Annotated in this window: 102 protein-coding genes, 1 tRNA gene, 1 other RNA gene and 1 riboswitch (2 of these 105 running past the window's edge); of the genes, 89 read left to right on the top strand and 15 right to left on the bottom strand. The window is 46.1% G+C overall.

What is annotated here, in order from left to right:
* Both BLHYD_RS12070 and BLHYD_RS12065 read left to right on the top strand, forming a co-directional pair.
* A protein-coding gene (locus tag BLHYD_RS12070; protein WP_005950809.1) for an ABC transporter ATP-binding protein crosses the window boundary here: on the top strand, positions 1-663 show its 3' portion. Its footprint begins 1,077 nt before the window's first position; 663 of the gene's 1,740 nt are visible here — the last part of the coding sequence; its start codon lies beyond the left edge, outside the window; its stop codon occupies positions 661-663.
* Between the two features lie 33 nt (positions 664-696).
* Entirely contained in the window at positions 697-1,059 is a 363-nt protein-coding gene (locus BLHYD_RS12065) for a hypothetical protein (RefSeq protein ID WP_021845581.1), read from the top strand.
* Positions 1,060-1,270: 211 nt separating this feature from the next.
* Here BLHYD_RS12065 and BLHYD_RS12060 read toward each other — a convergent pair whose 3' ends face one another.
* Positions 1,271-1,906: a lactate utilization protein gene (locus tag BLHYD_RS12060; protein ID WP_005950813.1), complete on the bottom strand. Its 636-nt coding sequence runs from the start codon at positions 1,904-1,906 to the stop codon at positions 1,271-1,273.
* A 436-nt stretch (positions 1,907-2,342) separates the two neighbouring features.
* On the opposite strand from BLHYD_RS12060, the gene BLHYD_RS12055 reads away from it, so the two are divergent.
* The 18 genes from BLHYD_RS12055 to BLHYD_RS11970 all read left to right on the top strand — a co-directional run bounded on the left by BLHYD_RS12055 (position 2,343) and on the right by BLHYD_RS11970 (position 23,704).
* On the top strand, positions 2,343-3,209 hold the full coding sequence (locus BLHYD_RS12055; RefSeq protein ID WP_005950815.1) for a DegV family protein: 867 nt from the start codon (positions 2,343-2,345) through the stop codon (positions 3,207-3,209).
* Positions 3,210-3,236: 27 nt separating this feature from the next.
* Positions 3,237-5,003, top strand: coding sequence for an arginine--tRNA ligase (argS, locus tag BLHYD_RS12050; protein ID WP_005950818.1), 1,767 nt, complete (start codon positions 3,237-3,239; stop codon positions 5,001-5,003).
* Positions 5,004-5,210: 207 nt separating this feature from the next.
* On the top strand, positions 5,211-6,386 hold the full coding sequence (locus BLHYD_RS12045) for a serine/threonine-protein kinase (protein ID WP_005950819.1): 1,176 nt from the start codon (positions 5,211-5,213) through the stop codon (positions 6,384-6,386).
* Between the two features lie 22 nt (positions 6,387-6,408).
* Complete coding sequence (locus BLHYD_RS12040) at positions 6,409-7,125, top strand: hypothetical protein (protein WP_005950820.1); 717 nt, start codon at positions 6,409-6,411, stop codon at positions 7,123-7,125.
* A 106-nt stretch (positions 7,126-7,231) separates the two neighbouring features.
* Complete coding sequence (locus tag BLHYD_RS12035) at positions 7,232-8,272, top strand: LacI family DNA-binding transcriptional regulator (RefSeq protein WP_005950821.1); 1,041 nt, start codon at positions 7,232-7,234, stop codon at positions 8,270-8,272.
* A gap of 251 nt (positions 8,273-8,523) precedes the next feature.
* Positions 8,524-9,477 carry a PTS sugar transporter subunit IIAB gene (locus BLHYD_RS12030; protein ID WP_005950822.1) on the top strand — a complete coding sequence of 318 codons (954 nt, stop codon included), beginning with the start codon at positions 8,524-8,526 and terminating at the stop codon, positions 9,475-9,477.
* A gap of 17 nt (positions 9,478-9,494) precedes the next feature.
* On the top strand, positions 9,495-10,316 hold the full coding sequence (locus tag BLHYD_RS12025) for a PTS mannose/fructose/sorbose/N-acetylgalactosamine transporter subunit IIC (RefSeq protein WP_040350768.1): 822 nt from the start codon (positions 9,495-9,497) through the stop codon (positions 10,314-10,316).
* Positions 10,313-11,143, top strand: coding sequence for a PTS system mannose/fructose/sorbose family transporter subunit IID (locus BLHYD_RS12020; RefSeq protein ID WP_021845589.1), 831 nt, complete (start codon positions 10,313-10,315; stop codon positions 11,141-11,143). The genes BLHYD_RS12025 and BLHYD_RS12020 overlap by 4 nt, the downstream gene beginning before the upstream one ends.
* A 21-nt stretch (positions 11,144-11,164) precedes the next feature.
* Positions 11,165-12,841 carry a glycoside hydrolase family 13 protein gene (locus BLHYD_RS12015; RefSeq protein ID WP_005950825.1) on the top strand — a complete coding sequence of 559 codons (1,677 nt, stop codon included), beginning with the start codon at positions 11,165-11,167 and terminating at the stop codon, positions 12,839-12,841.
* 13 nt (positions 12,842-12,854) lie between these two features.
* A complete protein-coding gene (locus tag BLHYD_RS12010; RefSeq protein ID WP_005950826.1) occupies positions 12,855-13,712 on the top strand; it encodes an HAD family hydrolase in 858 nt (285 codons plus the stop codon).
* 132 nt (positions 13,713-13,844) lie between these two features.
* Positions 13,845-14,492: an HAD family hydrolase gene (locus BLHYD_RS12005; protein ID WP_005950828.1), complete on the top strand. Its 648-nt coding sequence runs from the start codon at positions 13,845-13,847 to the stop codon at positions 14,490-14,492.
* A 32-nt stretch (positions 14,493-14,524) separates the two neighbouring features.
* Complete coding sequence (locus BLHYD_RS12000; protein WP_005950829.1) at positions 14,525-15,313, top strand: CPBP family intramembrane glutamic endopeptidase; 789 nt, start codon at positions 14,525-14,527, stop codon at positions 15,311-15,313.
* Between the two features lie 74 nt (positions 15,314-15,387).
* Positions 15,388-15,651, top strand: a complete 264-nt coding sequence (locus tag BLHYD_RS11995; protein WP_005950830.1) for a metal-sensing transcriptional repressor — start codon at positions 15,388-15,390, stop codon at positions 15,649-15,651.
* 12 nt (positions 15,652-15,663) lie between these two features.
* Positions 15,664-18,252, top strand: a complete 2,589-nt coding sequence (locus tag BLHYD_RS11990; protein ID WP_005950832.1) for a heavy metal translocating P-type ATPase — start codon at positions 15,664-15,666, stop codon at positions 18,250-18,252.
* Positions 18,253-18,783: 531 nt separating this feature from the next.
* Positions 18,784-21,507 carry a 4-hydroxyphenylacetate decarboxylase large subunit gene (gene hpdB / locus BLHYD_RS11985; RefSeq protein ID WP_021845592.1) on the top strand — a complete coding sequence of 908 codons (2,724 nt, stop codon included), beginning with the start codon at positions 18,784-18,786 and terminating at the stop codon, positions 21,505-21,507.
* A 3-nt stretch (positions 21,508-21,510) separates the two neighbouring features.
* Positions 21,511-21,771 (top strand): 4-hydroxyphenylacetate decarboxylase small subunit, encoded by a 261-nt coding sequence (gene hpdC, locus BLHYD_RS11980; RefSeq protein WP_005950849.1) that lies wholly within the window; start codon positions 21,511-21,513, stop codon positions 21,769-21,771.
* 73 nt (positions 21,772-21,844) lie between these two features.
* Positions 21,845-22,795, top strand: coding sequence for a 4-hydroxyphenylacetate decarboxylase activase (gene hpdA, locus BLHYD_RS11975; protein ID WP_040350848.1), 951 nt, complete (start codon positions 21,845-21,847; stop codon positions 22,793-22,795).
* A 39-nt stretch (positions 22,796-22,834) separates the two neighbouring features.
* Positions 22,835-23,704, top strand: a complete 870-nt coding sequence (locus BLHYD_RS11970; protein WP_021845594.1) for a MurR/RpiR family transcriptional regulator — start codon at positions 22,835-22,837, stop codon at positions 23,702-23,704.
* Between the two features lie 189 nt (positions 23,705-23,893).
* Here BLHYD_RS11970 and buk (BLHYD_RS11965) read toward each other — a convergent pair whose 3' ends face one another.
* A complete protein-coding gene (gene buk, locus BLHYD_RS11965) occupies positions 23,894-24,997 on the bottom strand; it encodes a butyrate kinase (RefSeq protein ID WP_021845595.1) in 1,104 nt (367 codons plus the stop codon).
* 296 nt (positions 24,998-25,293) lie between these two features.
* The gene (gene brnQ / locus BLHYD_RS11960; RefSeq protein ID WP_005950853.1) at positions 25,294-26,589 is read right to left on the bottom strand and encodes a branched-chain amino acid transport system II carrier protein; all 1,296 of its coding nucleotides are present in this window, start codon (positions 26,587-26,589) and stop codon (positions 25,294-25,296) included.
* Between the two features lie 380 nt (positions 26,590-26,969).
* Between brnQ and BLHYD_RS11955 the strand changes: the two genes are divergently transcribed.
* From BLHYD_RS11955 to BLHYD_RS11855, 21 genes are all read left to right on the top strand, one after another.
* Positions 26,970-27,626 (top strand): GntR family transcriptional regulator, encoded by a 657-nt coding sequence (locus BLHYD_RS11955; protein ID WP_005950854.1) that lies wholly within the window; start codon positions 26,970-26,972, stop codon positions 27,624-27,626.
* 328 nt (positions 27,627-27,954) lie between these two features.
* Positions 27,955-28,461: an SEC-C metal-binding domain-containing protein gene (locus tag BLHYD_RS11950; protein ID WP_005950856.1), complete on the top strand. Its 507-nt coding sequence runs from the start codon at positions 27,955-27,957 to the stop codon at positions 28,459-28,461.
* Complete coding sequence (locus BLHYD_RS11945; protein WP_005950857.1) at positions 28,461-28,946, top strand: YdcF family protein; 486 nt, start codon at positions 28,461-28,463, stop codon at positions 28,944-28,946. Before BLHYD_RS11950 ends, BLHYD_RS11945 begins: the two co-directional genes overlap by 1 nt.
* Positions 28,947-29,380: 434 nt before the next feature.
* Entirely contained in the window at positions 29,381-31,336 is a 1,956-nt protein-coding gene (gene thrS / locus BLHYD_RS11940; RefSeq protein ID WP_021844867.1) for a threonine--tRNA ligase, read from the top strand.
* Positions 31,337-31,354: 18 nt separating this feature from the next.
* On the top strand, positions 31,355-32,134 hold the full coding sequence (gene aroD / locus BLHYD_RS11935) for a type I 3-dehydroquinate dehydratase (protein WP_005950860.1): 780 nt from the start codon (positions 31,355-31,357) through the stop codon (positions 32,132-32,134).
* A gap of 185 nt (positions 32,135-32,319) precedes the next feature.
* Positions 32,320-33,171, top strand: coding sequence for a sigma-E processing peptidase SpoIIGA (locus BLHYD_RS11930; protein WP_005950861.1), 852 nt, complete (start codon positions 32,320-32,322; stop codon positions 33,169-33,171).
* A gap of 79 nt (positions 33,172-33,250) precedes the next feature.
* A complete protein-coding gene (sigE, locus tag BLHYD_RS11925; RefSeq protein WP_005950862.1) occupies positions 33,251-33,928 on the top strand; it encodes an RNA polymerase sporulation sigma factor SigE in 678 nt (225 codons plus the stop codon).
* A gap of 128 nt (positions 33,929-34,056) precedes the next feature.
* On the top strand, positions 34,057-34,980 hold the full coding sequence (locus BLHYD_RS11920; protein ID WP_005950866.1) for a magnesium transporter CorA family protein: 924 nt from the start codon (positions 34,057-34,059) through the stop codon (positions 34,978-34,980).
* A gap of 24 nt (positions 34,981-35,004) precedes the next feature.
* Positions 35,005-35,568, top strand: coding sequence for a tRNA 5-(aminomethyl)-2-thiouridylate-methyltransferase MnmM (gene mnmM, locus BLHYD_RS11915; protein ID WP_005950867.1), 564 nt, complete (start codon positions 35,005-35,007; stop codon positions 35,566-35,568).
* Between the two features lie 19 nt (positions 35,569-35,587).
* Positions 35,588-37,060 (top strand): polyphosphate:AMP phosphotransferase, encoded by a 1,473-nt coding sequence (pap, locus tag BLHYD_RS11910; protein WP_005950868.1) that lies wholly within the window; start codon positions 35,588-35,590, stop codon positions 37,058-37,060.
* A gap of 103 nt (positions 37,061-37,163) precedes the next feature.
* On the top strand, positions 37,164-37,943 hold the full coding sequence (sigG, locus tag BLHYD_RS11905; protein ID WP_005950869.1) for an RNA polymerase sporulation sigma factor SigG: 780 nt from the start codon (positions 37,164-37,166) through the stop codon (positions 37,941-37,943).
* 100 nt (positions 37,944-38,043) lie between these two features.
* Positions 38,044-38,814, top strand: a complete 771-nt coding sequence (locus BLHYD_RS11900; RefSeq protein WP_040350771.1) for a hypothetical protein — start codon at positions 38,044-38,046, stop codon at positions 38,812-38,814.
* Positions 38,815-39,109: 295 nt separating this feature from the next.
* A riboswitch (THF riboswitch) is annotated at positions 39,110-39,206 on the top strand.
* Positions 39,207-39,425: 219 nt separating this feature from the next.
* Positions 39,426-39,983, top strand: coding sequence for a GTP cyclohydrolase I FolE (folE, locus tag BLHYD_RS11895; RefSeq protein WP_021844862.1), 558 nt, complete (start codon positions 39,426-39,428; stop codon positions 39,981-39,983).
* On the top strand, positions 39,983-40,465 hold the full coding sequence (locus tag BLHYD_RS11890) for an HD domain-containing protein (RefSeq protein ID WP_005950872.1): 483 nt from the start codon (positions 39,983-39,985) through the stop codon (positions 40,463-40,465). The genes folE and BLHYD_RS11890 overlap by 1 nt, the downstream gene beginning before the upstream one ends.
* Positions 40,466-40,477: 12 nt before the next feature.
* Positions 40,478-41,284, top strand: coding sequence for a dihydropteroate synthase (gene folP, locus BLHYD_RS11885; protein ID WP_005950873.1), 807 nt, complete (start codon positions 40,478-40,480; stop codon positions 41,282-41,284).
* A gap of 261 nt (positions 41,285-41,545) precedes the next feature.
* Positions 41,546-42,364: a 2-amino-4-hydroxy-6-hydroxymethyldihydropteridine diphosphokinase gene (gene folK, locus BLHYD_RS11880; protein ID WP_005950875.1), complete on the top strand. Its 819-nt coding sequence runs from the start codon at positions 41,546-41,548 to the stop codon at positions 42,362-42,364.
* A gap of 9 nt (positions 42,365-42,373) precedes the next feature.
* Positions 42,374-43,048: an HAD family hydrolase gene (locus BLHYD_RS11875; protein ID WP_005950876.1), complete on the top strand. Its 675-nt coding sequence runs from the start codon at positions 42,374-42,376 to the stop codon at positions 43,046-43,048.
* A complete protein-coding gene (locus BLHYD_RS11870) occupies positions 43,048-43,881 on the top strand; it encodes a Cof-type HAD-IIB family hydrolase (protein ID WP_005950885.1) in 834 nt (277 codons plus the stop codon). The genes BLHYD_RS11875 and BLHYD_RS11870 overlap by 1 nt, the downstream gene beginning before the upstream one ends.
* A gap of 41 nt (positions 43,882-43,922) precedes the next feature.
* The gene (locus BLHYD_RS11865; protein ID WP_005950887.1) at positions 43,923-44,795 is read left to right on the top strand and encodes a pyridoxamine kinase; all 873 of its coding nucleotides are present in this window, start codon (positions 43,923-43,925) and stop codon (positions 44,793-44,795) included.
* A 238-nt stretch (positions 44,796-45,033) separates the two neighbouring features.
* Complete coding sequence (locus tag BLHYD_RS11860) at positions 45,034-46,449, top strand: amidophosphoribosyltransferase (protein ID WP_005950891.1); 1,416 nt, start codon at positions 45,034-45,036, stop codon at positions 46,447-46,449.
* 16 nt (positions 46,450-46,465) lie between these two features.
* On the top strand, positions 46,466-47,206 hold the full coding sequence (locus BLHYD_RS11855; RefSeq protein ID WP_005950908.1) for a pseudouridine synthase: 741 nt from the start codon (positions 46,466-46,468) through the stop codon (positions 47,204-47,206).
* A gap of 69 nt (positions 47,207-47,275) precedes the next feature.
* Here BLHYD_RS11855 and BLHYD_RS11850 read toward each other — a convergent pair whose 3' ends face one another.
* Positions 47,276-48,103 carry a YitT family protein gene (locus BLHYD_RS11850; RefSeq protein WP_005950910.1) on the bottom strand — a complete coding sequence of 276 codons (828 nt, stop codon included), beginning with the start codon at positions 48,101-48,103 and terminating at the stop codon, positions 47,276-47,278.
* Between the two features lie 127 nt (positions 48,104-48,230).
* Positions 48,231-49,328 (bottom strand): pyridoxal phosphate-dependent aminotransferase, encoded by a 1,098-nt coding sequence (locus BLHYD_RS11845; RefSeq protein WP_005950911.1) that lies wholly within the window; start codon positions 49,326-49,328, stop codon positions 48,231-48,233.
* Positions 49,329-49,427: 99 nt separating this feature from the next.
* Between BLHYD_RS11845 and BLHYD_RS11840 the strand changes: the two genes are divergently transcribed.
* The 21 genes from BLHYD_RS11840 (at position 49,428) to BLHYD_RS11740 (ending at position 72,910) form a co-directional block, all read left to right on the top strand.
* Positions 49,428-52,961: a DUF5717 family protein gene (locus tag BLHYD_RS11840; protein ID WP_242648406.1), complete on the top strand. Its 3,534-nt coding sequence runs from the start codon at positions 49,428-49,430 to the stop codon at positions 52,959-52,961.
* 3 nt (positions 52,962-52,964) lie between these two features.
* Positions 52,965-54,215, top strand: coding sequence for a DUF5716 family protein (locus BLHYD_RS11835; RefSeq protein ID WP_005950915.1), 1,251 nt, complete (start codon positions 52,965-52,967; stop codon positions 54,213-54,215).
* A gap of 13 nt (positions 54,216-54,228) precedes the next feature.
* Entirely contained in the window at positions 54,229-55,005 is a 777-nt protein-coding gene (locus BLHYD_RS11830) for a tetratricopeptide repeat protein (RefSeq protein ID WP_021844857.1), read from the top strand.
* A 111-nt stretch (positions 55,006-55,116) separates the two neighbouring features.
* Positions 55,117-55,965, top strand: coding sequence for a transporter substrate-binding domain-containing protein (locus BLHYD_RS11825; protein WP_005950919.1), 849 nt, complete (start codon positions 55,117-55,119; stop codon positions 55,963-55,965).
* A gap of 96 nt (positions 55,966-56,061) precedes the next feature.
* On the top strand, positions 56,062-56,712 hold the full coding sequence (locus tag BLHYD_RS11820) for an amino acid ABC transporter permease (protein ID WP_021844856.1): 651 nt from the start codon (positions 56,062-56,064) through the stop codon (positions 56,710-56,712).
* A 10-nt stretch (positions 56,713-56,722) separates the two neighbouring features.
* A complete protein-coding gene (locus BLHYD_RS11815) occupies positions 56,723-57,403 on the top strand; it encodes an amino acid ABC transporter ATP-binding protein (RefSeq protein ID WP_005950928.1) in 681 nt (226 codons plus the stop codon).
* A gap of 210 nt (positions 57,404-57,613) precedes the next feature.
* Positions 57,614-58,321: a phosphoribosylaminoimidazolesuccinocarboxamide synthase gene (purC, locus tag BLHYD_RS11810; protein ID WP_005950936.1), complete on the top strand. Its 708-nt coding sequence runs from the start codon at positions 57,614-57,616 to the stop codon at positions 58,319-58,321.
* A 30-nt stretch (positions 58,322-58,351) separates the two neighbouring features.
* Positions 58,352-59,785, top strand: a complete 1,434-nt coding sequence (purB, locus tag BLHYD_RS11805; RefSeq protein ID WP_005950937.1) for an adenylosuccinate lyase — start codon at positions 58,352-58,354, stop codon at positions 59,783-59,785.
* A 59-nt stretch (positions 59,786-59,844) separates the two neighbouring features.
* Positions 59,845-61,125, top strand: coding sequence for an adenylosuccinate synthase (locus tag BLHYD_RS11800; protein WP_005950938.1), 1,281 nt, complete (start codon positions 59,845-59,847; stop codon positions 61,123-61,125).
* Positions 61,126-61,519: 394 nt separating this feature from the next.
* The gene (locus tag BLHYD_RS11795) at positions 61,520-62,290 is read left to right on the top strand and encodes an IclR family transcriptional regulator (RefSeq protein ID WP_021844853.1); all 771 of its coding nucleotides are present in this window, start codon (positions 61,520-61,522) and stop codon (positions 62,288-62,290) included.
* Positions 62,291-62,492: 202 nt separating this feature from the next.
* Positions 62,493-63,764: an MFS transporter gene (locus tag BLHYD_RS11790; RefSeq protein WP_021844852.1), complete on the top strand. Its 1,272-nt coding sequence runs from the start codon at positions 62,493-62,495 to the stop codon at positions 63,762-63,764.
* A gap of 53 nt (positions 63,765-63,817) precedes the next feature.
* Complete coding sequence (locus BLHYD_RS11785) at positions 63,818-64,972, top strand: M20 family metallopeptidase (protein WP_005950942.1); 1,155 nt, start codon at positions 63,818-63,820, stop codon at positions 64,970-64,972.
* A gap of 47 nt (positions 64,973-65,019) precedes the next feature.
* Positions 65,020-66,444, top strand: coding sequence for a YfcC family protein (locus BLHYD_RS11780; RefSeq protein ID WP_021844850.1), 1,425 nt, complete (start codon positions 65,020-65,022; stop codon positions 66,442-66,444).
* Positions 66,445-66,543: 99 nt separating this feature from the next.
* A complete protein-coding gene (locus BLHYD_RS11775) occupies positions 66,544-66,750 on the top strand; it encodes a 4Fe-4S dicluster domain-containing protein (RefSeq protein ID WP_005950944.1) in 207 nt (68 codons plus the stop codon).
* Positions 66,751-66,754: 4 nt separating this feature from the next.
* A complete protein-coding gene (locus tag BLHYD_RS11770) occupies positions 66,755-67,813 on the top strand; it encodes a 3-methyl-2-oxobutanoate dehydrogenase subunit VorB (RefSeq protein WP_005950945.1) in 1,059 nt (352 codons plus the stop codon).
* 1 nt (position 67,814) lies between these two features.
* On the top strand, positions 67,815-68,558 hold the full coding sequence (locus BLHYD_RS11765) for a thiamine pyrophosphate-dependent enzyme (protein ID WP_005950947.1): 744 nt from the start codon (positions 67,815-67,817) through the stop codon (positions 68,556-68,558).
* A 2-nt stretch (positions 68,559-68,560) separates the two neighbouring features.
* Complete coding sequence (locus tag BLHYD_RS11760; RefSeq protein ID WP_005950949.1) at positions 68,561-69,094, top strand: 2-oxoacid:acceptor oxidoreductase family protein; 534 nt, start codon at positions 68,561-68,563, stop codon at positions 69,092-69,094.
* 12 nt (positions 69,095-69,106) lie between these two features.
* The gene (gene buk / locus BLHYD_RS11755) at positions 69,107-70,186 is read left to right on the top strand and encodes a butyrate kinase (RefSeq protein ID WP_005950958.1); all 1,080 of its coding nucleotides are present in this window, start codon (positions 69,107-69,109) and stop codon (positions 70,184-70,186) included.
* A complete protein-coding gene (locus BLHYD_RS11750) occupies positions 70,183-71,091 on the top strand; it encodes a bifunctional enoyl-CoA hydratase/phosphate acetyltransferase (RefSeq protein ID WP_005950960.1) in 909 nt (302 codons plus the stop codon). Before buk (BLHYD_RS11755) ends, BLHYD_RS11750 begins: the two co-directional genes overlap by 4 nt.
* A 29-nt stretch (positions 71,092-71,120) precedes the next feature.
* Positions 71,121-72,305, top strand: a complete 1,185-nt coding sequence (locus BLHYD_RS11745) for an aminotransferase-like domain-containing protein (RefSeq protein WP_021844849.1) — start codon at positions 71,121-71,123, stop codon at positions 72,303-72,305.
* Positions 72,306-72,712: 407 nt separating this feature from the next.
* Entirely contained in the window at positions 72,713-72,910 is a 198-nt protein-coding gene (locus BLHYD_RS11740; protein WP_155799580.1) for a hypothetical protein, read from the top strand.
* 131 nt (positions 72,911-73,041) lie between these two features.
* On the opposite strand, the gene BLHYD_RS11735 is transcribed toward BLHYD_RS11740, so the two are convergent.
* The 3 genes from BLHYD_RS11735 to BLHYD_RS11725 are packed head-to-tail and all read right to left on the bottom strand — an operon-like array spanning position 73,042 to position 74,822.
* Positions 73,042-73,551 carry a flavodoxin family protein gene (locus BLHYD_RS11735; protein ID WP_005950965.1) on the bottom strand — a complete coding sequence of 170 codons (510 nt, stop codon included), beginning with the start codon at positions 73,549-73,551 and terminating at the stop codon, positions 73,042-73,044.
* A 60-nt stretch (positions 73,552-73,611) separates the two neighbouring features.
* A complete protein-coding gene (locus BLHYD_RS11730; RefSeq protein ID WP_005950967.1) occupies positions 73,612-74,433 on the bottom strand; it encodes an HAD family hydrolase in 822 nt (273 codons plus the stop codon).
* 11 nt (positions 74,434-74,444) lie between these two features.
* Entirely contained in the window at positions 74,445-74,822 is a 378-nt protein-coding gene (locus BLHYD_RS11725) for a metal-dependent transcriptional regulator (protein WP_021844848.1), read from the bottom strand.
* A 289-nt stretch (positions 74,823-75,111) separates the two neighbouring features.
* Here BLHYD_RS11725 and BLHYD_RS11720 point away from each other — a divergent pair, with 289 nt between their 5' ends.
* From BLHYD_RS11720 to BLHYD_RS11660, 13 genes are all read left to right on the top strand, one after another.
* A complete protein-coding gene (locus BLHYD_RS11720; RefSeq protein WP_005950970.1) occupies positions 75,112-75,717 on the top strand; it encodes a cytidylate kinase-like family protein in 606 nt (201 codons plus the stop codon).
* Positions 75,718-75,974: 257 nt separating this feature from the next.
* Positions 75,975-76,901: a hypothetical protein gene (locus BLHYD_RS11715; protein WP_005950972.1), complete on the top strand. Its 927-nt coding sequence runs from the start codon at positions 75,975-75,977 to the stop codon at positions 76,899-76,901.
* Between the two features lie 48 nt (positions 76,902-76,949).
* Positions 76,950-77,648, top strand: coding sequence for a UMP kinase (pyrH, locus tag BLHYD_RS11710; RefSeq protein WP_005950976.1), 699 nt, complete (start codon positions 76,950-76,952; stop codon positions 77,646-77,648).
* Positions 77,649-77,665: 17 nt separating this feature from the next.
* Entirely contained in the window at positions 77,666-78,217 is a 552-nt protein-coding gene (gene frr, locus BLHYD_RS11705; RefSeq protein WP_005950978.1) for a ribosome recycling factor, read from the top strand.
* Positions 78,218-78,406: 189 nt separating this feature from the next.
* Positions 78,407-79,114, top strand: a complete 708-nt coding sequence (locus BLHYD_RS11700) for an isoprenyl transferase (protein WP_021844846.1) — start codon at positions 78,407-78,409, stop codon at positions 79,112-79,114.
* Positions 79,115-79,116: 2 nt separating this feature from the next.
* Positions 79,117-79,905, top strand: a complete 789-nt coding sequence (locus BLHYD_RS11695) for a phosphatidate cytidylyltransferase (protein WP_005950982.1) — start codon at positions 79,117-79,119, stop codon at positions 79,903-79,905.
* A gap of 12 nt (positions 79,906-79,917) precedes the next feature.
* Entirely contained in the window at positions 79,918-81,060 is a 1,143-nt protein-coding gene (locus BLHYD_RS11690; protein ID WP_260784775.1) for a 1-deoxy-D-xylulose-5-phosphate reductoisomerase, read from the top strand.
* Position 81,061: 1 nt separating this feature from the next.
* Entirely contained in the window at positions 81,062-82,345 is a 1,284-nt protein-coding gene (gene rseP / locus BLHYD_RS11685; protein WP_021844844.1) for an RIP metalloprotease RseP, read from the top strand.
* 71 nt (positions 82,346-82,416) lie between these two features.
* On the top strand, positions 82,417-83,667 hold the full coding sequence (locus BLHYD_RS11680; protein ID WP_005950990.1) for a peptidoglycan-binding protein: 1,251 nt from the start codon (positions 82,417-82,419) through the stop codon (positions 83,665-83,667).
* 28 nt (positions 83,668-83,695) lie between these two features.
* Positions 83,696-83,866, top strand: coding sequence for a hypothetical protein (locus tag BLHYD_RS11675; protein ID WP_005950992.1), 171 nt, complete (start codon positions 83,696-83,698; stop codon positions 83,864-83,866).
* A gap of 436 nt (positions 83,867-84,302) precedes the next feature.
* Entirely contained in the window at positions 84,303-88,841 is a 4,539-nt protein-coding gene (gltB, locus tag BLHYD_RS11670) for a glutamate synthase large subunit (protein WP_260784780.1), read from the top strand.
* A gap of 12 nt (positions 88,842-88,853) precedes the next feature.
* Positions 88,854-90,341, top strand: a complete 1,488-nt coding sequence (locus tag BLHYD_RS11665) for a glutamate synthase subunit beta (protein ID WP_005950999.1) — start codon at positions 88,854-88,856, stop codon at positions 90,339-90,341.
* 253 nt (positions 90,342-90,594) lie between these two features.
* Entirely contained in the window at positions 90,595-91,296 is a 702-nt protein-coding gene (locus BLHYD_RS11660) for a GntR family transcriptional regulator (protein WP_005951001.1), read from the top strand.
* 294 nt (positions 91,297-91,590) lie between these two features.
* Here BLHYD_RS11660 and BLHYD_RS11655 read toward each other — a convergent pair.
* A tRNA-Leu gene (locus BLHYD_RS11655) sits at positions 91,591-91,674 on the bottom strand.
* Positions 91,675-91,950: 276 nt separating this feature from the next.
* Here BLHYD_RS11655 and BLHYD_RS11650 point away from each other — a divergent pair.
* The 8 genes from BLHYD_RS11650 to BLHYD_RS11615 all read left to right on the top strand — a co-directional run bounded on the left by BLHYD_RS11650 (position 91,951) and on the right by BLHYD_RS11615 (position 100,383).
* The gene (locus BLHYD_RS11650) at positions 91,951-92,958 is read left to right on the top strand and encodes a deoxyguanosinetriphosphate triphosphohydrolase (protein WP_005951003.1); all 1,008 of its coding nucleotides are present in this window, start codon (positions 91,951-91,953) and stop codon (positions 92,956-92,958) included.
* 12 nt (positions 92,959-92,970) lie between these two features.
* On the top strand, positions 92,971-94,752 hold the full coding sequence (dnaG, locus tag BLHYD_RS11645; RefSeq protein ID WP_005951005.1) for a DNA primase: 1,782 nt from the start codon (positions 92,971-92,973) through the stop codon (positions 94,750-94,752).
* 42 nt (positions 94,753-94,794) lie between these two features.
* Positions 94,795-95,919 carry an RNA polymerase sigma factor RpoD gene (gene rpoD, locus BLHYD_RS11640; RefSeq protein ID WP_005951007.1) on the top strand — a complete coding sequence of 375 codons (1,125 nt, stop codon included), beginning with the start codon at positions 94,795-94,797 and terminating at the stop codon, positions 95,917-95,919.
* A 10-nt stretch (positions 95,920-95,929) separates the two neighbouring features.
* Positions 95,930-96,637: a tRNA (adenine(22)-N(1))-methyltransferase gene (locus tag BLHYD_RS11635; RefSeq protein ID WP_005951009.1), complete on the top strand. Its 708-nt coding sequence runs from the start codon at positions 95,930-95,932 to the stop codon at positions 96,635-96,637.
* Entirely contained in the window at positions 96,624-97,406 is a 783-nt protein-coding gene (locus BLHYD_RS11630; protein WP_005951010.1) for a Nif3-like dinuclear metal center hexameric protein, read from the top strand. The genes BLHYD_RS11635 and BLHYD_RS11630 overlap by 14 nt, the downstream gene beginning before the upstream one ends.
* Positions 97,407-97,466: 60 nt before the next feature.
* Positions 97,467-99,134, top strand: a complete 1,668-nt coding sequence (locus BLHYD_RS11625) for a nucleoside kinase (RefSeq protein WP_005951012.1) — start codon at positions 97,467-97,469, stop codon at positions 99,132-99,134.
* Between the two features lie 54 nt (positions 99,135-99,188).
* Positions 99,189-99,539, top strand: an RNA gene (rnpB, locus tag BLHYD_RS11620) — RNase P RNA component class A.
* Between the two features lie 151 nt (positions 99,540-99,690).
* Positions 99,691-100,383: a prepilin peptidase gene (locus tag BLHYD_RS11615; RefSeq protein ID WP_050769916.1), complete on the top strand. Its 693-nt coding sequence runs from the start codon at positions 99,691-99,693 to the stop codon at positions 100,381-100,383.
* A 107-nt stretch (positions 100,384-100,490) separates the two neighbouring features.
* Here BLHYD_RS11615 and BLHYD_RS11610 read toward each other — a convergent pair whose 3' ends face one another.
* Complete coding sequence (locus BLHYD_RS11610) at positions 100,491-101,198, bottom strand: B3/B4 domain-containing protein (RefSeq protein WP_021844837.1); 708 nt, start codon at positions 101,196-101,198, stop codon at positions 100,491-100,493.
* A gap of 207 nt (positions 101,199-101,405) precedes the next feature.
* Entirely contained in the window at positions 101,406-102,380 is a 975-nt protein-coding gene (locus BLHYD_RS11605) for an acyltransferase family protein (RefSeq protein WP_005951018.1), read from the bottom strand.
* A gap of 228 nt (positions 102,381-102,608) precedes the next feature.
* Between BLHYD_RS11605 and BLHYD_RS11600 the strand changes: the two genes are divergently transcribed.
* Together BLHYD_RS11600 and BLHYD_RS11595 are read left to right on the top strand one after the other, a co-directional pair.
* Entirely contained in the window at positions 102,609-103,241 is a 633-nt protein-coding gene (locus BLHYD_RS11600; protein ID WP_005951020.1) for an ATP-binding protein, read from the top strand.
* Between the two features lie 66 nt (positions 103,242-103,307).
* Positions 103,308-104,060, top strand: a complete 753-nt coding sequence (locus tag BLHYD_RS11595) for a NifB/NifX family molybdenum-iron cluster-binding protein (protein WP_021844835.1) — start codon at positions 103,308-103,310, stop codon at positions 104,058-104,060.
* Positions 104,061-104,162: 102 nt separating this feature from the next.
* Here BLHYD_RS11595 and BLHYD_RS11590 read toward each other — a convergent pair whose 3' ends face one another.
* On the bottom strand, positions 104,163-105,878 hold the full coding sequence (locus BLHYD_RS11590; RefSeq protein ID WP_040350773.1) for an ABC-ATPase domain-containing protein: 1,716 nt from the start codon (positions 105,876-105,878) through the stop codon (positions 104,163-104,165).
* Between the two features lie 194 nt (positions 105,879-106,072).
* On the opposite strand from BLHYD_RS11590, the gene BLHYD_RS11585 reads away from it, so the two are divergent.
* Positions 106,073-107,518, top strand: a complete 1,446-nt coding sequence (locus BLHYD_RS11585; RefSeq protein WP_148391266.1) for a S1C family serine protease — start codon at positions 106,073-106,075, stop codon at positions 107,516-107,518.
* 83 nt (positions 107,519-107,601) lie between these two features.
* Here BLHYD_RS11585 and BLHYD_RS11580 read toward each other — a convergent pair whose 3' ends face one another.
* The 3 genes from BLHYD_RS11580 to nhaC form a co-directional block, all read right to left on the bottom strand.
* Positions 107,602-107,739: a hypothetical protein gene (locus tag BLHYD_RS11580; RefSeq protein ID WP_021844831.1), complete on the bottom strand. Its 138-nt coding sequence runs from the start codon at positions 107,737-107,739 to the stop codon at positions 107,602-107,604.
* A gap of 33 nt (positions 107,740-107,772) precedes the next feature.
* Positions 107,773-109,179, bottom strand: a complete 1,407-nt coding sequence (locus tag BLHYD_RS11575) for an alanine/glycine:cation symporter family protein (RefSeq protein WP_021844830.1) — start codon at positions 109,177-109,179, stop codon at positions 107,773-107,775.
* 308 nt (positions 109,180-109,487) lie between these two features.
* Complete coding sequence (gene nhaC, locus BLHYD_RS11570) at positions 109,488-110,840, bottom strand: Na+/H+ antiporter NhaC (RefSeq protein WP_242857631.1); 1,353 nt, start codon at positions 110,838-110,840, stop codon at positions 109,488-109,490.
* A 480-nt stretch (positions 110,841-111,320) separates the two neighbouring features.
* On the opposite strand from nhaC, the gene eno reads away from it, so the two are divergent.
* The 3 genes from eno to rnr form a co-directional block, all read left to right on the top strand.
* Positions 111,321-112,661 carry a phosphopyruvate hydratase gene (gene eno / locus BLHYD_RS11565; protein WP_005951033.1) on the top strand — a complete coding sequence of 447 codons (1,341 nt, stop codon included), beginning with the start codon at positions 111,321-111,323 and terminating at the stop codon, positions 112,659-112,661.
* Positions 112,662-112,907: 246 nt separating this feature from the next.
* On the top strand, positions 112,908-113,147 hold the full coding sequence (secG, locus tag BLHYD_RS11560) for a preprotein translocase subunit SecG (RefSeq protein ID WP_021844828.1): 240 nt from the start codon (positions 112,908-112,910) through the stop codon (positions 113,145-113,147).
* A 114-nt stretch (positions 113,148-113,261) separates the two neighbouring features.
* A protein-coding gene (gene rnr, locus BLHYD_RS11555; RefSeq protein ID WP_005951036.1) for a ribonuclease R crosses the window boundary here: on the top strand, positions 113,262-115,343 show its 5' portion. 123 nt of this gene lie beyond the right edge of the window; 2,082 of the gene's 2,205 nt are visible here — the first part of the coding sequence; its start codon is at positions 113,262-113,264; its stop codon lies beyond the right edge, outside the window.

Genomic DNA, 115,343 nt, shown 5'->3' with positions numbered 1-115,343 from the left:
TCGATTCAGGTTCAGCCAGGTCAAAGAATTGCGATTGTGGGGCCGACCGGCTGTGGAAAGACCACAATGATCAATCTCTTGATGCGCTTCTATGATGTGGACAAAGGTCAGATTCGAATCAGTGGGTATCCTGTGCGGGAAGTGACCAGGGATAGCCTGCGCAGAAATTTTGGTATGGTTCTTCAAGATACTTGGCTGAAGGCGGGAACGATTCGAGAGAACATCGCCTATGGAAATCCGGATGCCGCTATGGAGGAGATCATACAGGCAGCGAAGCAGGCACACGCACATAGTTTTATCCAACGACTGCCAAAGGGATATGACACTGTGATCGCGGAGGATGGAGGAAACATTTCCCAAGGACAGAAGCAGCTGCTGTGTATTGCGAGAGTGATGCTGATGCATCCGCCGATGCTGATCTTAGACGAGGCGACCTCTTCTATTGATACCCGCACGGAGGTGAGGGTTCAAAAAGCGTTTGCGAAGCTGATGGAAGGCAGGACTAGTTTTATCGTGGCTCATCGGCTGTCTACAATCCAGGAAGCGGATTTGATTTTAGTGATGAAAGATGGTAATATCATAGAACAGGGAAGACATCAGGAGCTGCTAGAGAAAAGTGGCTTCTACGCGAAGTTATATGAGAGTCAGTTTGCGGCATCCTAGGTGTCCAATATTAATGAAGAAAGGCAGAGACAAATGAAAAATCCAAGATTTTCCTACATTATCCGTTCATTGTGCGGTCTGTATCTCTTTTGGATTGTGTGGGATTTGCTGAAAGCTTTTAGAAGCGGGGAAGAGGTGTCAGTGTTGATGATCGTCGCGGCAGTGGCTTTTGTCATCTTTGGTGCTTTGTTTTTGGTCACGGGAGTCCGAGGCTGGATGAGGGTGAACAAAGAACTGCAGGAGGAAGCTGAGAAGATGAAAGAGGAGGAAGAGAAAGCGGAAAAAGAGTTAAAGCTGACCCCCAAAAAAACAGGAATGTCTCTCAGTGACCGGGCGAATCTGGTAAAGAAGCTAGAAGAGACGAAAACGGATGAGGACACAGAACCGGAAGAATAAACGGCGAAGCTGCTGTGAAGAGAATTCTCTCACAGCGGCTTTTGTTTGATAGGAAACTGCGTTCCTATCGAATAAAAAACACTCCGTGTGGACCACACTGCGGCGGAATGGAAGATGGTGCTTTGTGCCCCGCCGTAGGCGGAGAATCCTGCAAGGCAGGATTCTTTTTCGAAAAGAACTTTGAACGCGCAGCGGCGGCAAAAAAAATTGTTTAAAATCCCAACTCCTCGCCACAGAGAACCACGATGATTCGTCCCTGAATCCTAGATCTGCGCGTGATTTCGATCTGGCAGCAGATGGTTTCAGGGGTATTGCAGTCAGCACAGACTCCGGTCTTAGCGCATGGAGTGTTTACGTTTACGCGGATAGCGTTTGGCGGGGTGGCCAAAGTGCGGACCCGGCGGACTGCGTCTTCCACATTTGCACACATTTTATTCATGCTGGCCAGGACAATGACGTGGGCAGGGCCGAACGCGAGACAGGCTACGCGATTGCCAGCGCCGTCAATGTTTACCAATTCCCCGTCGATGGTAAAAGCGTTTGAACTCATCAGAAAATAGTCGGCCATCACGGCTTGGGAGAACAGTTCACGGGTTTCTTGGAAATTTTTGGCGAGGGAACGGTCAATTAATTGATAATTTTTGTTTCGGATGGCATCCATAACGCCGGCTTCTACCATGGACTCGGAACCGCCCCATGCTATGGAAGAATTTTCCGGCATTAAATCCAGTATTTTTTGACAGGCTTCTTCCTTAGTGGCACAGTAGTATGCGTCCATTCCCCTTTTGTTAAATTTTTTTATGAGAGTCGCTTGGGCTCTCTCCCAGCTTGTAATACGATGTGACATAAGATTTCCTCCTTTAACCTTGAAGTTTGTAGCTATTCAGCCATAATAGCTCGGATTAGCTGCTGCGCAGCTTATATCGCCGCATATGCGGCTAAATCCTCGCTTATGGCTAAACGCCATATGCCTGATAAGAGACAAAATCCGGAGCAAGCTTGCTTGCAGAGGAGTTTGTCTTTATCAGTCGCATGGCTGAATAGTTACTGAAATTTGTGACAGTGAAGCCGAAAGGCTGAACTGTTACGAAGTTTTTGTAATTATAGCACGCGGCGTTGCCATTTTCAATTCATGTATGCTATAATCAGGTGAGGTTAGATGCCAAGGATGTGCTATTCACAGCAGCTATGTGGGAAAAGAGAGCTCATAATCATAAGTAAGTACCCCGAGAGTGCAGATGTACGGGTCGTGGGATATAGTCAGAAGAAAGTAGGGCAAAGAGATGAGAAAAATTGCGATTGTTACGGATAGTAACAGCGGAATCACCCAGGAACAAGGGAGAGAATTAGGTGTGGCGGTTATTCCGATGCCTTTTTTTATTGATGAAAAGTTATTTTTAGAAGGAATTACTCTGTCCCAGGAAGAATTCTATCAGCGTCTGAGTGAAGATGCTGATATCTCCACCTCTCAGCCGACACCGGCCGATGTGACGAAGGTTTGGGACGAACTCTTAGAAGAGTGGGATGAGATTGTACACATTCCTATGTCAAGCGGGCTGAGTAATACCTGCGCGACTGCGATGATGTTGGCAAAGGACTATAAAGGAAAAGTGCAGGTGGTGGACAATCAGAGAATTTCTGTGACTCAGCGCCAGGCGGTTTTGGACGCTCTTTATCTGAGAAATCATATAGAGGAGGCGTCAAAGATCAAAGAGATTCTGGAAGCAGAGAAGATGGAGTCCAGTATCTATATCACTCTAGAGACGTTGAAATACTTGAAAAAAGGTGGTAGAATCACACCTGCGGCTGCGGCCATCGGTACAGTCTTGAATTTAAAGCCTGTATTGCAGATTCAAGGGGAAAAGCTGGATGCCTATGCGAAAGTCAGAGGCAAAAAAGCAGCAAAACGTGCAATGATAAAAGCCATGAAAAAGGATTTTGAGACCCGGTTCGCGAAATATGATGCGGAAGGACTTATGTGTCTACAGATGGCATACACAGGAAACTGGCAGGAGGCGGAGGAGTTCAAAGCAGAGGTTCAGGAACAGTTTCCTGGATATGAGATTCATATGGACCCGCTTTCCCTGAGTGTGTCCTGTCATATCGGACAAGGGGCATTGGCGGTTGCCTGTGCGAAACGGGTGGACTAAAGAATAGAGATAAGGGAGTTTGAGAGTATGGAAAAAATGATGGACCTTTTGGCACAGGAGTTGTCAGCGGCATTTGAAAAGGCGGGGTACGATTCTTCTTATGGAAGGGTGACGGTGTCAAACCGGCCGGATTTGTGCGAATATCAATGTAACGGAGCCATGGCTGGTGCCAAGGCGTACCACAAGGCTCCAATTGTGATTGCGCAGGATGTGGTTGAAAAGTTGTCGGACAGCCAAGTGTTTTCTATGGCGGAGGCGGTGAAGCCGGGCTTTATCAATTTGAAGATAAAAGAAACCTTTTTGAGTGGTTATCTGCAAAAGATGCACACGGCGCAGCTTCTAGGCGCTGAGAAAACTCAGAATCCCAAGACTATTATTATCGATTACGGCGGACCGAACGTGGCGAAGCCTCTCCACGTAGGCCATCTGCGTTCTGCAATTATCGGAGAGAGCATCAAGCGCATGGGAAGATTTTTGGGACATGAGATGATTGGGGATGTTCATCTGGGAGACTGGGGGCTACAGATGGGACTGATTATCACGGAATTGAAGCACCGTCAGCCAGAGTTGGTTTATTTTGACGAGAGCTATGAGGGAGAGTATCCGAAGGAAGCTCCGTTTACGATCGGAGAGCTAGAGGAGATCTATCCGGCTGCCAGCGCGAAATCGAAAGGAGATGAGAGCTTTCGGGAGGAAGCCTTGGAGGCGACTCATCTTTTACAGCAGGGCAGGCCGGGCTATATGGCCCTTTGGAACCATATCATGAGGGTGTCAGTGACCGATTTAAAAAAGAATTATGAGAAGCTGAATGTGACCTTTGACTTGTGGAAGAAAGAGTCAGATGCCCAGCCCTACATTCCTGCCATGGTGGAGGAGATGAGGGAAAAAGGGTATGCGTACATGGACCAGGGAGCGTTGGTGGTGGATGTAAAAGAAGAGACAGACACCAAGGAGGTTCCGCCCTGCATGATTTTGAAATCAGACGGTGCCTCCTTGTATACGACGACAGATTTGGCGACGATTGTGGAGAGGGAAAAATTGTTCCATCCAGACGAGATTCTCTATGTGGTGGACAAGCGCCAGGAGATGCACTTTGTGCAGGTGTTCCGCTGCGCGAAGAAGACAGGACTACTTCCCCAGGAGACGAAGCTTTCTTTTCTGGGCTTTGGCACGATGAATGGGAAAGACGGAAAACCGTTTAAGACCAGAGAAGGTGGTGTGATGCGTCTAGAGCATCTGATTGAAGATATCAACGAAGAGATGTTCCACAAGATCGTAGAAAACCGCAGCGTGAAGGATAAAGACGCGAGACAGACTGCGCAGATTGTAGGGTTGTCTGCGATTAAGTACGGAGACTTGTCCAATCAAGCCACCAAAGACTATATCTTTGATATTGACCGTTTCACTTCTTTTGAGGGGAATACCGGTCCGTATATTCTGTATACGATCGTTCGCATTAAATCTATTTTAAACCGTTATGAGCAAGAAAATAAAGACACGGAAAACGGAGAGATTTTGGAGGCGGCTAATGAGAGTGAAAAAGTACTGATGCTCGCTCTGACAGGATTTCCGGCAGTGGTGGAAGGAGCTTTTGAGGAGAAAGCGCCACACAAAGTGTGCTCCTATATCTATGAGTTGGCCAATGCATTCAACCGCTTTTACCATGAGACAAAGATTCTTAGTGAAGAGGATGAGCGGCAGAAGGCATCCTGGATTCAGGTACTGCTCCTGACGAGAAAGGTGTTGGAGACGAGCATTGATCTCTTGGGCTTTTCAGCGCCAGAGAGAATGTGATTGGCGTTCACTAATATAACTCCCAAAAAGGGTTTCCCCGGTTTGTAAGTGCGCAGCACTTTACAAGTCGGGGGATTTTTTGTATAATCATAACATCAAAATCTTACTTGCCGCGGTTCCGCGGCAGGGCGAATCAGCCCATATTTCCAAATACAGAGAACTGAATACAACAAAGATGGCATGTAGGGCAGCGGAGGCTGTCTAAAGATGGGAGGCGCGCAGACACCATTGGTGGGAAAGAAAATCAAAGACCGTTACTACCTTTTAGAGAGATTAGGAGGGGGCGGAGATGGCACAGTTTATTTGGCGCGGGACGAGATCCTGGGCAAATACTGGGCGGTAAAGGAAATTCCGGCACATAGATCAAAAGAAATGAGGATTCTAAAAAATTTATCACATTCTATGCTGCCGCAGATTGCAGATTACGTGCAGGAGGATGAAAAAGCGTATCTGGTCATGGAGTATATCGAAGGGAGAAATTTGGAAGAACTGAGGAAAGAAGGTCCTTGTTCCAGGGAGCAGGTCATTCAGTGGGGAATACAATTGTGTCAGGTGTTAGGGTATCTGCACAGTCGCCATCCGGCAGTGGTGCACTCGGATGTCAAACCGTCAAATTTGATTCTGACCGAAAACCAGGAACTGTATCTCATCGATTTGGGGAGCAGTGTGGTGGTTGGAGAAGGCAGGCAAAGGGTTGGGCTGTGTCGGGGGACACGGGAGTATGCAGCCCCAGAACAGCTGTTGGGCCGCCTGGGCTGCACCAGTGATATTTACAGTCTGGGGCGGACATTGGAAGTACTGGCGGGCGGAAAAAAAGAGGCCGGGGACAAGCTATGGAGAATTTTGAAAAAGTGTCAGGCTTTACAGGAGGCGCAGCGGTATCAAGATTGCCAGGAATTGGAGAGAGAATTGCGCAAAGCTGCGGCTAAGAATCAGATAAGGCTGGAACGGCCGTTGGTGATTCGAGTGGGAATCTTTCTATTGGGAGGTTGTCTGCTGATGAGTGGGGGTGATGAGATTTCCCGAAGTCAGGGAAGACAGGTGAGACAGGATATTTGGCTGGACGAGAAAGAAGAATTCCTGGATGTGTACACAGTGGTCCAAAACCAGATCGTTCAGGGGATGCTGATGGGAGGGAAAAATGGGAGTGTACTGTTAGAGGAAAGTGTAAAAAGACTGAGAGAGCTGCTCAAAGAGGAACAAAGAGAGCGGGAACAGGCGGCATTGTGGCTGGCTCTGGCCCGAGTGTACCGGGAACTGGGACAGACGCACAGTGCGGAGAGAGCGTATGAAAGAGCATTGGAAAATGATTCTGGCAATGTTCAGACGAAACAGGAATACCAGAGCTATCTCGCGGAAGAAGGGATAAAAAAGAAAACCTGAAAATGTAAGGAGGAGAGAACGTATGGGAAAAAGCAAAAGGATTAGAAGATGGATAGCTGCTGCTGCGGGCGTATGCTTGACGGCGGTGTCTGCGGCGGCGGACAGTTTGGATTTAGGCGGGTTTCAGGTGGAGGTAGAAGGGGAACAGGAAAAACCTCCTGTCACGGCGAAGCCGGCCGAGCCGCCGGTGCCCACACAGCCGCCTCAGCCCGTGCAGGAGCCCGTGCAGGAGCCTGTACAGGAGCCCGTTCAGGAGCTCGCGCCGGAGCCGATACCAGAGCCTGTGCAGGAAGAGACCCCTGCACAGGCTCTGGAAAATGATTTTGACGAGCCGACGGCGGCGACAGGTGAGTTTCAAGATGCTGACAGGACCAGAGAAAATTTTCCAGACACAGCGGTGACTGAAAAGCCAGTCTTGACGCCTACTTTGGACACACAAAACGTAGAAAAAAAAGAGGGTAAAGAGACGAAAGCAGGAGTGAAATTTCTGCGCCAGCTGAAAATCAAAGATGGACAGATGGCGCCGCAGATATCGTTAGAGGGCCAGGGAGACTGGTATGTCTATTCTTTTCAGGTGAACCAAAGGGAAGTGTATTTCCACTGGGAAGGGAGCTGGTGTACGGGGGAGAAAGTTCAATGGAAACGCGGGAGAAATGAAATCCGTGTGTTGGCGCGCACAAAAACCGGGGATTTTCTGTATATGGAACCATGGATTGTGCTGCGGCAAACGCATGAGTAAAAAAGAGGCGTTGCGGCAGAGCGGGAAAATTTATATAATGGAGGAAGAAACGGATATGCAGAAAATCCGGAATCTATTTTCAGAGTAATGAGCGGGAGGCGGTTTTATGGCTGCGACAATTAAAGAAATTGCAGAACGGGCAGGAGTCAGCACGACTACGGTCTCTAATGTCATACACGGAAAAACAAAAAAGGTTTCTCCGGCTACGATACAGAAAATCGAAGGGCTGATCCGTGAGATGGGATACGTCCAGAAAATGGGACTCAGGGTATTGAACAAAGAGAGTTCCCAGCTGATTGCCGTAGTAATCAACTATCACAAGGATTTCAGGGATTCCATATTGGGAGATCCTTTTTATGGCAAGCTGATCGGGTTCATTGAAGAGTATGTGCGCAAGATGGGATATTATTTGATCTTTTATTCAGCCAAAGACGTGGAGGACATTTTTCGGATGGTTATGGGCTGGGATGTGGACGGCGTCATCGCCCTGTCCTTCAGCAGGAGAAATTGTGAGAAAATCTATCAGCTTATCCAAAAGCCTATTGTCTCTGTGGACGCATACGGAGAATTGGAGGAGGGGCAGGGAAACCATGTGGTCAATATCGGGCTGGACGATGAGAGCGGAGGATATATGATGACCAAATATCTTTTAGAGTGCGGATATGAGCATATCAAGGTGTGCGCAGGCCGGGACAGCGGTGTCGACCATCTGCGGTATCTGGGCGCGCAAAGAGCGGTAGACGAACTGGCAGATGGAAGACAAAAGCTGCAGTTTGTGGCACTGGGAATGAATTATGCAAAGCGCAGGGACAGCTATGCCTGGCTGATGCAGCGAAGAAAACCGAAAACTGCGCTGTTCTTTTTGTCCGACGTATATGCGTTAGAAGCAGTCAGCTTTTTGTGTGACCGGGGACTGCATATTCCCCAGGACCTTGGAGTTGCAGGGTATGACAATATCAGTTTTGCGGAATTTTCAGCGCCGCGTCTGACGACTGTCAAGCAGGATGTGGAGCAGAAGGCGAAACTGGCGGTAAAGATTCTCATGGACAGAATTCAGGGCAGAGAGACGGAAGAGGAGCGTGATATCCGGCTTCCCGTGACGCTGATTACCAGAAAATCTGTGATGGTGCAGGAGAGGGAAAAATAAACTTCTGTTTAACGTGCCTTCTATCCTGGCGAAATATTATTGAAAACAGGCTTCAGACAGGAGATATTCTTCGGTTTGAAGCCTGTTTTTGTGCAAAGTACATAAAAAATAGGGGTTTAACAATGTACAAAAATATGGTTATCTACATAACTTATTTACAGAAACAAGTAAAAGTGGTATAGTGTGCTCACAGTAAGTTATGTACATAACTTACAAAAGGAAACCGGAAAAAGGAAGGAGAACAATATCGGATGAAACAGATTTTGATTGCCACACATGGGAAGATGGCATCCGGAATTCGGTATACAGCGGAACTGATTGTCGGGGAGCTGGCAAAGATTACAACTATCGACGCCTATGTAACCCCAGAGGATAACGTGGAGAAACAGTTTGAAGAATATTTCAGCGCGCACAGGGAAGACCGGATCTTTGTTTTTACGGACTTGATGGGAGGCAGCGTCAATCAGAAACTGCTAAGATATGCGCAGCAGGAGAATGTTACATTAATCACCGGTACGAATCTTCCGGTCCTGATGCAGATTATGTTGGCCGACGAGGATGTGGAAGTGGAAGAGATCAGACAGTATATTGAGGACGCGAGACAGGAACTGCAGTTGGTAGAGATAGGGAAGAAAGAGGAAGAAAAACCGGAAAAGGCAAAAGTGGAAGAAGAGAGTGTACAGGAGACCTTTGAAAATTCTACGGCAAAGATCACAGCCCTACGGGTAGATGACCGGCTCATTCACGGGCAGGTAGCCATGACCTGGACGAAGCAGTTAAGAGTACAGGGAATTGTGGTAGCCAATGACGCGGCAGCAGGCGACAACACCCAGAAGATGGCGCTGAAAATGGCGGTTCCGGCAGGAATCAAAGTATTGATAAAGCCGGTGGATGAGGCCATTCGAGTTCTGAACAATCCCAAGGCATCTTCTATGCGAATACTGGTACTGACGCGGACGGTCACAGATGCCCTGAAAATTCGGAAACAGGTAGGGGAGATTGAATTCCTGAATATTGGAAATGCCGGACGTTTTGATGGTGTCGACGTGTCAGAAAAACAGATACTGTCGCCGACGATCATGCTGACAGACGAGGAAGTGAAAAGCTTGAGGGAACTGGTGGAGATGAATCCGAAGACTTGTATGCAGCAGGTTCCCAACGATGAGCAGAAAATGGTAAAAGATGTTCTAGATAAATGGAATTAAGAGAAGGGAGAAGAAAGATGTTAAATGCATTTCTTGTAGCACTGGCTGTGTTTATCTGTGTGGGCGGTGCAGAGCTGATCGGATTTACGATGTTGAACCGGCCGATCGTCATCGGACCGTTGGTTGGATTGTTTTTGGGAGATTTACATACCGGTGTGGTTGTCGGAGCTTCCCTGGAAGCAGTGTTTATGGGCGTTGTCAATATCGGCGGTGCCTCGGCGGCGGAGCCAGGAATCGCCACAGCCGTAGGAGCTGCTTTTGCGATTATGCTGGGCAAAGGGTCGGAGGTCGCGTTGACGCTGGCGCTTCCTATCGGTATTTTGGGACTTCAGATCAAGACGGTTCTGTATATCTTTGTTGTAGGAATGTTTGCCAAGACCTTTGACCGTCTGGCGGCAGAAGGAAAAGAGAGACAGATTATATTTTTACATTATGGACTTTGGACGGTAAACTGGGCGCTGTATTCTCTGGTGGCCTTTCTGGGAATCCTCTTCGGGTCTGATGCAGTGAGCGCGCTGTTGGAGGCGATTCCGGAGGTCGTAATGAACGGACTGACCGTCTGCGGCGGACTGCTTCCAGCGGTAGGAATGGCGATGCTGATGAAAATGCTCTGGGACAAAAAGATCTGCATGTTTTACTTCCTGGGCTTTGTCCTGGCAGCATACTTAAATCTGCCGTTGATCGCGCTGGCAGTACTTGGCGTGATTATTGCCATATCAATTGGAATGAGTGATTACCGGATGAATCAGCTGGCGTCTCAGCGGGCTGCCTTGCCGGCAGCTTCCGGGACGGTGGAAACCTATGAACTGGATGAAGAAGAGGAGGAATTTTTCTCATGAGTAATTTGACGAAATCTATTCCGGCAGAGGAAAGAAAAATGCTGCGCAAGGCGTTCTGGCGTTCTTTTACACTGTATGCGGCAGTCAGCCCGGCAAAACAGGGAGCTTCCGGTTTCTGCTACTCTCTGATGCCGTTTATCAACAAATTTTATAAAAAGGACGAGGAGGGCAAAAAAGCGGCTCTCGCGAGAAGTATGTCATATTTCAACACAACCATCACCTGCTCTACCTTTATTATGGGACTTGTGGCTTCTATGGAGAAGAAAAACAGTGAGCAGGAGGATTTTGACGCAGCTTCTATCAATGCAGTGAAATCGAGTCTCATGGGTCCTCTGGCGGGAATCGGCGATTCCATTTTCTGGGGAGTTTTAAGAGTGATTGCAGCCGGAATTGCAGTGGGACTGGGAACTGCTGGAAACCCGCTGGCACCGCTTGTGTTCTTAATTCTGTTTAACGTGCCTTCTATCCTGGTGAAATATTACGGTACATTTTTAGGCTATAAACTAGGATCGGAGTACATCCAGAAGGTGTATGCCAGCGGTCTGATGAACATTTTGACCAAGGCGGCAAGTATTGTAGGTCTGATTATGGTAGGCGGAATGACGGCGAGTATGGTGACGTTTCATTCTACCTTTGAATTGAGTATGAAAGGAGAATCTGTTCTGAATCTTCAGTCCATGCTGGATCAGATTTTTATCGGAATCGTGCCGTTGGGATTGACCCTTCTGTGCTATTATCTGCTGAAGAAAAAAGGTATCAGCATCACGGTATTGATTATTGGAGTTATTATTTTTAGTATCCTAATGTCGCTTCTGGGAATCGCTTAGGATATAAAAAGGAGCAGAAAAATGAAAGATTGGTGGAAAAATTCAGTTGTCTATCAGATTTATCCCCGGAGCTTTAAAGACTCCAATGGGGATGGATTCGGAGATTTGCCGGGAGTTATTGAGAAACTGGACTATTTAAAAGAACTGGGAATCGATGTGATTTGGTTAAGCCCGGTATTTGATTCTCCCCAGGATGACAACGGGTATGATATCAGAGATTACCGGAGTGTTTATGCGGGATTCGGGACAAACGAGGATATGGAGGAGCTGATCGCGCAGGCTCATAAGCGCGGCATCAAGGTGGTAATGGATTTGGTGGTGAATCACACTTCCGATGAGCATGTTTGGTTTGTGGAAAGCCGGAAATCCAGAGAGAATGCCTATAGTGACTATTATATCTGGAAAGACCCGAAAGCAGATGGAAGTGAGCCTAATAACTGGGGCTCTAGCTTCTGCGGAAGTGCCTGGGAGTACAGTGAGCAAAGAGGACAGTATTTCCTGCACTTCTACAGCAGAAGGCAGCCCGATTTGAATTGGGAAAATCCGAAGGTGCGCAAAGAGGTTTACGATCTGATGAAGTTCTGGATGGAAAAAGGCGCCGATGGCTGGCGGATGGATGTCATTGCGTCTATTTCCAAGGAGCAGGATTTTCCAGATTATCCTGAGGAGGAAGGAAGAAAATACTATACTGGGAAATATCACAGCAACGGACCTAGACTGCATGAGTTTATTCAAGAGATGAACCGGGAAGTTTTGTCAAAGTACGACTGTATGACCGTTGGGGAGGCTCCGGGGTCTACGCCGGAGGTGGCGCGGCTGTTTACGGACCCGGACAGAAAAGAGCTGAACATGATCTTTACCTTTGAGCATATGAATATTGACCGGGTGCCTGGATCTGTGAACCGGAAGTGGGCGCTGAAGCCATTTGATCTGCGGGAGTTAAAACGGGTTATGTCAGACTGGCAGTACAAACTGGCAGGACGTGGGTGGAATGCTCTTTATTTTGAAAACCATGACCAGCCCAGGGTCATTTCTCGCTGGGGAAACGATACGGAATACCGGGAAGAATGCGCCAAGGCGTACGCCACTGTACTTCACGGAATGCAGGGGACGCCCTACATCTATCAGGGCGAGGAGATCGGCATGACCAATGTGGCGTTTGAGCTGGAGGAGTATGAGGACATCGAGGTGCGGAATGCTTTCCAGGAACTGGTGGTAAATGGAAAATCTATCACGAGAGAAGAATTTCAGAAAGCAGTCTGGAACAAAAGCCGGGATAACGGCAGAACGCCCATGCAGTGGGATGACAGTGAAAATGCGGGCTTTACAACTGGGACACCCTGGTTTAGAGTTTCTGACCGCTATCAGGAAATCAATGTTAAAAATGCGTTGGAAAAGAAAGATTCTGTATTCTACTATTATAAAGAACTGATCCGTCTGCGGCATGAGGAGCCTCTTCTGACAGAAGGGGAATACCGGCTGATTCTGCCGGAAGACGAACACATTTTTGCGTATTTAAGACAGACAGAGAAGGAAGGCTGGCTAGTGGCGGCGAACCTGTCGGAGAAAACACTGCCGTCAGAACCGTTGAGAGAATTTGTCAAAGAGATGCAAGAAGTGATGATCGGCAATTATGAAAGGACTGGAATTGAAGGAGAACTTCGGCCTTACGAGGCATTTATGATGAGGATACGATAGGAGCAGAAAACATATGGACAGACATCTCATCGCATTGGATATGGACGGGACGCTTTTGAACAGCGAAAACCGTGTGACAGAGAGGACACAGAGGACACTGCAGCTTCTGGCGGATATGGGACACTATATTGTGCCGGCTACGGGGAGGACCCTGTGTCTTCTTCCAGAAGAACTAGGGGCGGTCCGGGGCATCAATTTCGCGGTACTGGAAAACGGCTCTCTGGTCTGGGATTATGGGCAGGAGAGAGCGGTTGTCCGCCGACTCTTGCCACAAGGAAAAGCAAAGGAAATTTTGGATGAAGCTTATGGAGGGAAGTTTATGGAGGCTTCAGGGAGGATGGGCAGAGGTTTTTGTTATGCGGAAATTTTCGTGGACGGAAAGGCCTATGCGGACATCCGGAGTATAGTGGGGCTTTCCGAGTCTTCTCTAGGTGAAAACTTTGAACGGTATTTTTTGGAGAATCACGAGTTTGTGGAACACCTGGAAAATCAGCGGTGGCTCCTTGACCGGGTGTCTAAGATAAATCTGTATTTTGAGGAAGAAGAGTTCGGACAGCGGGTCAGAGAAAACTGGCGGAAGATTCGAGAGGTTTCCCTGACAACCTCTGTGGGCGGCAATGTGGAATTCAATGCGGCCGAAACAAATAAGGGAATCGGGCTGAGCGGGCTAATGGAATATCTGAATATCCCCAAAGAGCGGGTGATCGCCATCGGTGACAACGAAAATGACCTGGAAATGTTTGCGCGGGCGGGGACAGCAGTGGCGATGGAAAATGCAAAAGAGATGGTGAAGAAGGCTGCAAGGAAGGTGACGCTCTCGAATGATTGTGACGGAGTGGCAGTGTTTTTGGAGACATATTTCGGATTATAGAGAGGAAGAAATGCTTGCCGCGGTATTGTGCCACGATGTCTTGCCTGAATCATGAAAACTGTGCTATACTAAACGTAATTTTTCAAAATTTGCGTCTGTCTCAGCAGAGAGGACAGAAAGGAAGCAAAGAGCATGTATCAGGCTATCTTATTTGATCTGGATGGAACATTGACGGAGTCAGGAGAAGGAATTACAAAATGCGTGCAGTACGCATTGGAAAAGTTCGGCATTTTTGAACCAGACTTGAAAAAATTAGAAGTATTTGTGGGACCTCCATTGAAAGATATGATGATGAGTTATGGGGGCTTGGACGAGCAGCAGGCAGAACAGGCAGTCTGCTACTATCGGGAGAGATATCACGAGAAGGGGATGTTTGAGAACCGTCCCTATCCGCATATCGAGGAGATGCTCGCGAGACTTCGGGAAGAGGGATACCGTCTGGCTGTGGCTTCTTCAAAGCCAACGTATTATGTGAACCAAATTTTGGAATATTTTGGATTGGCCCAGTACTTTGAGGTGGTAGTGGGTAGCGAGATGGATGGAAGTAGAGTGCGCAAGGCAGAAGTGATTGAAGAAGCTCTGCGCCGTCTAGGGCTTGAAAATCACAGAGACAAGGCAGTCATGGTGGGAGATAAGGAGCATGATATCTTTGGGGCCAGGCAGCAGGGGCTAGACTGTGTGGCAGTGGCCTATGGATATGGAAGCAGAGGGGAGCTGGAGAATGCATCACCTCTTGCCATTGTGGGGACTGTGGAGGAGCTGGAAAATTTTTTCGGCTGACCCCTCTGCACAAGCAGGGAAGACTGCGCAAAGTGTGGAGGGTAGGTTATCCTTTGCTAGTCCACTATCTGCTGCTGTATGCCGGGGTGAATCTGTTGTATTTGTTGATTTGTGGCATAAAAGGACAGCAGGAGGATTTTTATGACTGGTCCGTCATGATTAACGGCCTCACTTCTTTGTTGCTGATACTTCCAGTGGCTCTTTGGCTGTATCAGAGAGACTGGCGTTTTCGACCATCTTGGATGAGACCACAAGGACTCAGAGGAAGAGATGGCATCTGGTGTTTTTTGTGGGGAGGAGCCATGGCGATTGTGCTGAATGTCGCTTTTTCCCTGCTGCAGATTTTTCAGAGATTTCCTTCCTATGGGGAACAGACGCAGAAGATGACAGAGAACACGAGTATCTTGTGGATGATTCTGTGGACGGCAGTCACCGCTCCTTTGGTGGAGGAACTGATCTGCCGGGGGCTGATTTACCGCAGATTGAGAGATTATACGGGAATTTGGCCTTCTGTGGTGATCTCCGGCCTCATGTTTGGGCTCTACCATGGAAATGTGGTGCAGGCGATCTATGCTTCTATTTTAGGATGCCTTATGGCAATTTTAGTGGAAATCAGCGGCTCTCTTTGGGCAAGCATTCTGTTTCACATGGGGGCCAACCTGATATCGGTACTGTTTTCGGAATATGCGGTAACGCTGCTGCAATGGCATGATGGGATTATCCTGACAGCGGCGATGGGATTGCTGTTTCTGGTTTTCTGGGGAGGCATTTTTTATTTTCGAAAGGAATGGAAAAAAAGAGTACGAAAAACGGCATATTGACAATGCCGTTTTTTTGTACTATACTAATACCATACCCTGGTGGGGTGTAAAGAAATCACAGAAAGGGTGAGTGCATGCAGGCAGATAAAAAGAAAATATCCAGATTGCTGAAGATCGCCAGAGGGCAGATGGATGGAATTCTTCAAATGGTGGAAGAGGACCGATATTGTATAGAAATATCACAGCAACTGATGGCTACAGAAGCAATACTGAATAAAGTGAATAAAGAGATTTTGACGGCACATTTAAAAAATTGCGTGTCTCATGCAGAATCTCAGGCGGAAAAAGAAGAGAAAATAGATGAACTGGTGGACATGTTAGGCAGAATTTTAAAATAAAGGTGGTGCGGAATGAAAGAAAAATTTGACGTGACCGGAATGACTTGTTCAGCTTGCTCTTCCAGGGTGGAGAAGTGTGTATCCAAGTTGGAAGGAATTGAGAATGTAAGCGTAAACTTATTGACCAACAGTATGCAGGTTGAATATAATGATACAGTTTTAAGTGAAAGTCAGATTATTGACGCGGTGGTAAAAGCTGGGTATGGGGCCAGCCCTAAGCAGGAACATGTGCAGACTGTTGCGGCGGGAAAGGCGAAAGTGATGGAAAATCCCATGGAGAAACAGATACAGAATATGAAATTTCGTCTGATCGTATCTTTTGTATTTCTGGTTCCGCTGATGTATGTATCCATGGGACATATGGTGGGACTTCCGTTGCCAGGATTTTTGACAGGGATAGAAAATGCGGTCAGCTTTGCTTTTACTCAATTATTGCTTTGTCTTCCGATTATCTATGTAAATCGTAAATATTATATCAAAGGATTCCAGACTTTAGCGCATTTGGCTCCTAATATGGACAGCCTGATTGCCATAGGGTCCACGGCATCTTTGGTATATGGGATTTTCGCGATTTACCGGATGAGTTATGGGCTTGGAAGCGGCAATATGGAAGTAGTGCATCTTTATTATCATGACTTATATTTTGAGTCGGCAGCTATGATTCTGGCTTTGATTACGGTGGGAAAATATTTGGAAACCCGTTCAAAGGGGAAAACCAGCGAGGCGATTACCAAGCTGATGGATTTGGCTCCGAAGACTGCGGTAGTAGAAAGAGACGGAAGAGAGCAGGAGATTCCTGTGGAACAGGTGGTGGCCGGGGATGTGGTGATCGTAAGGCCGGGACAGAATGTCCCTGTGGACGGCTTTATATTGGAAGGAAGTACCAGTATCGACGAGGCAGCGATCACCGGTGAGAGTATTCCTGTGCATAAACAGGAAGGAGATACGGTCATAGCAGCCACGATGAACAAGACAGGATTTGTGAAATTCAAGGCTACCCGGGTGGGAGATGACACGACTTTTTCTCAGATTATTCGCCTGGTGGAGGAGGCAAGCTCCAGCAAAGCGCCTATCGCTAAGATTGCGGATAAAATTGCAGGTGTTTTCGTTCCAGTAGTGATGGTAATTGCTCTTGTGACAGCGGTAGTATGGCTGTTAAGTGGTTCCACCTTTGAGTTTGCTTTATCCTGTGCGATCAGTGTTCTTGTGATTTCGTGTCCCTGCGCGCTGGGACTGGCTACACCGGTTGCGATTATGGTGGGAACTGGAAAAGGGGCGGAGCAGGGAATTTTGATTAAGTCTGGAGAAGCCTTGGAGACTGCACACAACCTGCAAAGCGTGGTCTTGGATAAGACAGGGACCATTACCCAGGGCAGACCGGTGGTCACAGACATTCACACGGAAGGATGGACGAAAAAAGAATTCCTGGCTTTGGCAGCCGGAATGGAAGTAAAAAGTGAACATCCTCTGGCAGAAGCGATCTTGGACTATGCCAAGAAAGAGGGAATCTCCCCTGTACAGGTGGACAACTTTAATTCTATTCCAGGCAAGGGTTTGGAGGTATCGGTCAACGGTAGGCGTTATTATGCGGGTAACGAAAGGCTGATGAGAGAAAAAGAAATTTCTTTGGACAACTGTCTGAAACTTTTAGAAGTCATGGCAGATGAGGGAAAAACACCGTTGATTTTTGCAGAGGAGACACAGGTTTTAGGTGTGATCGCCGTAGCAGATGTGGTAAAGCCTACCAGCAAAGAAGCGATCAAAGAGCTGAAGGACCTGGGAATTGAAGTGGTGATGCTTACAGGAGATAACCGCAGGACTGCGGAGGCTATCCGTAGGCAGCTGGATATTGATACGGTGATTGCCGAGGTTTTGCCTCAGGATAAGGAGCGCAAAATCAGCGAGCTGCAAGAGGCAGGCAAGGTAGTGGCCATGATTGGAGACGGTGTCAATGACGCACCTGCCCTCGCGAGAGCGGATGTGGGGATGGCCATTGGAGCTGGGACGGATGTGGCGATTGAGAGTGCGGACGTGGTTTTGATGAAAAATGACTTGAAAGATGCAGTCACGGCGATTCGTCTCAGCAAGGCAGTGATTCGCAACATCAAACAAAACCTGTTTTGGGCATTTTTCTATAACACTTTGGGGATCCCAATCGCAGCAGGGATTTTTTATCCCCTGCTGGGGCTGAAGCTGAATCCGATGATCGGAGCAGCAGCTATGAGTATGAGCAGTATTTTCGTAGTGTCCAATGCGCTGAGGCTGAAGTGGTTTCAGCCGCTGGGAAAGAGCGGACAAGAAACGCAGGAAACGGTTTCCGCTGCGACTATGGATGATACGCCAGGTGGCGGTCAGATAAATCAAGGGAATCAAGAAAAGGAGGACGAACCTATGATAACAATGAAAATTGAAGGAATGATGTGCCAGCACTGCCAAGCACATGTATCTAAGGCATTAAATGACTTGGAAGGTGTAAAAGCAGAAGTGAGCCTGGAAGATCAGGCTGCATATGTTACGGCAGACCAAAGCGTGGATAAGGAAGCCTTAAGAAAGGCTGTTGTGGATGCAGGCTATGAGGTTGTCAGCATCGAGGAAAAATAAAGAAGGAAGAGTAAGCGGATGGGGATTTTTTCCTTTATCCGACATGGTACTGCGGCCAGCCCGGCGGGAAATTGAGCATTTCCTTGCCGGGTTTTTTATGTTCTAGAGAAGATCTTGTCATGCTAATGCGAGAAAGCTTTTCCTTAGAACAAGGACGCTCCGCTAAGGATGTACACGACGTAATAAAGTAGTTCACCGCATAGCGATATGGCGGCGGCACGCAAAATGGGACGTACCACTCAAAGATTGAGGGGAAGGGGGAGCTGAATGAGTTTATCTATTTTGTTCGTATCTCTTGCGTGTAGGGAACGACTTGGCAGATTGAAATTGTAAAATGTAAACAAAAATTGATGTAAATAATGAGTAGTAAATATTAATTGACAAAATGGAATTTCGTTTATATAATAGTAATAGAATATCAATGGCACAAAAGTTGAACTTGGAAGGATGTTTATAGAACGGTATTAATAGGGTGTGTGCCGTGCTAAGTAATGAAAAGGTTGAGTTTCGAATAGGAAAGGAGAAGGGTTTATGACGAAACATAACAAGAAACTGGCTGAGATTCTGGAAGAAAAAGGTCTCGGCTTGAATCAAAAATATGGCGGAAGCAGTAATTCTGACGAAGTCACTGAGCGTGAGCAGTTGCCGTATGAGCCCACAAGTCGTGCGAAGAAATTGATGGATTTATACTATCAAACATTGGCTTCTACATCCACGGAGTGGACTTATTGGTATACCAGAAAATATGATGAGATGGAAGGCGAGATTCAGATCGTCCGCCGTGCGCATGCGTTGGCCAATGCGTTCAAACATGTGACGACCAGTATCTACCCGGGAGAGATTCTGGTGGGAGGAAAAGCCAATTATATGAGAGGCTCCTATCCAATGCCATGGCTGAATCAATCGTTTTTTGCAGCACAGAAAGACCAGTTCAGCGATAAGGCAAAGGGAAATGCGCAGAGGGAGGCAGACAAACAGGCAGTCTTGGGTGAGGGCGGAGGAAACGTCACCAAAGATATGCCGGGGATTATCTCTCTGGCAGGTAAGTTCGGTGTGCGTGTAGAGGAAGTAGCTGGATTAAACAGAATTACCGATTACTGGGAAGGAAAGACCGTGTTTGATCTGGGTGAGAAGTACAGTGCTCGTGTGCCGGAGTTTAAGACAAAGAACGATATCGGACGTACCTTAACAGCGCGTCCGGATTCTGCCTATACAATTCCAGTAGGTCGTGAGGTTGTGAATTATTATTATCCTTTGGCTTGGGGCTGGGATAAGATTGTGGATTACTGTGAGCAGCGTGCAGATGAAGTCGCAGGGCATGCAGGTGGAGATGGCTTAAGGGGCATGGATCGTCTGTATTATTATGAATCTGTGATTATTCTAGTGAAGGGTATCCAGACTTGGATTGAGAACTACGCGAAAGAGGCCCGTCGTTTAATGAACATCACTCCAGATGAAAAGCAAAGGGCAGAGTTTGAGGCGATTGCTGAGCGTTGTCAGTGGATTGCTCACAAGCAGCCGAGAACCTTTGTGGAGGCTGCGCAGTTGACATACCTGACACACATTGCGCTTGTAAATGAGGAAGTGGCCTCCGGAGTATCTCCGGGAAGATTAGGGCAGGTGCTGTATCCGTGGTATGAGCAGGATATCGCAGCAGGGCGCACCAATGATAAGGAGGTTCTGGAGCTTCTGGAGTGTATGCGTGTGAAATTCACCTGCATGGATTTGTTCGTGAGTGGAAGCTCTACCAGTGTGCTCTCAGGAAATACCTTTAACAACCTGACGGTAGGAGGTCTGACAAGAGATGGGAAACCGGCATGTAACCGCCTAGAGTGGCTGATTCTCCATGCGGCTGAGACTTTGCAGTCTCCTCAACCTACGTTGTCTATTCTGTGGGATGAGAAACTTCCGGAAGATTTCGTGCTGAAAGCAGCGGAGGTTGTCAAGACAGGTACCGGATATCCAGCTTGGATGAATAACCAGGTAGGAATCAAGTTCCTGATGAAACAGTACGGACCAGAAGGAATGACGGAAGAAGAGGCACGTGCGATTGCGATCGGAGGATGTCTTGAGACTTCTCCTTGCTGCTGGAAAGAGCTCACCTTGAATGGAAAGAAATACGAGATTCCTGGGGGAGCCGGCAACTCTACTTCCATTGGTGTTCACTTTATTTCGAATCCGAAGATTCTAAGTCTTGTTTTGGACAACGGCTACGATTATAAATACGACTTGCAGTTGTTCCCTCCGCACAACAAGAAGTTGGATACCTATGAAGAGCTTTGGGAGACTTTCTGCGAGTACTATAAGTATTGTATCAACACTTTGCTGCGTTGCTGTAATATTCAGCATGATATACATAGGAAAATCAATATTCCGCTTCTGCAAAGTACATTGAAGCCAGACTGTCTGGTGACAGGATATGAACATGCAAATATGGGGTACCGCTACAATGCGACCTATAATATTGAGACTTCTGGTACCATTAATATGGTTAACTCTCTGGCAGCTCTGAAGAAGCTGGTGTATGAGGAAAAGAAGTATACTTTGGATGAGATGAAAGATGCTCTGCGTCACAACTTTGGTTTCTATACCCCGGCGGAGTCAAACAATTACTCCATGGGAGAGCAGATTAAAAAAGACAATATGGAACAGTACGATGAGATTCATTCCGATTGTCTGTTGGCACCGAAATATGGAAATGACGAGGGATACTGTGAGGCGATTTTGAAGCAGTACGAAGAATGGTTGTGTCCAACTTGCCGAAGCTTCGAGTCTACCTTTGGGCTTCCTATGTATGCGTGTCAGATTTCGGTATCCACACAGGGACTGCTAGGACAGGGATGCTCGGCCACAGCAGATGGACGTCTGGAAGGAACTACGTTTGCTGACGCGTCTATGTCTGCATATCCAGGGACAGATAAAGGTGGTCCATACGCTCTGTTTAACTCTGCGACTGTATGGGATCACAGTGAGTCTCAGAATTCTCAGATGAATCTGAAGCTTCATCCGACTGCGGTTAAAGGTGAGGCTGGGACGAAGAGACTGGAGGATTTGGCAGTGGCTTATATGAAGAAAGGTGGTTTCCATATTCAGTTTAATGTGGTAGACAGCAATCTGTTAAAGAAGGCACAGGCAAATCCTGAGAATTACAGAGATCTGATGGTTCGTGTGGCGGGCTTTACACAGTACTGGGTGGAGATTGGAAAACCGATCCAGGATGAGGTTGTCGCCCGGACAGAGTATGAGGGGGTATAAGATATGGCAAACAAACATAATAATTGTGCAAATTTTGAATATTTTGATGTGGCAAAGGGATATTGTATCAAACATGGCGGATTGGTTCCTTTTGACGGTGAGGCTTGCGAGTGTTTTGCACAGAGAGCGAAATGTAAAAACTGTGCGCACTTTCTGAACCCGGATGCAGATGGAATTGGTACCTGCAATGGTCTGGAAGACCACGCCTATTGGGCTCTGGCAGAGAGAGATGCTGTCAACTGTGAAGGATATCAAAAAGCGTAATGGAAGACAAGTAAAGGAGGAAGAGGAGGCTGTGTGGACAGTCTCCTCTTTGTTACAGGAGAGGGTGAAAAGTATGGAGGAGTGTAAAGGGTTAGTATTTGACATTCAGGGGTTTTCTGTGCATGATGGCCCTGGTTGCCGTACACAAGTATTTTTATCGGGATGTCCTCTGCATTGTGAATGGTGTGCGAATCCGGAGGGAATGAAGAGAAAACAGCAGCTGCTGTTCAGCAGACAAAAATGTAGATATGAGAAGAGTCACTGTAGAAGGTGTCTGACAGCTTGCAAAAGAGGGGGAGTCAAAGAGACGAATCATCCGGAGAGTCCCCTAGAGTTTGACCGCTCCGTCTGTGAGAACTGTGATACCTTTGATTGCGCAAATGCATGCGCCTACGAAGCAGCCAGAATATCTGGAAAATACAGGAGTGTGGGAGAAATCATGAGAATTCTGCGCAGAGACCGGGAATACTGGGATGAAAAGGGAGGACCTGGTTTTTCAGGCGGCGAACCGATGGTTCAAAAAGAGTTTTTGTATGAGGTGCTTTTAAAATGTAAGGAAGAAGGGATGAACACTTCTATTGAGACTACGGCCAGTGTGGATACGGAGACTTTTTTGAAAATTATGGAGCTCATAGATTTTGCGTTTATCGATGTGAAGCATATGGATTCTCAGAAACACAGGGAGAAGACAGGAATTGGGAATGAGAGAATTTTGTCCAATATAGAAGCGCTGGTAAGGAATTCGTGGAAAGGCCGTCTGGTTCTGAGAATGCCTGTAATCGAAGGATACAATGATACACTAGAAAATGCCGAGGCTACGATTGCCTTTATGAAGCGGCTGGGCTTGTTCGAGATCAATCTCCTCCCCTTTCATCGGCTGGGGACATCGAAATGGGAACAGTTAGGGATGGAATATCCCTATGCAGAGTATTCGCCTACAGAAGACGAGGTGATGGAAAGACTTCAGGATTTTTATCTAGATCACCGTATTGCTTGTTATGTCGGAGATGATGTGTTATATTAATAGTCAAACAGTGCTGAGCGAAAGAGAGAGGATAAGACATTGAACCAGAACATGACATTAGCAGAGCGGGTGGAGCAGACGAAACTGACCCGTACTGAGGAAAAGATTGTAGAGATGGTGATGAATGACATCAGCAAAGCGGCGTTTTTTAACGGAGCCCAATTGGCAGCGTTTTGCGGGGTTTCTGCTTCATTGGTGACACGCCTGATTCAAAAATTGGGATATCAAAGTTTTAATGAGTTCAAATTGGAGTTGCAGGAGATTTATCGTCAGGAGGTGACTCCGTACGATATTTTTCAGAAGTATCTCTCAGAGGAAGGCAGTAAGAACAGCTCCATCCATGCGTTTATTGCCCAGGATATCGAGAACCTGGCAGCCATTGAGCAGAATAATTCAGCCGAGACGATTGATGCGGTTGCAAATGCTGTACACAAAGCCAAGAAGGTCTATATACTGGCGATGTTTGCGTCTGAGAGTCCGGCGAGAACTTTGGCTCACTATCTGGACCGCTTGAATATTCCATATCAATGTGTGTTTGATTTGGGATTGTCCAAAAAGATTGAATACATTCGACCAAAACCGGAGGATGTAGTGATTGCATTTAGTTTTCAAGGCATATTGAAGGAGATTTATGAGGCTTGTGAGTATATACATCAGGGAAAAACTCCGATCATCAGTATCACAGACACGAAGGCCAATCGACTGACCAGGCTTAGTGATTATTCTCTCACTGTGTCTGTCAGTGGCTCTGTGTTTGACTATTCCCATGTGGCGACAATGGCCATGGTTACGATCTTAGCGAACCGTCTTGCGGATACCTTTGAACCAGAATACCTGTTTTCCAGGTTTGCGCAGATACGCAATGAGTGGAAGGAAAAGGGACTGTTTTTAAATTTGCCGAAAAATTAGAAAAAATTTATGGAAATAGGAATAAGAGATGGGGAGAAGGTAATACTATAATTGTTCATTGAACCCCCTTCGATGAACAATTACGAAAGAAAAGTAGAATACTTATCCTCCCCTTGAGTAGGGAAGCCCCGCAGTCGGACAGGCTGCGGGGCTTCTTTCATATGGTAGGGATGTAAAAAGATCCCTTTTTTATACGTATAAATCCTCTTTTGCAGGAGCGGGATCTTCGTATGTGTGGGCAGTCTCTTCACCGCGGAGAATACGAAGGGCTCCAAGAGAGAGGGATTCCAGCTCGTTTTCGCCAGGCATCACATGAACCGGGGCGATAAACTTCACATGTTCTTCAATCATGCCTGTGAGCATTTTGGAATTGGCAATGCCACCGGTGAGAATAATCTCATCAATCTTTCCGTCCATGGTGGTTGCCATTTCACCGATTCCTTTGGCAATTTGATAGGCCTCTGCGTCGTAGGCGAGTTTTGCCTCCTCATCACCGTCGGCAATCCTTTTCTCAATTTCACGGCAGTCAAAGGTTCCCAGGAGGGCTTTTAATCCACCCATACCTCTTAATTTTTTCTTCAGTTCAGCCTTGCTGTACTGTCCGCTGTAGCACATATCTACAATGTACAGAATCGGCACGGAACCGGAACGTTCCGGTGAGAATGGGCCTCCATCGTCGGTGATAACGTCGATGATACGTCCCTGTTTATGTGCGCTGACAGAGATTCCGCCGCCCAGATGAGCGATTACGAAATTCATATCTTGATAGGTTTTGCCTTTCTCCGATGCTGCCTTGCGGGCCATAGCCTTTGTATTCAGCACATGGCAGAAACTTTCCCTTTTCAGGCCGGCGATGCCTGTGATCTTAGCCACGGGAAGCATCTCATCAGAACCGACTGCGTCATAGATAAAAGCAGGAATATGTAAGGGGTCAGCCACGGCAGCAGCCAGAAGGGCTCCCAGGTTAGATGCGTGGGCAATGATTGGTCCCTGGATAATGCGGCGTTTCATAGCTTCATTTACATAGTAGCCTCCGGCTTTCAGCGGAGAAAGCTGTCCGCCCCGTCCGACCACAGCAGAGAGTTTTTCCAGGGCAAAATTCTGTTTCTTCAATTCATTTAAAACGATCTCTTTGCGCATGAAAAATTGGTCTTTCTGAGAATGGCATTTGGCCAACTCTTCCGAGGTATGATCCAAAGAGCTGTGGAACAGTTCTTTTTCATTTTCATAGACAGCAATTTTAGTAGAGGTGGAACCTGGATTGATTGCCAGGATATAATAGGGCTGTGACATAGGTAATCTCCTTTCCATTCCGTGTACTTATTCTATATCTCTATTTTAACATATCTTGACAAGAAATCAATAAAAATATATAAAAATTGTACAATTTAAAGCATTAAAGCAAAGAAAAAATTGTTAAAAACATACAAAAACATGCTAAACCACAGGTTTTAACTGTGGTTTAGCACTACTTTTTTGTCGTTATTCTGAATGTCAGGTATTGTAATGGTACCCTGCCAAAAAGATACCTCTCTTTCCATTCGGTCACGCCGACATTGTATCACAGTCACGGACTCCTCACAGCAAGCCTACGCCTCCTCCGACACTGGATCATCCCAGTGAGGATCTTTGACAAAGAAGCCGATCACGCAGCCGACGATAGCCGGTACAATCCAACCCAATCCCAGCGTACCAAGCGGAACCGCCGCGACCATCTCCGGCGTGAGCACGAAGACTTCCAGGATACTGTAGGCCAGCGCCGCATATGCGCCAAAGCCGGCCACGTGCTTGTTCTTGAGCATATCGTCGAAGACCGTCATGACAACTAGGACAATCATCGGCGGGTACAGCACGCTCAGGATCGGTGCGGAGACGTTGATGATGTTGGTCAGGCCGATATTGGAAACTATGTAGCTGAACCCTACAATCACGATCACGATATACTCCTGCTTTACCTTCCCCTTGAACAACTTGGTGAAGTGATCAGCTCCGGCTCCAGTCAGCGCGATCGCCGTAGTCAGACAGGCCATTAGCACGGTGATGGACAACAGAGTCTGCCCCACAGTGCCCAACAGGGTTTTCGTGATTAAAATCAGAAGAGGAGCTTGCTCCAGGCCAGAGTATTCCGCCGCTCCGGATGTGGTCGCGCCCAAGAGCGTCAGGCCGCCGTACACCAGTCCCAGGAGAATGGCGCCCAAAATGCTGGAATGTCGAAGCAGCTTGGTGGTCTCTTTCTTATCCGTATAGCCGTAGGCCGCAGCCGCACAGACCAGGGCGAACGTAGGAATAAAGCCTCCTAAGCCGTCCATCGTCTGATATCCTTGCAAAAGCCCTTCCTTTAACGGTACAAGGCCTTCTACCGGATCTCCCATGGAGCTGATCGGGTTTACAATACCCACAACGATAAGGACTATCATCACGACCAGCAAAATCGGTGTCAAAAAGTTTCCTACAATATCCACGATCTTGGCCGGACGTATGGTCAGAACCAGTACGATCGCGAAGAAGATTGCTCCGAAAATCCACGTGTTTATCTCGCCGAACAGTGGAAGTATGCCAATTTCATACGTGGTGGCAGCACATCTTGGAATCGCCAGGCCAGGCCCAATACAGATCATGATCAAACTGACCATCACGATGCCGGGGATCCGACCTATCTTCTCCACGATGCCCGACACATTGCCGCGCCTGTTTCCGATCGCCATTAAAGCACTCAATAGAGCAAGCCCCACATCCATGACGAAGAATCCGATGAACCCAATCAGCCATTGGTTCCCGGCCATATTGCCCAGATAAGGGGGAAAGATCAGGTTCCCCGCGCCAAACCAGGCGGCAAACATGGTGAAGCCCATGGCAATGATATGTCTTGTTTTTTTATTTTTCATAATGTCACCTCACTCCTTCCTTGCTGTGATGGTATGCAGAACTAAAGCCTTGATTGTTTTCTGCTTTCCCCATATTTGAATCTCCTTTCCCTTCACCTCTTTCCACACCTGCGTGCAGAAAAAATAATGTTTGTAACTTAAGGTTGTGGAACTTAAGTTACAGATACGTTTTGTGTTTCGTGCACGATCTATATATGTATTCTATGCTATTTTATGCAAATTTGTCAATAAAATTCAGGAAATTTAATGATTTTTGTACTTAATAACAAAAATTAGAGTGCTATTATAGTAATTGTGCTGAATCGAAAAAGTTGTGATAAATAACAATGCACGATGGACACATTGTGTGATAAAATGAAATCACTCTTAGGTGGATAAATATGAAGGCAGGTGTAACTATGAGAAAAATCAAGAAAAATACGATGAAAAATCAGGCTTATGAAATTATTCGTAAGAAGATTTTGAATCAGTCTTATATACCGGGAGAGAAAATCAGCATTGCAAGTTTGACAGAAGAATTACAGATCAGCAATACACCGATTCGGGAAGCATTGAGTATGTTAGAAGAGCATGGACTGGTTGAAATTACTCCTAATTCGGGATTTAAGATGAAACAGTTCACACAGGAGTCCTTCAATGAGTTGACGGACGCGTTTGTGGGACTACTTCTTGGCGGATATCGTATGTGCATTATGAAAAAGAAGATTCCTCAATTGTTGGAGGCTATGGAAGAGCAGTTGAATAAACAAAGAGTGATTACCAGTGCGTACTCAGACTTTGACATTGTAGATGAGGCATTTTCTTTTGATAGATGTTTTGTTACCGTTTTGCAGAATGAACGGATGAATCAGCTGTGCAACAGCATTTTTGATCTGCTTTTTCTGGCAGGTACCTATGAGCAAAGTCATAATAAGGTAGCTTATATTGCAAATATCCAGGAGCATGAAGAGATTTTTCAGGCGGTGAGGGAAAGGAATCATGAGAAAGTAGAATTGCTTCTTTATAAGCATTTTGCAAAAAGATTGGATTTTTCGTGAAATTACGATTTTCAGAGGAAGTAAGAGTTGAAAAAATGTGGACTTTCAGCTATACTATATCTGGTAATTTTTAATGAATGAGAAGTTGAGGAAGTCGAAGAGGATTAGCCCACTTTATTCTTTACTAGGAAAATCCGTTGGATTTCTTAGTAAAGAAAAGCTTTCCGGGCAGAATGTACACGCCGCGATAAGGTATTCACCGAAAAGCAGTGATGCGGCGGCGCGTAAAGTAGGACGCACCCCTCAAGGATTGAGAGGAAAGGAGAGCTGAAGTGGGCTTGCCTACTTTATTCCAAAAGAGAAAAATTAAAGGATGGTATAGAAGAATATGAGTACATTATTAGAACAATGGAGAGATATGGCCTATGACCAGAAAGCGGACAGAGGAAAGCTTCAGAGATTCTGGGCGGTGTATTTTAATACTGAGAAGGAAATTTATGAGAAGCTTCTCACAAATCCAGATGAGGTAGTGGCTGGGACAGTCAAGGAGCTGGCAGATAAATTCCAGGTGGACTTGATGACTATGGTAGGCTTTCTGGATGGAATCAATGACAGCCTGAAAGAAGCCAATCCCATTGAGACTATGGAAGAAGATACAGTAGTCAACCTTGCGTTTGACAAGGAGAAGCTTTACAAGAATATGGTGGATGCGAAAGCAGATTGGTTGTATGAACTGCCCCAGTGGAATAAGATTTTTGATGAGGACAAGAGGAAAGAGCTGTACCGTGAGCAAAAGAGGTCTGGAACGATTGTAAAAGGACACAAAGTGGGAAGAAATGATCCATGTCCGTGTGGAAGCGGCAAGAAATATAAGTTTTGCTGTGGAAGGAAATAATGAGAAAAGTACCAGAGAATTTGGATTATCTGATTGTGCTAGGAGCGCATGTCAATGGGACGAGATTGTCGAGGGCTCTGCGATTCCGGGTTGAAAAAGCGGAGGAATATCTCCGGGAGAATCCTAGGACTCTCGCAGTATTGTCCGGAGGTCGGGGCGTCGATGAAAAGATCAGTGAGGCTAAGGCTATGGCTGATTATTTGCTTGCTCATGGGATTGAGAGAGAGCGATTGCTTCTAGAAGAGCGCTCTGTCAGCACGGCGGAGAACCTGCGTTTTTCTCTGGAGCTTCTTCCTGACAGGAAACAAAAAATTGGAATTGTCACAAATAATTTCCATATTTTTCGAAGCGTTGCAATCGGCAGAAAGTTAGGCTGTGAGAAGATCTGGGGGCTTGCGGCTCCGTATCCGTCTTGGAAATTGCTTTGGTACAGTTTCAGGGAAGTTCTTGCGATTGTTAAGGATAAGATTGTGGGAAATTGGTAGTTGACAAAGAGAGTTCAAGTGTTATAATTGGTACAAAATAAAGGAAATGCGTGGAAGAGACGAGTAGGATAGACAGAGATTACAGAGAGGGATATATTTGGTGGAAGTGTCCTAATGGAAGTCTTTCTGAAGACCAGCTCTGAGTGGCCCTAATCCGGCCCGGTGATTCCGTTATCATCAGAAAGTGGTTAGAGCCTGGGCAGTTTTCTGCCTGTCTGACAATAAGGGTGGAACCGCGGGAATATGAGAGCCCGTCCCTTGCGTTTATGCAAGGGGCGGGTTTTTGTGTTGCAGGAAAGAATTGTCACATTAATGCATGAAATTTTTTCTTGTAACACAAATATTCCGTACGATCAGACATTGGCGGCATTTCTAACAAAAGAACAATGTCAGATAGATCTGACAAAAATAAAGAAAAGAAAGGAAAGATGATTATGATTATCACATTAAAAGATGGTTCTGTAAAAGAATATTCTGACAACAAAACAATCTATGAAATCGCCTATGATATCAGTGAAGGACTGGCCAGAGCTGCCTGTGCAGGTGAGGTGGACGGGCAGATCAAGGACTTGAGAACTGTTTTGAACAAGGATTGCACCTTAAATATACTGACTGCCAATGATGAGAAAGGTTTGGCAGCCCTGAGACACACAGCTTCCCATGTACTGGCGGAGGCGGTAAAGAGGCTGTATCCCCACGCCAAAGTGGCCATCGGACCGTCCATTGATACGGGATTTTATTATGACTTTGAGTGCGAGCCATTTTCCCAGGAGGACTTGGATAAAATTGAACAGGAAATGAAGAAGATTGTCAAAGAAGGGGCCAAAATCGAGCGGTATACAATGCCTAGAGAAGAGGCGATCGCCTATTTTAAAGAGAAAGAAGAGCCCTACAAGGTGGAATTGATCGAGGATCTTCCAGAGGATGCTGAGATTTCATTCTACTCCCAGGGAGGCTTCACAGATTTGTGTGCAGGCCCGCATCTGATGAGCACCAAAGGAGTCAAGGCATTTAAACTGCTTTCCTCTTCAGGAGCTTATTGGAGAGGCGATGAGAAGAGACAGATGCTGACCAGAGTCTATGGAACTGCTTTTGGCAAAAAGGATGAATTAAAAGCTTATTTAGAGCAGTTAGAGGAGGCAAAAAAGCGTGACCACAACAAGCTCGGAAGAGAGATGGAGCTGTTTACTACGGTAGATGTGATTGGTCAGGGGTTGCCTTTGCTGATGCCAAAAGGAGTCATTATTTTAAAGGAATTACAGCGTTGGATTGAGGATTTAGAGGATAATGAGTGGGGATATATCCGTACGAAGACTCCATTGATGGCAAAGAGTGACTTGTATAAGATTTCTGGACATTGGGACCATTACAAAGATGGAATGTTTGTACTTGGGGATGAGGAGAAAGATAAAGAGGTCTATGCTCTGCGGCCTATGACCTGCCCATTCCAGTACTATGTGTACAAGGCCAGCCAGCACAGCTACCGAGAGCTGCCTTTGCGTTACAGCGAGACTTCTACTTTGTTTCGAAATGAGGACTCCGGGGAAATGCATGGACTTACCCGTGTACGTCAGTTTACAATCACGGAGGCGCACTTGATCACGCGTCCAGATCAGATCGACGAGGAGTTTAAAAAGTGTGTGCAGCTTGCGAAGTTCGTGCTTACGACTCTGGGACTGCAAGACGATGTGACCTATCGTTTGTCCAAATGGGACCCGAATAATACGGAAAAATATATCGGAGATGCTCAATACTGGGAGACCTCTCAAAATAAGATGAGAGAACTTTTAAATGAGCTAGAGCTGGACTTTGTGGAGGCTGACGGTGAGGCAGCATTCTATGGTCCAAAGCTGGATATTCAGGCTAAGAATGTATATGGAAAAGAAGACACCATGATTACGATTCAGCTGGATTTTGCACTGGCAGAACAGTTCCATATGTACTATATTGATGAGAACGGAGAGAAGAAGATGCCGTTTATCATCCATCGGACCAGTATGGGCTGCTATGAGAGAACTCTGGCATGGCTGATTGAAAAATACGCGGGACTATTCCCGACTTGGCTGTGCCCGGAACAGGTACGTGTACTGCCGATCTCTGAAAAGTATCTGGACTATGCGAACCAGGTAAACGCACAGCTGAAGGCAAACGGCATTCGTAGCAGTGTGGATGATCGTTCAGAAAAGATCGGATATAAAATTCGTGAGAGCCGTCTGCAAAAAGTACCTTATATGTTAGTCGTCGGAGCCAAAGAAGAGCAGGAAGAAAAAGTATCTGTGCGCAGCCGTTATCTAGGCGATGAGGGAATGAAAGATCTGAAGAGCTTCATTGATCATATCTGTGAGGAGATTCGCACAAAAGAAATCCGTAAGATTGAAGTTGAGAACTAGAAGAGAAAGGATGAAAAAATGTTGCAATCACTGACAGAGCCGCTAAAACTGCGTAGGACTGTGCTAGGGGAAGGTATCCCTAAAATCTGTGTTCCGCTGACGCAAAACAATACGGAGAGCCTGTTGAGAGAAGTCGGTGAAGTTGTAAAAAGGCAGCCGGACTTGATTGAGTGGAGGGCCGATTTCTTTGAAGAGCTCATGGAATTTGGAGAGGTGGAGAAATGTCTATCTGTGCTCCGCGACAAATTGGGACAAATTCCGCTGATTTTCACTATTCGCACATCAGCAGAGGGCGGAAAAAGGGATATTTTGACGGAAGATTATGTAAACATTCTGAAAAGTGTGTCAAAATTAGGTATGGCAGACTTAATAGACGTGGAATTATTTCTCGATGAGAAGAGAATGAAAGAACTGATAAATTCGATTCACAGCCATGATTGTAAAGTCATTGCTTCCAATCATGATTTTCATTCTACTCCCAGCAAAGAAGAGCTAGTCCGAAGAATGAGAGCTATGGATGGAGCAAATGCAGATGTATTAAAGTTGGCTGTGATGCCTGAGAATTTTGACCATGTATGTAGTTTACTGAAAGCTACTAGGGAGATGGTACAAGAGTATACCAGCCGTCCGGTGGTGACGATCTCCATGTCAGAGAAGGGAAGAGTGAGCCGATATTCGGGAGAAGTCTTCGGCTCCTGTATGACTTTTGCAGCGGTCACAGGTGAGTCGGCTCCTGGTCAGGAAGCAATTGAAGATGTGCGCCGCGCACTGAAGTTTTATCATGAAAATTTTGCATGAGTCTTTGATGTTCTGCTGACGAAAAAGAATGTTTATAAAGTGACATAAGATAGAAAAATAAAGTCGGTACGTGTCGAAAATTTTTTGCTCTCGGCACTGTAGTTTTGACAAATTTAGAACCCCCTATCACCTATAATGTACTCACTTACCAAAGTGAGAGACATACAGGTCGTAGGGGGTTTTTTGTGTATTATGAAATATATTTGGATGCGGTTTTTGTTACGAATCTCGTCATGGACTACATTTTGCTGCGCCTGACTTGCAGATTGCTGGATTGGAAAATCAGTCCTCTGCGAAGCCTTTTAGGGGCAGCTGTGGGAGCTCTTGGAGCCTGTGTGTTTTTAATGTTGCCCATGGATGGCTATTTACCAGGTACCATTTTGTTTCAGGGGTTGTTGGCTCTGGGAATGGTGCGAATAGGATGTGGAGCAAAAACAGGAAGTATGCTTATGCGGGCATTGATAGCGCTGTATCTTACAGCGTTTTTATGTGGAGGTTTTTGGGAAGTTATGTCTACTGACAGGGGTATCGGCCTGAAGACTTTTTTGATTTTTGCCCTGGTGACTTATCTGGTCTTCACTTGCATTTCCATAGGATATGAGTATTTTCAGATACGAATTAGGAATGTCTATCCGGTGACTCTTGAGGAGGGAGGGCGCAAGATTTCTCTCTATGGACTCTATGACACAGGGAATCAGTTAGAGGATTCTCTGAACAGAAAACCAGTCAGTGTGATAGATAGATGTACTTTGGAGCAGCTGTTGGAAACGGAACTGACAGAACTGCTGGAGTGCGTGCAGAGAACATCAGGGGAGCGAGAGAGTACAAAACTGCCGAGACTTCGCCCGCATTTTTTACCTTACTGCGGAATTAGCGGAAAGGGAATCTTATTGGCAGTGACTGTGGAGAATTTATTCATACATACGCCCAGGGAGATAATTCATATTTCAAATCCGGTGATTGCCGTGTCGACGGAAGAATTTGCTTTGGGGAAAAAGTATCAGATGATCATAAATTCTAAGTTGATAAAAAATTAGATTAGGAGGGGTCACATCTATGAATACAAGGTTAGCAGCAAATTACTATCCGGTTTCCATTTTCTCCAGGTTTTCCAGCATGGTATGGCCGAGAACCAGAGAAGTTTATTATATTGGCGGTGCTGACGTGCTGCCTGCACCGCTGGATGCGCAGCAGGAAGAAAAAGTGATACAGAAGCTGGGCACAGAACAGGAAAAAGAGGCGAAGGCTCTGCTGATTGAACATAATTTGCGTCTCGTGGTGTATATTGCGAAAAAGTTTGATAACACCGGGGTCGGTGTGGAGGATTTGATTTCTATCGGAACTATTGGCTTAATCAAAGCGATCAACACGTTTAATCCTGTGAAAAAGATTAAACTGGCGACCTATGCCTCGCGGTGTATAGAAAATGAGATTTTGATGTATCTGAGAAGGAACAGCAAGACGAAGATGGAGGTGTCTATAGATGAACCTCTGAATGTGGATTGGGATGGGAATGAGCTTTTGCTCTCGGATATTTTAGGTACAGATGAGGATGTGATCTCTAGAGGAATCGAGGACGAAGTGGAGAGAGATCTGCTGGGAAACGCGATCAGCAAGCTAAGCCCGAGGGAGCAGACCATTGTCACGTTGAGATTTGGACTTCATTCTGTGGACGGGAAAGAAAAGACTCAGAAGGAAGTCGCTGATTTGCTGGGAATTTCCCAGTCTTATATTTCCAGATTGGAAAAAAGAATTATGAAGAGACTAAAAAAAGAGATTGTAAAATATGAGTGAGACAGTTTGCAGACGGCCGCTAAGCGGCCGTTAAAATTTTCATGCCCCTGTATTTTTTCAGGGGAACATGGTATGATGAAAATAGAACAGATTACCCGACCTTATGAGAGAGAACAGGAGAACGAAAGATGCGGTATCGGCTAAAAGAGAAGTTAATTCCCGTGCAGTCGGAGGATAAATTGCGGGAAGATGAACTTTTGGTAGAACTTTTGAGTGTGGAGGAGTATCGGAGAGCGCGCAAGGAAAAAGCGGCAGATTACCGTTTGCTGCAGAGCCTTGAAGTTTTGCAGTATTGTAAGGTGGATATGCTGAAAGACTGCATGATAGGAACTTTTGTGATTCCTTCCAAGCAGGACTTGTTGGGCAGTACGGAGGGCTTTGGCTTTTATCTGGATAAGTATAGAATTACTTTTGTGGGGGATGAGGAGTATGTTTTAAAGATTCTTTGTTATCTGGAGCAGAATCAAGTGTGGGAGTCTGCCGGAATACACCACTTTTTGTTTACATTCATCGAATATTTGATTCATGATGAGATTCGTTTTTTGCAAAAGTATGAAGAGAGACTCACGGATTTAGAAGAATGTCTGACCCAGGGAAAAGGACGGGATTCGGATATTTCCAGAAAGATTCTGCATGTACGCAGAGAACTTCTTCGCCTAAATTCTTATTATAATCAATTGATGGATATGAGCGATACGATGATTGAGAACTATAATCGGTTGTTGGACGAGGAAGACCGGGTTTTGTTTCAATTGCTGTCGGGGAGGCTTTCGCGTCTGTCTTCTCATGTCAAAAATCTCAGGGACTATGCGCTTCAAATACGTGAGATGTACCAGACACAAAATGAAGTGCATCAAAATGAAGTGATGCAGCTACTTACTGTGGTGACTGCTATTTTTATGCCGCTGACTTTGATTACAGGCTGGTATGGAATGAACTTTATTCATATGCCGGAGTTGGCTTGGAAATATGCGTATCCGGTTACCGCTCTGGTGGGAGTGGTATTGGTGATACTGGAAATTTTATATTTCTGGAAGAAAAAATGGTTTTAGAGATTAGAATTCAAGGAGATACGGATGAAAAATTATCAAATCACGGAGTGGTGTCATCACTTTTGGAGAGAGCAGATTCGACCGGGAGATCTCTGTATTGATGCTACCATGGGAAATGGAAAAGACACGCAGGTACTGTGTGAGCTGACGGGGAAAGGTGGCAAAGTGTTAGCTTTCGATATTCAGGAGTGTGCGCTTCAGGCGACGAGAGAGCGTCTGAGGCGGGCGGGTGTCCCGGAGAACTATGAGCTATACTGCAGATCTCATGTTCACATGGATGAGTATGCGAAAGAGGGAAGTGTAAGCTGCATTGTGTTCAATCTGGGCTATCTGCCAGGGGGAGATCACAGTAAGGCGACGAGAGCCGAGAGCAGTATAGAGGCGATTGAGCAGGGATTGAGACTGCTGAAGAAAGGTGGGTTGATGAGTCTTTGCATTTACAGTGGAGGAGACAGCGGGTATGAAGAGAAGGATGGTGTGCTGGCGTATCTGAGAACTTTGGATAGCCAAAGGTATCTGGTGATATGCTCAGAGTACTATAATCGTCCAAATCATCCGCCAATTCCAGTATTGATTGTACGATTGTGAGAGAAAGAGGTGAAAGAATATGCTGGAGAATTGGGCTGTGCCGCAAAAACCGGAGCGGGAGGAGATAAAACTTCGGTTGAGAACAGCAAAAGAGAGACTTTCTAAACAGCAGATGTGTCTGAAAGAACATGGACTTCCGGTACTGGTGCTGATGGAAGGCTGGGGTGCTGCAGGAAAAGGAAGCCTGATCGGTAAAATTATAAAGAATATAGATCCGCGCTTTTTCAAGGTGGCTACGATGGAAAATATAGGAGATCAGGAGGACAGGTATCCATTTTTACACCGTTATTTTGTGCAGATACCGGAAGCAGGAAAATTTACTTTTCTGGATTCGGGATGGATGAATGAAATCTGCATGGGAAGAGCGAGAAAAGAGTTGGATTCCAAAGAGTATGCCAAGAAAGTGGAGAGTGTCCAAAGGTTTGAGCGCCAGCTGGTGGATAATGGATATTTGGTGATAAAATTTTTCTGTCACATCAGCCGTGAAGAACAAAAAAAGAGAATGGATAAACTCAGTGAAAAAAAGGATACCAGGTGGCGTGTCAGCGAAGAGGATGTCTGGCAGAATAAACATTATAAGAGGTGTCTGAAGATCTTTGACAATTATCTAAGAGATGCGGATTCCCCTGTGTCTCCATGGTATCTTGTCGATGCGTCTTGCGAAAAGTGGGCACAGTTACAGATATTAGAGGCGCTGTGTCGTGGAATTGAGATCGCGATGGAAAATCGAAAACGTGCCGTTTTGATACCTCAGAATGTCTTTTCCTTGAAAAAGATGCCTCAGTTAAGCGAGGTTGGATTGGGGAAAAAAGTATTAAGCGAGAGCGATTACCGCAGACAGCTAAAGCCGCTTCAAGATCGTCTGAGAGCTCTTCATAACCGACTGTACCGCAAGCAGGTTCCTGTGGTGATCTGCTATGAGGGGTGGGATGCGGCAGGAAAGGGTGGAAATATCAAGAGGATTACAGAGGCTTTAGACCCTAGAGGGTTTGAGGTACATCCGATTGCCAGCCCGGAACCCCATGAAAAAGCGCGGCACTATCTGTGGCGCTTTTGGACTAGATTACCCAAGACAGGGCATATCGCGATTTTTGACCGTACCTGGTATGGAAGAGTGATGGTAGAGCGTCTGGAAGGGTTTTGCAGTGAGAACGACTGGCAGAGAGCCTACAATGAAATCAATGAATTTGAGAGAGAGCTTTTCGACTGGGGAGCAGTGATCCTGAAATTCTGGGTGCAGATTGACAAAGAGACGCAACTGGAGCGGTTTCAGGCTCGACAGAATACTCCAGAGAAACGGTGGAAGATTACGGAGGAAGACTGGAGAAACCGGGAAAAATGGGATGCGTACGAGAATGCAGTAAATGAGATGCTGGAAAAGACCAGTACGCAGTATGCGCCATGGTATATCCTGGAATCTGTGGATAAAAAGTATGCGAGAATTCAGGCACTTAAGATTGTCATTGAGGAATTGGAGAGAGTGCTAGAGTAAAAAGTCAAGGGCTTATATTTTTTATATTTTTCTGAGAATCGTATATTTCTATTTTATTGTGAGAATCATTTTATTAGGAAGACGAGATAGGAGGATTCTTGCGATGGCATTGAATAAAGTAGAGATATGCGGAGTGAATACGGCGAAGCTGCCCATTTTAAGCAATGAAGAGAAAGAGGAACTATTTCGAAGAATTAAACAGGGAGATCAGCAGGCAAGAGAGGAGTACATCAAGGGAAACTTAAGGCTGGTCCTGAGCGTGATTAAAAGATTTTCCAATAGCAATGAAAATGCGGATGACCTTTTTCAGATTGGCTGTATCGGCCTGATTAAAGCGATTGACAATTTTGATACTACCTTGGATGTGAAATTTTCCACCTATGCAGTCCCTATGATTATTGGAGAGATTCGCCGGTATTTAAGGGATAACAATTCCATACGTGTCAGCCGATCTTTGAGGGATATTGCCTATAAGGCCATTTATGCCAAGGAGCGGATCGTCAAAGAAGAGCTGAAAGAACCGACAATTGAAGAGATTTCCAAGGAAATCGGAATTGAAAAAGAAATGATTGTCTACGCCTTGGATGCAATTCAAAATCCAGTTAGTCTGTTTGAACCGGTGTACACAGAAGGGGGAGATGCTCTGTATGTGATGGACCAGATCAGTGACAAGAAGAACAAAGAGGAGCACTGGGTGGAAGAGCTCTCCTTGAGAGAAGCGATGGACCGTCTGGGAGAAAGGGAGAAACATATCATTGATTTGAGATTTTATGAAGGCAAGACGCAAATGGAAGTGGCACGAGAAATTGGAATTTCTCAGGCTCAGGTGAGTAGATTGGAAAAAAATGCCTTGAAGACTATGAGGACTTATCTGCGCAGTTAAAGTAATGTTTGCAGCTTTTTTTCCCTCTAAAGATGTGTTATGATAAATGCGATGGGGTATTAGAAATATCTGTAAATATCAGAGACATCAGGAGGAAAAAATGGGGATTTTAAAAAACTTATTCGGCGTTTCAAAAGAGAAGCCGGAGTATGAGAGAAAACCAGAGATCAGCGCGGAAAATCCTGACTTTGCCACCAGATCTGTCTTGGCGGATCTGCAAAAACAATTGGGGAAAGAACCAAGGGATTGTAACAGTGAGGATTTTGCGGGAATCAAAGAGATATGGGTAGCTGGTATTTGGGAGGGAGAACTTCAGAGACTGTTTTTGGAAGAACTAAAATTATTTCCGAATTTAGAGAAGATTCGTTTTACCGATGTCTCTTTTCATCCCAGAGATATGTATCATTTACGGCAAAACAAGAACAAAAAGGTTCATACACTGATTTTTGAGAGATGCTATTTTGAGGATGCACTCAGGCTGAATGACATCTATGAGCGATTTGAGGTTGTAGACTGCAAATATAAAAAGGATGGACGGTTCTGGGGAAATTATCCGAATCTGAGAGAGCTGGCGTTTAGAGGGACTACTGGGGAGAATCTGGACGGCCGTTTTCTGGCTAAGCTGGTCAATCTTACGTATTTGGAAATCAGCGGTATTGGAATGAAAGACTGCGGCTGTCTGGAACAACTGAAGTCATTGGAGAGGCTTAAGGTTTATGACTCCAACGTCACCTGCGAGGAAATTTTAAACTGCGAAGCCTTAAAGCAGGTGGCCGCGTGGGAACCATTATACCGGGAATTAGTCTGTGAGAAGGAGAGAGGGACGACCAAGCTGGAACTCAGTTTGGCGGAAAGTCCGTTCGAAATATAGATACAAACGGCAGATATAAAATCTGCCGTTTTTGTTATGTTCCAGGAAATACTTTGTTACGCTAATGCGTGAAAACTGTTTCCTAGAACATAGATGCTCCGTGATGCACACAAACTGCTTTAAACAGCAGCTTGGCGCGAGTATGTCTCGGGATTTTTGTACAAAATGTATAAAAACACCTCGTGGGATATTGGGAGGGATGAACTGTAACGTCGATTTATATATCTGAAAAATATGAGGGATACAGTTGCTTTTTGTCCGAAATATGATATAATAGCCCATGAAATGAATAATATGCAAAATAGGATTTCATGCGTCAAGTGTTCAGTGGATGGGGAGTTGCCGCCGAAACGAAAAGTACGTCTTACGATATGAGGTCCGCACCCGTTGCGACAATATAAGATAAGATTTCATCTCATATTGTGTAGGGATATTTTTCGACATATGTTCTATCACAATGGAGATTTTTTTTTGCTAAATTTACAGTATTATTGCAACAGCATCGCTAGAAAGCAAAAGTGCTCACAGATTTTATAACCATAGAGCAGTCTCCAAAAAATTATCTGTCAAGTGAGTTTCAGGAAACAAAGGAAGAAAAGGAGGTCGTTTTTTTGGTTGACAAACAGAAGGTAGAACAGGCAGTCCGCCTGTACCTGGAAGGAATTGGAGAAGATGTAAACCGTGAGGGTCTGCTGGACACCCCATCCCGCATTGCCCGCATGTGTGAGGAAATATACGGAGGTCTGGACCAGGACCCGGGAGTCTACCTGGAAAAACAGTTTACAGTAGACAGCAATGAAATGGTGATCGAGAAGGATATTACTTTTTACTCCACCTGTGAGCATCATTTGCTGCCGTTTTTTGGAAAGGCGCACATCGCCTACATTCCGAATGAGAAAGTGACAGGCTTAAGCAAACTGGCGAGAGCTGTGGAGGTATACGCTAGAAGACCACAGATACAGGAAAAGATGACCGTGCAGATTGCGGATGCGCTGGAGAAATACCTGAATCCAAAGGGTGTGATGGTTATGCTGGAAGCAGAACACACCTGTATGACTATGAGAGGAATCAAAAAGCCAGGGACGAAGACTGTGACCAGTGTCACCAGGGGAGAATTCAAAGGAAACTATGAATTGCAGAAGATGTTTTTGCAGATGGTAAAAGACTAATGGATTGCCTTCAGAAAATTTGGGAACATCCGTTGTACCAGGAGCACTATAGAAAGCTTCAAAAGCTGGAGAGAGAGAGGGAGCTTTGTTGTCACACCTTAGAGCACTTTTTGGATGTGGCGAGGCTGACGTATATCTATGCCTTGGAGGAAGGGCTTTCTGTATCCAGAAAGGTGATCTACGCGGCAGGGTTGCTTCACGATATTGGGAAGGACCTTCAGTATACTGATGGAATTCCTCATGAGGAGAGCAGTGCGCAAATTGCAGCGCGTATTTTGCCGGACTGTGAGGTTTCTCGAGAAGAGCAGGAGATCATAGTAGATTTGATACTTACACACCGCAAGAAAAAAAAGGCGTGCAAGGCGAGGTTGAATGAGTTGTTTTATAAGGCAGACAAAGGTTCTAGGAACTGCCTAATCTGTCCGGCAAGCTCGCAGTGCAGTTGGTCGGATGAAAAAAAGAATTTAAAGATACATTATTAGGGGGCGCAGAAAATGAAAATTGGAAACCGTGAATTCGATGTGAATCATAAAACCTATATCATGGGAATTTTAAATGTGACACCGGATTCTTTTTCAGATGGTGGAAAATGGAATCAGAAGGACGCGGCGCTGGCTCATGTAGAGAGCATGCTTCAAGACGGCGCGGATATCATCGATGTGGGTGGGGAATCAACCCGTCCAGGGTTCGCGCAGGTGGACGCCCAGGAGGAGGCATCCAGAGTTCTGCCGATGATAGAGGAAATCCGCAGACGTTTTGATGTGCCGATCTCTGTGGACACGTATAAGGCTTCGGTCGCCGAGCAGGCAATCCAGGCAGGGGCGGATTTGGTCAACGATGTCTGGGGGCTGAAAAAGGACCCTGCTATGGCAGGTGTGATTGCGAAGCATGGAGTCGCCTGCTGCCTGATGCACAATAAAAAGGAAGCGGTGTACGACAATTTCCTGGTAGATATGCTCCATGAGACCCAGGAATGTGTAAATCTGGCAAGGGCTGCGGGGGTTCAAGCAGACAGAATCATTGTGGACCCCGGCGTGGGCTTTGGAAAGGACTATGAGATGAACCTTCTCACAATCCGCAGGTTAGATCTCTTTCGGGAGCTGGGATATCCGGTTCTTCTAGGTACGTCCAGGAAATCGGTGATTGGCCTTACATTGGATTTACCCACTTCTGAGCGAGTGGAGGGAACGCTGGCCACGACAGTGATGGGAGTGATGAGCGGCTGTGCTTTTGTCAGAGTCCACGATATCAAAGAGAACAAACGGGCGATCATGATGACGGAAGCGATTCTGGGAAAATAGGGATAGAAAGAAGGCTGCTGTACAGAAGAATGGCTGTCGCCGCGGGAGCGGATGCCAAAATCTGTGCGGCGGTCTTTTACTGTATAAGCTCTTGGATAGCGGCTGTGCAATGCACGGGGCAATCCGCAGCTTATACTTTTTGGAGGCGCTGCCGGCAAAAGCGGTGCTGTGTGCCGGTGGCACGCGTCTAGCACGGACTGTAGCAGAGCGAAGACCTGCCGTGCTCGCGCGGGAAAAATTTTAAATAGACGGGAGAAAATCATGGATAAAATAATGATTGACGGACTGGAAATTTTTGCGAACCACGGGGTATTTCCTGAGGAAAATAAGCTGGGGCAAAAATTCGTGATCTCTGCGGTCCTGTGGACGGACACGAGGCCGGCAGGGTGCAGCGACGATTTGAATCAGTCCATAAACTACGGTGAGGTGAGTCAGAGGATAACGGAGTTTGTGCAAAAAAATACATTTCAACTGATAGAGACTGTGGTGGAGCGGCTGGCGGAGGAATTGTTGTTGACCTATTCGGAGCTTATAAAAATACAGTTGAAAATTGAGAAGCCGTGGGCGCCGGTGGGACTGCCTCTTCGCACCGTCGGTATCGAGATTGTACGGGGATGGCATACGGCTTACGTGGCTTTTGGTTCTAATATGGGAGACAAAGAGGGGTACGTAAACGCATCCATTGAGGGATTGCGCCAGACGAAAGGCTGCAAAGTGGAGGCTGTGTCAGATTTTCTGGTGACGGAGCCCTACGGCGGAGTGGAGCAGGATGAATTTTTAAACGGCGTGCTGAGGCTGCGCACCTTGCTGTCTCCCCAAGAACTGCTGGAACGTCTTCATGAGTTGGAGCAGGAGGCAAAAAGAGAGCGAATCGTTCGTTGGGGTCCGCGCACCTTGGACTTGGATATCTTGTTTTACGACGACTGTGTGATTGATACAGAGGAACTTCACATTCCCCATATCGACTTGCAGAATCGGGATTTTGTGCTAAGGCCGATGAATCAGATTGCGCCTTATCTGCGGCATCCAGTTTTGAATCAGACGATCTCTCAGCTCTGGGAAAACCTGTGTCGGCAGTAGGAGGAGTCTATGAGAGAAAAATTAAAAAAGATACAAGGCGTGGTCTTTGACATGGACGGACTGATGTTTGACAGTGAACGGATTGTCCAGCATGCGTGGAATGTGGCTGGGCGTCAGATGGGCTATGGAGATTTGGGCTATGAAAATATGTGTCATACCATCGGTTTTAATGTGGTGCGCAGACAGGAATACTTTCTGAAAAAATATGGACAGAATTTTCCCTTTGAAGAGTTTAAAGAGAGGTACAGAGAGGCCTATGCAGCCTATGTAAAGGAGCATGGGGTGCCGGCCAAGAAAGGGCTGCATGAGCTTTTGAGGGTACTGAAAAATAGAGGGATTCCCATGGCGATTGCCACCTCCTCTAGCCCGGCACATGCCAGGGGAAATGTGGAAAAAGAGGGGATTGGAGATTATTTTGTCGGGATGATTACCGGTGATATGGTGACAGAGGGAAAGCCTTCTCCTGAGATTTATCAGAAGGCATGTGAACTTTTGGCAATAGAGCCCTCCAAAGCCTTGGCACTAGAAGACTCTCTTCACGGTATCCAGGCGGCTCACAAAGCGGGGATGGTGACCGTCATGGTACCGGATTTAGTTCAGGATTCCGGGTTGATAGATGGAATTTTGGATGGGAAGGCGGAGTCGCTGTTGGAAGTCGCGCAGTGGATGGAAGGAGAGAGCTGATGGACAGTAAAGTAAAATGTGTGGCCCTGGATTTAGATGGAACTCTGCTCTCGGATGAAAAGAAGGTATCTGAGGAGAACCGGGAGGCGCTGATGCGGGCTGCAGAAAAAGGGGTACATATCGTGATTGCCAGCGGACGGGCCTATACGTCCTTGCCAAAAGAAGTGTTGCAGATACCTGGAATCGAGTACGCGATCACTTCGAACGGTGCGAAAATCTATCATGTTCTGACCAGAGAATGTGTGCGGGACACTCGGATGACGGCTGCCTCTGTGGAAAAAATTCGCCGGCAAGTAAAAGGGATGGGAATGGCAGAGGAAATCTTTGTGGACGGACAGCCGTATGCTATGGCAGCCTATGTGAAAGACCCTGTTGCCTATGGTATTGAAAAGCATGCGGTTTCCTACATCCAGACGACGCGGGTGCCGGTGACAGATGTGGAAGAGTTTTTTCAGATTCATGCAGGAGAACTAGAATGTCTGGACTATATCTTGAAGGATGTGACGAAAAGAGATGAGATTTGGAGACTTTTAGAGGAGACAGTGCCGGATATCTATGTCACCTCTTCCATGCCCAACAGGTTGGAGATCTCCCACAAGGATGCCGGAAAGCGTGCAGCCTATGAGTGGCTGTTGGGACAGCTTCAGATTCCACCTGCGCAGGCAGCCGCGTTTGGGGATGCGGACAATGACTGGGAGATGTTGGATTTCGTGGGGTACGGAATCGCCATGGAGAATGCGACAAAACGCTGTAAAAAGGCAGCTCGGGCTGTGACTAAGAAGAATACGCAGTCAGGGGTGGCTTATGGCTTTTCGACTTACCTTTGCATATAGAACGGCTGTGAAAAACAATTGGCATCAGAAAGGAAAAAAGAATGAAACCAACAATGAAAAGAGTCGCAGCGATTCATGATCTGTCCGGATTCGGAAGGGCTTCGCTGTGTTCTATTATTCCCACGCTTTCAGCTATGGGTGTGCAGGTCTGTCCGGTTCCCACTGCGATTTTGTCTACGCACTCCGGGGATTTTGAAAATTATACCTTTCAGGACCTGACAGATACGATTCCGGCTTATATGGCCCACTGGAAACAGTTGGGACTTGAGTTTGACTGCATATATTCCGGCTTTTTGGGCTCTCCTAAACAGACCCAAATCGTGGCGGATATCTTTGATGATTTTGCCACCGAGGACACTTTGGTGGTGGTGGACCCTGTGATGGGAGACAATGGGGATTTGTACAGCTCAATTCCGGAAACTATGATTCCACAGATGCGTAAGCTCATAGGCAAGGCGGATATTATTGTTCCCAATTACACGGAGGCGGCGATGCTTCTGGGAAGGGAGATGGAAAGGCAGCAGACGGACGAGGAACTAAAAGAATGGTTAAGGGAACTGGCGGATTTAGGACCAGGCACTGTGATGATTACGAGTGCGCCGGATATGGAAAAACCGGAGATGATGAATGTGATTGCCTATGAGAGAGAGAGCGGAACTTACTGGAAAGTAGCGAGTAGGCTGCTGCATGATTACTATCCGGGAACCGGAGATGTCTTTGCCAGTGTCTTGATTGGTTCATTGCTCAGAGGGGAGAGTCTGCCGGAAGCGATTGATTGGGCGGCTCAGTTTGTCTCCCAGTGTATCAAAGTTAGTAGCGGATACGACTATGAGCGCAGAGATGGAGTGCAGTTGGAGCGGGTGCTTCCGCTGCTTCACCAAGATCATCTGGTAAATGGATATGAGCGTTTTTGAATATGAGGTTGTGGGATTTTTTATAGAGGCAATGGAGTGAGAACAAGATTGGCGGTGGCAGAATAATTGTGGTTCTTTTGGAATCTCAGAAAAAGGCTTTACTTCTTTTTTTTTCTTATATATAATAGGGCATGGATGATTTCTGGTATAAGGTGAAGGACAAGAGTCCGCACCGACTGGGAGCGGCAGTGGCTGCTGCTGGTTTGCAAGTGACAAAGCGTAGAAAGGAAGAAAAAGCATGGGCGGAATTTTTGGAGTAGCTTCAAAGGAAAACTGCACGTTGGACCTATTTTTTGGAATTGACTACCACTCTCATCTGGGAACGAGGAGAGGTGGTATGGCCGTATACAATAAAGAGAAAGGCTTTGACCGGGCAATTCACAACATTGAGAATTCTCCGTTTCGTACGAAATTTGAGAGAGATGTGGACAGCCTGGAGGGTAATCTGGGAATCGGCTGTATCTCAGACAACGAACCGCAGCCTTTGATGGTGCAGTCTCACCTGGGCAGTTTTGCGATCACGACTGTCGGAAAGATCAATAACATGGAACAGCTGATTGAACATTCCTACAAGAATGGGTGTACACACTTTTTAGAGATGAGCGGTGGAAGTGTCAATCAGACGGAGATGGTGGCATCTTTGATTAACCAAAAGCAGACTCTGGTGGAGGGGATTCAGTATGCTCAGGAATTGATTGATGGTTCCATGACGCTTCTGATTATGACTCCAAGCGGACTGTATGGGGCCAGAGATCTGATGGGAAGAACACCTTTGATCCTCGGTAAGAAGGAAGGCGCTTGCTGTGCTTCTTTTGAAAGTTTTGCCTTTGGAAATCTAGGATATGATACGCTTCGGGAATTGGGACCAGGAGAGATCGTATATATCACTCCTGACGGGGCGGAGACTCTGGTGCAGCCGAAAGATAAGATGAAAATCTGTTCTTTCCTGTGGGTGTATTATGGATATCCCACCTCTACCTACGAGGGAGTCAATGTGGAGGAGATGCGCTATAAGTGTGGGGATATGTTGGCTCGAAGAGACGCAGAGAAAGTACATCCTGACATTGTGGCGGGAGTTCCGGACTCTGGCATTGCCCATGCGGTGGGCTACGCGAACCGTTCTGGAATTCCGTTTGCTCGTCCTTTTATCAAATATACTCCTACCTGGCCGAGATCTTTTATGCCGACTCAGCAGAGCCAGAGAGATTTGATTGCGCGTATGAAATTGATTCCGGTACATGAGTTGATTCGTGGAAAGAGCCTGTTGTTGATTGACGATTCTATTGTCCGTGGCACGCAGCTTCGGGGAACCACCGATTTTTTGTATCACAGTGGAGCGAAGGAGGTTCATATCCGGCCGGCATGTCCGCCATTGATGTACGGGTGTAAGTATTTGAATTTCTCCAGGTCAAAATCAGAGATGGATTTAATCACCAGACAGGTAATCCTGAAGCGGGAGGGCGAGCTTCACTATGAAGATAAGCTGGAAGATTACGCGAACCCAGATTCCCAGAACTATAAAGAGATGTTAGAGGATATACGCCAGGAACTACACTTTACTTCTCTGAGATACCACCGTCTGGACGATATGATTGAGTCTATCGGCATCTCACCGTGTAAACTGTGTACCTACTGTTGGAATGGAAAAGATTGAGTAGGTACAAAAGACCATGAAAAAAATTCGTCTGGACAAATATCTTGCCGATGCCGGAGCGGGGACACGCAGTGAGGTGAAAAAGTATATCTCGAAGGCACAGGTACAGGTGAATGGAAAAACCGTCTTAAATCCCGCGGAAAAAATCGAACCAGAAGAGGTTGAGGTCTGTTGTCTAGGACAGGTGGTGCATGTGGATAGATACGAGTATTATCTGCTCCACAAACCGGCAGGCTGCGTCAGCGCCACAGAGGACGTAAGAGAGAGGACAGTGATGGAGTTTGTGCCATCCCGGAGAAAAGATCTCTTCCCAGTGGGAAGACTTGACAAGGATACAGAAGGGCTTTTGCTGATTACCAATGACGGGGAACTGGCCCATCGGCTTTTGGCACCTAGAAGACATGTGCCAAAACAGTATTTTGCGCAGATCAAAGGGAAGATGACCCAGGAGGACGCGCAGAAATTTCGGCAGGGAGTCGAAATTGGAGAGAAAAATCCGACGCTTCCAGCTAAGTTGGAGATTCTCTCTGTAGAAAATGGGGAGGAAGGCTGGATATCCTGTATAAATCTGACCATTGAGGAAGGAAAGTTTCATCAGATCAAGAGGATGGTTCAGGCAGTGGGCAAGGAAGTGATCTACCTGAAACGGATCTCCATGGGACCGCTGTATCTGGACGAGAACTTAGAGAGGGGGCAGTGCCGCCCTCTGACAGAAAAAGAGATAGAGTTGCTGAAGAAAGCTGCCACAAAATCTTGAAGGGTTTTGTGGCAGCTTTGTGCGTGATAAGTCCGGTAAAGGGAAAGGAGATCTTTCCCTATCAGATCGTCAATAGTCTGTTCTGTGATAAAAGCGTCCGTTAATATAGTCTGTCTTAATGATGTTGATAAACGCCGAGGGGTCTACTTCTTTTACTTTTTTAATCAATAGCTTTGCTTCCTCCCGAGAGACGACGGAGTACAAAAGAGTCAATTCATCCTGACTGTAACAGCCTTTTCCGGTGAACTGTGTGGCGCTGTGATGGGTGAAATTTTTGATTTCCTCGTAGACCTTGGCAGGGTGTCTGGTTACAATGAACAGGGTATGTTTTTTGTACCTCTGGTGCAGAATTTGAATAGTTTGTGTGCAGGTGAACTGGAAAATGATGGAATAAAGAGCCGCATCCCATCCGAACAGCAGGCCGGCCACCGTCAGTAGCACGGCGTTGCCTGCCAAGATATAATTCCAGATATCCCGTCCACGTTTCTCCGAGACCAAAATCGCGATGAAGTCTGTTCCGCCTCCCGAGGTGTTGCCGATCAGACAGAGACTGGCTGCCAGACCGTTGATCAGACCACCGAAGATACTAATCAGGAGAGGATCGTAGGTGATCGGCTGGCTGGGGATGAAGTCAGTCAAAAGGCTGGTCAGTACCACGACACAGCAGGAGCTGACAGTGAACTTAGGCCCCAGGTACTTAAAGCTGATAAAAGCGGGAATTGCGTTCAAAGGCAGGTTGATGAGACTAAAAGGGATTGCAATTCCAAAAAATTGAGTACCGATCTGCTGAACTAGCAAGGTCACTCCGTTAAAACCGCTGGGGTACAGTCCCCCGGCTCTGACGAAGGTCTTGATATTGACTGCGAAAATAACAGCGGCAATGATCGCGCAGGACATACGCCTTGCCTCGTGCCGCAGATTGACAGAAGAATTTTGCAAAATACTCCTCCCTTCTAGAAAGAAAAGAATCCATCTCTTACTATCAAGATACCTTATATACGAAGGAATGTCTACAACTATATGATTATTTTAAGAGCTGTAAAAAAGCTTCTGTCAGGTGGTCATTCTGTCCTGGAAGCATCAGGCAGAAGCGAAAATAAGTCTCATCCAGAAACGGAAAGGTGGAGCAGTTGCGAATCATCATTTTTTGGCGAATACAGTGGTCAAAAAGCTGCTGTGCATCAATACCTTTTTTCAGAATACGCACTAGGAGGAAATTCGCGCAGCCTGGATATACCTTCACGGAATTCCAAGAGGAGAGTTCCTGATAGATGCGTTCACGCTCGGAATGAATCAGCTCTTTGGTTTTCTGTATATAGGATTCATCTCGAAACATAAACTGGCCGGCGAGTTCAGCGAGACTGTTCACAGACCAGGGGTCTTTTTTCTGATTAATCTCTTGGAGCAGATCTAAGTTGCCTGTAATTGCATATCCCAGCCGCAGGCCAGGGCAGGCGAAAAATTTGGAAGTTCCTCTCAGTATAATTAGATTCGTGTAATAGTTGGTCAAAGACACAGAGGAAATGTCTCTTGGCTCCGGGGCAAATTCCACATAAGTCTCATCGACCATGACGAAAATTCCGTATTGCAGACAGACATCCAGGATTCTGCGCATATTTTTGTTGGTAACTGCGGTGGAGGTAGGATTGTTTGGATTGCACAAGACCAGAAGGTCGAGTCCTTCGTGGAGTTGAGCGCATAATCCTTCCACATCCAAAATAAAATTCTGCTCTTCCTTCAGAGGATAGTAGAGGCTAATACCACCTCCCAACGAGATATCTCTCTCATATTCAGAGTAGGTGGGGCCTAAGATTAAAGCCTTTTGGGGATGTAGAGTCTGGATAAAGTGGGAGATGAGTTCGGTGGAACCGTTGCCTACCAGTACGTATTCTGACTGTGCACCTGTGTAGGCGGCAATCTCGCGCCGAAGCTGTGTGTATTCCCGGTCAGGATAACCGGTGATGACATCCAGATGCCTGGCGAGATGTTCTTTTAGGTTGTCAGATAGTCCCAGTGGGTTGACATTGGCACTGTAGCTTACGAGCTCTTCTTTTTTAATTCCATAGACTTTCTCTATTTTTTCTAAATCACTGCCGTGAAAATGATCTTTGTGTGTTAACATGGTTTTTCTGGGCTCCTTTGTTGCGCAGCTTTCGTTTGTAGTGTATAATTCGATTATAACGTTTCGTAAAAAATAGTCAAGGATGATAGAGGGTAAACTTTGAAAAGAAGAGTAGAACAGATGATAAACGGTAAATTTGAATATGAGGTGCCTAAGCTGATTTTATCACAGGAACGGATTCAGATTCGGACATCCTGCAAGAAAAACAGTCAGGGAGAGATCTATCTGGGTACTAAGGAGAACTGCAAAATTCGGGGTTACGTCAGCTCCTCTCACAGAAGAGTCGTGCCAGAGGTCTCGCAGTTTACGGGAACAGCGGTGAAGATTTCTTATGGAATTGATGTGGAGGGACTGCTGCCCGGAGAGAGCTTTCAGGGACAACTGACGTTTTTGACAAATGTGGGGGAATATCACATTCCTTTTTTTGTTGAGATAGAAACCAATCCTGTGACCAGTACCAGTGGAGAGATTTCTACGCTGGAGGAGTTTGCGAAACTGGCCAGACGGGATTTTCGGGAAGCTTTCCGACTGTTTACGTCGGAGAATTTTCAGCAGGTTTTGAGGGGGGCGACAGAAAAAACTTTTTCACTGTACCAGGGGATGACTCACAATCCAGTCACCTATCAGCACTTGGAAGAGTTTCTGATTAGCGCTGGTCAAAAGGAGCCAGTGAATCTCACGTTGAAAAATGAAAAGGTATCCTTGTATCAGGTGAGAGAATCTCGGCTGGAATCCTTTGAAATTCAGAAAAGTGGATGGGGATTTCTTCGCCTTGAAGTGGAGGCAAGAGGTGATTTTCTGGAAGTCTCAAAACACATGGTGCGTGATGAGGATTTTATTGGAAGTGTTTACCAAGTGGAATATATGATTCACGAATCCCGCCTGAGGAAGGGAAGAAATTTTGGGGAGATTCTCGTAAAAGGACCTTATCAAACCTTGGTCTATCAGGTGATGGTCTCTAGAGACAAAGAGGTGCAGGTGAATATCAGTGCTCTAGAAAAACAGCAGAGAGTCCACCTCTTTCAGACTTATCTGGAATTGAGAACACGGCGGCTGGATTACCGCCAATGGCTGAGTGAGAGCAGAAAAATTTTGAAAACGCTGAAGGACGCAGGCTGTGATTATCCAGATTATCAGATGTATGAGGCGTTTTTGTGCTATCAAAATGAGGAGATTTTGCAGGCTCAGAAAATTTTAAAGCAGTATGAGAATAAATCTTTCACCAAAAAGGATTTAGAATTGGCTGGTGTCTACTTATACTTGTGCCGGTTGACTGGCCTTCTAGGACCGAAAAAAGAGATTGTCCCCAAAATTCGAAGTTTTTATAATCAGAAGGCGGACAGTTTTCTACTGTTGTGGATCTTGTTGCAGGCAGACGAGGAGTACCGGCTCTCGCCCTCGAAATCTCTCTTTATGTTGGAAGAGCAGTATGAGAGGGGCTGTCGAAATCCATTGATGTATCTGGAAGCTTGGCAGCTGGTGGAAAAAGACATCACTTTGCTTAGAAGGCTCAATGGCTTTTGGATTCAGGTGTTTTTGTTCGCAGGAAGACGGGGGCTGCTGACGAAAGAATTGTCCATGCGCCTAGCCTATCTGTCGGGATACCTGAAAAAATTTTCCGGGAGTCTGCATATGGCACTCACAAAGGCCTATGAACAGTTTCCGGAGGACGATACTTTAGAAGCTGTCTGCCGTCATATTATGAAAGGAGAACCCAGGAAGAGCCAATTTTTTCCGTGGTTTTCTCTGGCAGTGGAGCGCGGTCTTAGACTTACAAGACTGTATGAGTATTATATGGAGACGATGGACTGTAGTTATCAAAGACCGCTGCCGCGCACGTTGAAAATGTATTTTTCTTACAACAATAACCTGGGTGATCTAAAGAGAGCTTATATTTATGCCAATGTGATTCAAAATAAGGCTACAGACCCGCAGGCATACAGCAGCTATCAAGAGACGATTCAGCGGTTTGCGAAGAGCAAGATTCTGGAAGGGAAAATGAATGAAAACTATGCGGTGATCTATCAGGAGTGCCTGTCAAAGCCTTGCAGTGGGCAGGAGGCAGAAGGGTTGGCTGGCCAGATGTTCACACACCGGCTTTACTGTGATGATTCGAAGGTGAGAAAGGTGATTGTGCGGCACAGTCAGTTAAAAAATGAGGAGGCATTTCCCTGTGTGGACGGGGTGGCCTATCCGAGAATTTATACCAAGGACGCTGCGATTCTTTTTGAGGATGATAAACAGCGCAGGTACGCATCAACAGTGGAGTACAATTTGACCAGGATGATGGATGAGAAAGAGCTGGCTTTGGTATGCAGACAGTATGAGGTGTGGAAGCCGGGATTTTTGCTGTATATCTGTGAGCAGGAATCAGTCAGCAAAGAGAATTTGGATGTCTGCCAAAGACTACTGGAATCGTCCGAGTTTTCCGAGGCTTATAAAATACAGGTTCGCCGCAGGTTGCTGGATTATTACTCTCAGAACGCCCAGGGGGAAGACTTGGATGATTATCTGAAGCGAGTGGATTTGAAAAAATTTGCGCGGGTGGATAAGACTGCTCTCATGGAAGTTATGATTTCCAGAGGGATGTTCACGAAAGCTTATGAGGTCATGTGCAGCTACGGGCATGAGGGTCTCAGCTTGGAGAGTATGGTCAAGCTGTGCAGCAGGATGATCCTGGAAAAGGACATGGAAGAGGAAGAAGAGCTGGTAGCCCTGGCCGCTCATGTGTTTCAGCGGGGAAAATATGACGAGGCGATTCTCACCTACCTGCTGTATTATTTTGTGGGACCTATGGATGAGTTTTTCAGACTGTGGAACTGTGCCTGCGATTTTCAGACAGACACCTACGGCGTGGAGGAAAAGATTCTCCAATTCTTGATGCTAACCTGGGATTATCGCCGGGAGGGTGCTAGGGTTTTGAAGAACTATATCCAGCAGTCAGGTAAGGAGACCTTGATTTTAGCTTATCTGAATTTTGCATCCTATGGTTTTTTTATCAAGGGATATTCCCTGGACCCATTTTTGGAAGAATGCCTAGAGACAGCTTATCTTAGAAAGTGGAAGATGGACATGGTGTGTAAACTGAGTCTTTTCCAGTGCCTTGTGTCAGTAGAGACCTGGACAGATCAGCAGGAAAAAATCGTCCGTGAACTTTTAGATATGTGCGTTCACGAAGGATACATGTTCCGATTTTTTGAGAGATTACCGGAGCAGATGAGAAGCCCGTATCAGTTGGACGACAAGGCTTTTGCAGAGTGTAGGACAGCTCAGAGCGCGAAGGTGACACTCTACTATGCGATGGATCACGGATTGGGAAACACTCTGCAATATAAGAGTGAGCCTATCAAAGATAGCTATCAGGGAGTGTTTGTGAAGACATTTACCTTGTTTTATGGGGAGGTCCTTCATTATTATTTTGTCATTCAGTTGAAAGATGAACAGAAGAAAACACAGGAGCGCACGCTGACAGTCGGACACCTTGACATGAACAGTCAGAGTAAGTATCAGCTTTTGAACCAGATGTTAGCAGCGAGGAGGCTTGGCAAAAACCAGGAGATTTTAAGTAAGATGAAAAATTATCTTCGACAGGAACATTTTGTCAAAGCGATGTACCGAATAGAGAAGGAATAAAAAATGAATGAGATCAGAGATATTCTTATCGGCGTAGATTTTGGAAGAGAGGTTTCGCAGATTTGCTATTATGACCGGAAGCGCCAGGAGCCTGCGGAGGTATCCATGAAAGTTGGTGCCAATCTTTTTGAAAACTCTACCTGCGTCTGCTGTTGGGGGAAGAATCAGGAGTGGAGCATTGGCTTAGAGGCGGAGTATTTTGCGAGGGAACGGGAAGGCTTTTTAGTGGAAAATCTTTTCGAGCTGTGCGAGGAGGATCAAGGAGTCCAGGTGGGAGAGCAGTATATGGAAGCCTGGGAACTGGCGGCGGTCTATATCCAGGGACTGATTCGTTTTCTGGGCAGCATGGAACCAGTGAAAAACACCAAATGCTTGGCGATCACAGTCCAGAGACTGAATGGAAAGATGGTCAAAAATTTGCAGAAGGCATGTGAGAGCCTGGGTTTTCAAAAAGAACAGGTGCTGCTTATGGACTACTCCGAGAGCTTTTACTACTATGCTTACTGCCAGCGACCAGATTTTCGCAGCAGGAATGTGGGATGGTTCGATTTTAAAGGCAATGAAGTGTCGTTTCGAAAATTGTTTGCCAGCATGAGCGGAAAGGTTACACTGGTAAAGCTAGGAGACTCTGTGAGAGCAGCAATCGGGGAGGACCCCAAAGACAGAGATTTTGATTTTTATCAATTCCTGGTGAACACGCTGGAGAATGATTTGTATTCGAGTATCTATATTACAGGAGAAGGATTTGACCAGGAGTGGGCGAAACCGAGATCAATTCCGCTTCTTTGCAGACAGCAAAGAAAGGTTTTTCAGGGAAATAATCTTTTCGTGAAAGGAGCTTGTTACGGTGCGAAGGAGCAGCTCGAAGACAAGAAATTAAAAGGCTTTTTGTATATGGGAGACGCTCTGGTGAAAATGAATGTGGGAATGGAGATGCAGGTAATGGGGACTCCGGCCTACCATATCTTGATTGAAGCTGGGCGTAATTGGTATGACTGCCAGGCAGACTGTGAGTTGATTTTGGATGGCAGGGAAGACCTCACGTTTCTGGTTATGGGAATGGATGAGAGCTCCTCTAAGAAGGTAAAGATGAAGCTGCCTGGGCTTCCAAAACGGCCCAACAAGACGACGAGGCTGCATCTGCATATGGAATACACAGCGCCAGGCATCTGCGAGATTGTTGTAGAGGATTTAGGCTTCGGGGAAATGTACCCGTCCAGTCAGAAGATTTGGCGGGAGACGGCACATTGGTGAAGGAGGGATTGGATTGAGCGGCTATATTTTATGTCAGGTGAAGAAAGCGCAGAAGCCGTATTTTATAGAAAATATCAGTACCAATATTTATTCCATCGAGGAACTTTGCTTTTATCTGTGCCACAATTTATATCTGGTTGATGAGTCGATTCGCAATGAAGAGTTGTTAAGGTGGCTGGAGGAAGAGCTGGGACTTGGGAAGCTGGCTGTGAAGTTGCAGTCTCATCTACGAAGAAATGAGGCCTTAGAGGAATTTTTATATCCGATTCTCAAGGAGATCAATTATTTAAGCTACGAAGAAATGCGTTCTTTGAACGGACAGTTGGACAAGATGGAGGAAGAACCTCTGGTGATACACCGAAAAAAGAGGGGAGATTGCCTGGTGGAGAATGGAATGTACGTGAACGCAATTCAGACTTACCGGGAAGCCTTAAAAGCAGAAGAGCCCAGACCAGGTTTTTATGCTGGAATTTATCACAATCTGGGGTGTGCGTACAGTTACCTGTTTCAAAAAGAAGAAGCTTTGGAGTGTTTTGAGAAGGCCTATGGGATTTCGCACACTTTGTCGGCTCTGAGGACTTTTTTGATTGCTTTTTACCACTGTAAGGGGAAAGAGGCATATGAGAGTAAATTAAAAGAACTAGAAGTGGATATCACCACAAGGCAGAAAATTCAAGAGGAGATTGATCGGATTAAAGAGCAGTCTGCCAAGATCGAAGTCGAGGAGAAAGAGATTGACTCGGTGTTGGAGAGACTGACCGTGGAATATCACAGAAGTACTTCTGCGTAAGATGTGCTTTTGTCGTTGACAGTGAGTGAAGAATATGGTAGAATCGCCTTGTACTTTAGTGTGGTAACATGATACCATGATTGCATAAAAAAGGAGAAGGAGAGAAAAAGTATGAAGAGGAGAGCGATCATTGTACTGTTGGCGGCGGTGATGACTGTAGGAGTGTTTGCAGGTTGTAAAGGAAGCAACGAATCTGATTCCGCGAAGACAGAGGAGACCGCGGATGGCGGAGAAAGCAAAGATGATATTTTGGGGGACGGAGTATTCACCGTGGGTTTTGATGCAGAATATCCGCCTTTTGGCTATATGGACGATACCGGAGAGTATGTGGGGTTTGATCTAGACTTGGCAAGAGCCGTTTGCGAGGCGAAGGGGTGGAAATTTGAAGCTAAACCGGTAAACTGGGATGCGAAAGATTCTGAGTTGAATTCAGGAACGATTGATTGTATTTGGAATGGTTTCACAATCAATGGCCGCGAGGACGATTATACCTGGACAGAACCGTATTTGAACAATGAGCAGGTGATTGTAGCAAAAGCGGATGCAGGAATCGAAAGTCTGGATGATCTGGCGGGTAAGGCAGTGGTTGTACAGGCAGCGTCGGCGGCTTTGGATGCTTTGAACAACGATGACAACAAAGCGCTTGCAGAGAGCTTTGGTTCGCTGACTGAGAACCCAGATTACAATACTGCGTTTATGAATTTGGAATCAGGGGCGGCAGATGCCGTAGCGATTGACATCGGTGTGGCCAACTATCAGCTGTCCCAGAGAGAAGAGGGTGCCTTTGTGATTCTGGACGAGCCGATTCAAAGTGAACAATATGGAATTGGCTTTAAGAAAGGTAACGACGCACTCAAAGATGCAGTCTGGGAGGAAGTTTTAAAACTGAATGAGGATGGGACCGTTGAACAGCTGGCAGATGAGTACGGTGTGAATGTAGAGATGATTTGCATAGAATAATAAGGAGGCTGTCTGGAAACCGCAGCCATGTATGGCAGAGTTTTCAGGTGGCCTCTTTTGCGCTGTCGTTTAGACGGCTGCAGAATGGAGGAGATTATGACAATAGAGACGATGATTCAACAGTTGGCCAGTGGAATGGTGATTTCCACAGAGATATTTTTTCTCACACTTTTATTTTCGCTACCGTTGGGATTACTTGTCTGCTTTGGTAGAATGTCCGGATTTCGTCCTCTTAGATGGTTGACGTCGGCGTATATATCTGTTATGAGGGGAACTCCGCTGATGCTGCAGCTGATGGTGGTTTATTTCGGGCCTTATTTCTTCTTTGGCATCAGTATCACTCAGGGATACAGCATGATTGCGGTGTTGATTGGATTTTCCCTGAATTATGCCGCTTATTTCGCGGAGATTTACAGAGGCGGTATTGAATCCATGCCGGTGGGGCAATATGAGGCAGCTCAGATTTTGGGATATAAAAAATCGCAGACTTTTGTACATATCATTCTACCTCAGGTGATAAAGAGAATCCTCCCAGCAGTGACCAATGAGGTCATCACTTTGGTGAAAGACACTTCTTTGGCCTTTGTTCTGGCTGTGGCGGAGATGTTTACAATCGCGAAACAGATTGCCAGTTCTCAGACGACCATGATGCCTTTTGTGATTGCGGCGGTCTTTTATTATGTATTTAATCTGCTGGTGGCTGTGGTAATGGACAAGATTGAGAAGAGACTGAGTTATTACCGTTAGGAGGAGCGCGATGAGTTTATTTGAGATGAAAAATATTACGAAGAATTTTGACGGGCAGGAAGTGCTAAAAGGAATCTCTCTGACGGTGGACCAAGGGGAGGTATTGGGAATTATCGGGCCTTCTGGTTCTGGAAAATCCACGCTACTTCGGATTGCTACCGGTCTAGAGAAGGCGGACGGGGGGACAATTGAGAAGAATGGCAGTGTCGGTTTGGTATTTCAGAATTTCAATCTGTTTCCCCACTATTCTGTGATGAAAAATATTGTAGATGCACCGATAAAGGTCCAAAAGAGAAAAAAGGATGAAGTTTATGAGCAGGCAAGGAAGCTGCTGGCTCAAATGGGGCTCTCAGACAGAGAGGATGCCTATCCGTTTCAGCTCTCTGGAGGACAGCAGCAGCGGGTCTCTATCGCGAGGGCCTTGGCGATGAACCCTGACATTCTGTTTTTTGATGAACCGACCTCGGCTTTAGACCCGGAACTGACCGGAGAGATCTTAAAGGTGATTCAGGAGCTGGCGTCAGAGCACATCACGATGGTGATTGTGACCCATGAGATGGCTTTTGCGAAGGCGATATCCGACCGGATTTTGTTCATGGACCAGGGAGTTGTGGCAGTTCAGGGCAGTCCAGAAGAGGTGTTCTCGTCACAGAACGCTCGAATGAGAGAATTTCTCGGAAAGTTCCATTAGGGAAATACCAGAGTTACCGTTCAGACCTCCATCATTCCGCGAAGCGTGTTACTGCTCACGAACTGCAAATGAGTGAACAATACACGTAGAAGGTAATCGAGAATGAATTTTGAGGTAAGTCTTGCTTTTCAATATCTCATGTTATATAATTTTTCTGTTATGTGTAGTTGAAACGAAAGAATCCCAAATTGAAAGGAACAGGTGAACAATATGGAAAAAAGAGAACAGCTTTATGAAGGCAAAGCAAAGAAAGTGTTTGCAACAGACGATCCAGACGTAGTAATTGTATCTTACAAAGATGATGCGACTGCATTCAATGGTGAGAAAAAGGGAACGATTGTCGGAAAAGGCGCGATCAATAACCGTATGACAAACCATGTTTTTAAACTGTTTGAGAAGGCTGGCGTTCCTACTCATCTGATAGAAGAGTTAAATGACAGAGAGACAGCTGTTAAAAAAGTAGATATTGTGCCTTTGGAGGTAATTATCCGGAATGTGGCAGCGGGAAGCTTCTCAAAGCGCATGGGCGTGGAAGAAGGAAGAGAATTATTATGTCCAATTTTGGAATTTAGTTATAAAAATGACGATCTGGGTGATCCGTTTATCAACGATGACTACGCGTTAGCACTGGGACTGGCGACCAAAGATGAGCTGGCGAAGATCAGGGAATACACTCTGAAGGTGAATGAGATTATGAAGGAATATTTCTTACAGGCAAACTTGAAGCTGATTGACTTTAAGATTGAATTCGGACGCTTTCACGGAGAAATTCTGCTTGCCGATGAGGTATCACCGGACACCTGTAGACTATGGGATAAAGATACCAACGAGAAGCTGGACAAAGACCGTTTCCGCAGGGACTTAGGAAATGTAGAAGAGGCATACCAAGAAGTGTTTAAACGCTTAGGTTTGGCCTAAACTCATAAAAATATCAAAAGGAGAAGTCGGATGAGCACAGATAGATATGTAAGCCCGCTGTCAGAGCGCTATGCCAGTAAAGAGATGCAGTATATCTTTTCGCCGGATATGAAATTTAAGACTTGGAGAAAACTTTGGATAGCTCTGGCGGAGACGGAAAAGGAGTTGGGGCTGAACATTACGCAGGAGCAGATTGATGAGTTAAAAGAGCATGCGGAGGATATCAATTACGAGGTCGCAAAGGAGCGGGAGCGTCAGGTGCGTCATGATGTGATGTCCCATGTGTATGCTTATGGCGTACAGTGCCCAAAAGCCAAGGGAATTATCCATCTGGGAGCGACCTCTTGCTATGTGGGTGACAACACAGATATCATTGTGATGGCTGAGGCATTGAAACTGGTGCGCAAGAAACTGGTCAATGTGATCGCAGAGCTTGGAAAGTTTGCGGAGGAGTATAAAGCACAGCCGACACTGGCGTTTACACATTTCCAACCGGCACAGCCGACGACGGTGGGCAAACGTGCCACACTGTGGGCCCAGGAATTTTTGATGGATTTGGAAGATCTGGAATATGTGCTCGGCACGTTGAAATTGCTGGGCTCTAAAGGGACAACCGGCACTCAGGCAAGTTTTCTGGAATTGTTTGACGGAGACCAGAAAACTATCGACAAGATTGACCCTATGATCGCAAAAAAGATGGGATTTTCCAGCTGCTATCCGGTGTCTGGACAGACTTATTCTCGAAAAGTTGACACTCGTGTGCTGAATGTGCTGGCAGGAATTGCGGCCAGCGCCCACAAGATGTCCAATGATATCCGTCTGCTACAGCATTTGAAGGAAGTGGAAGAGCCGTTTGAAAAAAATCAAATCGGTTCCTCGGCGATGGCCTACAAGAGAAATCCAATGAGAAGTGAGAGAATCGCCTCTCTGTCCAGGTATGTGATGGTTGACGCACTGAATCCAGCAATCACCTCAGCTACCCAGTGGTTCGAGAGGACCTTGGATGATTCCGCGAACAAACGTCTGAGTATTCCGGAGGGCTTTTTGGCCGTCGACGGTATTTTAGATCTGTGTCTGAACGTGGTGGACGGACTCGTGGTATATCCGAAGGTGATTGAAAAACGGCTGATGTCGGAACTGCCATTTATGGCTACGGAGAATATTATGATGGATGCGGTGAAAGCTGGCGGTGACCGCCAGGAGCTCCATGAGAGAATCCGTGAGCTGTCCATGGAAGCAGGAAAGCATGTGAAGGCGGAAGGAAAGGATAATGATCTGCTAGAGCTGATCGCGGCTGACCCTGCGTTTAATCTGAGTCTGGAAGATCTAAAAGCAGCTATGGAACCTTCCAGATATACAGGACGCGCGAAGGAACAGGTAGAAACTTTCTTAGAACAGGTGGTCAGACCTGTGATCGAGGAACATAAAGATCTTTTGGGAGTTACGGCGCAGATCAATGTCTGAGGGGCAAAGAGGCTGGTCAGACGATCAATGAGAACCTATCACGAGGAGGAACTAACAATATGGTAAAAGCAGTAGTTGGAGCAAACTGGGGAGATGAAGGAAAGGGAAAGATCACGGATATGTTGGCAGAGAAAGCCGACATTATCGTGAGATTCCAAGGTGGCGCGAATGCAGGCCATACGATAGTGAACGACTATGGAAAATTTGCTCTTCACACCCTGCCGTCTGGTGTGTTCTATGATCATACCACCAGCGTGATCGGTAACGGTGTTGCCCTGAACATTCCTGTCTTTTTCAACGAAGTAAAGAGTATTGTGGACAGAAATGTGCCTATGCCTAAGATTAAGATATCGGATCGGGCCCAGATGGTGATGTCCTACCATGTACTGTTCGATCAGTATGAGGAGGAGAGACTGGGAGGGAAATCCTTTGGATCGACGAAATCCGGAATTGCTCCGTTTTATTCAGATAAATACGCGAAAATCGGCTTTCAGGTGAGTGAACTGTTTGCGGATGAGGACGATCTGCGGGATAAAGTAGAACGTGTCTGTGAGACAAAGAACGTGCTGCTGGAGTATCTCTATCACAAACCATTGCTAGAGCCGGAAAAAATCTATGAGGAGCTGATGAGTTATAAGGAGATGGTAGAACCCTATGTGTGTGATGTCTCTTTGTTTTTGTGGAATGCTCTAAGAGAAGGAAAAGAGGTTTTGCTGGAAGGACAACTGGGTTCCTTGAAGGACCCAGACCACGGAATTTATCCGATGGTGACCTCCTCCTCAACTCTGGCTGCTTATGGGGCAATTGGTGCGGGTATTCCGCCCTATGAGATCAAACAGGTAATCACAGTCTGCAAAGCTTATTCCAGTGCAGTCGGTGCAGGTGCGTTTGTGTCAGAGATTTTCGGAGAGGAAGCTGATGAGCTGAGAAGACGCGGCGGTGACGGCGGAGAATACGGCGCCACCACGGGACGTCCCCGGAGGATGGGATGGTTTGACTGTGTGGCTTCTAAGTACGGCTGCCGTATCCAGGGTACTACGGATGTGGCTTTTACGGTTCTGGATGTGCTGGGATATTTGGATGAAATTCCTGTGTGCGTGGGCTATGAGATAGACGGGACTGTGACGACGGAGTTCCCCACGACCTGTGAGCTGGAAAAAGCAAAACCTGTCCTGGAGGTTCTGCCTGGTTGGAAGTGTGATATCCGAGGAATTAAGAAATACGAAGATTTGCCGGAAAACTGCAAAAAATATGTGGAATTTGTAGAGGAAAAGATCGGATTCCCAATCACGATGATCTCCAACGGACCGGGACGCCAAGATATCATTTACCGGAAATAAAATATACGAGAGAGAAAATCGTTACTGTTTACTTACTTGCGGTTCGTAGACAGTAACAGAAAATCTGTCAGGTTTTTCGACCTGGCAGATTTTTTATGTTCCAGGAAAGCCCTTATCACGCTAATGTGTAAAAGTTCTTTCCTAGAAAATAAACGCTCCGTTGGGATTGCACTGCGATGGCGAGCAAAGTGGGAAAGTTTTTCTAGAAATCTGCATTGGACAGAAAACCGTAACAGTGATATCATAAATAAAGGAAATGAAATTGGACGGTAAAGACAGAAATAGAACGGTGTTCTGAATATTCTTGACATTGAAGAGAAATATCCGATATAATAAAGTATCATTTTCAGAAAACAAGAGTCAATATAGCAAATTTATGGAAAGGGGTGTAGTTATGAAATCAGATATCATTAATTCCGTTGATCGAGCGTTGGAGATTTTGCTCACAATCTATGAAAACAATCGAGAAATGGGAATATCTGAGTTGAGTGAGCAATTGGGGATTTATAAGAGTACAGTTTTTCGTACTTTAAAAACTATGGAGGAGAGGGGATTTGTACGTCAGAATCCCACGACGAAAAATTATTGGTTTGGGACGAGAATTTATGCAATTGGATTGAGTATCAGGGAGAAGATGCATTTGCAGGATGTGATTGCGCCGTATACCCGTCGTCTGTATGAACAGTGTCACGAGATTGTCAACGTGTCTATTTTGGAGAATTCCATAGGAGATTTCCATCAAAGCATTATCATACATAAAGAATTCGGAGACAAAAATTTATTGTTCGTCAATCAACCACTGGGTAGTTCTACACCTTGCTACTGTTCTTCTGTAGGAAAGTGTCTTTTGGCCTACACAAAAGGGCTAGATTTCAGTATTTATAAGACAAAGCCCATGGAGCGTTTTAATGAGCGCACGATCAATAGCTATGAGAGCCTCATGGAGAGCCTAGAGGATGTGAAGCGCAAAGGTTATGCTCTTGATGATGAAGAGAGAGAGATTGGTCTCACCTGTATCGGAGCACCGATCATTGGCAGAGATGGCAGTGCTGTAGCTGCAATCAGTGTGTCAGGGCCTACATCTAGGATGAATGATGGACATATTGATGAGAAGATTGAGATGGTAGTGAAGACAGCTTGGGAAATTTCGAAAGAATTTCGTTAAATGTTATGAAAATTTAAGAGTCTTTTTAGTAAAAACTGTACATTGATCTTTTCACAAGTTGGTGGTATGATATAAATACAGAACGACGTTCCAGTAAGTGGAACGTAAAGTTTACCATCAATTTTGGAACGATGTTGCGCATATCAGAACAAAAGCGAGGGAAGTTGGCAATCAGCGAGCTTATGTATCTAAGGAGGAAAAAATGAAATTATCTGTAAAGACTTTTGTTCAACTGTTTATACTGGGAACGTGTTGGACGATTGTGTACGCACTGCCGTTTATCCAGTACATCTTATATGATCCGTTACTGGAACAGTTGGGATGTTCCAATACGCAGTTGGGACTGTTGATGACGATTTTTGGCTTGGGGAACATCTTTGGTGCACCAGTGGGCGGCTGGCTGGCAGACCGGTTTGATTACAAGAAAATTTTTGTAGCGTCTATTGTCTTAAACGGTGTGCTTTCTATTATTTTTGCGTCACACATTACATATGTAACGGCTGTTGGAATCTGGCTGTTGATGGCAGTGGATGTGTTGGTAATGAATTATCCGTGTCATATTAAAATTGTACGTATGTTGGCAAGTGATGCTGACCAGGGAAAAATCTTTGGTATGAATGAGTCCTTTGTGGGAATCACCAGTACGATCGTAAACGCGATTCTCCTGGCTATTTTCGCAAAACTGGGTTCCAGTGCCTGGGGATTCCAAGTTGTTGTGTACGTAATTGGAGCCATTGCTCTGGTGCTAGCAATACCTACCTATTTTGTGATGAAAGATATTGCAAAGAACGAAGCGAAAGTTGCAGCAGAAGTCAAAGAAGAGAAGAAAGAAAAAATGACAGGAAAAGACTTCTTGGAGATTATCAAGAATCCTGCTACCTGGTTGATTGGATTTGGAATCTTTTCTGTATATACCTGTGCGGTATCGATGTCCTACTTTACTCCTTACTTTACCGCAGTTATGGGTGGGACGGTAGCAGTATCTGGTTTTATATCATTGGTTCGTACTTATGGTCTACGTCTTGTGGGAGCTCCGATCGGAGGATGGCTTTCAGACAGACTGCACTCGGTTTCAAAAGTGCTGATCGTTGTCTATATCATTGGTATTGTATCTTTGTTAGCTTTGGTTGGTTTTGTAAACTATCTGACGGCAGGGGTATTCATCTTTATCACTTTGGTCGTGGGAACAATCGTATATATGGGAAAAGGAAGCTATTATGCTTTGGTCAGTGAATTGGAAGTTCCAAGAGAACGTTCCGCATCTACCATCGGTGTGGCAGCGGCACTGGGCTTCTCACCTGATATTTTCTTATTCCCTCTGGTTGGCTTCCTGATTGATAATTATGGAAATAACGGATATAAATATCTGTTTATTCTCCAGATGGTAGTCTTTGCACTTGGGATTCTCGGAAGTTTATACTGTCTGCGGTATAAAAAGAAACTTCACGAGAAAAAGAATAGTGTGGTTGCATAATTAGAAAAATGCAAAGGAATGAATAAAGGGTCAACGGAAAGGAGAAAAATAGTATGGGATTTGAGAGTCAAAAAGAAAGAGTCTGTAAACTTGCAGATGAGAACAGAGAAAAAATAGTTTCTATGGCTCAATATCTTTTCGATAATCCAGAAATCGCACTTGAAGAAGTAAAGGCTTGCGCATATATCACAGATTTTCTGAGAAAAGAAGGATTTGAAGTAGAAGAAAAATTCGAAGGGATGGAGACGGCATTTAAAGCAGTCAAGAAGAATGGGGATGGCCCGAGAATTGCTTTTTTAGCTGAGTACGATGCTCTGCCAGGATGTGGTCATGCGTGCGGACATCATATGATTGCTTCTATGTCGGTGGGTGCAGCTCTTGCATTAGCGGAGGTGCTGGATACTTATCCAGGAGAGATTGCGATTTTTGGTACTCCAGCGGAGGAAACCGGAGAGGGAAAAGTATATCTGGCTGACCGAGGAGTCTTCAAAGGCTATGACGTCGCTATGATGCTTCATCCGAATGCGAGAACGACGATTTATCCAAAGATGATTGCAATCGGTGGAATGGACTTTAACTTCACCGGAAAGGCTTCTCACGCAGGAACCTATCCGTATGATGGTGTGAATGCTTTGGACGCGGTGGTGCTGTTGTACAACAATGTCAATGCGTTGCGCCAGCAATTGAAAGATGGTACTAGAATCCATGGAATTATATTGGAGGCAGGGAAAGCTGCGAATGTAATTCCAGACAAAGGTGTAGTAAGATTAGAATTCCGCGCAAAAGAGCAGGATTATTTTGAAGAAGTAGTTCAAAAAGTGGTCAACTGTGCAAAGGCGGCGGCGCTTGCCACAGGCTGCGAACTGGAATATGATTGGTTCGAACCAGTGTGTAAGGGGCTGAAAAGTAACCGTGCTTTGGAAGAAGTTATGGAAGAGTTCTTCCCACAGTTTGGCGTGGACGATTTTATTCTTATTGATGGGGGTTCTAGTGATATTGGAAATGTAAGCTGGGAAGTACCCACGATTGAGCCGATGTTAGGAGTATGTGAAGGAGAGCCTGGAATTCACACGGCTGATTTTAGAGATGCAACGATGCTGCCTTATGGACTAGACCGTATGATTGTCGGAGTAAAACTTCTGGCTTTGACGGGGCTTAGAATCTTAGACAATCCAAAACTATTGGAGAAGATAAGAGAGGAAATGTAAAGGGATGGCCGGGAAACTCCCGGTGGAAAATGAAAGGACAGCAAAGGATGGCAGAGGAAGAGAATCGATTCAAGAAGAAAAAGAAGAGAAAGTGGCAGTTTCCTGACACCTATGTGTTGATCTTAGGGTTGATGCTTTTGGCAGTCGTTATGACTTATGTGGTGCCAGCAGGAAATTTTGAGAGGATGGAAGATCCTTCCAGCGGCCAGATGGTCGTCCAGCCGGGAACCTATGAGAGTGCGGAACAAACTCCGGTGTCGTTCTTGGATTTCTTCATGGCGGTCCCTCAGGGATTGGAGAAAAATGCAGTTACCGTGTTCTTTATTTTCCTGATTGGAGGATGTTTTGGAGTAGTGAATGCCACAGGTTCTTTACATCAACTGATTCGCAAGTCCATTACTGCGGGAAAAGGAAAATCGGGCGAAATCATAATAGCGGTTCTGCTTATTGTGTTTGGCCTTGCAGGAGGTGTCGTGGGAATGGCGGAGGAATGCCTGGCGTTCCTCCCCATCCTAGTGACACTGGCAATTGGTCTCGGGTATGATGCGGTGGTTGGAGTCGCAATCATGCTGATGGGAGTCTGTTTCGGATACGGCACAGCGCCGATCAATCCGTTTACCGTTGGTCTTGCCCAATCCATCGCCGGTCTTCCGCTGTTCTCAGGGATGTGGTACCGATGGATTCTCTGGGGAGTCAGTGCGGTTGTGGCAGTTGCTTTTCTGATTCACTATTGTAGGAAGGTTAAGGCAGACCCGTCAAAAAGTCTTGTGGCTGATTTGGATTACTCAGAATTCTGTCTGGAAGATGTAGGTGAGACCAAACTTACAAAACGGCAGGGAGCGGTACTGACTTGCTTCTTTGGTGGAATTATCCTGTTGATGGCGATGATTGTGCTGAAGGGATGGTATATGACAGAGCTGAGCGCATATTTCTTTGGGTTGGCTCTAGTCTGCGGTCTAGTGTACGGGATGTCTTTAAATGAGATGGCGAGGCATTTTGTAGATGGTATGAAGGACATGGTCTATCCTGCGATTTTGGTTGGAATAGCGGCAGGCATTTCTATTATTATGGAAAATGGAAATATCCTGGACTCCATAGTCAATGCTTTTGCGCAGCCTCTTTCCCACACGCCACAGGTGATAAACGGTGGACTAATGATGTTTGTACAGACTCTGATCAATCTGTTTATTCCATCTGGAACAGGACAGGCAGTGGTAACAATGCCTCTGATGGCACCTTTGGCGGACGTAGTTGGAATTACCAGACAGACAGCAGTCTTAGCCTATCAGCTAGGAGACGGATGCAGTAATTGTATTATTCCTACCGGAGCGATGATGATGGCAGCGATCTCGTTTGGAAAAGTTCCATATGTGAGATGGGCGAAGTTTATCGCGAAATGGCTGGGCTTGCAGTTGATAATAGGATTTAGTTTCTGCGTAATCGCATCAGTAATACAATTAGGACCATTTTAATAATGGAGGGATGGCATGGCTATCCCTGACTGTAAAATAAAAATAGAACGATGTTCTGAAATTTTCTAAAAGGTGAAAATGTGAAGGAGGTTAAAAGTAATGAAAGTTGAAACAAGACCAGAACGCTGCAAAGAATGTGGACTTTGTGTCGTAGACTGTCCTAAAAAAGCGATCAGTTTTGCAGAAGAAACAAACTCCGCTGGTTATCATTATACGGTAATCGACGATGAAAAATGTGTGGCATGCGGAACCTGTTATACCGTATGTCCAGATGGTGTTTACCACGTATTAGGTAAGGAGGTATAAGACGATGGCAGAAATGATGAAAGGAAATGTTGCAGTTGCAGAGGCAGCCGTGCGCGCGGGCGTTCGTATGTATGCAGGATATCCCATTACACCGACGACAGAGATTATGGAATATTTATCCTGGAGACTGCCGGAAGTGGGAGGAACCTTTATTCAGGCAGAGAGTGAGTTGGCAGGAATCAATATGGTGATTGGAGCTGCAAGCTGCGGTGTGCGTGCCCTGACCGCATCCTCCGGTCCTGGTATCAGCTTAAAGCAGGAGGGAGTGTCTACTTTAGCTGATGAGGAACTGTCAGCAGTTGTGATCAATATGTGCCGTTATGGAAATGGTCTTGGAACCTTGTTCACATCTCAGTGTGACTATAACAGGGAGACCAGAGGCGGCGGGAACGGAGATTACCGCTGTATCGTGATGTGTCCGTCTTCTATTCAGGAAGCTGTGGATATGATCGCGGAAGCCTATGATGTGGCTGAGAAATACCGTGTCGTTGTTGTAATGCTCGGCGAGGGTGCTCTCGGACAGATGATGGAGCCTGTGGAGCTCCCGGATTTCCAGGAACCAAAGAGAAATCCATGGGGATTTGACGGAAAATATACATACAAAAAAATCGGTATTTTTGAGCGTGATTCCATGAAAGAAGCAGTGGAGCTGAACGCGAAATTCAAAAAGATTAAAGAAAATGAGCAACGTTGGGAGAGTGAAGGAATCGAAGACGCGGAGTATGTATTCGTTGCATACGGACTTTGTGGACGAAGTACTCTGGGCGCGGTTCGTGAACTGAGAGCAGAGGGACATAAGGTAGGTCTGATTCGTCCGATCACCGCATGGCCATTCCCGGAAAAGGCATTTCGTCAGATTAATCCAGAGGTAAAAGGTATCATCACAGTGGAGGCGAACGCGACGGGACAGTTGGTTGACGACGCTGCACTGTATACAAAGAAAGCACTGAAAAATAATGTTCCAGCCTATGCGCTTCCATATGTATATGGAATTCCTGCGATCAGCAAGATTAAGGAAGATTTCCTGAAGATTAAAGCTGGAGAAGTAGAGGAGGTATATTAAGATGGCTGTTGAGAGAAAGTTTCCTGGAATCATCGATAAGCCGATGAGCTTCTGCCCTGGATGCGGACATGGTGTGATTTCCCGAATTATCTGTGAATGTCTGGAAGAGCTGGGACAGGATCAAAATATTATTTTCCCAATTGGTGTAGGATGTTCTTCTAATCTAGGAGCTGGCCTTACCACAGACCGTCTCCACTGTTCTCATGGCCGTGCGGCAGCAGTTGCCACCGGCATGAAAAGAGTAAACCCGGATAATCTGGTAGTTACCTACCAAGGAGATGGAGACGCCTACAGTATCGGGTTGGCAGAGAGCACCAATGCTGCCTACAGAAATGAGAATATCACTGTGATTACAGTAAACAATACAAACTTTGGTATGACAGGTGGACAGATGAGCTGGACGACGATGGAAGGACAAAAGACGACCACTTCTCAGCATGGACGCGACTGTTCCATCACGGGTGCGCCGATTCGTTTTCCAGAGATGGTTGCGAGAGAATTTGATATCGCTTATGCGGCAAGAGGAAGTGTCAGCAGTCCTGCCAACATCCGCAAGACAAAAAAATTCATAACAGAAGCTTTAAAAGCGCAGATGAACAAAGAAGGTTATTCGATTGTAGAGGTACTGTCTCCATGTCCGGTAAACTGGGGCATGACTCCGATTCAGGCGATGGAGCGTCTGGACAAAGAGGTAGAACCTTACTATCCAGTGGGCGTGATTAAAGCTCGGAAGGAGGCTAAATAATTATGAAAGAAGTTGTATGTGCAGGATTTGGCGGTCAGGGTGTCCTGACAACCGGTTTGATTTTATCTGATATTGCAATCCACAACGGACAGAATACTACTTGGATGCCTTCTTACGGCTCCGCGATGCGCGGCGGTACCGCGAATTGTACGGTGAAATATGGAAAAGATACCATCTATAATCCATCTCAGGAGAGACCGGATTTACTGTTGGCAATGAATGTGGCATCCTTCCATATGTTCATCAACATTGTTGCTCCAGGCGGTATTGTCCTGATCAGCGACATGGTAGACTGTGATACAAATGTGCGTGACGACGTGAAAGTTGTGAGAGTTCCCTGTATTCAGATGGCGAATGATCTGAAACATGCGAAAGGTGCCAATATTGTAATGACCGGAGCGATTGTAAAGTTAATGGGGGATTTTACAAAAGAAGAGGCATTAGAGGGAATGAATCGTATGTTTGAGAAAAAGGGAAAAGCAAAATTTGCACCAATGAATACGGCAGCCTTTGAGGCAGGATACGACGCAGTGTAAGAAGGAGGTCCTATGAAAAAGATACTGGTTATGAACCCTGGCGGAAGTTCCACCAAGATAGCGGTTTATGAAGATAAAAAAGAAGTTTACAAAGAGAACATCAATCATTCCGGAGAAGAACTGAAAGCCTACAGCAGTGTGATGGCCCAGCTAGATTTTCGAAAGAATTTGATTCTGGCCAAATTGGAAGAAAATGGTCATCCATTGAATTCTTTTGACGCAGCGGTGGGCAGAGGAGGGCTGATGCGCCCAATTCCAGGCGGTACCTATCGGGTGAATGACCAGATGGTAGAGGACATGAAGAATGCGGTCTGCGGTGAGCACGCTTCCAATCTGGGAAGTGTGCTGGCACGTGTGTTGGGGGACGAAGCGGGCATACCGTCCTTTGTTGTGGACCCGGTAGCTGTAGATGAGTTTGATGCGAAATCTAGGATTACAGGGATAAAGGATTTGGTATATAGTAGCTGGCTGCATTCTTTGAACCATAAAGCTGTCGCTAGAAAAATCGCAGAGAAATTGGGCGGAAAGTATGAGGATTATAACTTCATCATCGCCCATCTGGGATCTGGCATCTCTATCGTACCACACAAGCATGGGAAAATGGTAGATGGCAGCGGCGGCAGGACCAATGGACCTTTCTCTTCCGACCGAAGCGGTGGTCTTCCAGCCTACTCCTTGATAGAACTGTGCTATTCCGGCAAATATGACAAAAAAGAGATCGTGGACAAAGTGAGTGCTTTTGGCGGAATGTATGACTATCTGGGAACGAAAGACCTCATTGAAATTGAAGAGCGAATTGAGAACGGTGATGAATACGCGGCATTGATTTATGATGCGTTTGTATATCAGGTGGCAAAAGAGATCTGTATGTACAGTGCTACTTTGGAAGGCAAGGTAGACCGGATTGTACTGACGGGAGGTATCGCTCATTCAAAGAAAGTTGTGGAAGAGGTCAGCAGACAGGTTGACTGGCTGGCGCCAGTTGAAGTGGTAGCCGGAGAGATGGAGATGGAAGCTCTGGCATTGGGAGTGTTGCGTGTGTTAAACAAAGAGGAAGAAGCCAAAGAATATCTGGTGGAGGAGAAAAAGTGAAGAATTTTAAAGAGTTAATTGACAAGGTAAAATCCCAGGGACCATTCACGATCGCAGTGGCAGCCGCAGATGACAAGGAGGTCTTAGGCGCGGTGAAGCTGGCAATGGATTTAGGATTTGTGAATCCGGTCCTGGTAGGTGATGAAGTTAAAATAAAAGAAATCATCAGCGAACTGAATATGGATGCTGGAAAATGCCAGATTGTCCACGATTCAGACGCGGCCAGCGCAGCGGCCAAAGCGGTGTCCATCGTGAAAAGCGGTGAGGCCCAGGTACTTGTGAAAGGTATGGTAAATACCAGCGTGTATATGCGCGCAATTTTAAATCGGGATAACGGGCTTCGCACAGGACGTCTGATTTCTCTGACGGCAGTGTATGAAATGCCCTGTTACCATAAATTGATTTTCGGAACTGACAGTGGTATCAATACTGCACCTAATCTGGAACAGAAAAAAGACATCCTGACCAACGCCCTTCTGGCCATGGAGAGTATGGGATTCCAGAATCCTAAAGTAGCGGTATTGGCAGCCAATGAGATGGTAGATCCGAAGATCCCCGCAACCTCAGATGCTGCTGCATTAGTGGAAATGGCAAAAGAAGGCGCTTTTCCTCCATGTATTATTGAGGGACCTTTATCCTTTGACATAGCCTTCGATGCCCATGCAGCAGCGCATAAGGGGATTGAGAGCAAGGTGTCTGGAGACCCGGATCTGTTGGTATTTCCTAATATTGAGAGCGGCAACATGCTTGGAAAATCCTGGCTTCAGTTTAATCAGGCAAAGTGGGCGGGAATTGTCCTAGGAGCATCCAGTCCTGTGGTACTAGGGTCCAGATCGGATACACCAGAAATTAAGTTGAATTCCATTGCCCTAGGCTGTCTTGCAGCGGCGAATCAGAAAAAATAATAGAGAGTTTTGAAGAAAGGATGAATATTATGAAGTTAGCTAGCAGAATTGGTGAGTTACGTCCATCAGCAATCCGTGCAGCAGGCAAGTTGATTGCTTCTAAACCGGGTTGCATTACATTCGCAGGCGGGTATCCGGCATCAGAGGTTATGCCAGTGGAAGAGGTTGTGGAGCTGACCGATCAGTTGGTACGCGATTATGGACGCACCTCCATGCAATATGGTCTGACAAAAGGTAATGATGACTTGATGGAACAGATCGTAAAATTAATGGAGAAAAAAGGAATTAAGTGCGGAATCGAGAATATACAGATTACGACAGGTTCTCAGCAGGCTATTTTCTTAACTGGTATGCTGACTCTGGACAAAGGGGATGCAGTTGTTGTGGAAAATCCCACTTATCTTGGAGCGCTGTCAGCTTATGTGCCTTATGAGGCAGAATTTATAGGAGTGGACGCGGACGAAGAAGGTATGATTATGTCCGAGTTAGAGAAGACCCTGCAAGAAAATAAAAATGTAAAATTGATCTATGTGGTTCCGAATTTCTCGAATCCTACAGGAAAGACTTGGAGTCTAGAACGTCGGAAACAGCTTTTGGAGATGGCAAAGAAATATGATGTTTTGATTGCTGAGGATAATCCTTACGGCGATATCCGATTCAGCGGAGAGCCAGTTCCAGAGATCAAGAGCATGGACGACGAGGGAAGAGTCATCTATATGGGGTCCTTTTCAAAGGTGCTCTTTGCAGGCCTGCGTGTGGGCTTTACGGTGTCTTCCAAAGAGATTGCGGACTACTTTGAGATCTTTAAACAGGGTGTGGATTTACAGTCCAATGAGTTTGCGCAGTTGCAAATTGCGGGATATTTGAAAAATTATGATTTGGATAAGCAGGTTCAGAGAATTGTCAAAAACTACAGTGTCAAGAGAGACTTAATGTGCAAGATCATAGATGAGAAATTCCCGAAATCCGTAAAGAGAACGAATCCAGAAGGTGGTATGTTCGTTTGGATTGAATTGCCAGAAAATATAGATGCCTCTGTACTGCTAGAGAAAGCAGTGGAGGAGATCGGAGTGGGCTATGTTCCAGGAGGACCCTTCTATGCGGACGGTTCTCATAAGAACACCATCCGTCTGAATTTCTCAACCGTTACAGCAGAGCAGATCGAAGAGGGAATGACCCGGTTTGCAAAACTGCTGCATGAAGAACTTGACTGATTCTCATTTGGGGTGGGAATCAGTACCACCAAATAGATTCTCCGAATAGGAGAACACGTATCCTGAGATATCAGGAACGGCTAGGTGAGTCGTGTGTGATGGGGGACTCCCCCTGTGCGTCAGCACAGGGGGAGTTTCTCTTACTCATTTTCTTCTATTTTCATTGTCCGCATCTGCTCTGGTGTGATGCCATTTCTTTTTCCATATTCTGTCCAGTATTTTGTTGACGCTTTGACGAAAAGTCCAGAGGAAATCGGCATCGTGACATGAAAGATTTTGTATTTTTGGGAGGTAATAGAATTTGCCAGCTGTTTTATTTTTCTTATGGCTAAGATCTTGAAAGGGGTTGTGAGAATGGCTTCTCCGCTTCCTATTTTTAAGACAGAGCCAAAAGGACATTGGGTCTTTTGACAGAAAAACTTTATCATCTTGACTGCGGTATCATTCTGGAAATCTTCCAGGAATCCGCAGTTTATCAGTACAGAAATCACGGGCTTTCTGTCAGGGAGATGGTTCTCAAGGTTTTTGAGAAAATTCAGGAGAGTGACGGGGATGCCATCGGCATAAAGGGGAAATACCAGCAAAACATCAGAAAAATGATTTAGCTCGGAACACAGATTGAGATGGTTTGAGGAGGTGATGCAGGAATACTTTGTATCCCATTTACACTTTTGGGCGAAGATATCTGCGTATTGTTTGGAATTGGATTTTGGTGCCCTCGGGCTTCCGTTTAGAATCAGGATTTTTCCCATTTGTCTACCTCCGTTTGTACTGCTTTTTCTAGGCTACTTTCATCTGTAAATCGGATTTGATAGTGCTGGAAGTTCATATTTTGGGCATTTCTGCCGACGAGTTCCTGAAAAATTTCTTTTTCTTTCCTATCAATATTTCCGTATCCGATGATTGTCGCATTTTTAGGAGCAACGTCTCTTTGTATATGATGAGTCTCCCCATGGAGTAGTCGAATAAATGCCTGCTGAATGGGAATTGCGCGTTCAAGCATGGTCTTCATGACGGTGTCATAACCTCCGTATCGGATGCGGCTGACGTATAACACAGAACTGCACTTAGCAATGTATGGATATACTTTCACTGCGTCATCCCGTATCAGGCACTTTCCGGGGGTTTTCGTCCAGCAGCCAAAACAACCGATGCAATTTGAAATTTTCAGAGAGGACAGGTCTATAAATTTCGTGTTATTGGGTAAAATGACATTCAGGTTTTTATCACTTAATATCAGTTTCATAATTTCTAGCTCCTTCTGATAAATTCTATACTTTTATTTTGATACAATTTTGGGTGTGGATTACTCCACACCCAGTTTTTTTAAGTCGGCTGTCGCCTGTTTGAGATTGTGAAATTGTATCGTATGAATACCGAACTTTGCGGCAGCATCTAAATTTTCCTTTCGATCGTCCAGAAAAACCGCCTTAGACGGTTCAATGGAAAAAGTTTCGAGTAAGGTTTGATAGATCTGAGGCTCTGGTTTTACCTGCTGTACCTGACAGGAGAAGATCACGCCGTCCATATACTCTAAGAAATCCATGTCACCTTGAGTTTTCTCTAAAAGCCTCTGGGGATAGTTGGAGAGAATATAGAGGCGATATCCTTGGTTTTTCAGATAGTGGGTCCAGGTCTTAGCATAGTCAAAGACAGAGATCGTCTTTTCGTTGTTGGAGAGGACCTGGAGAATTTCTTCCTCCAGTTGGGGAGCGTTTCTGACAAATTGCTGTATATATTCTCCTGGGTCTAAGAGTCCACGGTCTTGTTCGTTCCAGGTCTCACTCTCAAAGACTGCTTTGCCGATTTGTTCCTTTACCTGAGAGGTATAGGGAAAGGAGTCTAGATAACTTTTCCAGTCATAATTCACTAGGACATTACCCACGTCAAAGATGATGGTCTCAATTTTGGAAGATCTCTGAAGTGAGGGAGACTGTTTTTGAAATACACGCAGGAGAATTGTGTAACCATAGAACAGTACGGGGACAAAAATGGTACACCCCAAGGAAACCCGGAACCAGGTACCGCTGCTAGGATGGTCTGAGACGGCAAAGAAAAATGTCGCCCCGTACAATAAAAGTAGCAGAAGCACTAAAAAGAGCGCTCCTGCACGTTTTAAATTTTTCATGAACGTTCCTCTTATTGCTCAGAGATTGAATTCTGAGTGTGCTTTTTGATTGCTTCAAAACTTTCTTTGCTGATGACATGTTCGATGCGGCAGGCATCTGCGGCTGCAATCTGGGGTTCAACGCCCAACTTGGTTAACCATTTGGATAGCAGCGTATGCCGCTCATATATGGTCTCCGCGATTTGGCGACCGGCATCAGTGAGAGTGATGAAACCATTACTGTCCATTTTAATATATCCGTTCAAGCGCAAATTTTTCATTGCCACGCTCACACTGGGTTTGGAAAAATCCAGTTCATTGACAATATCGATGGAACGAACGTGTTCCTGGCGAAGACTGATAATAAGAATCGTTTCCAGATAATTTTCAGCAGATTCTTGAATTTTCAATAGTAATCCCTCCATACGAGTTTTCTGTTGTATTATAGAATAACATAGGAAATTAAAAATTTCAATGATTCTGGGAAGGTTTGCGCAAATAACGTAGTCTGTCGGCTGTATCAAGGCATCTCGTGGACTGCCTAGTATACGGTACTCTATTGTCCTACAAAACGCGAGTATAAATATATCAAATTAATAAAAAAATCAGAATTCAATAGAAAATCGAAAGCTATATTGTAATTAATTTTTCGAAATGTTATAATATTTTTAAAATATTGCTTTGAAAGGGGTGCAGGATATGAAGACGATTACAATTGGAAGACAGTATGGAAGCGGCGGACGTGAAGTAGGCGCTATGCTTGCGAAATCCTTGAATATCCCGTTTTATGACAGCAATCTGCTACTGATCGCGGCGGAGAAGTATGGAATTAATCCAGGTGTCATGGCGGAACATGACGAGAAGAAACAGTCCAGCTTTTTGTACGGTATTTCCATGATTGCGGATGGCTATCTCAATCAGGAAAAAATCATGCTTCCGTATAAGCTGTATCAGGCGCAGTCAGATACCATTTTAAGACTGGTGGAGGAGGGCCCCTGTGTGTTTGTGGGACGGTGTGCGGAGCATATTCTGAAGAAACACGATTATAAGAATCTTCTGAGTGTCTTTATCTATGCCTCTTCGATGGAAGAGAGGGCCGAACGTGCGATGACAGTAGACCATATTTCCCAGAAAGAGGTGTATTCTTATATCGCACAGAAAGACCGGGAGAGAAAAGACTACTACTATTTTCACACGGGAAATGACTGGGGAAAGATGGAAAATTATGATCTCTGTTTGAATACATCGGCCTTGGGCTATGCAGGCTGTGCAGAGATTATAAAAAAAGTTGCGCAGGTTTCCTAAGTGGGATAAAGAAAGAGAAAAAATGTGTCAAATTCCCAAAACCTTGGATTTTCGCAGTTTTTGCTAAGGCGAGAGAAGTCTTAAAAATCTATGAAATCCTGATGAGAAGGTTGACAAGAAAGAGATACTCTATATAATTAGGTTAGAAGGAAACTGGAGATCTAGAGGATTCACCGTGAGACTTCAAAAGGAGCTTTTGATGGACTGTAAAACAGCGATGTACTCGGAGAGAGTATACGCACGGGGAGGAATTATTTATGAAAAAAAGATATTTGGTATTGGCGGGATTGTTTGCGATGTGTCTTGCAGCTTCCGCCTGTGGTAAAGATAAGGAGACAAACAGTGATGATACAGCGGCTGTGACGGAGACGCCTACACCTACGCCAGATGAGGATTTAGTAAAAATGGAGAAGGTTTCCGATTCCGATAAGGCCAGCATCAAAAATATTATGGGTGAGAAAACCTCAACCAGTTCGGATGTAGTGCTCACGAATCAGACAGGGTTAGATATCGAGGAGGTCTATATCCGTGAGTCTGCGGACAGCTCTGACGATGAATGGGGAGATGATCTGATTGATGGAGCCTATGAGTGGAAGGATAAAGACCGCGCACTCTATTACTATGACAAGAATGAGGCTACCAACTATGACATTCAGGTCTTTTACACCGATGAGGATGAGGAGAACTGTTTCTTCCGGGATTTGGATTTTACAGATACGACGGAGATCACTTTGCGCATGAAAGATGGTGTGCCTTATGTCACCTACTTCAGCAATGAGGAGAAGAAGGAAGTGAGCACGCTAGAGGACGCAAAGGCGCGTATGGGACTTACGGACGATGACAGTGACTCAGAGGATGATGAGGATGTGACTGCCACGGCGACACCGACGCCTGACGGGTCGGACAGTTCTACTACCACGGCGACACCGACTCCTTCCGGAGGTGACAGCCAGGAACCGCAAGAACCTGAGCCGGAGCCAGGATCAGATATGAGAGAACGCGCGGAGAGCTATATCGGTAAGTCGTTGGATAGTCTGGAAGGTGCAATCGGGGCTGCGGGAACGACCAATTATGAGGAAGACGAGGAGACCGGAGCGCAGATCGGGTTCCATCAATACGGTGATTTTACAGTGGCGACGACAGTGGGAGAAGACGGTCAGGAGATTGTGACCTCCGTCTGGTAATGTGTACCGCCGCTATGATAACAATAAAAAAATAGTTGAGGAAAAAAGATGAAGAGAGTGTTACTGAAACTGAGTGGAGAGGCGCTTGCAGGTGAGAAGAAGACAGGATTTGACGAGGAGACGGTTCTGGGTGTAGCCAGACAGATTCAAAAGGTAGCGGAGGAAGGTACTCAGGTGGGGATTGTCATAGGAGGAGGAAACTTCTGGAGAGGCAGGACGAGTGAGACCATCAATCGTAATAAGGCAGATCAAATTGGAATGCTGGCTACGGTAATGAACTGTATCTATGTGTCGGATATCTGTCGATTTGTGGGACTGAAGACGGAGATTTACACACCTTTTGCCTGTGGAGCTTTTACAAAGCTGTACTCAAAAGATAGAGTGGAGGAAGATTTCGACCACGGAAAAATTATCTTTTTTGCGGGAGGAACCGGACATCCGTATTTTTCCACCGATACGGCGACTGTACTGAGGGCTGTCGAGATTGAGGCAGATGCGATTTTATTGGCGAAAGCAGTCGATGGAATTTATGATAGTGACCCAAAGGTCAATCCAGATGCCAAGAAATATGAGAAGGTGAGTATTCAGGAAGTGATTGATAAGAAGTTAGCGGCAGTGGATCTCACGGCATCGATCATGTGCATGGAACAGAAAATGCCCATGCTGGTATTTGGGCTGGAAGAGAAAGACAGTATTATCAACACAGTACATGGAAAATTTAACGGTACGGAAGTAACCGTGGAATAAAGAGAGGGGAAAAACTTATGGATGAAAGACTGCAAAAATATGATGACAAAATGAGTAAGACTAAGAAGAGCTTGGAGGCAGATTTAGCGACAATACGTGCCGGACGGGCAAATCCGCATATTTTGGACAAAATACAGGTAGACTATTATGGAACGCCGAGTCCACTACAGCAGGTGGCCAACATCACAGTACCGGAGCCACGGGTGATTCAGATTCAGCCCTGGGAGGCGAAGATGGTGAAGGAAATCTCCAAGGCGATTCTCTCTTCAGATTTAGGAATTAATCCGAATACAGACGGAAAGATGATTCGTCTGATTCTGCCGGAGTTGACAGAAGAGCGCAGAAAAGAGCTGGTTAAGGATGTAAAGAAACGCGGGGAGGCTGCCAAGGTGGCGATTCGGAATATCCGCCGCGACGCCAATGACGCGTTTAAGAAACTGGCAAAAGCTGATGTCTCAGAGGATGAGGTCAAGGAGCTGGAGGACAAAATTCAAAAGATGACAGACAAAGCGGTTAAGGAGATTGACAGTACCGTGGAGCAGAAGTCAAAGGAAATTTTAACTGTATAGAGGATGCATGGTCGGGGCTGTTGCATGATTTTTCTGTGAAAGTATTACAGAGTTCTGCATCAGCCCTTTTAGCCGGAACCGGGGGAAGTACCAAAATTCTCTGGTTTCGGCTATCCGTGTTTTACCATGAAATACTCAGAAGTTGGTAAGCCTGCACAGCAGGTAGATACCGCTGGAAAGGAGAATAAGATGAACGTTCCGAATCATGTGGCAATTATTCTGGATGGAAATGGACGCTGGGCGAAGGCCAAGGGGATGCCCAGAAGCTATGGTCATGTCAAAGGCTGTGCGAATTTGGAGACGATCTGTGATGATATGAAAGCTCTAGGAGTAAAATATTTGACTGTCTATGCTTTCTCCACAGAAAATTGGAAGAGGTCTAAGGAAGAGGTGGACGGTTTGATGAAACTGTTCCGCAATTATCTAAAAAAGTGTATCAAGATTTCAGAGAAAAATAAGATGTGTGTGCGGGTGATCGGGGATATCCACGCATTTGATTCCGATATTCAGGAGAGCATTCAAAGATTGGAGGAATACTCCAAAGATTTTACCGAGCTTCATTTTCAGATTGCGCTGAATTATGGAGGAAGAGATGAGATTACTAGAGGAATCCGTAGGCTTGCCCAGGACGTGAAGGATGGAAAGATAGCGCCGGAGGCTATTTCAGAAGAACTGGTGGAAGGGTATTGGGATACGGCGGGACTGCCGGACCCAGATTTGTTGATACGGACCAGCGGAGAACAGAGACTTTCTAATTTTTTGCCGTGGCAGCTCGCTTATACGGAGTTTTATTTTACTCCGGTGGCCTGGCCAGATTTTAATCGGGAGGAATTGGTCAAAGCTATCGAGAAATATAATGAAAGAGACCGAAGATACGGGGGAGTAAAGGAGGAGTAGCCATGTTTAAGACACGGCTTTTAAGTGGAATTGTATTGGTTGCCCTGCTGCTTTTGACGATCATACCCGGCGGCTATATGCTGTTTATACCGTTGATCGGGATTTCTCTGATCGGTATGCAGGAATTGTACCGCGCTATGAAGATCAGTTCAGAGGGCGGCCATAGTCTGGAAATTACAGGTTATGTGTGTGTTTTGTTATACTATGGAGCTGTCCTTTTAGACTTTGAGAAATTCGGAATGGCTGCGGTGCTGGCATCCTTAATCCTGCTGATGTCTGTGTATGTGTTTACGTATCCGAGGTATCATGCCAATCAGGTTATGGCGGCTTTTTTTGGGATCGTGTATGTGGCTGTCATGCTGTCCTGTGTCTATCTGACCAGAAGCCTGCCAGGAGGAATCTACCATGTGTGGCTCATCTTCCTGTGCTCCTGGGGATGTGACACCTGTGCGTACTGTGTGGGAGTTCTGATCGGAAAACACAAGATGGCGCCGGTTTTGAGTCCTAAGAAATCCGTGGAAGGAGCCATAGGCGGAGTTGTAGGAGCGGTACTGCTGGGAGTGGCTTATGCAGCTGCAACTGGCGGGGAACTGGCTGCTTACGGAATCATCTGTGGAGTTGGGGCTTTGATTTCTATGGTCGGAGATTTGGCAGCCTCAGCGATTAAGCGAAACCAGGAGATTAAAGACTATGGGAAATTGATTCCGGGCCATGGAGGAATTTTAGATCGTTTTGACAGTGTGATATTTACTGCGCCGATCATCTATTTTTTATCGACGATACTTATGTAAAAGAGGTGCTTTATGAAAAAAATAGCGATATTGGGGTCTACAGGTTCCATTGGCACTCAGACCTTAGATGTAGCCCGGGCCAATGCAGATCTTCAGATTCTGGGAATCAGTGCCGGACAAAATGTGAAAAAGCTAGAGGAACAGGTGAGGGAATTCGCGCCGAAGCTTGCAGTTATGTGGAGTGAGGAGGCTGCAAGAGATCTGGCTGTGCGCATTGCTGATACCGATACAAAGGTAGTCAGTGGAATGGATGGCCTTCTGGAACTGGCTTCTATGGAAGAGACGCAGATATTAGTGACGGCTATTGTGGGAATGATCGGAATCAGACCCACGATGGAAGCAATTCGGGCAGGGAAAGACATTGCTCTGGCAAATAAAGAGACGCTTGTGACGGCAGGACATTTAATTATGCCTTTGGCAAGAGAACATAAGGTGCAGATTTTGCCTGTGGACAGTGAGCACAGTGCAATATTTCAGGCACTAAATGGAGAGAATAAAAAAGAAATCAAAAAACTTCTGATTACCGCCTCAGGTGGGCCGTTTCGTGGAAAAAAGAAAGAAGAGCTCAAAAATGTCACCTTGGAGGATACCCTAAAGCATCCCAACTGGGTGATGGGGAGAAAGATTACCGTGGATTCGGCTACCTTGGTGAACAAGGGCCTGGAGGTTATGGAGGCGAAATGGCTGTTTGGAATGGAGCTGGAACAGATTCAAGTGGTTGTACAGCCACAGAGTGTCATTCACTCGATGGTTGAATTTAAGGACGGGGCGGTGATGGCTCAGCTGGGAACTCCGGATATGCGCCTGCCGATTCAATATGCGCTCTATTGTCCTGAGAGGCGGTATCTGGATGGAGAAAGGCTGGATTTCGCCAAGCTGGGAAGCCTGACCTTTGAGGAACCGGATATGGAAACTTTTTTGGGGCTGCCCATGGCGCTTGAAGCTTCCCGCACAGGCGGCAGTATGCCGACGGTGTTTAACGCGGCGAATGAGATGGCAGTAGCAAAGTTTTTAAGACGGGAGATTGGATTTTTGGATATCTACGATGTGATTGGCCAGTCTATGGACCGGCATGAGACGAGAAAGCATCCGAATCTGGATGAGATACTGGCAGCAGAACAAGAGACTTATCAATGGATTGAAAGCAGGTGGTAAATTGAAAATCGTAATTGCGGTCATCATTTTCAGTGCGATTATACTTTTTCATGAGTTGGGACATTTTTTGCTGGCGAAGAAAAACCATGTTGTGGTCAAAGAATTTTCGCTGGGAATGGGGCCGAGATTATTGAGTACAGTCAGAGGAGAGACCAGGTATTCACTGAAGCTGCTGCCGATCGGCGGTTCGTGTATGATGCTGGGAGAAGATGAAGACGGGGATGGGCCGGGCAGTTTCAACGCGGCGTCTCCCTGGGCACGGATTGCCATTATCGCGGCAGGACCGGTGTTTAACTTTATCATGGCTTTTTTGCTGGCGGTGATTATTGTGGGCTGCGTTGGTTATGTACCGGCAGAGGTTATGGAAGTGGAAGAAAACTCTCCGGCGCAGGAGGCAGGGCTGAGAGAAGGAGACATTATCAAGGAATTTGACGGGTACCATGTGGACATAGGAAATGATATCTATGCCTACACGATTTTCAATGAGCTGAAACAGAAACCTACCACGATCGTATTTGAGCGGGATGGGCAGGAACATACCGTCACTTATACGCCGGATGTTCTCACGCGATATTTGCTGGGCTTTAATCGTGTGAATGCCGACTCCATGGAAGTAGGGTCTATGATCGAGGGTATGCCGCTGGAGAGCTCAGGAATCCAGGTAGGGGACGTGATCACGAAGATCAATGGCACATCAGTAACGGAAAGTGGTGCCTATGACGATTATATTGAGAAAAATCCCTTGGGAGATGAACCGGTGACTCTCACTTATGAGAGGAATGGAAAATCTTATGAGACCACAGTGACTCCAAAACAGTATGATACGGTGAAAATGGGATTTAACTATAATCTAGGTTGTGTCAAGACGAGCGGATTAAATGTGCTCAAATACAGTGCGCTGGAAGTGAAGTACTGGATACGTACAACTGTACACAGTATAGGAATGCTGATACAGGGACAGTTTGGAATCAAAGACCTTACAGGGCCGGTGGGAGTTGTGGACGTGATCGGGGACACTTATGAGCAGACTCAGAGTGAGGGTACCCTGATGGTGTGGATGAATATGCTGAATCTGGCTATTTTGTTGTCAGCCAATCTAGGAGTGATGAATCTTCTTCCATTTCCGGCACTGGATGGAGGCAGGCTTGTGTTCTTATTGTTTGAGGTGATTTTCCGAAGGCCTGTGAACCGACAGGTGGAGGGTATGATACATTTCGCAGGATTGATGCTCTTAATGCTTTTGATGGTCGTGGTCATGTACAATGATGTGATGAGAATTTTTTAGGACATTCACCTTTTAGGAGGAGCGTGCATATACTGTCCAGACAGGAATTTGAGAGGTTTTGGACATTGAATATGCGTATCATGCAAGAGAATCAAGTGGACAAAGGGCGGCTGCAGGTGGTGGTTCAGTCATCCATCGGGAGTCGTCCCATTGACCGGGCCGAGATCTCGGTTTCGTATACAGGAGAGCCGGGAAACATACTGGAAAAGGTTCAGACAGACAATTCCGGCAACAGTCCCACGCTGGAACTGTCAGCGCCACCGTTGGAGTATAGCATGTCGCCAGGAGAATACCAGCCGTATTCAGAGTATACGATTCGTGTGGACGCTGAAGGATTCGAGCCGGTAGATATCGCCGGTACTGAGATTCTACCGGGAGAAACTGCCGTTCAGCCGGTGAGTCTAAGGCCCATAGATGGTCAGGAGGCATTCGAGAGAATCGTGATTCCGGCGCACACTCTGTTTGGAGACTATCCGTCTAAGATACCGGAGGAAGAGATCAAACCAGTTAACGAGTCTGGAGAGATCGTGCTCAGCAGAGTCGTGATTCCTGAGTATGTGGTGGTCCATGACGGACCAATTCAGGATACCAGTGTAGAAGATTATTATGTGCGCTACAAAGATTATATAAAAAATGTGGCCAGCAGCGAGATTTATGCCACCTGGCCGGATGACACGATTCGGGCGAATGTGCTGGCTATCATGTCTTTTACATTGAACCGGGTATATACCGAGTGGTACCGAAACAAGGGATATGATTTTACGATTACGTCTTCCACGGCCTACGATCACAAGTGGATTCCAGGAAGGAATATTTTTGACAGCATTTCTAGAATTGTGGATGAGTTGTTTTCAAATTACCTCTCACGTCCCAATGTGCGCCAGCCGATTCTGACACAGTACTGTGACGGGCAGAAAGTCACCTGCCCGAACTGGATGACTCAATGGGGGTCTAAATATCTAGGGGACCAGGGATATTCTGCCATTGAGATTCTGCGGTACTATTACGGAGACAGCATGTACATCAACACTGCGGAGGAGATCTCTGGTATTCCGGCCTCCTGGCCGAGATACGATTTAGATATCGGGGCGAATGGGGCAAAAGTGCGACAGATTCAGGAGCAGCTAAATGCCATCGCCAAGTCCTACCCGGCTTTGCCTACTGTGACGGTGAACGGAGACTACGATGAACAGACGAAAAATGCGGTCCGACAGTTCCAGGGAGTCTTCGGCCTGCCTGAAACGGGAATTGTGGACTATTCTACCTGGTATAAGATACAAGAGATCTATGTAGCGGTCACTAGAATTGCAGAGCTGAACTAAAGAAGGAGAAAACAAAGGAGAGATATCTATGGATTTTACCGAGATACATACTCGGGTGTGTCCCAAAGATCAAAGCGAAGTGACCCTGACCATCCTTTACACGAAAGCGACTTGCAGCAGGGTTAGTGATAAGATACAGAGGTTTCGGTGCAGCAGGGATTCCTCCTGTGAGGACTGTAGGGAAGACTATGAAGATTGAGTGCACGGAAAACAGGTTTGAAAAAGTTCACTTTTTTTTCACTTTTTTCTGTACCTTATTTCACAAAAATAACACAATTAGTTTGTATAGTATAATTGCACAAAGGCCAAAGACCTTTTTTAAATCTTTTTCTTTTTCATAAGCCGGTACCTCAGGGTATCGGCTTTCCCCTTTTCCAGAACAGAAACTCTCTGTTTTTTCCCATTGTAAAAAATGTACAACGGAAGGTTTGAAATAAATTTTAAAGTGTAATAATTATATAAAGTTTATTCAAGATTAAGTTTATATAATAATGTTTAAATTAATAAAACTTAAAAAAATTACGTTTCTCTCTTTACATTGTGAAAGTTTTAGTGTATAGTAGCGTTAATCGTTTAAAGCGGGACTTTGACAGAAAGCAAAGAGCGATAGAACAGACAGAAAGAGGGAGATGGACATGAACCAACAGATGCGTAAGACAGAGAAGGAATGGCAGGGATTGTACAGTCCCCAGTTTGAGCATGACAACTGCGGAATTGGAGCGGTGGTGAATATTCGGGGACAAAAGAACCATGGAATTGTGGAGAAGGCATTGAAAATCGTGGAAAATCTGGAACACAGAGCCGGGAAGGACGCTGAGGGCAAGACCGGAGACGGCGTCGGAATTCTTTTACAGATTTCCCACAATTTTTTTTCAGAGGTCTGTGAAAAATCTGGGATTACCCTGGGCGCAGAGAGGGAGTACGCCGTGGGAATGTTCTTTTTTCCTCAAAATGAGCTGAAGAGAAATCAGGCGAAAAAGATGTTTGAGATCATCGTGGAGAAGGAAGGCATGGATTTTCTGGGATGGCGCAAGGTGCCCACCAGACCGGAGGTTCTCGGGCAGAAAGCGCGGGACTGTATGCCCCATATCCTTCAGGCATTCATCGGGAAACCAGCGGATGTAGAGAAAGGTCTGGAATTTGACAGAAAGCTGTACATTGTGCGCCGAATATTTGAGCAGAGCAACGACAACACCTACGTGTCCTCTCTCTCTAGCCGCACGATTGTCTATAAGGGAATGTTTTTGGTGGGGCAGTTGCGTACCTTTTTCGGCGATCTTCAGAACCTGAATTATGAGTCTGCAATTGCCGTGGTACATTCCAGGTTCAGCACCAATACAAATCCCAGCTGGGAGAGGGCGCATCCCAATCGACTGATTGTACATAATGGGGAGATCAATACAATTCGGGGAAATGCCGATAAAATGTTGGCCCGAGAAGAGACGCTCTCTTCTTCTAGGTTGGAAAGTGATCTTTATCGTGTCTTGCCGGTGGTGGATACACAAGGGTCTGATTCTGCGATGTTGGACAACACTTTGGAGTTTTTGATGATGAGCGGTTTAGAACTACCTCTGGCGGTGATGGCAGCGATTCCAGAGCCCTGGGCGAATAACGACACGATTTCACAGGAAATCCGAGATTTTTATCAGTATTACGCGACCATGATGGAGCCCTGGGACGGGCCGGCAGCGATCGTGTTTTCCGACGGGGACGTGATGGGAGCGGTCCTGGACAGAAATGGCCTGCGGCCTTCCCGCTACTACGTGACAAAAGAGGATGAATTGATTTTGGCCTCTGAGGTCGGCGCACTTTCTGTGCCGGAAGAAAAGGTGGTACAAAAAGAGAGGCTCTATCCAGGAAAGATTCTTCTGGTGGACACCGTGAGAGGAAGAGTCTTCAGCGACGATGAGGTCAAGAGCTACTATGCCTCAAAACAACCCTACGGGGAGTGGCTGGACAGCAATCTGATTCATCTGAAAGATCTGAAAATCCCTAACCAGCCGGTGCCAGAATACAGCGACGAGGAGCGGACCAGACTTCAGAAGGCCTTTGGATATTCCTTTGAAGAATACCGCACCTCGATTCGGGATATGGCCCTGAATGGGACGGAGAGTACCAGTGCCATGGGAGTAGACACACCTCTGGCCGTGCTCTCTGACAAACACCAGCCGTTGTTTCACTACTTCAAACAGCTTTTCGCCCAGGTGACGAATCCGCCCATCGACGCGATTCGGGAGAAGATCGTAACCTCCACCACCGTGTACGTGGGACGGGACGGAAATCTTTTGGAGGAGAACGGGGAAAACTGTCGGGTCTTAAAAATTGAAAATCCCATCCTGACCAACACCGATCTTTTGAAGATCAAAAATATTTCCGCAAAGGGCTTTCAAGTGGCTGTGATACCGATCACTTATTATAAGAGCACACCCCTGGAACGTGCGATTGACCACGTGTATGTGGAGGTGGAACGCGCCTACAAAAAAGGAACCAGCATTCTGATTTTGTCAGACCGGGGAGTAGATGAAAATCATGTGGCGATTCCTTCCTTGCTGGCAGTGTCGGCGGTTCATCAGTATCTGGTCAGAACAAAAAAGCGCACCTCGGTTTCCATTATCCTCGAGTCCGGGGAGCCCAGGGAGGTTCACCATTTCGCAACCCTTCTGGGATACGGGGCCTCCGCCGTCAATCCTTATCTGGCGCAGGAGACGATTCATGAGCTGATTGAGACCATGATCGGAAAAGACTACTATGCGGCGGTGGACGATTACAATCATGCAGTACTCTCCGGGATTGTCAAGATTGCCTCTAAGATGGGAATTTCCACGATTCAGTCTTATCAAGGCTCTAAGATGTTTGAGGCAGTGGGAATATCGGAGGAAGTGGTGTGCAGATATTTTACCGGGACGGTCAGCAGAGTCGGCGGCATCACCTTGCGGGATATCGCCGACGAGGTGGACGCGAGACACTCAGAGGCCTTCGACCCTCTGGGATTAGAAGTGGACCAGACGCTCGACAGCATGGGAAGACACAAGGAGAGGAGCCAGGGGGAGGAACACCGCTACAATCCTGTGACCATCCATTTGCTCCAGGAATCCACCAGACGCGGAGACTATTCGATGTTCAAGCAGTACACACAGATGGTAAACCGCGAGGAATCCGGCTATCTGCGAAGCATGATGGACTTTTGCTATCCTGAGAAGGGAATTCCCATCAAGGAGGTAGAGAGCGTGGACTCTATTGTGCGCCGGTTTAAGACTGGGGCCATGTCTTATGGTTCCATTTCCCAGGAAGCGCATGAGACTTTGGCCATAGCCATGAATCGGCTCCACGGGAGATCAAATTCCGGTGAAGGCGGGGAGAGTGAGGAACGCCTGGAATCGGCTCAGAAATGCTCCGCCATCAAGCAGGTGGCATCGGGCCGGTTCGGGGTGACCAGCCGCTATCTGGTCAGTGCCGATGAGATACAGATCAAGATGGCGCAGGGAGCGAAGCCTGGAGAGGGAGGCCATCTGCCTGCGAAGAAGGTGTATCCGTGGATCGCGAAGACGCGGCACTCCACTCCCGGTGTGTCCTTGATTTCTCCGCCGCCCCATCACGATATCTATTCCATCGAGGACTTGGCCCAGTTGATTTACGATTTGAAGAGCGCAAATCAAAAGGCGAGAATCTCTGTGAAGTTGGTATCCGAGGCCGGTGTGGGAACGGTGGCGGCCGGCGTGGCAAAAGCCGGAGCTCAGGTGGTCCTGATTTCTGGTTATGACGGAGGCACTGGGGCGGCTCCGAGAAGTTCCATCCACAGTGCAGGACTGCCCTGGGAGCTGGGTCTGGCAGAGACTCACCAGACTCTGATACGAAACGGGCTTCGAAACCGTGTAGTGGTGGAGACAGACGGAAAACTGATGAGCGGCCGGGATGTGGCGATCGCCGCTCTTTTAGGGGCAGAGGAATTTGGGTTTGCCACGGCTCCGTTGGTGACGTTAGGATGCGTGATGATGCGGGTATGCAATCTGGATACCTGCCCCGTGGGAGTCGCCACACAGAACCCCGAGCTTAGAAAGCGCTTCCGCGGAAAACCGGAGTATGTGGTGAACTTCATGCGCTTTATCGCTCAGGATTTAAGAGAGCATATGGCCAGGCTGGGGCTTCGCACCGTGGATGAGATGGTGGGGAGAACCGATTTGCTCAGACGCCGGGAAGGTTTAAAAAACCGTCATGCGGACCGGGTGGATTTAAGCGCGATTTTGAACAATCCCTTTGTGAGTCAGAATGAGAAAGTGATCTTCGACCCGGCGGCAGTCTACGACTTTAAGCTTCAGGAGACGCTGGATGAGAAAATCCTTTTGAAGAAGTTAAGAGACGCTATGGACCATGGGGAGAAAAAAAGGCTGAAAGTAAAAGTGGGAAATACAGACAGAGCTTTCGGGACAATCCTGGGTTCTGAGCTTACCAGAAAATTCGGCGTGAGTTTGGAACCAGACACTTACCTGGTGGAATGTACGGGGACGGGAGGTCAGAGTTTTGGGGCCTTTATTCCGAAAGGACTGACCTTAGAACTGACGGGAGATTCCAACGATTACTTTGGAAAAGGACTCTCTGGCGGAAAGCTGATTGTGCATCCGCCGAAAAATGCCCCATATCGCCCGGAGGCTAACGTGATCGTGGGAAATGTGGCCCTCTACGGAGCGACCAGCGGAGAGGCCTACATCAATGGGAAGGCAGGAGAACGTTTCTGCGTACGCAATTCCGGGGCAAATGCAGTGGTGGAAGGCGTGGGAGAACACGGCTGTGAGTATATGACAGGGGGCCGTGTGGTGATCTTAGGGCCCACTGGAAAGAACTTTGCTGCCGGCATGAGTGGCGGAATCGCTTACGTGTTGGATGAGAAAAGAAATCTCTACAAGAATTTGAATAAAGAGATGATCTCCATTGGGACGGTGGAGACGAAAGCAGAGGCGGAAACACTGAGAGACATGATCGAGGAGCATGTAAAATATACCGACTCTCCCAAGGGAAGAGAAGTTTTGGAGAATTTTGATCGGTACCTGCCGAATTTCAAGAAGATCATCCCTAATGACTATAAACGGATGATGCGGCTAAGTGCGAAGTTAGAGGAGAAGGGAATGAGTCCAGAGCAGGCGCAGATTGAAGCATTTTATGAGAGTACACGGCACTAGGAGGAAGACGAGATGGGAAAACCGACAGGATTTTTAGAATATGAGCGTAAGGTGGGAGAGTGTGCGGCGCCATTAGAGCGCATCAAAAATTTTAGGGAGTTTCATGGAAACCTGCCTAAAACGGAGCAGCAGCTTCAAGGAGCACGCTGTATGGCATGTGGTGTGCCATTTTGCCAGGCAGGGGTGATGATTGCGGGGATGGTCTCAGGATGCCCGTTGCAAAACTTGGTGCCGGAATGGAACGATCTGGTGTATTCTGGGAACTGGGAGAAAGCTTACGCGAGACTGAATAAAACCAACTGTTTTCCTGAGTTTACCTCCCGGGTCTGCCCGGCCCTGTGCGAAGCTGCCTGTACCTGTAATCTGAATGGGGAGCCGGTCTCCACCAAAGAAAACGAGAGGGCAATCATTGAGAACGCCTGGGCCAGCGGAATGATTCAGCCAAGGCCGCCAAAGGTGCGCACCGGTAAGACGGTGGCAGTGGTAGGCAGCGGCCCCGCGGGACTTGCGGCAGCCGCTCAGTTAAACCGCAGAGGTCACCAGGTGACAGTGTTTGAACGTCATGACCGGGTGGGAGGTCTGCTGCGCTACGGTATCCCTAATATGAAATTGGAGAAGAAGATCATAGACAGGCGGATTGCCCTTATGGAGTCTGAGGGAGTGACCTTTGTCACCGGCGTAGATGTGGGAAGAGATAAAAAATCCAAAGAACTGCTGGACGAATTTGACCGGGTGGTTCTGTGCTGCGGGGCGTCGAATCCCAGAGATATCCAGGCACCTGGAAGAGAGGCGAAGGGCATCTATTTTGCGGTTGATTTTTTGACCTCTGTGACGAAAAGCCTTTTGGATTCCAGCCTGAGAGACGGAGAGTATATCGACGCTAAGGACAGACATGTGGTGGTGATCGGCGGCGGAGACACCGGAAACGACTGCGTAGGTACTGCCATCCGCCTGGGCGCGAAGACGGTGACGCAGCTGGAAATGATGCCGAAGGCGCCGGACGAGAGAGCCGAGGATAATCCCTGGCCCCAGTGGCCCAAGGTGTGCAAGACGGATTACGGGCAGGAGGAAGCCATCGCTGTCTACGGCCATGACCCTCGTGTCTATCAGACTACAGTCAAAGAGTTTGTGAAGGACAAGGAGGGCCGGATCTGCAAGCTGAAAATTGTCAGTCTGGAAGCGAAGGAAAACCCGAAAACGGGGCGAAAAAGTATGGAGCCTGTGGAGGGGACGGAGAGGACGATACCGGCGGACCTGGTATTGATCGCGGCCGGTTTTCTGGGAACCCAGGGATATGTGGCGGATGCCTTTCACGTAGAGCTGGACTCCCGGTCAAATGTGTACACACGCCAGGGAGATTATCAGACGAGTGCCGAGAGAGTGTTTACGGCAGGAGATATGCACAGAGGGCAGTCTTTGGTGGTCTGGGCAATCCGTGAGGGAAGAGAGGCGGCCAGAGCGGTGGACGAGTCTTTGATGGGCTACAGCAACTTAAAGTAAAAAAAGTTCGTAACAGTTCAGCACCAATATCCCGCAGGTGTTTTTGGACATTTTGTACAGAAATCCTGAGACATACTCGCGCCAAACTGCTGTTTACAGTAGTTTGTGTGCATTGCGAAGCGTGTTACTGCTCACGAACTGCAAGTAAGTGAACGGTAAAAAAGCTCTGATTTAGGGGACAGTAATTCTTTACATTGTTAACTGATTGGTATAAAATGGTAATGATTAAGGATATAGCTGAGGGAACCGAGACATGATTAGAACAGAGCAGACGGATAAAAAAGAGACATTGGTGGATTTACTGTGCAAAAACATTCGAATGGATATCATTACGCAGCAGTTTCAGCCTGGACAGAGGCTTCGAACGAAGGAGCTGGCTGTGAAATATGGCACGAGCGAGACACCAGTGAAGCTGGCTTTGAATCGCCTGATGAATGAGCAGGTAGTAGAAAGCTTTCCAAGGCAGGGGATACGGGTGAGAAGTATCAGTGAGGAAGACGCAAAAGAGACTTTTAGTATACGGCTGATGATGGATTTGTTTTTTGTCAAGGAAATTATTGAGTCGGTATCCATGAATCAACAGCTTAGAGAAGCCCTTCAGAATAATGTAGACGCACACTATCAGGCAGTTCAAAGTGCACAGGACCACACAGATGTAGAGCTGTTTTTACTGAACTATAAGTATGATTATGAGTTTCATGAGCTGTATTTGAAGTGTTCTGGAAACAAAAAAATAGTGGAGATTTATCGGAATATCAATCTGTTTCTCTATACAAATTATATTTTTCGAAAACAGTCGGAGGAGAGAGATCTGGCCTCGGTCAGAGAGCATCAAGGAATTTTGCAGGCGATTTTGAGCAAAGATGAGGAACTGCTGAGGGAAAAGGTGACGGAACATATGAACAATTCAGTGAATGCTATCTGTAAAATATTGAGAATTGAACGGATGCTGTAGAGAGCTCCTGAGATAGAAAAACGCCCCGGAAGATAAAAATTCGGGGTGTTTTCTACAATAGAACAAAGTGGGCAAGCCCAATTCAACTTTCCCATCCCCTCAAGCCTGAGGGCGAAGTCCCACTTTGCGCGCCGTCGCAACATCGCAAAGTGGTGAAATTCTTTATTGCGGCGTGTGTGTCCATAGAGTGTTTATGTAATAGGAAAGACCTTATCACGCTAATGCGGGAAAGGTCTTTCCTATTACATAAAAATAGAGCCGAAAACCTCTGAGAGATCTTCGACTCTAAAGAAATGCGGAAGATGGGACTTGAACCCACACGGCACGAATGCCACAAGATCCTTAGTCTTGCTCGTCTGCCAGTTCCGACACTTCCGCATATCACAATCATTTGCGACAGGATGTATTATAGCATTTTGGAGGCCTGTAGTCAACAGGAAAATTTAAAAAAATAGAAATTCTCGAGATATACTCGCGCCAAACTGCTGTTTGCAGAAGTTTGCGTGCATTAGGAAGCGTGTTGCTGCTCACAAACTGCAAGTGAGTGAACAATAACACTGGATTCAACGAAATTTGCCAAAAAAAAAGGAAATTTTGTTTTTGTGTGGAATATAATATATAAGAGGTTTTTGTCGGTCTTTTGGAGGGCAAATTATGAATATACGAGAGAGCTTGGAAGAGAGAGAACAGGAGTTTTTGAGTCCCTATGCAGCCCACAGCAGAGAGTCGAGAGGAAGGGAAAGACCAGAGGAGGAGTGCGACATCCGTACCGTGTATCAAAGAGATAGGGACCGGATTTTGCATTGCAAGGCATTTCGGCGTCTAAAGGACAAGACACAGGTTTTTCTGGCACCCCATGGAGATCACTATAGAAATCGGCTGACGCATACTTTGGAGGTGTCTCAGACAGCCCGCACTGTGGCCAAGGCGCTGCGGCTGAATGAAGATCTGGTGGAGGCAATTGCTCTGGGCCATGATCTGGGGCATACCCCTTTTGGACATGCGGGTGAGAGAGCGTTGGATAAGCTGAATCCCATGGGCTTTGCTCATTATAAGCAGAGCGTACGGGTGGCCCAGGTGTTGGAGAAAAAAGGAAGAGGTCTGAATCTGACCTGGGAGGTCATTGATGGAATCTTAAATCACAGAACCAGCGGAAGACCAGCTACGCTAGAAGGCCAAGTAGTCAGACTTTGCGACAAGATCTCTTACATACATCATGATATGGACGATGCCCACAGAGCGGGGCTGATCTCGGAAGACGATATTCCCATCACGATTCGGATGCTGCTAGGGTATACGATACGCGAGAGGTTGAATACGCTGATTCACAATATTGTGGAAAACAGTCAGGGAAAAGACACGATACAGATGTCAGAGGAAGTCTACCAGGCAATGATGGATTTGAGAAAGATCATGTTTCAGAATGTATATTTGAATCCAAAGGCCAAGAAGGAGGAGGCGAAAGCCATTGATATGCTGAGCAAGCTCTATGAATATTATATGGAACATCCCCAGAAGATGTCCAAGGAGTATGTGAATTTAATTGCGACAGGAACCAGTCTGAATCAGGCAGTGTGTGATTATCTGTCAGGCATGACGGACCAGTATTCTATGCAGAAATTTCAGGAAATTTTTATACCAAAAGCATGGGAAGTATATTAAGGAGGAGAGCAGATGCGGTATTCCGATGACATCATTGAAGAGGTTCGGACAAAAAACGATATCGTTGATGTGATATCCCAATATGTAAAGCTGCAAAGAAAAGGAAGCTCCTATTTTGGCTTGTGTCCTTTTCACAATGAAAAAAGTCCGTCTTTCTCGGTAAGTCCGGGAAAACAGATGTACTACTGTTTTGGCTGCGGTGCAGGCGGCAATGTGTTTACTTTTGTCATGGAGTATGAGAATTTTACCTTTGTGGAAGCCATGCAGTATTTGGCCGAGAGGGCCTCGGTGGAGCTGCCGAAGGTGGATTATTCCAAGGAGGCAAAGGAGGCGGCAGATAAGAAAGCAGCCCTGCTAGAGATTAATAAGCTGGCAGCACAGTATTTTTACTATCAGCTGCGCAGACAGAATGGACAAAAAGCTTGGAAGTACCTCGTAGAACGGGGACTGACAGAAGAGACGATGAAGAAGTTCGGCCTTGGCTACTCGGACAAGTACAGTGATGATCTGTATAAGTATCTGAAGGGAAAAGGCTATAAAGATGAAGTTCTCCGGGACAGCGGCCTGTTCAATGTGGATGAGCGACGGGGGATGTATGATAAATTTTGGAATCGGGTGATCTTTCCGATTATGGATGTGAACAGCCGGGTGATCGGCTTCGGCGGGAGGGTCATGGGCGACGGCAAGCCTAAGTATTTAAACTCTCCGGAGACGAAGATTTTTGACAAGAGCCGAAACCTATACGGGCTGAACGCAGCGCGAACGACCAGGAGAAAATACTTGATTGTATGTGAAGGATACATGGATGTAATTACGATGCACCAGGCAGGCTTTACCAATGCGGTGGCGTCCCTGGGCACAGCTTTGACTTCCGGACATGCCAGCCTGCTAAAACGTTATACTCAGGAAGTGCGACTGCTCTATGACAGCGATGAGGCTGGAATCCGGGCGGCACTCAGGGGTATTCCGATTCTCAGAGAAGCAGGTGTGGCGACTCGGGTAGTGAATCTGGCGCCCTATAAGGATCCGGATGAGTTTATCAAAGCCTTGGGAGCAGAAGCATTTCAAGAACGCCTCGATCGGGCAGTCAATGGCTTTTTGTTTCGGGTCCAGGCTGCGCAGAAGAATTATAATCTTTCAGATCCTCAGGGAAAGACAGAATTCTTTCATCAGGTGGCAGAGATGCTGTTGGAGTTTCCGGAGGAGTTAGAGAGAAGCAATTATATAGAAGCAATTGCGCAAGAGTATAGGATTTCTCCTGAGGAGCTAAAAAGAGCGGTATCCAGACAGGCGATGAAGGGGACGGTAGCTGAGCGGCGCATGGTGCCCAAAGAGACGCGAAAATCAAAGGGGCAAAAAGAAAATGGCGCTCAGAAAGCTCAGAAGCTGATGTTGACCTGGCTGGCCAATGAGCCTGAGACCTATTCCACGGTAAAAAAATATTTGGGTCCAGAAGATTTCACCACAGAACTGTACCGCAGAGTAGCCGGGATGCTGTTTGAGCAGCTAGAAGACGGGCAGGTGAGCCTGGCCCGTCTGTTGAATCCGTTTACTGACAGTGAAGAACAGACGGAGATTACTTCTTTGTTCCACGCGGATATTCACTTGGAAAGCCAGGAGGAGAAAAACCGGGCGTTTGCAGACGCGCTGATTCGAATTAAGGAGAACAGCCTGAGGGAGCAGACGGAGAAGCTTGCGCCTACGGATATCGAGGGGCTTCAGAGATTGATTCAGGAAAAAAAGAAACTGGAAGAAATGAGCAGAAGAAGAGGAGAACTGCATATTTCTTTTTAATAAGGATAAAATATAAACAATATATGGAGGGATAGAACACCTATGGAAATGAATATGGGTAAATTCAGCGAAAAACTGGTAGAGCTTTTGGAGTTTGCCAAAAAGAAGAAAAATGTATTGGAATACCAGGAAATTAATGATTTCTTCAAAGATACGCCGCTGGATACCGAGCAGCTTGAGAAAGTCTTTGATTTTTTGGAGGCCAGTGGAATAGATGTTCTGCGCATTTCCGACAGCGATGTGGATGAAGCTCTCCTTCTGGATGAGGATTTGGACAAAATCGCGGAGGAAGAGGATGTGGAGCTGGACAAGATTGATTTGTCCGTACCAGAGGGCGTGAGCATTGAGGACCCAGTCCGCATGTATCTAAAAGAGATTGGAAAAGTAAATCTTTTGACCGCAGAAGAGGAGATTGAATTGGCAAAGCGCATGGAAGAGGGCGATGAAGATGCCAAAAAGCGCCTTGCGGAAGCAAATCTGCGCCTGGTAGTCAGCATTGCCAAACGCTATGTGGGTAGAGGGATGTTGTTCTTAGATCTGATTCAGGAGGGAAACTTAGGTCTAATCAAGGCAGTGGAAAAATTCGACTATCGAAAGGGCTATAAATTCTCCACCTACGCCACATGGTGGATTCGTCAGGCTATCACCAGAGCAATCGCGGACCAGGCTAGAACCATCCGTATTCCGGTGCATATGGTGGAGACCATCAACAAGTTAATCCGAGTGTCCAGACAGCTGCTTCAGGAGTTAGGACGTGAACCAACGCCAGAAGAGATTGCCAAAGAAATGGAGATGTCTGTGGACCGTGTCCGTGAAATTCTGAAGATTTCTCAGGAGCCGGTTTCACTGGAGACACCGATCGGCGAGGAGGAAGACAGCCATCTGGGAGATTTTATACAGGATGACAATGTGCCTGTGCCTGCGGATGCAGCTGCGTTTACCTTGCTGAAGGAACAGTTGGTGGAGGTGCTGAGTACTCTGACAGACAGAGAACAAAAGGTGCTTCGGCTGCGCTTTGGATTGGATGACGGACGTGCCAGAACTTTGGAGGAGGTTGGCAAAGAGTTCAACGTCACTCGTGAACGTATTCGGCAGATTGAGGCAAAGGCGTTGAGAAAGCTGCGTCATCCAAGCCGCAGCCGAAAATTAAAAGATTATCTGGATTAAGGGGAAAGCGATGCAGTTATCAAAGAGACTGGAAGCAATCGCGTCGATGGTCACTCCGGGAAACCGTCTGGTGGATGTGGGATGTGACCATGGATACTTGCCGATCGCACTGGTGAGACGGCAGATTATCCCTAGTGCCATAGCCATGGATGTTCGAAGTGGTCCTCTTGGGAGGGCTAAAGAGAATATTGAAGCATATGGCCTGAATCCATACATAGAGACCAGGCTGTCCGATGGCCTGGAAGCACTTCAGCCCGGTGAAGGAGACACTTTGAGCGTTGCGGGTATGGGTGGCCCTCTTATAGAGAGAATACTGAGTCGGAATGTGGAAGTCAGCGAAAGTTTTCAAGAGCTGATTTTGCAGCCACAGTCAGAGATCGGAAATTTCCGTAGATATTTGGTGGAGTGCGGCTTTACAGTTTCCCAGGAGGATATGGTGTGGGAAGATGGCAAGTTCTATCCCATCATCAAAGCTGTTTTCAAAAAAACTGCGCACAAAGACAGGTATACAGACATAGAATTTTACTACGGAAAGCGGTTGTTGGAGAGCCGCCATCCGGTGCTGTACAGTTACTTGGAAAAGGAACTGGAAAAGGTTCAGCAGATTGCCCGGAGGCTTCAGGCTAGTTCCACGGTGAACGCGAAGAAACGTCTTAGAGAAATATTGAAGGAGAAGCAGCGGATTGAGGCTGCCATGAGAGTTTATGAAGATTTGTGAAGTTACAGGATGGCTAGAGGAGAGGTATCCCTGTGCATATGCGGAAGAATGGGACAATGTGGGGCTCTTGGTGGGAGACGACGAAAGAGAAGTCAGCAAAATCTTTCTAGCTCTGGATTTGACAGAAGAGACGCTAGAACAGGCCATAGATTTTGGCGCGGAGCTCATTGTGACACATCACCCTATGATTTTTTCCGGAGTGAAAAAGATTAATAATCACAGTTTTATTGGAAGAAGAATTTTAAAGTTGGTCAGCAATGGAATTGCTTACTATGCAATGCATACGAACTACGATATTTTGGGAATGGCGAAGCTGAGTGCGGATTATCTGATGTTGCAGGGACAGAAGGTTCTGGCGGTGACGGCAGAACGAGAGGGACGCCAGGAAGGTCTCGGACGTGTGGGCCTTTTGCCCCGAGAGATGACTTTGGGCGAGCTGGCAGGTTTGGTAAAAGAGCGGCTGGAATTGCCTGACGTGAAGGTCTATGGAGAATTGGGGAAAAAAGTCAAAACTGCCGCCGTCTGTACAGGTTCCGGAAAAAGTCTGATTCCGGATGTCCTGAAAGCAAAGGCGCAGGTATATGTGACGGGAGATATCGATCATCACACGGGCATTGATGCAGTTGCGGACGGTCTGTCTATCATTGACGCCGGGCACTATGGAACCGAATACATTTTTGCGAAAGCGATGAAAGAGGAGCTGAGACAGCAGTTTGGCCAGCTAGAAGTAGAACAGGCCAGGACGAAGTTCCCATATACTTGTATCTGAAGACAGCCTGGGCACAGACAGATTGCCTTGGCATCATCTGAGTGAGGACAGGAGGAGAAGATGGAAGGAAAGATGGTACAGGTCACGGTAGGAGATGAGGTCAGAGAATATCCAGATGGAATCTGCTATGTGGATATTGTGAGAGAATATCAAAGAGAGTATCAGGACACGATTATGCTAGTAATGGCCAATGGGAAGCTCAGAGAGTTGCATAAGCATCTGCACAGGGACTGTGAGTTAAAGTTTGTGACAGTGGCGGATGAGGCAGGGCATAAAACCTATAAAAGAAGTGCCAGTATGATCTTGACGAAAGCAGTTTATGACATAGCCGGAAAAGAAAATGTGGACCAGGTGATGCTCCATTTTTCCATAGGAAGCGGATATTACTATACGGTGAAAGGCAGAGTGAAAATTGACGAAGAGTTTCTTGCTCAGGTACGGGAGCGTATGAGAGAGCTTGTGAATGCCAGGATACCTTTTTACAAGCGTAGCGTGCGTACAGACGACGCGGTGGAGATTTTCCGCAGCCAAAGGATGATGGATAAGGTAAGTCTTTTTGAGTTTCGCCGGGTTTCCAGGGTGAACCTCTATAGTCTTGAGGATTACCAGGACTATTACTATGGGTTCATGGCTTATGATACAGGATACATTCCGTATTTTGATCTCGTGCTCTATGATCACGGCTTCGTACTGCAACTTCCGGAACGCAGTGCACCCACGAAGGTACCTCTTTTTGTGGCATCTCCAAAGATCTTTCAGGTTCAGATGGGAACGGAAGAGTGGGGAGATATGTTGGAGATCTCCACGGTCGGTGAACTGAATCAAAGGATTGTGAGAGAGGGAATTGAACATGTAGTTTTGCTCCAGGAGGCTTTGCAGGAGACGAAGTTGTCTGATATTGCGCAGCAAATTATTCAGGCAGGACACAGAAAATTCATCATGATTGCAGGGCCTTCCTCGTCAGGAAAGACGACGTTTTCCCATCGACTGTCTATTCAGCTGGCGGCTCACGGGTTAAGGCCCCATCCGATTGCGGTGGACAATTATTTCGTGAACCGGGAAGACACTCCATTAGATGAGTTTGGAAATAAGAACTATGAATGTCTGGAAGCCATTGATGTGGAAGCGTTTAACCGAGATATGATGGAGCTGCTTCAGGGTAAGAGGGTGGAGCTTCCAGAATTTAACTTTAAAACAGGGCAGAGGGAATACAAAGGAAATTATTTGCAGTTGGGAAAAGAGGATGTGCTGGTGATCGAGGGGATTCATGGCCTGAATGATAAGCTCAGTTACGCACTTCCCAAAGAGAGCAAATTTAAGATTTATATCAGTGCTTTGACTCAGCTCAATGTAGATGAGCACAACCGAATTCCCACCACAGACGGACGTCTGATACGAAGAATCGTCCGGGACGCGAAGACTAGAGGAACATCGGCTAGGGAGACGATTGCCATGTGGCCGTCCGTGAGGCGAGGAGAGGAGCAGAATATTTTTCCGTTTCAAGAAGAGGCGGATGTGATGTTTAACTCCGCACTGATCTATGAGCTGGCGTGCCTGAAAGTATATGCGGAGCCGCTATTGTTTGGGATACCCAAAGACGTGCCGGAGTATCTAGAGGCAAAACGCCTGCTGAAGTTTTTTGATTATTTCATAGGCGTTCCTAGTGAGACGGTTCCGAAGAATTCTATCCTCAGGGAGTTTATCGGTGAGAGCTGCTTCAATGTATGAGAGTGGGAATAGTACTTGTCAACTGAGGGAAATTTGTGTTAGAATAATTTATGGTAAGCAGGACAGGTGATCGCGGCTGGCCAGACGAAAGGGGCCAGGTGAGGAAAGTCCGGGCTTCGCAGGGCAGGATGCCGGATAACGTCCGGTGGAGGTGACTCCCAGACCAGTGCAACAGAAATAAACCGCCGGGCCCGACCCGGTAAGGGTGGAAAGGCAGTGTAAGAGACTACCGCCTGGCTGGTAACAGGCAGGGCACATGTAAACTCCATTCGAAGCAAGACCGAAAAGAAAGCTATGCGGCTGCCCGTCGCGCTTTCAGGTGGGTCGCTGGACTCTGTTGGCAACGGCAGAGCTAGATAGATGATCACCCAACGACATAACCCGGCTTATCGTTCTGCTTACCAGAATAAATAAGAGTTTGTGATGAGAAAATGGGCTTCGTCTGAGTGAAAGACGAGGCTGATTTTCTTTTTTTATGTGAGAGGAGTTTCACCGCGCAGCGGTGTTGCGGTGGCTCGCAAAGTGGGATTGCTTGGTATCATAGGAGACGATGAGGATGAATTTTGCGTGGGTAGTGGCAGCAGTGGTAGGAATCGCTGTGGGAAATATCGTGAAGAGAATCACAGGAAAATATATGAATCTGGGCGGTCGGGGGAGAATATGGCAGACAAAAGCGGATTTTGAACGGACAGTGGGCTCGAAGGTGAGGTATATCAATGGCTTGCTCTATGGCCTGATTGTAGCGGTTCACGGCAGTAATCTAGAAAGTGGCTTCTATTGCCTGATGGCGTCTGCCCTTCTGATTCTGGCTTTTACAGACTGGAACAGCTATCTGATTCCACCGGAAATCAATCTATTCTTATTCTGCCTCGGACTGGTGCATCTGGTATTGGATTGGGGAGAATGGCCTAGTTATCTACTGGGAGCTGCGGGAGTCGGAATACCTCTCTGGATTGTATTTGAGATTTCAAAAGGGAGGAGCCTTGGGGGTGGAGATGTGAAGCTGATGGCAGCGGTGGGCTTGCTCCTGGGCTTTTGGAGGGGCACTTTTACGTTTTTGATAGCCTGCATGGCTGCAGCGTTCATACAGTCGCTGTGTTTGTCTGCTGGGCGGAAAGAGAAGATAATTGCTCTGGGGCCTTATCTCGCTGTAGGGACTCTGTTTATGGCACTGTGGGGAGAGGTTTGTCTGTCTTATTTTAGGAAAATGATGCGATGGGCTTTCTGTGTGAAATTCTTTACACTATAGAATAGAAATGACAGTTGCAGACAACTGTACTCGGTACATGAAGTGTGCTGCCATAGGAGAGCCATGTTGTGAAAGCCCTCCTCATGGCAGTATAAATCTTTAAATTGTCAAAGATCACAGGTAAAGACTGGAGAGTCTTTATCTACAAAACCTGTGACTACCTGACAGTTAAAAGTCTCCTCCAAAAGTTTTGCCAGCAGATCGCGGGCTTCTAGGACGGTTTCTTTGTTCACATCTGTGAAACCGTCGATGGGAAATAGAAGATTTTGAGTTTTTTCTGTGATTTTGCCGATTTCGCTTTGACGCCAAGTCCAGCGGCGTGTGCGTACCTCCTCGCCGGAGACGTAGACGATCTCCCCTAAGTCTGGCGTTTCTGTCTGATCAGAACCGAAAGGAGTGAAGTGGTCGCCTTCTTTGGCGGCCCGGACACATAATGCTTCAGGAACTGTATCCATATCGTGAGCTCCGATAGGAAGATCATACTGTATGGAGACCGCATTTCCTAAGTCCACGACTGTATTGATGTGGGGAAATCCTTTTCCTTTTGCAATTCGAGTGAGTAGTGCTTCGATGGAACACATAAATTTGTTGGGATTGATGCCTAGGGTACGAAATGCTTCCCGGTATGGAAGAATTTCCGGCTGTTCTTTTACCTTTTTACCATTATATTTTTCTTCACATTTCTGAATATTTTCAGCCAGCAGGGCTTCTATTTTGGAAGAAGTTTTGGTATTGTCTACGCCTTTGACTGCTACGACACCAAAACAAGCTTGGGGTAGAGCTTGAAAGAGCTCAGGATAAACTTCAAATTTCATGTCTTTTCCTCCTGTGAACCATATTATTTCTATTAATAATGGTAACATTATACTCCGGTTTTGCTCAAAAGACAAGATCCACTTTAAAGCGATAAAATCTAAAAGTATCTAAAAGTTACAATTCAGGCATCCAATGTTCCACGAAGCGTGTTGTTGTTACGAACTGCAAGTAAGTGAACAGTAACATCCAGAAAATATAAGTTCTACTCAGGAGATCAGATGGGCAATTTTATTGGTGATGAATAAAAATGGTTTTGTGGAGAAAAACCATACGAGGAATAGACACATCATCAGGAGGAAGATTACTTCCGGCAATGTCTGTATTTCACTGAGAAATTCGCTGGTACGATCAATGCTCTGAAACAACAGTCCATGAAAGATGTAAATGGGCATGGTCCTTTGTCCGATATAGGAGCAGGGCAGTTTCTTACCTGAAATCAGCATCATAACAGCAAAAATCAGTGCAAAAGAGATGACATAACACAAAATCCTCGTCAGGATGCCCTCCAAGGGCCGTAGATTCATGATCTTATAAGCGTATCTGCCGTAAAATATCTGGATGGACGAGGTGCAGTAGCACAGAGCGGCCAGTCCAGCCAGAGTAATGGGAAGTCCAATGATCAGAATCGGACGTTGGTACTGGCTGGTACGAAGTTTTTTGACCCATTCGGGTTTAAAATCCATGCCCGCCAGGAAAAATGGGAAGAAATAGACAATTCTGGGAATGCTCAAAAAATTGTCTAAATCCGTCAGGCCGATCAGTAGACCGCCTAGGAAAGCCAAAGGCAGGTGAAACGGAAGTTTCTGAAACCATGGAGCCACGATTCTCCAGGCGAATAGTGCGATTAAGTACCACAGAGTAAATTTAGGATAGGCTAAGTAGAGCTTTGTTTCAGCATGCAGTGCATAAATATACAGTATATAGTAGACGACTTCGTAGACGAAATACGGTATTAATAGGGTTTGAATCAGCTTTTTCAGGGAAGAGGTTTTTTTGGAGAAATAACCGGATATAAAAATGAAAGCCGGCATATGAAAAGAGAAGATAATTCCTTTTAATATGGACAGCATTGGATGATTGCGAAAGCAAGGTTCAATAAAGTGGCCGACGACCACGAGAAAAATTAGAAGGAACCGATAATTATCAAAAAAATAATCTCTTTCTTTTACAGTAGAATTCATCGAGAAAACTCCTTTTTACTTACAGGATTCAGAGGTCTTCTGATATCTTAGTTTTTACAGAGAGAACTCTGACAATGGTATTCTAACATGTTACAAAAAAATTACAAGATAATTTCTGAGATCCAATTGTAAAAAATAGTACGGTATGATACGCTAATATCGGCAATTTTCATAGGATAAGATTACGGGTCAGAGACGATTAAGTATGAACGAAGGAGTGGAACAGATATGGAGACACGAAAGAGTCAAAAAGCATTGGTGATTGTGACAGGGGGACCGGGGACGGGAAAGAGTTATGCAGCTACAAAGATCAAAGAAGCGATTCCAGGACTGACAACGATTTCCTACGACGAGATTAAGGAAAAGGAATTTGACCGTTTTGGGTTTGACAATGAAAAAGAAAAAGAACGGCTGAATTGGTTTAGCCTAGAAGAGTTTTATTTGACATTGAGGTACCATATGTGGCTGGAAGAAGATATTATGATTGAGTATCCGTTTTACCAAAGACATAAAGAACGCCTGGCAGAGCTGATCGAAGATTATGATTATCAGGCAGTCACTGTCTACCTCTATGGGGATTGGAGAGTAATTTATGAAAGAGGCGTGAACCGAGACAGAGGAGAGAATCGGCATTTGGGCCATTTGACGACTTGTTATCATAAGGGTATGACCCAAAAAGATGAGAACTTTGTGCCGGATACTTTTATGACTTATGAAGAATTTCGTAGAGCTTTGGATGTGAAAAATTATGATATTTGTCTGGGTTATCATATTCCGGTGGATATCACGGATTTTTCAAAGGTGGACTATGGGGAAGTGGCGAAGAAAATTTGTGAACAGATTGGAACAAAAAATTATTGACATATGCTAATAAAAAGGGTAAGATAAAAATATAATAAACATATGCCAATAAACAGGAGGGCCAAGATGCCAAGACCGAGTAAAGAAAAACGAGTCTGTAGACTACCGCTGTGCGACCGGTTTCAGGCGGCGTATTGCCGTTGTCCGAACCACAGAATTCAGATGTCCGTGGAAGAGTACGAGACCATACGGTTGATTGACTATATGGGATTGACCCAGGAAGAGTGTGCGGCTGCTATGGACGTGGGAAGGGCGACAGTTCAGACTCTGTATACTGATGCACGTAAAAAGCTCGCGCGTTTTCTGGTAGAGGCTTCTAGCTTGGAGATACAAGGAGGCAACTTTGTGATCGGCCAGAATGGTTCTCGCTGCGGCAGAGAAAAAAGACAGGATGCTAAGAAGGGAGATTATAAGATGAGATTAGCAGTTACCTTTGAAAATGGAGAAATTTTTCAGCACTTTGGACACACAGAACAATTTAAAGTTTACGACGTAGAAGATGGAAAAATCAGCGGTGCTCAAATTGTGGATACCAATGGAAGCGGTCATGGAGCTCTAGCTGGTTTCTTGAAAGATTTAGGAGTAGATGTGTTGATTTGTGGAGGTATTGGCGGTGGAGCTAGGAATGCTCTGGCAGAAGCTGGGATTGAGTTGTTTCCGGGGGCTTGTGGAGATGCCGATGCCCAAGTAGAATCTTATCTTGCAGGAAATTTAAACTATGATCCTGACACAGTCTGCAATCACCATGGACATGGACACGGAGAAGGTAACTGTGAAGATCATGGACAACATGAGTGTGGACATCACTGCGGTGAGTAATTCATAGAATCCCATAATAAAGTGGGCTGCTACCTCGGTTTTGAGGGGCAGCCCACTTTGTGCTTCCCGCGGTATTGCGTGCGCATCCACAGCGGAGCGTTTTCAGTTTTTCCAGCCTCGGTAGCGGTTCAGACAGGAACGAATCTCTTCCATTCTGGGCATAGCTAGATTACCAGGGACCATGGAAGTGCCAAAAAGTCCGTCCAGCCCGTCCTTTTGCAGTAATTTTTCTAACTGTTGGCAGATTTGCGGCACAGTATTGCGTCCATCTGCTAAATTTTCTAGAGTATAGCGCAAAAGCTGAGCAAGGGCAGCAGTCTGTTCCACATCAGCCAGTTGTTCTACATAGCGAAGATCTACGGTCTCACGGTTGATGGAGAAAGCATCCTTTGAGAGCACTTTTAACTTTGCGCGTTCAGGCCCTCGACTGCCATGGCGGCTGTGTCTGTCATTGTGGGGGAGGACAATTCGCTTATCCTTGGGAGCGTGGTAAGGTGGTTTTTCAGTTGGAAGGAGCGGATATTTCTGACACAGTTCTTTTGCAGCTTTTGTGATGTCTATAGGTCGATAGGAATCCATCTGTATCACGGTGTCGGCCTTGTGGAAGAAGGCGCCGGAACTGCCGGCCACAAGGATTGTGGAACAGCCGGAATGTTCATAGATTTCCCGGATTCGTTCCAAAAACGGGGTGATTGGTTCTTTTTCCCTGCGGATTAGGGTCTGCATCATCTTGTCGCGGACCATGAAATTCGTGGCGGAGGTATCTTCGTCGATCAAAAATAGACGACTACCCCCGTAGAGTCCTTCTGCGATATTGGCGGCCTGAGAGGTGCTGCCGCTGGCGTCCAGAGAGGTAAAAGCCCGAGTGTCTTTTTGGTTGGGCAAATCATTGATAAACAGGGAGATGTCCACCTGCTGAATGTGGCGCCCATCTTCTGCTCGGATTTTTAAGGCAGTGGAGTCTGTGATAACGTACTCGCGTCCGTCTCCTTTTCTGTGATTGTAGACCCCCATTTCCAGAGCTTGGAGCAGAGTGGATTTTCCGTGGTAGCCTCCTCCGACAATCAGTGTGATGCCACGAGGGAGCCCCATTCCTGTCAAGGCTCCTTTGTGGGGGAGCTGAAGCTGAATCCTCAAAGACTCAGGAGAGGAAAACGGAATACAGTTCTTCATAGGGAGGTCGCTGACACCGCTTTGCCTGGGCAAGATGGCTCCATCCGCCACAAATGCGGTGAGACCTAAACGTGACAACTCCTGTCGAATGAAGTATTGATCTTCGGCCAGCTCGAAAACTTGAAGAACTGTGTCGGGATTTTGATTTTTGTAGTAGAGAGCGTGAAAAACACAGTCTGGGAGAATAGAAAAAAAGATTTTCTCCAGTTCTGGTGCATTGATCGTTCTTCCATTGGCGGGAAATCCGATTTCAAAACGTACATGAATTCCCTGTCTGTCAATTTTGCAGGCCGTCCGTTCGAGAATTTCCTGTCCGCAATGAGTAATCCTGAGAATTCCGCTCTTTCCAGAACCCTTTGCCTGGAAGCTATGGGGAGACAATTCTTTTTCCATGCGGCGGATGAGATAATCCTGCAGAGCAACTCTTGTGTGTGCAGTCTGATAGTATTCTTCTGGAAAACCAGCCTTGCTGTGAGGGACAAAGACACGGACATTGGAAGGAGAGGCAAAAGGGTCTCCTTGAACGTGCTCGATATGAAAAATGTAACGCTGGAAATCATAGCTGCCTTTCAGTGACTTGTAGGCAGGATAACTCTTTCGGTGTATGGAAGCTAGTTGGCTTCGTAGTTGTGTCGATGTGTTCATATATTTTAAACCTCCTATTTTCATTGATAGTATACCTTGTGTGAGAAAAAAAGGAAAGTCACAGTTTCACGAAATGAACATATTTTTATAACGATTTCATCACATATTTTTTATATACTCAAACGCAAGAAAGGAAAAAAGTACAGCAATCAAGATACAATTAAAGAAAGAGAGAAAGATTAGGAGGAATGAACATGAGTGACGAGCGTTATGAGATTCAGCAGACGAATCAAAATGTATATCAAGCCAACGAGACAGAGGGGGAAAATTTTGAGAGAGAATACGAAAAGGGGGCGCGGAATTCTTCGGAAACAGGCCCTGAGCTGGGAAAACCGAAGAAAGGGAAAAAACCTTATTTAAAAGAAAATCATAAAAGACTGTTAAAAAGAGCGGCTGCTCTGGCGCTGAGTGGAGTGCTGCTCGGAGGTGCGGCAGGGGTATCATTCGTGGCGGTGAACCGGATTGCACAAGATTCCTCAGAGGCCGAGAAAGTTGTTTCAAGTACACCTACGCTTCAGACAGCCGCAGACACTAAAGATGGAAATATAAAAGGACAGTCTTTGGATGTCTCCGACATTGCCAGCGCAACGATGCCTTCTATTGTATCGATTACCAATAAATCAGTGCAGGAAGTTCAAAATTATTTCGATATGTTCGGAATGGGCGGTCAGATGCAGGAACAGGAAGTGGAGAGCGCTGGTTCTGGCATTATTGTAGGGCAAAATGATACGGAGCTTTTGATTGTGACTAATAATCATGTGGTAGAGAATGCGGATACCTTGTCAGTAGCTTTCGTGGACAATGAAGTGTATGAGGCGGCTATCAAAGGAACGGATGCAGATAATGATTTGGCGGTTGTGGCTGTGAAGCTGGAAGAGATCTCTGATGACACAATGTCTGAGATCAAGGCAATTCAGTTGGGTGATTCAGAGAACCTCCAAGTGGGTGAACAGGTGGTCGCCATCGGAAATGCCCTGGGATACGGCCAGTCTGTGACGACAGGGATTGTCAGCGCAGTGGATCGGCAGCTAGATGAAGCTTCCTGTAATTTGATTCAGACGGATGCGGCGATCAATCCTGGAAACAGCGGCGGAGCCCTTTTGAATATGCAGGGACAGCTGGTGGGTATCAATTCGGCGAAACTTGCATCCACTGAGGTGGAGGGCATGGGATATGCCATCCCGGTATCGGTGGCTCAGCCGATTATGGAGGATTTGATGAGCCGTACAACGAGAGAGAAGGTTTCCGAAGATCAGGCATCTTCTATAGGAATCAAAGGTGTGGATGTAGACAGCGAGACGGCAGAGACTTACGGAATGCCTCAGGGTGCTTATGTCGCTGAGGTAAATGAGGGCAGTGCGGCGGAGAAAGCAGGACTGAAAGAAGGCATGATTATCACGAAATTCGACGGTACTAGTGTGAAGTCTATGTCTGATTTGAAAGCCCAGCTTGCCTACTATGCGGCGGGTGAGACGGTGAACCTAACCGTGTCTGTGGCTGATAACGGAGAATATCAGGAGAAAGATTTGCAGATCACTTTGGATGCGGCGGATAAGACTGAGGAGACGAATTCCGAACAGGAAGGTGAAAACAGCTTTCAGGAGAATTTTCAAGGATTCCAAGGCGATGGACTTTGGTGACAGATAAAAATGATAAAAGGAGAAGGGCATTCCCAAAGTCATAGAATGGCTTTGGGGACGCCCTTTACTGTATTCCAATAGGCTTACTTGGCTGTTTCATCGTTGCTGTCTTTGAGCTTTTTGTGGTTGATATCATCCACAAAGCCATTCCAAGCCTTACCTTTTAGATAAACAGCAAGTACGACCAAAGTGATGGAAATTAGAATTCCTAGAATTCCCATGGCACAACCTCCTTTGCAGAAGAAGGAAAATGGTTATTTCCAGCAGTCTGTATTGTCTAGACCAATGTCGGATGCTTTGAACACGGGGTCTTTTCCTGCTTTTTTCTGAGTTTCATAATTTTTCAAAGTTCGGATGACGATGTTGCTCAGTGCCAAAATCGCGAAGATATTAATGATAGCCATAAAGCCCATCAGGATATCAGCTAGGTTCCACACGGTAGAGAAATCGGCCTGTGCACCGAGGAAAATAGCAATCAGACAAGTACAGCGAAATACGTTTAATACGATTTTATTGTCTTTGATGAAACGAATATTGGACTCTGCGTAATAATAATTTCCCACAAGGCTAGAGAAGGCAAAGAAAAAGATCGCCAAGGTGATGAAATGAATTCCAACTTCTCCAATACTGCTCTTTACGGCTTCCTGTACATAAGGAATTCCATCTAGAACACCAGATTCTCCGGGTACCTGGGAGATCAGCAGCATCATGGCTGTGGTGGAGCAGATGACCAAAGTATCGATAAATACTGATAAAGTCTGAACCAGTCCTTGTTTTGCAGGGTGGGAAACCAAAGCTGAGGCGGCTGCATTAGGTGCGGAACCCATACCTGCTTCGTTGGAAAAGAGTCCTCGTTTAATACCTATGACTACAGCGCTGCCCGCGAAACCGCCGGCGATAGCTTTGGGATTCAAGGCTTCACTGAAGATCAGGGCGAACACTCCGGGAAGTTGTGTGATATTGGTGAGAGTAACAAAAAGTCCCAATAAAATGTAACAGGTGGCCATAATCGGCACGATGACAGAGGTGATGAAACCAATTCTGTGAACTCCACCAAAAATGACAAGACCTGTGAGGACAGCTAAAATCAGACCGATGACGGCTGGCCATATGGTGTCATTATAGTTCGCGATGTAGTAAGGCAAAGCGGAAGAAATGTTGTAAGACTGTAGGCCGTTAAATCCGTAAGAGAAACATGCGATAAGAGCGATGGAGAAGAGAATTCCCAATTTTCGACTGTGTAGAGCACGCTCGATATAGTAGGAAGGCCCTCCGCGGAAATCGGCTCCGTCTTTGACTTTGTAAATCTGAGCCAGAGTAGATTCTGCGAAAGCAGAGGAACCGCCGATGACTGCCATAAGCCACATCCAAAAGACTGCTCCCGGTCCTCCAGCGGCAATTGCAGTGGCAATTCCAGCAATGTTGCCGGTGCCGACACGGGACGCGGTCGAGATCATCAAGGCCTGGAAGGAGGATACCTGTTTCGTATCGCTGCCGTCAGAATTCGCTTTTTCTTTTAAGATAGAAAGAACGTCTTTAATTTTACGTACCTGAACAAAACGTGTGCGGATGGAATAGTAAAGTCCGCAGCCAACCAGAAGGAAAATTAAAATGTAGGTGTACATAAAATCGTTCAGCCAGGTCAGAAAGTCTTGAAACATATAAAAGTCTCCTTTCTTTTGTATGGTTTTTATAGAAACCCTCAATGGACAAAAACAGACAAAAGGCAGATCGTGGAAATCCATGATCCACAAGGATGTGTGTCTTTGTCCGCTAAAGGTACCGTACTATCATACAGGAAAAATAGTGATAACACAAACAAAAGTAGTAGAACTTCTTTAAGATCAAAAAAAGTAAGGAGGGGAAAGTGAAAAACTGAATTTTATAAAGTATACACTTATTATAACATATGATAATTAAGAAGCCGACCGCTGATGTGCGGTCGGCTTTGCAGTTTTACTATGTAATATTAAGTGGTCTTCTTTCTTTTGAAAAGGTGTACCTGTTCGTCTGCATTCTCAGTTAGGAGAGTAAGACCGGTCAGTGGCAACAGAATACCGACCAGAGGGGTCAGCCAGTTCACGAATGCGTAAGGGGCGAACACAAACGGTGAAATACCCAGTGATGCATACATGAAAGCTCCGCAGGTAGTCCAAGGGAATAAAGGTGCTGTGACGGTGGCACTTTCCTCCACACAGCGGGAGAGCATCTGGCGTTTCAGGCCATTTTCCGGGTAGACGTCTTTGTACAATTCTCCCGTCAGTACAATGCTCATGTACTGTTCGCCAAGACAGGCACAACCTGCGACTCCCGTAAAGATAGTACAGGCAGGAAGTAACCGGCGAGATGGTAAGCGTGTGATGATTTTTCCGATCAAAACCTTTAAGATTCCGCTCATGGTAATTAGGCCGCCTAGGATGAGAGCTAAAATACCTAAAGAGAAGGTCCACATCATTTCTTGCATACCTCCACGGTTGAGTAGTTCGTCTACGATTTCGACTCCTGTGGAGTATACGTTTCCATTATTTAGCACATCAAAGAAGGAAGAAATATGTGCTCCTTGGTAAATAGCTGCAATAGGATAGGATACGATGATACCAATCAGCAGAGATGGAATTGCGGGGAATTTACAGATACTGAGAATTAATACCACGATTAGCGGAATTAGAACTATTGGTGAGACCGTAAAGGTGCCACTGATTGCGGCTTGAATCTCAGCGATTCCTTCAATGTCCAGCTCTACGTTCGTATATTGAAACCCTATGATGGAATATATGACCAGGCAGATGAGATAGACAGGGACTGCCGTATACATCATTGCGCCGATATGTTTAAATACATCTGTTCCCGCGATAGCCGGAGCCAGGTTTGTAGTATCGGACAAAGGGGACATTTTGTCTCCAAAATATGCTCCTGACAGAATACAACCTGCGATCAATGGCTGAGGGAGGCCCATGGTAGTGCCGATTCCTAAAAGTACGACGCCGACGGTTCCGGCAGTAGTCCAGGAACTTCCTGTACTGATGGAGGTCAGCGAAGTGATAATCAAAGTCGCAGGTAAGAACCAACCAGGGGAAAGAATGTCCAATCCATAGTAAATCAAAGCGGGTAGTGTGCCGCATTGTACCCAAGCACCGATTGCCATACCGATCAGGAAAAAGAAGAAAAGTGCAGGCATAGCCTTTATTGTTCCTTTGACCATACCGTCCAAGATCTCATCCCAGGAATATCCCAGGATTACGCAGGCCACTCCAATGATCGCCACACAGCAGACTAAAAGCACGTGCTCATCCAAACCGAATACCAGGATGCCGGCGATCAATGTTCCGATGATACAGGCAAGTGTGATCAGGGAAAACAAAGCAGATGGGGTACGGTGATTTTTTCGGGGGGGGGGTAGTTTTCATAGCGTTTCCTCCTATGATTCAATTCCTCTGGAATGGAGAAATTAGAACTCCGTTCCAACAACGTCCATCAAAAAAATTTTGGGGAAATTTTTGATATGACATGTAAATAAGTTGCTTGAGATATCATAGTTCGGAATAGCTAGGTGAAATTATTTTATTGTGTGTATGATAGTATTCATTTTACACTTTTTTTACAAAAATTTCAACTATTTTCAGCGTTAAAGTGTAAGAGATATCCCAAGTTCAGACATACAGTGTACGGGAAGCAATAAGCATACTTGTAAGTTTTTGCGAGCAGATGGCTGTATGAGCTGAGTGCTAGGAAAGAAAGTTTTGCATACTTAGTTTTAAATTCGGACACAATACTTTCATAACAATAAACAGGAGGTTTGGAAATGTTTCGTTATTTACCGATACGAAGGGTATACGCAAGACAAGTCCTAGACTCCCGGGGAAATCCTACGGTGGAAGTAGAGGTAACTGTGGGTGAGGGCGTCATTGGAGTGAATGGATATACAGGAAGAGCCATTGTGCCGTCAGGGGCATCCACAGGTAAATTTGAGGCAGTAGAACTCAGAGACGGAGAGAAGGGAAAATACGTAGGTCTAAGTGTAGAGAAGGCTGTAAACAACGTGAACACCAAATTGGCAGAAGCGATTGTGGGAGAAAACGCACTTAGCCAGGAATATATTGATTCTTTGCTATTAGAGACGGACGGGACAGAAAATAAGAGCAATGTCGGTGCAAACGCAATGTTGGGAGTGTCAATGGCGGTAGCACGGGCAGCAGCGCTCGCGTTAAGACTACCTCTGTATCAATATTTGGGCGGAGTGCATGTAAAAAGGATGCCTGTGCCGATGATGAATATTTTAAACGGCGGTGTTCATGCGGACAATACCGTAGACCTCCAAGAATTTATGATTATGCCGGTAGGCGCCTGTGATTTCTCAGAAGGACTCAGAATGTGTGCTGAGATCTATCAATTTTTGAAAATACTGCTGAAAGAGAAGGGGTTGTCTACAGGAGTTGGAGATGAAGGCGGGTTCGCGCCGGATTTATCCAACTCTTCAGATGTTCTGGAACTGATTGTGGAAGCGATAAAGAGAGCTGGATATGAGCCAGGAGAGCAGATTGCGATTGCACTAGATGCCGCCGCCAGTGAACTGTATGACGAAGAGAGGAATGTCTATTACTTCCCGGGAGAGAGTAAGATGAGAGGGGAGGAGGTGCTTAGAGATTGCCAGGAGATGGTAGAATATTACCGGGAACTGACAGAGAAATATCCGATTGTATCCATAGAAGATGGACTTCATGAAGACGACTGGGAGGGTTGGAAACTACTCACCAAAGAGCTGGGAGACCGTGTGCAGCTTGTGGGCGACGATCTCTTTGTCACAAATATTAAACGGCTGCGCTGCGGCATAAAGCTGGGAGTAGCCAACGCGATTTTGATCAAAGTCAATCAAATCGGCACCCTATCGGAAGCTTTAGATGCTGTAGATATGGCACATCGGGCTGGATACCGGGCTGTGATTTCTCACCGTTCCGGAGAGACAGAAGATCCGTTTATTGCAGATCTCGCCGTGGCTACCGGAGCCGGGCAGATTAAGACAGGCGCTCCTTGCAGATCAGACAGAAATGCGAAATACAATCAGCTTTTGCGTATCCATGATTATCTGGGGGAGACCGCAGTGTATGAACATCCATTCTGTAAAGAGACAGACTGTAAGGAATGAAAAACGTAACAGTTCCGTCAGCGCCATTCGTAAAACCGCACTGCATGCTTATCGTGGCTGACACCACTGTTTTACTCTTTAAAGACACTTAGTTCGTACAGATGTCCGCTCGCAAAAACATACAAGTGTGTTTTATGCTTCCCGTACACTGTATGGCTGAAGTGTGATTGAAAAACCATAATATTTGTGTTGAAAACCTGACACCTTTGTGATACAATGAATCACGATTGATTAGGAGGTGTCATCGTGGAAATTCTGAAAATGATTTTGACAGTGATATTTTTTCTTGACTGTATCGTTTTGACAGTTATTGTTTTAATGCAAGAAGGTAAACAGCAGGGACTGGGAGTGATCGCAGGAGCTGCGGACACGTACTGGGGCAGGAATAAGGGCCGTTCCATGGAAGGCGGACTGATAAAGGCGACCAGAATTTTAGGTGCTCTGTTTTTTGTGTTAGCTTTAGTTTTGAACATGAAGTTTTGGTAAGACGCGAAACACTCTTGTATGAAATGCAAGGGTGTTTTTCCTTATTTTGGAATCATATATCGCAGGTTGGATTGAAAATGATCAGTTTCAAAAAAATGAGATTAGGAGTTATCAGTGAAAAGAGAAAAACTGGAAAAAAGAAAAAAAGTAGTGTTGAGTCTGTTGCTGCATCCACAGTATAAGCCTATGAGGGCGAAGGAGATCGCAATGATTTTCGAGCTTCCCAAGGGCAGGAGAAAGGAGCTCTATCCGGTCTTAGATGCCCTTGTGGAAGAGGGGAAGATCGTTACAGACCGCAGAGGCCGCTACGAGGCTGCTGAGAGGGCAAAAAGTAAGAAAAAAGAAAAAGATAAGAAAAATGCATATATAGAAGGGATTTTCGTCGGGCATCCAAAAGGATTTGGGTTCGTGGAAATCGAAGGTCAGGAGGATGTTTACATTTCAGAGGAGGATACCAAACAGGCTGTGCACCAGGACCGCGTTCGGATTCGCTTAAAAGAGAAAGCATCGGGCGGACGGCGTATGCAAGGAGAAGTGGTTAAAATTCTGGAACATACGCTGACAGAAGTGGTGGGAACTTTTGAAAAGAGTAAGAAATACGGTTTTGTAATTCCAGATAATTTGAAGTTCTCAAAAGACATTTTTATTCCTCAGGAGAATACCAACGGTGCACGCCACGGCGATAAAGTTGTAGTGCAGCTTGTTCACTATGGCAGCAAGAAAAAAAGTCCAGAGGGAAAAATAACAGAAATATTGGGAAATATTCGTGAGCCAGGTGTGGACATTCTAGCAGTTGTGAAAAGTCATGGAATTCCCACCGAATTTCCGCCGAAAGTTCAAAAACAGGCCTGGCGTATCCCAGATCACGTGTTAGGTGGAGACTACGCAGGACGACTGGATTTGAGAAGCTGGACGATTGTGACAATTGACGGGGAAGATGCCAAGGATTTGGATGACGGAGTCTCACTTACCTGGGATGAGGAGGGATACCATCTGGGGGTTCACATTGCCGATGTGACCAACTATGTACAGGAGGGAAGTGCTCTGGATGTGGAGGCTCAGAAAAGAGGGACCAGCGTGTATCTGGCAGATCGAGTGATTCCCATGTTGCCGCCTAGACTGTCCAATGGTATCTGTTCTTTGAATCAAGGGCAGGAGCGTTTAGCTCTCAGCTGTTTGATGGATCTTGACAAAAATGGAAAGGTGATTCATCATAGGATTGCTGAGACTGTGATACAGGTAAAGGAACGGATGAACTATTCGGATGTGCGAGACATTTTGGCAGGAGATTCACCTGAACTTTTGGAACGGTATGAGGAACTCGTCCCGATGTTCCAAAAGATGGAGAAACTGTCTGGCTTGATTCGGAAGGAGAGAAAAAGGCGAGGAGCGGTTGATTTTGATTTTCCTGAGAGTAAGATTTTACTCAGCCGTTCTGGACGTCCGATTGACATTGTTCCCCATGAAACCAATACGGCCACAAGGCTGATCGAAGATTTTATGCTTCTGGCCAATGAGACTGTGGCAAAAGAGTTCTGTTGCCGAGAGCTTCCGTTTGTCTACCGCACGCATGACAGACCTGATTCGGAGAAGATGGAGGTACTGTTGACATTGCTGCGGAGTCAAAAAATACCAGTTCAAAAAGCACATGCGGAAGTCACACCTGGAGAAGTGCAGAAAATAATGAAATATATCCAGGGAAGTCCCAAAGAAGCGCAGATTAGCCGTATGATACTGCGCAGTATGAAGCAGGCGCAGTATACGACTCAGTGTAGCGGGCATTTTGGCCTGGCGGCAGAATACTACTGTCATTTTACCTCGCCAATTCGCCGTTACCCGGATCTACAGATACACCGCATTATCAAAGAACATCTGCGGGGGAGATTAAGCCAGGAGAGACAACAGCATTACCGGCGGATTTTAGACGAGGTTGCCAGACAGTCCAGTGTGACAGAACGGCGTGCAGAGGAAGCTGAGCGTGAAGTGGAAAAAATGAAGAAAGCAGAGTATATGTCTTATCACATCGGAGAGATTTATCAGGGGGTCATCAGTGGCGTCACAGGATGGGGATTTTATGTGGAGCTGCCAAACACGGTAGAAGGACTAGTTCATGTCAATTCACTTCGGAGAGATTACTTTGTGTATGATTCACAGAAACAGGAATTGGTCGGCGAACTGACAAAGAAGACTTATGCT

Origin of the sequence: Blautia hydrogenotrophica DSM 10507, assembly GCF_034356035.1 — a bacterium.
Taxonomy (GTDB): domain Bacteria; phylum Bacillota; class Clostridia; order Lachnospirales; family Lachnospiraceae; genus Blautia_A; species Blautia_A hydrogenotrophica.
Note: the sequence above shows the minus strand (reverse complement) of the source record. Positions and strands in the feature narration are given on the sequence as shown.

Bases quoted from the DNA above. Each gene is read 5' to 3' on its own strand.
- BLHYD_RS12065 (WP_021845581.1), top strand. From the start codon at position 697: ATGAAAAATCCAAGATTTTCCTACATTATCCGTTCATTGTGCGGTCTG.
- BLHYD_RS12060 (WP_005950813.1), bottom strand. From the start codon at position 1,906: ATGTCACATCGTATTACAAGCTGGGAGAGAGCCCAAGCGACTCTCATA.
- BLHYD_RS12055 (WP_005950815.1), top strand. From the start codon at position 2,343: ATGAGAAAAATTGCGATTGTTACGGATAGTAACAGCGGAATCACCCAG.
- argS (WP_005950818.1), top strand. From the start codon at position 3,237: ATGGAAAAAATGATGGACCTTTTGGCACAGGAGTTGTCAGCGGCATTT.
- BLHYD_RS12045 (WP_005950819.1), top strand. From the start codon at position 5,211: ATGGGAGGCGCGCAGACACCATTGGTGGGAAAGAAAATCAAAGACCGT.
- BLHYD_RS12040 (WP_005950820.1), top strand. From the start codon at position 6,409: ATGGGAAAAAGCAAAAGGATTAGAAGATGGATAGCTGCTGCTGCGGGC.
- BLHYD_RS12035 (WP_005950821.1), top strand. From the start codon at position 7,232: ATGGCTGCGACAATTAAAGAAATTGCAGAACGGGCAGGAGTCAGCACG.
- BLHYD_RS12030 (WP_005950822.1), top strand. From the start codon at position 8,524: ATGAAACAGATTTTGATTGCCACACATGGGAAGATGGCATCCGGAATT.
- BLHYD_RS12025 (WP_040350768.1), top strand. From the start codon at position 9,495: ATGTTAAATGCATTTCTTGTAGCACTGGCTGTGTTTATCTGTGTGGGC.
- BLHYD_RS12020 (WP_021845589.1), top strand. From the start codon at position 10,313: ATGAGTAATTTGACGAAATCTATTCCGGCAGAGGAAAGAAAAATGCTG.
- BLHYD_RS12015 (WP_005950825.1), top strand. From the start codon at position 11,165: ATGAAAGATTGGTGGAAAAATTCAGTTGTCTATCAGATTTATCCCCGG.
- BLHYD_RS12010 (WP_005950826.1), top strand. From the start codon at position 12,855: ATGGACAGACATCTCATCGCATTGGATATGGACGGGACGCTTTTGAAC.
- BLHYD_RS12005 (WP_005950828.1), top strand. From the start codon at position 13,845: ATGTATCAGGCTATCTTATTTGATCTGGATGGAACATTGACGGAGTCA.
- BLHYD_RS11995 (WP_005950830.1), top strand. From the start codon at position 15,388: ATGCAGGCAGATAAAAAGAAAATATCCAGATTGCTGAAGATCGCCAGA.
- BLHYD_RS11990 (WP_005950832.1), top strand. From the start codon at position 15,664: ATGAAAGAAAAATTTGACGTGACCGGAATGACTTGTTCAGCTTGCTCT.
- hpdB (WP_021845592.1), top strand. From the start codon at position 18,784: ATGACGAAACATAACAAGAAACTGGCTGAGATTCTGGAAGAAAAAGGT.
- hpdC (WP_005950849.1), top strand. From the start codon at position 21,511: ATGGCAAACAAACATAATAATTGTGCAAATTTTGAATATTTTGATGTG.
- hpdA (WP_040350848.1), top strand. From the start codon at position 21,845: ATGGAGGAGTGTAAAGGGTTAGTATTTGACATTCAGGGGTTTTCTGTG.
- buk (WP_021845595.1), bottom strand. From the start codon at position 24,997: ATGTCACAGCCCTATTATATCCTGGCAATCAATCCAGGTTCCACCTCT.
- brnQ (WP_005950853.1), bottom strand. From the start codon at position 26,589: ATGAAAAATAAAAAAACAAGACATATCATTGCCATGGGCTTCACCATG.
- BLHYD_RS11955 (WP_005950854.1), top strand. From the start codon at position 26,970: ATGAAGGCAGGTGTAACTATGAGAAAAATCAAGAAAAATACGATGAAA.
- BLHYD_RS11950 (WP_005950856.1), top strand. From the start codon at position 27,955: ATGAGTACATTATTAGAACAATGGAGAGATATGGCCTATGACCAGAAA.
- BLHYD_RS11945 (WP_005950857.1), top strand. From the start codon at position 28,461: ATGAGAAAAGTACCAGAGAATTTGGATTATCTGATTGTGCTAGGAGCG.
- thrS (WP_021844867.1), top strand. From the start codon at position 29,381: ATGATTATCACATTAAAAGATGGTTCTGTAAAAGAATATTCTGACAAC.
- aroD (WP_005950860.1), top strand. From the start codon at position 31,355: ATGTTGCAATCACTGACAGAGCCGCTAAAACTGCGTAGGACTGTGCTA.
- sigE (WP_005950862.1), top strand. From the start codon at position 33,251: ATGGTATGGCCGAGAACCAGAGAAGTTTATTATATTGGCGGTGCTGAC.
- BLHYD_RS11920 (WP_005950866.1), top strand. From the start codon at position 34,057: ATGCGGTATCGGCTAAAAGAGAAGTTAATTCCCGTGCAGTCGGAGGAT.
- mnmM (WP_005950867.1), top strand. From the start codon at position 35,005: ATGAAAAATTATCAAATCACGGAGTGGTGTCATCACTTTTGGAGAGAG.
- pap (WP_005950868.1), top strand. From the start codon at position 35,588: ATGCTGGAGAATTGGGCTGTGCCGCAAAAACCGGAGCGGGAGGAGATA.
- sigG (WP_005950869.1), top strand. From the start codon at position 37,164: ATGGCATTGAATAAAGTAGAGATATGCGGAGTGAATACGGCGAAGCTG.
- BLHYD_RS11900 (WP_040350771.1), top strand. From the start codon at position 38,044: ATGGGGATTTTAAAAAACTTATTCGGCGTTTCAAAAGAGAAGCCGGAG.
- BLHYD_RS11890 (WP_005950872.1), top strand. From the start codon at position 39,983: ATGGATTGCCTTCAGAAAATTTGGGAACATCCGTTGTACCAGGAGCAC.
- folP (WP_005950873.1), top strand. From the start codon at position 40,478: ATGAAAATTGGAAACCGTGAATTCGATGTGAATCATAAAACCTATATC.
- folK (WP_005950875.1), top strand. From the start codon at position 41,546: ATGGATAAAATAATGATTGACGGACTGGAAATTTTTGCGAACCACGGG.
- BLHYD_RS11875 (WP_005950876.1), top strand. From the start codon at position 42,374: ATGAGAGAAAAATTAAAAAAGATACAAGGCGTGGTCTTTGACATGGAC.
- BLHYD_RS11870 (WP_005950885.1), top strand. From the start codon at position 43,048: ATGGACAGTAAAGTAAAATGTGTGGCCCTGGATTTAGATGGAACTCTG.
- BLHYD_RS11865 (WP_005950887.1), top strand. From the start codon at position 43,923: ATGAAACCAACAATGAAAAGAGTCGCAGCGATTCATGATCTGTCCGGA.
- BLHYD_RS11860 (WP_005950891.1), top strand. From the start codon at position 45,034: ATGGGCGGAATTTTTGGAGTAGCTTCAAAGGAAAACTGCACGTTGGAC.
- BLHYD_RS11855 (WP_005950908.1), top strand. From the start codon at position 46,466: ATGAAAAAAATTCGTCTGGACAAATATCTTGCCGATGCCGGAGCGGGG.
- BLHYD_RS11850 (WP_005950910.1), bottom strand. From the start codon at position 48,103: ATGTCCTGCGCGATCATTGCCGCTGTTATTTTCGCAGTCAATATCAAG.
- BLHYD_RS11845 (WP_005950911.1), bottom strand. From the start codon at position 49,328: ATGTTAACACACAAAGATCATTTTCACGGCAGTGATTTAGAAAAAATA.
- BLHYD_RS11835 (WP_005950915.1), top strand. From the start codon at position 52,965: ATGAATGAGATCAGAGATATTCTTATCGGCGTAGATTTTGGAAGAGAG.
- BLHYD_RS11825 (WP_005950919.1), top strand. From the start codon at position 55,117: ATGAAGAGGAGAGCGATCATTGTACTGTTGGCGGCGGTGATGACTGTA.
- BLHYD_RS11820 (WP_021844856.1), top strand. From the start codon at position 56,062: ATGACAATAGAGACGATGATTCAACAGTTGGCCAGTGGAATGGTGATT.
- BLHYD_RS11815 (WP_005950928.1), top strand. From the start codon at position 56,723: ATGAGTTTATTTGAGATGAAAAATATTACGAAGAATTTTGACGGGCAG.
- purC (WP_005950936.1), top strand. From the start codon at position 57,614: ATGGAAAAAAGAGAACAGCTTTATGAAGGCAAAGCAAAGAAAGTGTTT.
- purB (WP_005950937.1), top strand. From the start codon at position 58,352: ATGAGCACAGATAGATATGTAAGCCCGCTGTCAGAGCGCTATGCCAGT.
- BLHYD_RS11800 (WP_005950938.1), top strand. From the start codon at position 59,845: ATGGTAAAAGCAGTAGTTGGAGCAAACTGGGGAGATGAAGGAAAGGGA.
- BLHYD_RS11795 (WP_021844853.1), top strand. From the start codon at position 61,520: ATGAAATCAGATATCATTAATTCCGTTGATCGAGCGTTGGAGATTTTG.
- BLHYD_RS11790 (WP_021844852.1), top strand. From the start codon at position 62,493: ATGAAATTATCTGTAAAGACTTTTGTTCAACTGTTTATACTGGGAACG.
- BLHYD_RS11785 (WP_005950942.1), top strand. From the start codon at position 63,818: ATGGGATTTGAGAGTCAAAAAGAAAGAGTCTGTAAACTTGCAGATGAG.
- BLHYD_RS11780 (WP_021844850.1), top strand. From the start codon at position 65,020: ATGGCAGAGGAAGAGAATCGATTCAAGAAGAAAAAGAAGAGAAAGTGG.
- BLHYD_RS11775 (WP_005950944.1), top strand. From the start codon at position 66,544: ATGAAAGTTGAAACAAGACCAGAACGCTGCAAAGAATGTGGACTTTGT.
- BLHYD_RS11770 (WP_005950945.1), top strand. From the start codon at position 66,755: ATGGCAGAAATGATGAAAGGAAATGTTGCAGTTGCAGAGGCAGCCGTG.
- BLHYD_RS11765 (WP_005950947.1), top strand. From the start codon at position 67,815: ATGGCTGTTGAGAGAAAGTTTCCTGGAATCATCGATAAGCCGATGAGC.
- BLHYD_RS11760 (WP_005950949.1), top strand. From the start codon at position 68,561: ATGAAAGAAGTTGTATGTGCAGGATTTGGCGGTCAGGGTGTCCTGACA.
- buk (WP_005950958.1), top strand. From the start codon at position 69,107: ATGAAAAAGATACTGGTTATGAACCCTGGCGGAAGTTCCACCAAGATA.
- BLHYD_RS11745 (WP_021844849.1), top strand. From the start codon at position 71,121: ATGAAGTTAGCTAGCAGAATTGGTGAGTTACGTCCATCAGCAATCCGT.
- BLHYD_RS11735 (WP_005950965.1), bottom strand. From the start codon at position 73,551: ATGAAACTGATATTAAGTGATAAAAACCTGAATGTCATTTTACCCAAT.
- BLHYD_RS11730 (WP_005950967.1), bottom strand. From the start codon at position 74,433: ATGAAAAATTTAAAACGTGCAGGAGCGCTCTTTTTAGTGCTTCTGCTA.
- BLHYD_RS11720 (WP_005950970.1), top strand. From the start codon at position 75,112: ATGAAGACGATTACAATTGGAAGACAGTATGGAAGCGGCGGACGTGAA.
- BLHYD_RS11715 (WP_005950972.1), top strand. From the start codon at position 75,975: ATGAAAAAAAGATATTTGGTATTGGCGGGATTGTTTGCGATGTGTCTT.
- pyrH (WP_005950976.1), top strand. From the start codon at position 76,950: ATGAAGAGAGTGTTACTGAAACTGAGTGGAGAGGCGCTTGCAGGTGAG.
- frr (WP_005950978.1), top strand. From the start codon at position 77,666: ATGGATGAAAGACTGCAAAAATATGATGACAAAATGAGTAAGACTAAG.
- BLHYD_RS11700 (WP_021844846.1), top strand. From the start codon at position 78,407: ATGAACGTTCCGAATCATGTGGCAATTATTCTGGATGGAAATGGACGC.
- BLHYD_RS11695 (WP_005950982.1), top strand. From the start codon at position 79,117: ATGTTTAAGACACGGCTTTTAAGTGGAATTGTATTGGTTGCCCTGCTG.
- BLHYD_RS11690 (WP_260784775.1), top strand. From the start codon at position 79,918: ATGAAAAAAATAGCGATATTGGGGTCTACAGGTTCCATTGGCACTCAG.
- BLHYD_RS11680 (WP_005950990.1), top strand. From the start codon at position 82,417: ATGCGTATCATGCAAGAGAATCAAGTGGACAAAGGGCGGCTGCAGGTG.
- BLHYD_RS11675 (WP_005950992.1), top strand. From the start codon at position 83,696: ATGGATTTTACCGAGATACATACTCGGGTGTGTCCCAAAGATCAAAGC.
- gltB (WP_260784780.1), top strand. From the start codon at position 84,303: ATGAACCAACAGATGCGTAAGACAGAGAAGGAATGGCAGGGATTGTAC.
- BLHYD_RS11665 (WP_005950999.1), top strand. From the start codon at position 88,854: ATGGGAAAACCGACAGGATTTTTAGAATATGAGCGTAAGGTGGGAGAG.
- BLHYD_RS11660 (WP_005951001.1), top strand. From the start codon at position 90,595: ATGATTAGAACAGAGCAGACGGATAAAAAAGAGACATTGGTGGATTTA.
- BLHYD_RS11650 (WP_005951003.1), top strand. From the start codon at position 91,951: ATGAATATACGAGAGAGCTTGGAAGAGAGAGAACAGGAGTTTTTGAGT.
- dnaG (WP_005951005.1), top strand. From the start codon at position 92,971: ATGCGGTATTCCGATGACATCATTGAAGAGGTTCGGACAAAAAACGAT.
- rpoD (WP_005951007.1), top strand. From the start codon at position 94,795: ATGGAAATGAATATGGGTAAATTCAGCGAAAAACTGGTAGAGCTTTTG.
- BLHYD_RS11635 (WP_005951009.1), top strand. From the start codon at position 95,930: ATGCAGTTATCAAAGAGACTGGAAGCAATCGCGTCGATGGTCACTCCG.
- BLHYD_RS11630 (WP_005951010.1), top strand. From the start codon at position 96,624: ATGAAGATTTGTGAAGTTACAGGATGGCTAGAGGAGAGGTATCCCTGT.
- BLHYD_RS11625 (WP_005951012.1), top strand. From the start codon at position 97,467: ATGGAAGGAAAGATGGTACAGGTCACGGTAGGAGATGAGGTCAGAGAA.
- BLHYD_RS11615 (WP_050769916.1), top strand. From the start codon at position 99,691: ATGAATTTTGCGTGGGTAGTGGCAGCAGTGGTAGGAATCGCTGTGGGA.
- BLHYD_RS11610 (WP_021844837.1), bottom strand. From the start codon at position 101,198: ATGAAATTTGAAGTTTATCCTGAGCTCTTTCAAGCTCTACCCCAAGCT.
- BLHYD_RS11605 (WP_005951018.1), bottom strand. From the start codon at position 102,380: ATGAATTCTACTGTAAAAGAAAGAGATTATTTTTTTGATAATTATCGG.
- BLHYD_RS11600 (WP_005951020.1), top strand. From the start codon at position 102,609: ATGGAGACACGAAAGAGTCAAAAAGCATTGGTGATTGTGACAGGGGGA.
- BLHYD_RS11595 (WP_021844835.1), top strand. From the start codon at position 103,308: ATGCCAAGACCGAGTAAAGAAAAACGAGTCTGTAGACTACCGCTGTGC.
- BLHYD_RS11590 (WP_040350773.1), bottom strand. From the start codon at position 105,878: ATGAACACATCGACACAACTACGAAGCCAACTAGCTTCCATACACCGA.
- BLHYD_RS11585 (WP_148391266.1), top strand. From the start codon at position 106,073: ATGAGTGACGAGCGTTATGAGATTCAGCAGACGAATCAAAATGTATAT.
- BLHYD_RS11580 (WP_021844831.1), bottom strand. From the start codon at position 107,739: ATGGGAATTCTAGGAATTCTAATTTCCATCACTTTGGTCGTACTTGCT.
- BLHYD_RS11575 (WP_021844830.1), bottom strand. From the start codon at position 109,179: ATGTTTCAAGACTTTCTGACCTGGCTGAACGATTTTATGTACACCTAC.
- eno (WP_005951033.1), top strand. From the start codon at position 111,321: ATGTTTCGTTATTTACCGATACGAAGGGTATACGCAAGACAAGTCCTA.